Origin of the sequence: Devosia algicola (assembly GCF_028816455.1) — a bacterium.
GTDB lineage: Bacteria > Pseudomonadota > Alphaproteobacteria > Rhizobiales > Devosiaceae > Devosia > Devosia algicola.
Genome location: NZ_CP118246.1, coordinates 3,170,261 through 3,283,515, shown reverse-complemented (window position 1 = coordinate 3,283,515; position 113,255 = coordinate 3,170,261). Strand labels below are relative to the sequence as shown.

General features: G+C 55.7%; 114 protein-coding genes, 2 tRNA genes, 13 pseudogenes and 1 other annotated feature (2 of these 130 running past the window's edge). Of the genes and pseudogenes, 39 read left to right on the top strand and 90 right to left on the bottom strand.

The window, feature by feature from the left end:
- The 10 genes from PSQ19_RS17495 to PSQ19_RS17455 all read right to left on the bottom strand — a co-directional run.
- On the bottom strand, positions 1 to 185 hold the beginning of the coding sequence (locus PSQ19_RS17495) for a hypothetical protein (protein WP_282218789.1). 394 nt of this gene lie to the left of the window's left edge; 185 of the gene's 579 nt are visible here — the first part of the coding sequence; its start codon is at positions 183 to 185; the stop codon falls past the left edge of the window.
- A 32-nt stretch (positions 186 to 217) separates the two neighbouring features.
- Positions 218 to 748, bottom strand: a complete 531-nt coding sequence (locus PSQ19_RS17490) for a hypothetical protein (protein ID WP_282218788.1) — start codon at positions 746 to 748, stop codon at positions 218 to 220.
- Positions 749 to 1,036: 288 nt separating this feature from the next.
- Positions 1,037 to 1,603 carry a hypothetical protein gene (locus tag PSQ19_RS17485; RefSeq protein ID WP_282218787.1) on the bottom strand — a complete coding sequence of 189 codons (567 nt, stop codon included), beginning with the start codon at positions 1,601 to 1,603 and terminating at the stop codon, positions 1,037 to 1,039.
- Between the two features lie 520 nt (positions 1,604 to 2,123).
- Positions 2,124 to 3,161, bottom strand: a complete 1,038-nt coding sequence (locus PSQ19_RS17480) for a ParB N-terminal domain-containing protein (RefSeq protein WP_282218786.1) — start codon at positions 3,159 to 3,161, stop codon at positions 2,124 to 2,126.
- Positions 3,118 to 3,462 carry a hypothetical protein gene (locus PSQ19_RS17475; RefSeq protein ID WP_282218785.1) on the bottom strand — a complete coding sequence of 115 codons (345 nt, stop codon included), beginning with the start codon at positions 3,460 to 3,462 and terminating at the stop codon, positions 3,118 to 3,120. The genes PSQ19_RS17480 and PSQ19_RS17475 overlap by 44 nt, the downstream gene beginning before the upstream one ends.
- Positions 3,463 to 3,473: 11 nt before the next feature.
- Positions 3,474 to 3,935, bottom strand: a complete 462-nt coding sequence (locus tag PSQ19_RS17470; RefSeq protein ID WP_282218784.1) for a hypothetical protein — start codon at positions 3,933 to 3,935, stop codon at positions 3,474 to 3,476.
- A gap of 21 nt (positions 3,936 to 3,956) precedes the next feature.
- On the bottom strand, positions 3,957 to 4,817 hold the full coding sequence (locus PSQ19_RS17465) for a DNA-methyltransferase (protein WP_282218783.1): 861 nt from the start codon (positions 4,815 to 4,817) through the stop codon (positions 3,957 to 3,959).
- 461 nt (positions 4,818 to 5,278) lie between these two features.
- Entirely contained in the window at positions 5,279 to 5,410 is a 132-nt protein-coding gene (locus tag PSQ19_RS19560) for a YetF domain-containing protein (protein WP_328517689.1), read from the bottom strand.
- Complete coding sequence (locus tag PSQ19_RS17460; protein ID WP_328517688.1) at positions 5,364 to 5,762, bottom strand: DUF421 domain-containing protein; 399 nt, start codon at positions 5,760 to 5,762, stop codon at positions 5,364 to 5,366. The genes PSQ19_RS19560 and PSQ19_RS17460 overlap by 47 nt, the downstream gene beginning before the upstream one ends.
- An 8-nt stretch (positions 5,763 to 5,770) precedes the next feature.
- Positions 5,771 to 6,244, bottom strand: a complete 474-nt coding sequence (locus tag PSQ19_RS17455) for a DUF305 domain-containing protein (RefSeq protein WP_282218782.1) — start codon at positions 6,242 to 6,244, stop codon at positions 5,771 to 5,773.
- Between the two features lie 85 nt (positions 6,245 to 6,329).
- Between PSQ19_RS17455 and PSQ19_RS17450 the strand changes: the two genes are divergently transcribed.
- The gene (locus PSQ19_RS17450; RefSeq protein ID WP_282218781.1) at positions 6,330 to 6,623 is read left to right on the top strand and encodes a hypothetical protein; all 294 of its coding nucleotides are present in this window, start codon (positions 6,330 to 6,332) and stop codon (positions 6,621 to 6,623) included.
- A 29-nt stretch (positions 6,624 to 6,652) separates the two neighbouring features.
- Here PSQ19_RS17450 and PSQ19_RS17445 read toward each other — a convergent pair whose 3' ends face one another.
- Complete coding sequence (locus PSQ19_RS17445) at positions 6,653 to 7,489, bottom strand: hypothetical protein (RefSeq protein WP_282218780.1); 837 nt, start codon at positions 7,487 to 7,489, stop codon at positions 6,653 to 6,655.
- 59 nt (positions 7,490 to 7,548) lie between these two features.
- On the opposite strand from PSQ19_RS17445, the gene PSQ19_RS17440 reads away from it, so the two are divergent.
- Entirely contained in the window at positions 7,549 to 7,869 is a 321-nt protein-coding gene (locus PSQ19_RS17440) for a hypothetical protein (RefSeq protein WP_282218779.1), read from the top strand.
- Positions 7,866 to 9,050 carry a recombinase family protein gene (locus tag PSQ19_RS17435; protein ID WP_282218778.1) on the top strand — a complete coding sequence of 395 codons (1,185 nt, stop codon included), beginning with the start codon at positions 7,866 to 7,868 and terminating at the stop codon, positions 9,048 to 9,050. The genes PSQ19_RS17440 and PSQ19_RS17435 overlap by 4 nt, the downstream gene beginning before the upstream one ends.
- A 329-nt stretch (positions 9,051 to 9,379) precedes the next feature.
- On the opposite strand, the gene PSQ19_RS17430 is transcribed toward PSQ19_RS17435, so the two are convergent.
- The 8 genes and pseudogenes from PSQ19_RS17430 to PSQ19_RS17390 form a co-directional block, all read right to left on the bottom strand.
- A tRNA-Phe gene (locus tag PSQ19_RS17430) sits at positions 9,380 to 9,456 on the bottom strand.
- A gap of 131 nt (positions 9,457 to 9,587) precedes the next feature.
- Positions 9,588 to 9,797 (bottom strand): DNA gyrase inhibitor YacG, encoded by a 210-nt coding sequence (yacG, locus tag PSQ19_RS17425; RefSeq protein WP_282218777.1) that lies wholly within the window; start codon positions 9,795 to 9,797, stop codon positions 9,588 to 9,590.
- A gap of 3 nt (positions 9,798 to 9,800) precedes the next feature.
- Complete coding sequence (locus PSQ19_RS17420) at positions 9,801 to 10,439, bottom strand: Maf family nucleotide pyrophosphatase (protein ID WP_282218776.1); 639 nt, start codon at positions 10,437 to 10,439, stop codon at positions 9,801 to 9,803.
- A gap of 146 nt (positions 10,440 to 10,585) precedes the next feature.
- Positions 10,586 to 11,545, bottom strand: coding sequence for a UPF0262 family protein (locus PSQ19_RS19555; protein WP_328517687.1), 960 nt, complete (start codon positions 11,543 to 11,545; stop codon positions 10,586 to 10,588).
- A 6-nt stretch (positions 11,546 to 11,551) separates the two neighbouring features.
- The gene (gene hisD, locus PSQ19_RS17405) at positions 11,552 to 12,844 is read right to left on the bottom strand and encodes a histidinol dehydrogenase (protein WP_282218775.1); all 1,293 of its coding nucleotides are present in this window, start codon (positions 12,842 to 12,844) and stop codon (positions 11,552 to 11,554) included.
- A gap of 12 nt (positions 12,845 to 12,856) precedes the next feature.
- Positions 12,857 to 13,288, bottom strand: coding sequence for a DUF2948 family protein (locus tag PSQ19_RS17400; protein ID WP_282218774.1), 432 nt, complete (start codon positions 13,286 to 13,288; stop codon positions 12,857 to 12,859).
- A gap of 645 nt (positions 13,289 to 13,933) precedes the next feature.
- A pseudogene (gene murA / locus PSQ19_RS17395) lies at positions 13,934 to 15,228 on the bottom strand (UDP-N-acetylglucosamine 1-carboxyvinyltransferase).
- A 128-nt stretch (positions 15,229 to 15,356) separates the two neighbouring features.
- Positions 15,357 to 15,512, bottom strand: a complete 156-nt coding sequence (locus PSQ19_RS17390) for a hypothetical protein (RefSeq protein WP_282218773.1) — start codon at positions 15,510 to 15,512, stop codon at positions 15,357 to 15,359.
- Between the two features lie 176 nt (positions 15,513 to 15,688).
- On the opposite strand from PSQ19_RS17390, the gene PSQ19_RS17385 reads away from it, so the two are divergent.
- Positions 15,689 to 15,763 (top strand) — tRNA-Thr (locus tag PSQ19_RS17385).
- 54 nt (positions 15,764 to 15,817) lie between these two features.
- Positions 15,818 to 17,485 (top strand): site-specific integrase, encoded by a 1,668-nt coding sequence (locus PSQ19_RS17380; protein ID WP_282218772.1) that lies wholly within the window; start codon positions 15,818 to 15,820, stop codon positions 17,483 to 17,485.
- A gap of 57 nt (positions 17,486 to 17,542) precedes the next feature.
- Here the strand turns inward: PSQ19_RS17380 and PSQ19_RS17375 are convergent.
- A pseudogene (locus PSQ19_RS17375) lies at positions 17,543 to 17,713 on the bottom strand (transposase); the annotation flags it as partial.
- A 464-nt stretch (positions 17,714 to 18,177) separates the two neighbouring features.
- Between PSQ19_RS17375 and PSQ19_RS17370 the strand changes: the two are divergent.
- Positions 18,178 to 19,962, top strand: coding sequence for an apiosidase-like domain-containing protein (locus tag PSQ19_RS17370; protein WP_282218771.1), 1,785 nt, complete (start codon positions 18,178 to 18,180; stop codon positions 19,960 to 19,962).
- Between the two features lie 349 nt (positions 19,963 to 20,311).
- Here the strand turns inward: PSQ19_RS17370 and PSQ19_RS20055 are convergent, their stop codons facing one another.
- The 8 genes and pseudogenes from PSQ19_RS20055 to PSQ19_RS17335 form a co-directional block, all read right to left on the bottom strand.
- The gene (locus PSQ19_RS20055; protein WP_407649182.1) at positions 20,312 to 20,569 is read right to left on the bottom strand and encodes an FCD domain-containing protein; all 258 of its coding nucleotides are present in this window, start codon (positions 20,567 to 20,569) and stop codon (positions 20,312 to 20,314) included.
- A 27-nt stretch (positions 20,570 to 20,596) separates the two neighbouring features.
- On the bottom strand, positions 20,597 to 20,920 hold the full coding sequence (locus PSQ19_RS20050) for a GntR family transcriptional regulator (protein WP_407649181.1): 324 nt from the start codon (positions 20,918 to 20,920) through the stop codon (positions 20,597 to 20,599).
- A gap of 229 nt (positions 20,921 to 21,149) precedes the next feature.
- Entirely contained in the window at positions 21,150 to 22,343 is a 1,194-nt protein-coding gene (locus tag PSQ19_RS17360; RefSeq protein WP_282218769.1) for an ABC transporter ATP-binding protein, read from the bottom strand.
- 10 nt (positions 22,344 to 22,353) lie between these two features.
- Positions 22,354 to 23,210: pseudogene (locus tag PSQ19_RS17355) on the bottom strand (carbohydrate ABC transporter permease).
- Positions 23,211 to 23,235: 25 nt separating this feature from the next.
- Positions 23,236 to 24,201 carry a carbohydrate ABC transporter permease gene (locus PSQ19_RS17350; protein WP_282218767.1) on the bottom strand — a complete coding sequence of 322 codons (966 nt, stop codon included), beginning with the start codon at positions 24,199 to 24,201 and terminating at the stop codon, positions 23,236 to 23,238.
- A gap of 242 nt (positions 24,202 to 24,443) precedes the next feature.
- Positions 24,444 to 25,553 (bottom strand): ABC transporter substrate-binding protein, encoded by a 1,110-nt coding sequence (locus PSQ19_RS17345; protein WP_282218766.1) that lies wholly within the window; start codon positions 25,551 to 25,553, stop codon positions 24,444 to 24,446.
- Between the two features lie 317 nt (positions 25,554 to 25,870).
- Positions 25,871 to 27,115 (bottom strand): hypothetical protein, encoded by a 1,245-nt coding sequence (locus PSQ19_RS17340; protein ID WP_282218765.1) that lies wholly within the window; start codon positions 27,113 to 27,115, stop codon positions 25,871 to 25,873.
- 260 nt (positions 27,116 to 27,375) lie between these two features.
- The gene (locus PSQ19_RS17335; RefSeq protein WP_282218764.1) at positions 27,376 to 28,782 is read right to left on the bottom strand and encodes a family 4 glycosyl hydrolase; all 1,407 of its coding nucleotides are present in this window, start codon (positions 28,780 to 28,782) and stop codon (positions 27,376 to 27,378) included.
- A gap of 124 nt (positions 28,783 to 28,906) precedes the next feature.
- Here PSQ19_RS17335 and PSQ19_RS17330 point away from each other — a divergent pair, with 124 nt between their 5' ends.
- From PSQ19_RS17330 to PSQ19_RS17320, 4 genes and pseudogenes are all read left to right on the top strand, one after another.
- On the top strand, positions 28,907 to 29,767 hold the full coding sequence (locus PSQ19_RS17330; protein WP_282218763.1) for a helix-turn-helix domain-containing protein: 861 nt from the start codon (positions 28,907 to 28,909) through the stop codon (positions 29,765 to 29,767).
- Positions 29,768 to 30,070: 303 nt separating this feature from the next.
- A complete protein-coding gene (locus PSQ19_RS20045; protein WP_407649026.1) occupies positions 30,071 to 30,331 on the top strand; it encodes a Gfo/Idh/MocA family oxidoreductase in 261 nt (86 codons plus the stop codon).
- Between the two features lie 11 nt (positions 30,332 to 30,342).
- A pseudogene (locus PSQ19_RS17325) lies at positions 30,343 to 31,574 on the top strand (IS3 family transposase).
- Positions 30,630 to 30,746 (top strand) — a sequence feature (AL1L pseudoknot). Its footprint overlaps the pseudogene before it by 117 nt.
- A 20-nt stretch (positions 31,575 to 31,594) precedes the next feature.
- A complete protein-coding gene (locus PSQ19_RS17320; RefSeq protein WP_282218762.1) occupies positions 31,595 to 32,194 on the top strand; it encodes a transposase in 600 nt (199 codons plus the stop codon).
- On the opposite strand, the gene PSQ19_RS17315 is transcribed toward PSQ19_RS17320, so the two are convergent.
- From PSQ19_RS17315 to wecB, 37 genes and pseudogenes are all read right to left on the bottom strand, one after another.
- Positions 32,184 to 32,366 carry a hypothetical protein gene (locus tag PSQ19_RS17315; RefSeq protein ID WP_282218761.1) on the bottom strand — a complete coding sequence of 61 codons (183 nt, stop codon included), beginning with the start codon at positions 32,364 to 32,366 and terminating at the stop codon, positions 32,184 to 32,186. The genes PSQ19_RS17320 and PSQ19_RS17315 overlap by 11 nt on opposite strands.
- Positions 32,367 to 32,511: 145 nt before the next feature.
- A complete protein-coding gene (locus PSQ19_RS17310; RefSeq protein WP_328517686.1) occupies positions 32,512 to 33,513 on the bottom strand; it encodes a UDP-N-acetyl glucosamine 2-epimerase in 1,002 nt (333 codons plus the stop codon).
- A gap of 113 nt (positions 33,514 to 33,626) precedes the next feature.
- Positions 33,627 to 34,637: a polysaccharide biosynthesis protein gene (locus PSQ19_RS17305; RefSeq protein ID WP_282218760.1), complete on the bottom strand. Its 1,011-nt coding sequence runs from the start codon at positions 34,635 to 34,637 to the stop codon at positions 33,627 to 33,629.
- Between the two features lie 146 nt (positions 34,638 to 34,783).
- Entirely contained in the window at positions 34,784 to 36,058 is a 1,275-nt protein-coding gene (locus PSQ19_RS17300; RefSeq protein WP_282218759.1) for a sugar nucleotide-binding protein, read from the bottom strand.
- Complete coding sequence (locus PSQ19_RS17295; protein ID WP_282220735.1) at positions 36,012 to 36,677, bottom strand: glycosyltransferase; 666 nt, start codon at positions 36,675 to 36,677, stop codon at positions 36,012 to 36,014. Before PSQ19_RS17295 ends, PSQ19_RS17300 begins: the two co-directional genes overlap by 47 nt.
- Before the next feature lie 59 nt (positions 36,678 to 36,736).
- Positions 36,737 to 37,411: a glycosyltransferase gene (locus tag PSQ19_RS17290; RefSeq protein WP_282218758.1), complete on the bottom strand. Its 675-nt coding sequence runs from the start codon at positions 37,409 to 37,411 to the stop codon at positions 36,737 to 36,739.
- A 332-nt stretch (positions 37,412 to 37,743) separates the two neighbouring features.
- Complete coding sequence (locus tag PSQ19_RS17285) at positions 37,744 to 38,469, bottom strand: methyltransferase domain-containing protein (RefSeq protein WP_282218757.1); 726 nt, start codon at positions 38,467 to 38,469, stop codon at positions 37,744 to 37,746.
- Positions 38,470 to 38,713: 244 nt separating this feature from the next.
- Positions 38,714 to 39,982: a glycosyltransferase gene (locus PSQ19_RS17280; protein WP_282218756.1), complete on the bottom strand. Its 1,269-nt coding sequence runs from the start codon at positions 39,980 to 39,982 to the stop codon at positions 38,714 to 38,716.
- On the bottom strand, positions 39,979 to 42,138 hold the full coding sequence (locus tag PSQ19_RS17275; protein WP_282218755.1) for a heparinase II/III family protein: 2,160 nt from the start codon (positions 42,136 to 42,138) through the stop codon (positions 39,979 to 39,981). The genes PSQ19_RS17280 and PSQ19_RS17275 overlap by 4 nt, the downstream gene beginning before the upstream one ends.
- Positions 42,135 to 43,001, bottom strand: a complete 867-nt coding sequence (locus tag PSQ19_RS17270) for a lipopolysaccharide biosynthesis protein (protein ID WP_282218754.1) — start codon at positions 42,999 to 43,001, stop codon at positions 42,135 to 42,137. Before PSQ19_RS17270 ends, PSQ19_RS17275 begins: the two co-directional genes overlap by 4 nt.
- A 49-nt stretch (positions 43,002 to 43,050) precedes the next feature.
- Positions 43,051 to 43,359, bottom strand: a pseudogene (locus PSQ19_RS20040) (oligosaccharide flippase family protein); the annotation flags it as partial.
- 186 nt (positions 43,360 to 43,545) lie between these two features.
- Positions 43,546 to 44,571, bottom strand: coding sequence for a glycosyltransferase family protein (locus PSQ19_RS17265; RefSeq protein ID WP_282218753.1), 1,026 nt, complete (start codon positions 44,569 to 44,571; stop codon positions 43,546 to 43,548).
- Between the two features lie 61 nt (positions 44,572 to 44,632).
- Positions 44,633 to 45,745, bottom strand: coding sequence for an N-acetyl sugar amidotransferase (locus PSQ19_RS17260; RefSeq protein ID WP_282218752.1), 1,113 nt, complete (start codon positions 45,743 to 45,745; stop codon positions 44,633 to 44,635).
- Between the two features lie 12 nt (positions 45,746 to 45,757).
- A complete protein-coding gene (locus PSQ19_RS17255; protein ID WP_282218751.1) occupies positions 45,758 to 46,216 on the bottom strand; it encodes a HisA/HisF-related TIM barrel protein in 459 nt (152 codons plus the stop codon).
- Positions 46,197 to 46,469: a HisA/HisF-related TIM barrel protein gene (locus PSQ19_RS17250; RefSeq protein WP_282218750.1), complete on the bottom strand. Its 273-nt coding sequence runs from the start codon at positions 46,467 to 46,469 to the stop codon at positions 46,197 to 46,199. Before PSQ19_RS17250 ends, PSQ19_RS17255 begins: the two co-directional genes overlap by 20 nt.
- Before the next feature lie 52 nt (positions 46,470 to 46,521).
- Entirely contained in the window at positions 46,522 to 47,148 is a 627-nt protein-coding gene (hisH, locus tag PSQ19_RS17245; protein WP_282218749.1) for an imidazole glycerol phosphate synthase subunit HisH, read from the bottom strand.
- A 1-nt stretch (position 47,149) separates the two neighbouring features.
- Positions 47,150 to 48,187 carry an ATP-grasp domain-containing protein gene (locus PSQ19_RS17240; RefSeq protein WP_282218748.1) on the bottom strand — a complete coding sequence of 346 codons (1,038 nt, stop codon included), beginning with the start codon at positions 48,185 to 48,187 and terminating at the stop codon, positions 47,150 to 47,152.
- Positions 48,180 to 48,710 (bottom strand): hypothetical protein, encoded by a 531-nt coding sequence (locus tag PSQ19_RS17235; protein WP_282218747.1) that lies wholly within the window; start codon positions 48,708 to 48,710, stop codon positions 48,180 to 48,182. Before PSQ19_RS17235 ends, PSQ19_RS17240 begins: the two co-directional genes overlap by 8 nt.
- Complete coding sequence (locus PSQ19_RS17230; RefSeq protein WP_282220734.1) at positions 48,673 to 49,434, bottom strand: class I SAM-dependent methyltransferase; 762 nt, start codon at positions 49,432 to 49,434, stop codon at positions 48,673 to 48,675. Before PSQ19_RS17230 ends, PSQ19_RS17235 begins: the two co-directional genes overlap by 38 nt.
- Positions 49,391 to 49,807: a metallophosphoesterase family protein gene (locus tag PSQ19_RS20035; RefSeq protein ID WP_407649179.1), complete on the bottom strand. Its 417-nt coding sequence runs from the start codon at positions 49,805 to 49,807 to the stop codon at positions 49,391 to 49,393. The genes PSQ19_RS17230 and PSQ19_RS20035 overlap by 44 nt, the downstream gene beginning before the upstream one ends.
- Positions 49,782 to 50,096, bottom strand: coding sequence for a metallophosphoesterase family protein (locus PSQ19_RS20030; protein WP_407649025.1), 315 nt, complete (start codon positions 50,094 to 50,096; stop codon positions 49,782 to 49,784). The genes PSQ19_RS20035 and PSQ19_RS20030 overlap by 26 nt, the downstream gene beginning before the upstream one ends.
- The gene (locus PSQ19_RS17225) at positions 50,093 to 50,977 is read right to left on the bottom strand and encodes an NAD-dependent epimerase/dehydratase family protein (protein WP_282220733.1); all 885 of its coding nucleotides are present in this window, start codon (positions 50,975 to 50,977) and stop codon (positions 50,093 to 50,095) included. Before PSQ19_RS17225 ends, PSQ19_RS20030 begins: the two co-directional genes overlap by 4 nt.
- Before the next feature lie 48 nt (positions 50,978 to 51,025).
- Positions 51,026 to 52,075 (bottom strand): DegT/DnrJ/EryC1/StrS family aminotransferase, encoded by a 1,050-nt coding sequence (locus PSQ19_RS17220; protein ID WP_282220732.1) that lies wholly within the window; start codon positions 52,073 to 52,075, stop codon positions 51,026 to 51,028.
- A 14-nt stretch (positions 52,076 to 52,089) separates the two neighbouring features.
- A complete protein-coding gene (locus PSQ19_RS17215) occupies positions 52,090 to 52,218 on the bottom strand; it encodes a hypothetical protein (protein ID WP_282218746.1) in 129 nt (42 codons plus the stop codon).
- Positions 52,219 to 52,249: 31 nt separating this feature from the next.
- Positions 52,250 to 53,071 (bottom strand): NAD-dependent epimerase/dehydratase family protein, encoded by an 822-nt coding sequence (locus tag PSQ19_RS17210; protein ID WP_282218745.1) that lies wholly within the window; start codon positions 53,069 to 53,071, stop codon positions 52,250 to 52,252.
- Positions 53,068 to 53,553, bottom strand: a complete 486-nt coding sequence (locus tag PSQ19_RS17205) for a Gfo/Idh/MocA family protein (protein WP_328517777.1) — start codon at positions 53,551 to 53,553, stop codon at positions 53,068 to 53,070. The genes PSQ19_RS17210 and PSQ19_RS17205 overlap by 4 nt, the downstream gene beginning before the upstream one ends.
- 17 nt (positions 53,554 to 53,570) lie before the next feature.
- Positions 53,571 to 54,026 carry a Gfo/Idh/MocA family protein gene (locus PSQ19_RS17200; protein WP_282218743.1) on the bottom strand — a complete coding sequence of 152 codons (456 nt, stop codon included), beginning with the start codon at positions 54,024 to 54,026 and terminating at the stop codon, positions 53,571 to 53,573.
- Positions 54,027 to 54,029: 3 nt separating this feature from the next.
- Positions 54,030 to 54,548, bottom strand: a complete 519-nt coding sequence (locus tag PSQ19_RS17195; RefSeq protein WP_282218742.1) for an acyltransferase — start codon at positions 54,546 to 54,548, stop codon at positions 54,030 to 54,032.
- 79 nt (positions 54,549 to 54,627) lie between these two features.
- On the bottom strand, positions 54,628 to 55,665 hold the full coding sequence (locus PSQ19_RS17190) for a DegT/DnrJ/EryC1/StrS family aminotransferase (protein WP_282218741.1): 1,038 nt from the start codon (positions 55,663 to 55,665) through the stop codon (positions 54,628 to 54,630).
- A 10-nt stretch (positions 55,666 to 55,675) separates the two neighbouring features.
- Positions 55,676 to 56,968, bottom strand: a complete 1,293-nt coding sequence (locus PSQ19_RS17185) for a hypothetical protein (RefSeq protein WP_282218740.1) — start codon at positions 56,966 to 56,968, stop codon at positions 55,676 to 55,678.
- 293 nt (positions 56,969 to 57,261) lie between these two features.
- Complete coding sequence (locus PSQ19_RS17180) at positions 57,262 to 58,071, bottom strand: Gfo/Idh/MocA family protein (protein ID WP_282218739.1); 810 nt, start codon at positions 58,069 to 58,071, stop codon at positions 57,262 to 57,264.
- A complete protein-coding gene (locus tag PSQ19_RS17175; protein ID WP_407649176.1) occupies positions 58,001 to 58,729 on the bottom strand; it encodes a zinc-binding dehydrogenase in 729 nt (242 codons plus the stop codon). The genes PSQ19_RS17180 and PSQ19_RS17175 overlap by 71 nt, the downstream gene beginning before the upstream one ends.
- Positions 58,635 to 59,156: an alcohol dehydrogenase catalytic domain-containing protein gene (locus PSQ19_RS20025; RefSeq protein ID WP_407649175.1), complete on the bottom strand. Its 522-nt coding sequence runs from the start codon at positions 59,154 to 59,156 to the stop codon at positions 58,635 to 58,637. The genes PSQ19_RS17175 and PSQ19_RS20025 overlap by 95 nt, the downstream gene beginning before the upstream one ends.
- Before the next feature lie 116 nt (positions 59,157 to 59,272).
- A complete protein-coding gene (locus tag PSQ19_RS19550; protein ID WP_328517685.1) occupies positions 59,273 to 59,656 on the bottom strand; it encodes a UDP binding domain-containing protein in 384 nt (127 codons plus the stop codon).
- Complete coding sequence (locus tag PSQ19_RS19545) at positions 59,646 to 59,900, bottom strand: hypothetical protein (RefSeq protein ID WP_328517684.1); 255 nt, start codon at positions 59,898 to 59,900, stop codon at positions 59,646 to 59,648. The genes PSQ19_RS19550 and PSQ19_RS19545 overlap by 11 nt, the downstream gene beginning before the upstream one ends.
- Positions 59,863 to 60,534: an NAD(P)-binding domain-containing protein gene (locus PSQ19_RS19540; protein WP_328517683.1), complete on the bottom strand. Its 672-nt coding sequence runs from the start codon at positions 60,532 to 60,534 to the stop codon at positions 59,863 to 59,865. The genes PSQ19_RS19545 and PSQ19_RS19540 overlap by 38 nt, the downstream gene beginning before the upstream one ends.
- Entirely contained in the window at positions 60,524 to 61,645 is a 1,122-nt protein-coding gene (wecB, locus tag PSQ19_RS17165) for a non-hydrolyzing UDP-N-acetylglucosamine 2-epimerase (protein ID WP_328517776.1), read from the bottom strand. The genes PSQ19_RS19540 and wecB overlap by 11 nt, the downstream gene beginning before the upstream one ends.
- 776 nt (positions 61,646 to 62,421) lie before the next feature.
- On the opposite strand from wecB, the gene PSQ19_RS17160 reads away from it, so the two are divergent.
- Positions 62,422 to 62,721: a hypothetical protein gene (locus PSQ19_RS17160; protein WP_282218736.1), complete on the top strand. Its 300-nt coding sequence runs from the start codon at positions 62,422 to 62,424 to the stop codon at positions 62,719 to 62,721.
- Positions 62,722 to 62,808: 87 nt separating this feature from the next.
- On the opposite strand, the gene PSQ19_RS17155 is transcribed toward PSQ19_RS17160, so the two are convergent.
- The 7 genes from PSQ19_RS17155 to PSQ19_RS17125 form a co-directional block, all read right to left on the bottom strand.
- Positions 62,809 to 63,564: an SDR family NAD(P)-dependent oxidoreductase gene (locus PSQ19_RS17155; protein ID WP_282218735.1), complete on the bottom strand. Its 756-nt coding sequence runs from the start codon at positions 63,562 to 63,564 to the stop codon at positions 62,809 to 62,811.
- Between the two features lie 66 nt (positions 63,565 to 63,630).
- Positions 63,631 to 63,846, bottom strand: coding sequence for a type 1 periplasmic-binding domain-containing protein (locus PSQ19_RS17150; RefSeq protein WP_282218734.1), 216 nt, complete (start codon positions 63,844 to 63,846; stop codon positions 63,631 to 63,633).
- The gene (locus PSQ19_RS17145) at positions 63,815 to 64,633 is read right to left on the bottom strand and encodes a substrate-binding domain-containing protein (RefSeq protein WP_282218733.1); all 819 of its coding nucleotides are present in this window, start codon (positions 64,631 to 64,633) and stop codon (positions 63,815 to 63,817) included. The genes PSQ19_RS17150 and PSQ19_RS17145 overlap by 32 nt, the downstream gene beginning before the upstream one ends.
- Positions 64,634 to 64,674: 41 nt before the next feature.
- A complete protein-coding gene (locus tag PSQ19_RS17140; protein WP_282218732.1) occupies positions 64,675 to 65,673 on the bottom strand; it encodes an ABC transporter permease in 999 nt (332 codons plus the stop codon).
- Positions 65,670 to 66,674, bottom strand: a complete 1,005-nt coding sequence (locus PSQ19_RS17135) for an ABC transporter permease (RefSeq protein ID WP_282218731.1) — start codon at positions 66,672 to 66,674, stop codon at positions 65,670 to 65,672. Before PSQ19_RS17135 ends, PSQ19_RS17140 begins: the two co-directional genes overlap by 4 nt.
- Positions 66,671 to 68,191, bottom strand: a complete 1,521-nt coding sequence (locus PSQ19_RS17130; protein WP_282218730.1) for a sugar ABC transporter ATP-binding protein — start codon at positions 68,189 to 68,191, stop codon at positions 66,671 to 66,673. The genes PSQ19_RS17135 and PSQ19_RS17130 overlap by 4 nt, the downstream gene beginning before the upstream one ends.
- On the bottom strand, positions 68,191 to 69,228 hold the full coding sequence (locus PSQ19_RS17125; protein WP_282218729.1) for an aldo/keto reductase: 1,038 nt from the start codon (positions 69,226 to 69,228) through the stop codon (positions 68,191 to 68,193). The genes PSQ19_RS17130 and PSQ19_RS17125 overlap by 1 nt, the downstream gene beginning before the upstream one ends.
- Before the next feature lie 161 nt (positions 69,229 to 69,389).
- Here PSQ19_RS17125 and PSQ19_RS17120 point away from each other — a divergent pair, with 161 nt between their 5' ends.
- From PSQ19_RS17120 to PSQ19_RS17050, 15 genes and pseudogenes are all read left to right on the top strand, one after another.
- Positions 69,390 to 70,277, top strand: a complete 888-nt coding sequence (locus tag PSQ19_RS17120) for a dihydrodipicolinate synthase family protein (protein WP_282218728.1) — start codon at positions 69,390 to 69,392, stop codon at positions 70,275 to 70,277.
- 12 nt (positions 70,278 to 70,289) lie between these two features.
- On the top strand, positions 70,290 to 71,465 hold the full coding sequence (locus tag PSQ19_RS17115; protein ID WP_282218727.1) for an L-rhamnonate dehydratase: 1,176 nt from the start codon (positions 70,290 to 70,292) through the stop codon (positions 71,463 to 71,465).
- Between the two features lie 10 nt (positions 71,466 to 71,475).
- Positions 71,476 to 72,351 (top strand): amidohydrolase family protein, encoded by an 876-nt coding sequence (locus PSQ19_RS17110; protein WP_282218726.1) that lies wholly within the window; start codon positions 71,476 to 71,478, stop codon positions 72,349 to 72,351.
- Between the two features lie 38 nt (positions 72,352 to 72,389).
- On the top strand, positions 72,390 to 73,184 hold the full coding sequence (locus tag PSQ19_RS17105) for a FadR/GntR family transcriptional regulator (RefSeq protein WP_282218725.1): 795 nt from the start codon (positions 72,390 to 72,392) through the stop codon (positions 73,182 to 73,184).
- Entirely contained in the window at positions 73,177 to 73,494 is a 318-nt protein-coding gene (gene rhaM, locus PSQ19_RS17100; RefSeq protein WP_282218724.1) for an L-rhamnose mutarotase, read from the top strand. The genes PSQ19_RS17105 and rhaM overlap by 8 nt, the downstream gene beginning before the upstream one ends.
- Positions 73,491 to 74,675, top strand: coding sequence for an L-rhamnonate dehydratase (rhmD, locus tag PSQ19_RS17095; protein ID WP_282218723.1), 1,185 nt, complete (start codon positions 73,491 to 73,493; stop codon positions 74,673 to 74,675). The genes rhaM and rhmD overlap by 4 nt, the downstream gene beginning before the upstream one ends.
- A gap of 173 nt (positions 74,676 to 74,848) precedes the next feature.
- Positions 74,849 to 75,779 (top strand): annotated as a pseudogene (locus tag PSQ19_RS17090) (ArsR/SmtB family transcription factor).
- Between the two features lie 96 nt (positions 75,780 to 75,875).
- A pseudogene (gene arfA / locus PSQ19_RS17085) lies at positions 75,876 to 77,388 on the top strand (arabinosylfuranosidase ArfA).
- Positions 77,389 to 77,635: 247 nt separating this feature from the next.
- Complete coding sequence (locus PSQ19_RS17080) at positions 77,636 to 79,555, top strand: ABC transporter substrate-binding protein (RefSeq protein WP_282218722.1); 1,920 nt, start codon at positions 77,636 to 77,638, stop codon at positions 79,553 to 79,555.
- Positions 79,556 to 79,796: 241 nt separating this feature from the next.
- Positions 79,797 to 80,801, top strand: a complete 1,005-nt coding sequence (locus tag PSQ19_RS17075; protein ID WP_282218721.1) for an ABC transporter permease — start codon at positions 79,797 to 79,799, stop codon at positions 80,799 to 80,801.
- A 5-nt stretch (positions 80,802 to 80,806) separates the two neighbouring features.
- Positions 80,807 to 81,664 carry an ABC transporter permease gene (locus tag PSQ19_RS17070; protein WP_282218720.1) on the top strand — a complete coding sequence of 286 codons (858 nt, stop codon included), beginning with the start codon at positions 80,807 to 80,809 and terminating at the stop codon, positions 81,662 to 81,664.
- Between the two features lie 2 nt (positions 81,665 to 81,666).
- Positions 81,667 to 82,714, top strand: a pseudogene (locus PSQ19_RS17065) (ABC transporter ATP-binding protein).
- The gene (locus PSQ19_RS17060; protein ID WP_282218719.1) at positions 82,711 to 83,625 is read left to right on the top strand and encodes an ABC transporter ATP-binding protein; all 915 of its coding nucleotides are present in this window, start codon (positions 82,711 to 82,713) and stop codon (positions 83,623 to 83,625) included. The pseudogene PSQ19_RS17065 and the gene PSQ19_RS17060 overlap by 4 nt, the downstream one beginning before the upstream one ends.
- 232 nt (positions 83,626 to 83,857) lie before the next feature.
- Positions 83,858 to 84,637: an SDR family NAD(P)-dependent oxidoreductase gene (locus PSQ19_RS17055; protein ID WP_282218718.1), complete on the top strand. Its 780-nt coding sequence runs from the start codon at positions 83,858 to 83,860 to the stop codon at positions 84,635 to 84,637.
- A gap of 114 nt (positions 84,638 to 84,751) precedes the next feature.
- Complete coding sequence (locus PSQ19_RS17050; protein WP_282218717.1) at positions 84,752 to 85,012, top strand: hypothetical protein; 261 nt, start codon at positions 84,752 to 84,754, stop codon at positions 85,010 to 85,012.
- A gap of 47 nt (positions 85,013 to 85,059) precedes the next feature.
- Here PSQ19_RS17050 and PSQ19_RS17045 read toward each other — a convergent pair.
- Together PSQ19_RS17045 and PSQ19_RS17040 are read right to left on the bottom strand one after the other, a co-directional pair.
- Positions 85,060 to 85,726 (bottom strand): annotated as a pseudogene (locus PSQ19_RS17045) (OmpA family protein).
- A gap of 106 nt (positions 85,727 to 85,832) precedes the next feature.
- Positions 85,833 to 86,603, bottom strand: coding sequence for an SDR family NAD(P)-dependent oxidoreductase (locus PSQ19_RS17040; RefSeq protein WP_282218716.1), 771 nt, complete (start codon positions 86,601 to 86,603; stop codon positions 85,833 to 85,835).
- Between the two features lie 274 nt (positions 86,604 to 86,877).
- On the opposite strand from PSQ19_RS17040, the gene hemA reads away from it, so the two are divergent.
- Positions 86,878 to 88,158: a 5-aminolevulinate synthase gene (gene hemA, locus PSQ19_RS17035; protein ID WP_282220731.1), complete on the top strand. Its 1,281-nt coding sequence runs from the start codon at positions 86,878 to 86,880 to the stop codon at positions 88,156 to 88,158.
- Here hemA and PSQ19_RS17030 read toward each other — a convergent pair whose 3' ends face one another.
- On the bottom strand, positions 88,159 to 88,623 hold the full coding sequence (locus PSQ19_RS17030; RefSeq protein WP_282218715.1) for an NUDIX hydrolase: 465 nt from the start codon (positions 88,621 to 88,623) through the stop codon (positions 88,159 to 88,161).
- 176 nt (positions 88,624 to 88,799) lie between these two features.
- Between PSQ19_RS17030 and PSQ19_RS17025 the strand changes: the two are divergent.
- Positions 88,800 to 89,787 (top strand): annotated as a pseudogene (locus PSQ19_RS17025) (acrylyl-CoA reductase family protein).
- Here PSQ19_RS17025 and PSQ19_RS17020 read toward each other — a convergent pair.
- Positions 89,784 to 91,661, bottom strand: coding sequence for an ABC transporter ATP-binding protein (locus tag PSQ19_RS17020; RefSeq protein ID WP_282218714.1), 1,878 nt, complete (start codon positions 91,659 to 91,661; stop codon positions 89,784 to 89,786). The pseudogene PSQ19_RS17025 and the gene PSQ19_RS17020 overlap by 4 nt on opposite strands.
- 69 nt (positions 91,662 to 91,730) lie before the next feature.
- Positions 91,731 to 92,721: pseudogene (locus tag PSQ19_RS17015) on the bottom strand (potassium channel beta subunit family protein).
- Positions 92,722 to 92,846: 125 nt separating this feature from the next.
- Here PSQ19_RS17015 and PSQ19_RS17010 point away from each other — a divergent pair.
- A complete protein-coding gene (locus PSQ19_RS17010; RefSeq protein ID WP_282218713.1) occupies positions 92,847 to 93,215 on the top strand; it encodes a VOC family protein in 369 nt (122 codons plus the stop codon).
- Positions 93,216 to 93,424: 209 nt separating this feature from the next.
- A complete protein-coding gene (locus tag PSQ19_RS17005) occupies positions 93,425 to 94,702 on the top strand; it encodes a hypothetical protein (RefSeq protein ID WP_282218712.1) in 1,278 nt (425 codons plus the stop codon).
- 4 nt (positions 94,703 to 94,706) lie between these two features.
- Here the strand turns inward: PSQ19_RS17005 and PSQ19_RS17000 are convergent, their stop codons facing one another.
- From PSQ19_RS17000 to PSQ19_RS16985, 4 genes are all read right to left on the bottom strand, one after another.
- Entirely contained in the window at positions 94,707 to 94,937 is a 231-nt protein-coding gene (locus tag PSQ19_RS17000) for a hypothetical protein (RefSeq protein WP_282218711.1), read from the bottom strand.
- A 55-nt stretch (positions 94,938 to 94,992) separates the two neighbouring features.
- Entirely contained in the window at positions 94,993 to 95,697 is a 705-nt protein-coding gene (locus PSQ19_RS16995) for a pyrimidine 5'-nucleotidase (protein ID WP_282218710.1), read from the bottom strand.
- A gap of 86 nt (positions 95,698 to 95,783) precedes the next feature.
- Positions 95,784 to 96,428 (bottom strand): hypothetical protein, encoded by a 645-nt coding sequence (locus PSQ19_RS16990; protein ID WP_282218709.1) that lies wholly within the window; start codon positions 96,426 to 96,428, stop codon positions 95,784 to 95,786.
- Positions 96,412 to 97,014: a hypothetical protein gene (locus PSQ19_RS16985; protein WP_282218708.1), complete on the bottom strand. Its 603-nt coding sequence runs from the start codon at positions 97,012 to 97,014 to the stop codon at positions 96,412 to 96,414. The genes PSQ19_RS16990 and PSQ19_RS16985 overlap by 17 nt, the downstream gene beginning before the upstream one ends.
- Positions 97,015 to 97,355: 341 nt before the next feature.
- Here PSQ19_RS16985 and PSQ19_RS16980 point away from each other — a divergent pair, with 341 nt between their 5' ends.
- Complete coding sequence (locus PSQ19_RS16980) at positions 97,356 to 97,982, top strand: TetR/AcrR family transcriptional regulator (RefSeq protein WP_282218707.1); 627 nt, start codon at positions 97,356 to 97,358, stop codon at positions 97,980 to 97,982.
- The gene (locus tag PSQ19_RS16975) at positions 97,979 to 99,481 is read left to right on the top strand and encodes an MFS transporter (RefSeq protein WP_282218706.1); all 1,503 of its coding nucleotides are present in this window, start codon (positions 97,979 to 97,981) and stop codon (positions 99,479 to 99,481) included. The genes PSQ19_RS16980 and PSQ19_RS16975 overlap by 4 nt, the downstream gene beginning before the upstream one ends.
- Positions 99,482 to 99,530: 49 nt before the next feature.
- Here PSQ19_RS16975 and argB read toward each other — a convergent pair whose 3' ends face one another.
- Positions 99,531 to 100,448: an acetylglutamate kinase gene (gene argB / locus PSQ19_RS16970; protein ID WP_407649024.1), complete on the bottom strand. Its 918-nt coding sequence runs from the start codon at positions 100,446 to 100,448 to the stop codon at positions 99,531 to 99,533.
- 205 nt (positions 100,449 to 100,653) lie between these two features.
- Between argB and PSQ19_RS16965 the strand changes: the two genes are divergently transcribed.
- The 5 genes from PSQ19_RS16965 (at position 100,654) to PSQ19_RS16945 (ending at position 104,155) form a co-directional block, all read left to right on the top strand.
- Positions 100,654 to 101,199 (top strand): sigma-70 family RNA polymerase sigma factor, encoded by a 546-nt coding sequence (locus tag PSQ19_RS16965; protein ID WP_282218705.1) that lies wholly within the window; start codon positions 100,654 to 100,656, stop codon positions 101,197 to 101,199.
- Positions 101,196 to 101,918: an anti-sigma factor gene (locus tag PSQ19_RS16960; RefSeq protein WP_282218704.1), complete on the top strand. Its 723-nt coding sequence runs from the start codon at positions 101,196 to 101,198 to the stop codon at positions 101,916 to 101,918. The genes PSQ19_RS16965 and PSQ19_RS16960 overlap by 4 nt, the downstream gene beginning before the upstream one ends.
- 193 nt (positions 101,919 to 102,111) lie before the next feature.
- A complete protein-coding gene (locus PSQ19_RS16955) occupies positions 102,112 to 102,687 on the top strand; it encodes a fasciclin domain-containing protein (protein WP_282218703.1) in 576 nt (191 codons plus the stop codon).
- 192 nt (positions 102,688 to 102,879) lie between these two features.
- A complete protein-coding gene (msrB, locus tag PSQ19_RS16950; RefSeq protein WP_282218702.1) occupies positions 102,880 to 103,377 on the top strand; it encodes a peptide-methionine (R)-S-oxide reductase MsrB in 498 nt (165 codons plus the stop codon).
- 58 nt (positions 103,378 to 103,435) lie between these two features.
- Positions 103,436 to 104,155 (top strand): type 1 glutamine amidotransferase, encoded by a 720-nt coding sequence (locus PSQ19_RS16945; protein WP_282218701.1) that lies wholly within the window; start codon positions 103,436 to 103,438, stop codon positions 104,153 to 104,155.
- Positions 104,156 to 104,176: 21 nt separating this feature from the next.
- On the opposite strand, the gene phoB is transcribed toward PSQ19_RS16945, so the two are convergent.
- The 8 genes and pseudogenes from phoB to PSQ19_RS16905 form a co-directional block, all read right to left on the bottom strand.
- Positions 104,177 to 104,878: a phosphate regulon transcriptional regulator PhoB gene (phoB, locus tag PSQ19_RS16940; RefSeq protein WP_282218700.1), complete on the bottom strand. Its 702-nt coding sequence runs from the start codon at positions 104,876 to 104,878 to the stop codon at positions 104,177 to 104,179.
- Between the two features lie 7 nt (positions 104,879 to 104,885).
- Entirely contained in the window at positions 104,886 to 105,596 is a 711-nt protein-coding gene (gene phoU / locus PSQ19_RS16935) for a phosphate signaling complex protein PhoU (protein ID WP_282218699.1), read from the bottom strand.
- A gap of 30 nt (positions 105,597 to 105,626) precedes the next feature.
- Positions 105,627 to 106,409 (bottom strand): phosphate ABC transporter ATP-binding protein PstB, encoded by a 783-nt coding sequence (gene pstB, locus PSQ19_RS16930; RefSeq protein WP_407649174.1) that lies wholly within the window; start codon positions 106,407 to 106,409, stop codon positions 105,627 to 105,629.
- A 73-nt stretch (positions 106,410 to 106,482) separates the two neighbouring features.
- Positions 106,483 to 107,765 (bottom strand): annotated as a pseudogene (gene pstA, locus PSQ19_RS16925) (phosphate ABC transporter permease PstA).
- A gap of 12 nt (positions 107,766 to 107,777) precedes the next feature.
- Positions 107,778 to 109,157 carry a phosphate ABC transporter permease subunit PstC gene (pstC, locus tag PSQ19_RS16920; RefSeq protein ID WP_282218698.1) on the bottom strand — a complete coding sequence of 460 codons (1,380 nt, stop codon included), beginning with the start codon at positions 109,155 to 109,157 and terminating at the stop codon, positions 107,778 to 107,780.
- Between the two features lie 60 nt (positions 109,158 to 109,217).
- Positions 109,218 to 109,697 (bottom strand): substrate-binding domain-containing protein, encoded by a 480-nt coding sequence (locus PSQ19_RS16915; protein WP_282218697.1) that lies wholly within the window; start codon positions 109,695 to 109,697, stop codon positions 109,218 to 109,220.
- Positions 109,681 to 110,259, bottom strand: coding sequence for a substrate-binding domain-containing protein (locus PSQ19_RS16910; RefSeq protein WP_282218696.1), 579 nt, complete (start codon positions 110,257 to 110,259; stop codon positions 109,681 to 109,683). Before PSQ19_RS16910 ends, PSQ19_RS16915 begins: the two co-directional genes overlap by 17 nt.
- 310 nt (positions 110,260 to 110,569) lie before the next feature.
- Positions 110,570 to 111,856, bottom strand: coding sequence for a sensor histidine kinase (locus PSQ19_RS16905; protein ID WP_282218695.1), 1,287 nt, complete (start codon positions 111,854 to 111,856; stop codon positions 110,570 to 110,572).
- Positions 111,857 to 111,971: 115 nt separating this feature from the next.
- Between PSQ19_RS16905 and ppk2 the strand changes: the two are divergent.
- Positions 111,972 to 112,809: pseudogene (gene ppk2 / locus PSQ19_RS20020) on the top strand (polyphosphate kinase 2).
- A gap of 108 nt (positions 112,810 to 112,917) precedes the next feature.
- Positions 112,918 to 113,255, top strand: partial view of an N-formylglutamate amidohydrolase gene (locus PSQ19_RS16890; RefSeq protein WP_282218692.1) — the 5' end (the start) only. It continues 484 nt past the right edge of the window; the window shows 338 of its 822 coding nt (coding positions 1–338); the start codon lies at positions 112,918 to 112,920; the stop codon falls past the right edge of the window.

The following is a 113,255-nucleotide window of genomic DNA, read 5'->3' as shown; positions in this document are numbered from 1 at the left end:
GCTATTGGATCTGCGAAATCTACGTGGTCCACCAATTGTTCGTGAAGGCGCAGTGCACTAACGAAATCGGCTGCTGCGAGATCCGCGTCGGACCTTTGCAGCGAGATGGCTGCCTCTTCCACCGGAGTATCGGGATAGTCATTTAGATAACGGCGCAAACCAATGAGAGCGACAAAGGCACTCATTCGAAGTTCTGGGATGACGCTAGGCGTGGAACTCACTCAGTGTCCTCGTCTGAGAAATCGACTCGTCCTTCCAGAACTTCGATCAGATCGCGCACGTCATCTGGGCTGATGTCCCACGCGATAGGGTCTTCCGAGTTCTCCTCGTCATACGCGATCTCGTGCAGGTCGGGATCGTCGAGCAATATTTGGAGAGCGCGAAGCTTCTGTCGCAGACGATGGCTGACGGAGTGGTCGATGCAGCCCAGCCCCAGCGGAGCCAAGGTCCGATAGATATAGATATTCGTCTCTACGCCTGGCGCGAGGCCGAGCCGATGGATGCGGTCGATTGACTGGAGATAATGGGTCGTGACGTAGCTGCGGTCGAGGTAGAGCGCGTCGTGACATATCTTGTGAAGGCTGATCCCTTCACCGGCTGCTGCCGGGTTCGCGATCATGACCATACAGGAGGGGTCTTCGTGGAAGCGGCGAATACGCCCCTCCCTCGTTGTCGGATCGGTGGGCTCGCCGCTTGGAATTGCGCCATACAGACTGACCGGATTTAGGTCGGCGAGCATCAGCTCCATCTGCGTGATCGTATCGGTGAAGATCGTCCAGATGACAGACTTGCGGCCCTCTTTCGCAAGGCTCGCGCGCGTGATCCGCGACGGCCCGCATCTTTGTGGACGGCCCCTCGGCGATGACCTGCTCTAAGACGCCGGAGTCTAATCTCAAGGCGTCGTCGGCAATTGATCGAAGAGCCAGCACGGGGTTTGCCGATAGCTGGAGAAGCCTCATGACCGACCGACGGGCGGCCGGAGCGTCGAACCGCCCGTCGAGTCCAAGCGTACTGACCTGTCTCAGGAATTCGTTTTTCACGATTCCATAAAGAGCCATCTGGCCGTCTGCCATTGGCACTGACCGGAAGTGACGATGTGGTTTAGGGAGACCGAGGTCTTGCTTGGTCGTGCGAACATAAAGTTCGCCAAGAACCTGTCTTGGGGGATCGCCACGGCTGATCTGCAAGCCGAGGCCTGCGCCAGGCCATAGGAAGTCGAGCCTGTGACTGGATATCCGAAGGCTGTTGGGGCATCGGCGTCCCCGTCAGTATATCGCGACGGATAGGAAGCGGCGCGATGTTGAGGAGAAGCGAACCGCGCTGCGAGCCAAAGCCCGCCTTCATGCGGTGAGCCTTCGTCAAGAACCAGGTGAACCTTATTTTGAGACGCGAAAGTCGTCAGGATATCGGCGTTTTGAATCATCAGATCGTAGCTGATGACGAACCGCGTACCGCCTGATGTTAGCGCTTTCTGCAACGCATCACCGGAGGTCGTTAGAATGGTGAACGGCTCGGCGTTGCCATCGGGTGCGTTGGAATTGACGCACTCCGTGACAACTTCCCGCCAGGCTGGGAAAGACGCCTTTGGCCCGATCACCAGCAAAATCTGTCCGGGCTTTTTCGTCAGAATGTTTAGCGCCAGCGTGACGGTCGTTTTGCCCGCACCCGGAACCGAGAAATTGGCCCCGTTTTCCAGGGACAGAAGACGTTGAAGGTCGCGGAGCCTGAAACGGCTTTAGCTTCCGCTCGAAACCGACCGCTTCCAAACGCTGCTCGATCTCTTCGATAGAGACCGAGAGTTTGAGCGAGCCCTTAGACTGCTGGACCTGCTTAAACTGCTGAACAAACGCGGCGATGCGCTCTTTCGCTTCGTCGTCTCGCGGGCTGAACCGGAAGTCTAACACCTTCTGCTGGCTCGCGAACTGTCCGATCACAGTCAGCACCCCGGCCCAGGTCAGGCTCTATCGTGCCGGGCCCGAACTGGTAGTCGAGGCCGAGGTTGAGGACGGTCTGTTGAAGACGCTCCCATATAGACGTGGAGGGAGTGCCCTCCAGCGCGAAACGGCCCGAGAAGCGCGCCGGAATGTATGTCACGCCGATTGCGACGGGTGGCGCTGTCACAGTCAGCTTCCAATCGACGGCTTGCTTTTACCGTCCTTGATTTCCTGAAGCTTGCTCTTCAGGGCCGTGGCGCGATGGACGATCTCGTCGAGTTGTTTTTCGATTCCGACGTGGGTGTTGGTGTCTGCGGTGCTTAGGTCGATTTCTGTCAGACGCGTGTTGGCGTCTTGCGCAGCTCGCAGAGCAGCCTTTCCAACTTTGCTTTGAGCCCCCGAATCCAAAACCGTCTGGCAGACGGCTTTGAGTTCATCGAAAACCTCGTCGCGGCGCTGCGGATTGTCGAACAGGGCGAGAAGTGGAGCGTAGTCGTTTGCGACCTGCTCACCTCCGAGATCGATTTCCATCTCGTCGTCTGCAACGCCTTCGACTTCTTCGACCTGCTCTTCTTCGATATCCAAACGCTCTGCGAGTTGCGCGAGGACGTGTTCGGCCTTCTCGCCAAGAACCTTGTTGAAGTTGTAAATTCGGCCGCCAAGGCTATCCCGATTGTCGAAGAGGAGCCACGCCATGCGCAGATTGGCTTCCAGTAGCGGCCCCTCTTTGCCTTTGAGGCGGGGTACAAGATCGCTGAAAAATTGCTCTCCGCCCTTCTCGACGAGGCGGTAATCGTTGGGAGCTCCGCACCAGTCGCGAAGATAAATCTCCGCGTAGTTTAGGGCGCTTAGCGACTTCCTGATGTCGCCAACGGACTTGCGCCGCATGTCCGCGATATCGGTTTCCTTCTTGGACTTCTTTTCAAGCTGGCGTCGGATTTTCAGCGTCTCGTTAATCCAGCTATAGGGCAGCTTGGTCTCGGGCCGCTCTTGGAGACGCGTTTCAATGTCGTCGATCTGCTCCTCAGTCAGAGGCGGCAGAACCATGCATTCCACTTCGGCAAAGGTCGGAAACTCCGCTTTGCGTTCGCCATAGAGCTCGCGCATTGCAGTGAGGCGGCGGTTACCGTTCACGACAACGCCCGATTGCGTAATCATGATCGGCTCAGTTTGTTTGGTGCGTTCAAGGCTCTTCGATAATGGGCTTAACGGATCCAGCGGTGGCATTCGCAAAACCACGAAGGATGTTGTGCTGCGCCTGTTGAGCCTCTTCGTTGTCCTGACCAGCCTCAAAATAATTCGCCGGACATTTCGTCTCGGCGATGTGCGCGAGTTGCTCGGTCTGAGTGCGCGCGTTCGCCATACGATAGACGGGCAAATCGATAGGAAGGCGGATCACGGGCAGCATAGTCCGCTGTCCTTCGTAAACATCGAAAGTCGGCTGCTCTCCGCACACCGGCTTTGATGAGAGCGAGGCGATCAGGTCTTTTCGTTCGTGAACGGGTTTCACATTAACTTGGTATGGCACTCTTCCCCCTTTTATTCAAAGCCAACGACGAGAAGAGGGAGAGTGATAATCCGGTCGAACAATTGGACCTCGTTCCACACCCTTTCCACGCTCGCGACGTTTGATGCGATCAGAAGACCGGCCGCCTTGGTAGGCACTGCAAGTGCCGCCGCGCCGATCTTCCTTTGTTGAAATAGATACTGGAGTTTCATCAGATCGTAGATGGCCCTGCTGATGTTTCCAGTCTGAATCTGGAAAGCGAGGTCTCGATGACGACCGGTGACGGTAAGGTCGAAATTGGGATCTATCCTAACTTGATTAGACCAGCCCCCAGAGGACAATTCGTTTGAAATATGCGCCCGGATTTTGCCCGTGCAGCCAGCACCTATAGTGATGCTAGGGGCTTCGAAGAGGTCCGTGAGCCAATCGCTGAGTTCGCGCCTTTCCCACTCTGCCTGGCCGTTATGTAGCGAGTAAGCACCTGCGAATTTCATTCTTCGTCCTTGAAGGGTGGCTCATAAATTGGTTTGTTCATCGGACGCACGCGTAGGCTCGCCATTGCGATAGTCTTCGATCCGCTCTTCAGCAATATCGATATAATCCTGAACTACGTCACAACCGTACGCATGACGGCCATTTTTGATCGCTGCAATAGCGGACGAGCCGACGCCTAAATAGGGGTCGAGAACGGAGTCGCCTTTGTTAGTAAGCGACAGCACGAGTCTCTCAACCAAACCCACTGGGAACTGGCAGGGGTGGTCTAGCTTCTCGACATGGTTAGATTTTACGTTGGGGATATCCCAAACGTCCGATGGGTTCTTACCCAATGGGTTGCCTGATATCTTTCCCTTATTTGGTCCCTTGAAATGTTTCTTGTCGGGGTACTTTGATGGGACGCGGATCGGGTCGAGATTGAACGTGTAGTCGTCTGACTTTGTGAACCAAAGAATTGTTTCATGCCGCCCGGACAGCCGTTTCTGGCAATGCAGTCCATGACCGAAGGTCCATACGATGCGGTTGCGCAACTTGAGACCGTGATTTTTGAAAAGAGGGTACAGCAAGATGTCGAGGGGGAAGATTTCTCCATCATCAATGCCATTTCCGACCTGCCAGCAGATTGACCCGCTCGGGCTCAACAAACGCACCGCCTCTGCAATGGTCGCCGCCTGCTGCTCAATGTAAATGTCGTTCGACGTTCTTTTCTCGTATTCCTTACCAATATTGTAAGGTGGAGAAGTAACAATCAAGTTCATGCTGCCGCTTTTCAGCTTGCGCATGAAGGAAAGATTATCTTCGCACTCAATCATAGCCTGGGGCTCACCGCGACGCGGAAACTGGATAACCTTTGATTGTGCGCTTTGCTTATGTATGGTCATGATTACTTATACTAAATAAGAGGTGCCTTAGTAAACGAGTATATAGCTTTACGGCACAAAGATCCAGCCCGGCCATTATTTTCCATAGGTGTAGGCCTGTCGTGCTCGCCAGCCAGCACAAACGACCACGTCATCCCACGCGACTCAGACTTGAAAGCTAGCAGAGCCTTAGTGGCGCGATTGGCAGGCACAAGGTCTAAGCAAGCAGTTTGAGCTAGTCCGGCCGCACCCTCGAATAGCAGGGTGCAGGGAGGGCGAAGTCTCCCGCGAGTGTCAATCGGCGATACGATTGAATGGATTCAGAATGGGCTCAATGCCCTGGAGAATCCACGGCCTGGGGGATGCAACGGGGGTGCGCAGCGGCCCCCTTGCCAAGATTGCGGTACTACACCGCACATCTTGCACTCTCTCTAACTGCCTATTTTTTACGATCTATCGACGTTCGCCTGAACCGCTCCATCTCAGCGGCGCAAACTCACGCTAATAGTGCCATCGCTTTCCAGAATGAGGAATTCCACATCCTCAACACTCTTGCCACCGTTCGACCTAATAGCGCTGATTGCCTCGTCCCTGGTGATCCGTTCTCGGTGCATGGCTTGGTCCAAAAGTTGACCATCCTTTGCCAGAAGAGCCTGGCTCAGACCTCACCAGCCCCGCAAAAGGTTTTGACCTGACAGAGATGAATGTAACCGCAAATTGCGCCGCGATCAGCAAGGCCAGGGCGACCGCGCCTTCGGCCAAGGCGACAGATTCCTGCAAAATGATCGCGGATAAGGTCGAGCCCAAGGCAACAGTCACGACAAGGTCGAAGGCGTTCAGTTTGGCGAGGGTTCGCTTGCCGGATATTCGCAGGAACAGGATGAGCGTCACATAAGCCAGAACGCCCACTATGAGCGTGCGGACAATCCCCTCCCAGTCCTGAAAAAACATCTCGCTCCAATCCATAATCACACCTACTGCTCGGCGCGCTCAGGTGCGGGCGTGCCGTTTTCCAGATCAGCGATGAGCGCTTTCATCTCAGCAATCTCTCGCACCTGCGCGGCGAGTATCTCATCTGCGAGTTCGCGGACGCGCGGGTCGCTGATATTTGCGCGCTCGCTGGTCATGATGGCGATGGAGTGGTGAGGTATCATGGCCTTCATATAGGCCACGTCATCAACCGTGGCCTGGCTGCGCACGAGCCAAAGGGACAACGCAAATACAAGGACGCTGCCGACCAGGATGGCAACATTCGCTGCTCTGTTCTTGTACATTTTGAGCATGAACAAAAGCATGATTGCGGCCATGGTGGCTCCCATGACGAGTGCCATCCACATGCGGGTCTGACTGAAAAACACATGATCGAGCGCGTATGTATTCAGATACATCAGCCCGAACATGACGAGGGTGGAAGTGGCGATCATCGCGCCAAAACGCATATAGCTCATCGATCTCTCCTTCTACTGCTTCGCTAGACCAACAGGTGGATGCTTGGCGAGTTCCGCTCCAAGCGCCAAAGCAAAAAAGGAGTGATTGGTCACGGAGCATGCCCTCATCTATTTTAAGGGCGTCATTCTGGCGAAGCAGGCACAAGACATGGATCACGAAGCAGAAGCGTTGCGGCTGGTTTTCATGGAGAAAATGTTGGAAACCGCCGTATCAAAAGCGGAAGTGCTACGCCGCTTAGAAAATGCCCCGCCTCATCATCTGGACCGCATCTATACGGCCCTGCATCAGGTGAGAAAGGTGCGGCGCAAACTCATCGCGTTCTACAGGAGGATGGAACCGCCCAAGGGGGAAGGCGATGAATTCGAGCCAGTCTCCTGAGCGTATTCGGTATTACCTGTAATACCTATTTAGCGTCGATACTTCTTTCTTATCGGCCAAGGTGGGCGCGGGTCTGGCTTGGAACGGCCCCTAGAGAAATCTCTGTCCGCTAGATTCAGAATTCGCCCCAATCCTTCCATTGCAAGCGACAAAGTGCGCTCGCCTCTGTACCAGAAGGCGCGGTCTCGGGCATCTTCCGTGAGTGGTCGATTGAGCGGACCACTGAGCTTGATTAATTGAACGATGTCGGCATGGTGCCTAGCATTGTGTTGCTCGGCGGTAAGGTGCGCTGGCTTGGCAAAGCGGAAGATCAGTTCTGCAATATGTTCGTGTTTGGTCGCGGGCGTCACGCCGCGCCGCAAACTCAAACCTCTCTTTACATAGCGATCATAGTTTGAGCGGTCCCAGTATGGTCCGTCATCCCTCTCGCCTTCTTCCATAAACGCTTCGTACCGCTCGCGGCTCTGATAGAGGCCAAGTTCGATCATTCGACGGCGGATAAGCGCATAGATATTCCGGACCGAAACGTAGCTGACGCTCATAGATTTGGCCGCATGTGCTGCGGGAACGTCATAGGCGTAAGCCTTGATGATCAGGCGCAGATGGTAGTCCGACAATTTGCCGGACGCGATTATCGGCGCTGCAGCGCGTTTTTTCTTTGGGGGTAGCAACCACTCCGGTAAATCCCTGAACCTACTGAGGGATTTGTAAGCGCAGGAGGTAAACGCTCGGTTTTCCTTTCCATATGACCATTGCGATTTTTCGTAAAAATGCGTGCCATCACCTCTGCCAGGGCTGAACAAGCAAGAATATGTCCGTAGGAATAAATTCTTGTATTTAGGATTTTGTTCTGGTATTGTTCTCATCTGCAATTTTGCAGGATTGAGAGCAATGGAGGCCAAAAGACCAGAAAGGACGGTGTGGCATGGATCGCTTAAACGCCAGTATGGAAGACGTTGCTGCGACGGAATGGATGGCAGGATATTTGAGCCACATCGCTCACCTCGACGTGCCGCTGTCCGCCAAGATTGAGATGATTGCCGCGATGCGCCAGATCATGGCCAGCTTCATAGACAGCGCCCACGGCGATGATCCGATCCAGCATGTGCATGAAATGCACGCGAGAGATGAAAAGCGGATTCCAGCCGTGGTATCTTCGGGCAACACACCCCCAGACATTAAAGCCAGCCTCTCCAGCGCGTTCGCTTCGCCTGCCAGTGGCAAGCGAAGGAAGGAGCGCCCATGACACATCTCAAACCCAACAAGGCGGTTATCTACTGCCGCGTATCGAGCGTGAAGCAGACGAAGGAAGGCGATGGTCTCGCCAGCCAGGAAACGCGCTGCCGTGAGTTTGCAGGCTATCGCGGCTACGACGTTGCGGAAGTCTTCCGTGACGACGTATCGGGCAGCTTGAAAGAGCGCCCTGGTATGCGCCTGATGCTCGCCTTCCTTAAAAAACAAAAGAAGGAGCCGCATATCGTCATCATCGACGACATATCGCGCCTTGCCAGAGGCGTCGAAGCGCATATCGAATTGCGCGCCGCCATCACACTGGCGGGCGGCATCCTGGAATCGCCATCCGTCGAATTCGGCGAAGACGCAGACAGCGAGCCTTCGCGAATATCTTTTAGCGACTGTCGCGCAGCACCAGCGCCGCAAGAATGCGGAGCAAACAAAGAACCGCATGCGCGCTCGCGCCATGAACGGATATTGGGTGGCGCGCCCCCCATCGGCTACCGCATGGAGCGGAAGCCTGGCCACGGAAAATTCCTTGTGCGGGATGAGCCGTTCGCGACCATCGTGGCCGATGCCTTGCAAGGCTATGCCTCTGGGCGCTTCGAGACCATCGTTGAAGTAAAGCGCTTCTTGGAAGCGCAGCCCGCGTGGCCGAAGGACAAGCACGGTGAAATCCATCAGGAGCGTATCAACGAGTTGTTTGCGCGCCCTGTGTACGCGGCGCACATGACACATGAGCAATGGGGTCTGCATCTCATTCCCGCGAAGCATGAGCCTCTGGTCTCGCTAGAGACCTGGATTGCCGTGCAAGAGCGTCATACAGGAATGGCGAAAGCTCCAGTGCGCAAAGATTTCCGCGAGGACTTCCCATTGCGCGGTTTTGTCACCTGCGGCGATTGCGGAGAGCCGCTGACAGCGTGTTGGTCGAAGGGGCGCAGTGCGTCCTATCGGTACTACCTTTGCGACACGCGCGGCTGCGCCATGGCGCGCAAGTCGGTCCGTGGTGAAGTGATTGAAGGCGACTTTGAAAAGCTGCTGGGCGCTCTTCGCCCAACGGAAGGCATGTTCAATCTGGCGTCTGTGATGTTCCAAGACCTATGGGACGCAAAGACCAAGGGCATGGAGGGGCAAACGGCTCACCTTCGCCAAGAGATTGTCGAGGTTGACCGCAAGGCTCGACCAACTGCTTGACCGTATCGCCGATGCAACCAGCGATTCCATGGTCCGCGCTTACGAGCGCAAGATCATCGAACTGGAAGCGCGGAAGGCGATGCTCGACGACAAAATGAGGAATTCCGGCAAGCCTGTCAGAGGTTTCCAGGAAACTTATCGAACCGCCTTCGATTTCCTCTCAAACCCCCAGAAACTATGGCATTCGCCCCGCATCGAAGATCGCCGGGCGGTGCTGAAACTGGTGTTTGCGGAGAAGCTCCCATACGTGCGCGGCGAGGGTTATCGAACCGCCAAAATATCCACACCATTCAAGATGTTAGGAGACCTAAATATGGCTGAAAAAGTAATGGTGCCCGGGACCGGAATCGAACCAGTGACACGCGGATTTTCAATCCGCTGCTCTACCAACTGAGCCTACCCGGGCGTGGGCGGGAAGAACCGGCCCTGCGAAACGCTTGGGCCTTATAGGAGATCGAATTTGTTGGTGCAAGCGGGAATGCGCAGTGTGGACAAGCAGATTACCGCAATAATTTCGATGGAGGATATTTTGAGGGCTTAGATGTTGTCGTCCTCATTGTAGCCAAGCGCGCCGTCCTCATCATCCTGGGTCGCTTCGTCGTCGCGGGCGGGGATAACATAGGCGCCGGTCAGCCAGCGATTGAGATCGACATCGGCGCAACGGGCCGAACAGAAGGGGTGAAACTCTGCAACGGACGGCTTCTTGCAGATCGGGCAGGGTTTGCTTTTTCCAAGACCTATGCTCACCGGCTAAACCCCTGTCAGGCTCGACTGATTGAGCCAGTTGAAATGGACCGGATAGCCATCGCCTGCCAGCAAGGCGGCAGTTTCGTGCAGGGGAAGACCAACAACGGCGCTATAGGAGCCAGTCATCTTGACGACAAAGGCGCCAGCAATGCCCTGAATGGCATATCCGCCTGCCTTGTCACGCCATTCGGCGCTGGCCAAATAGGCTTCCATCTCACGCGTCGATAAGCGCTTGAAACGGATCCGGGTTTCCACCAGCCGATGACGCTTCTGACCCGAGGGGGTAATGAGGGTCAGACCGGTGAAGACACGATGAGCACGACCCGACAACAGGTTGAGGCAACTGGATGCTTCTTCCATGGTTTCTGCCTTGGGCAGGATCCGCCGCCCGACGGCAACGACCGTATCGGCCGCCAGGACCAGCGCATTGGTGCCAAACCCGGCTTGCCGGGCCTTGTGCTGGGCGGTCCGCGCCTTGAGATCGGCCAAACGGGCGGCCAGCTTGCGTGGCAGTTCACCCTTTTCAGCTGTCTCATCAACATGTGCCGGCAACAAATGCTCGGGGTCGATGCCGATCTGGTTCAACAGGGCGAGGCGGCGAGGGGATGCTGAAGCCAGAATCAGTTCGGGGCGGCTAGCCATTAAATGCGCTCTCTGGTTGCAGGCGAAAATCTGGTTCTGAATAAATCATGCAGGCCCGTGTCACAAAGACTTTCTGACTTTTTGCCAATGGGAAGACCAGTCTATGGGCAAATGATGTCGCGGGCATAAGGTGGCCGTCCATTCGATCAGGTCGTCGAGGAGGATATGGCGACCAAGGCTTCCAGCCGCGCCCTTACGCGCTGCCTCAAATCATCACGCAGATGTCGATAGGCATCGAGCACAGTGGCGCGATTGCCTTCGACCAGCGAGGGGTCTTCAATATTCCAATGTTCGATGGCGCCGGTTTCAAGACCGCGTCGTTGCACCGCGTCGGGTGCATCGGGTGACAGGGTAATGACCAGATCAAAATGGTTGGCCACCAGTTCGGCCATGGTGTGGGGGGTGTGCACCGACATGTCGATACCGATTTCTTCCATGACTTCATGGACAAACCGGTCGGCCTTGCCGCCATTGACGCCGACCGAACGGGCAATGATGCGACCGGGAAACAATTGGCGTGCCAGGGCCGCCGCGATGGGCGAGCGCACCGAATTCATCGAGCAGACGAACAATACTGTGGGCAGTTCGCTTTTGCTTTCATCGATGCGCGCGGCATAGGGTTGGACGGCACAGATCAGGGTGAAGAGACGCCGGGCGGTATTGAGATCGATATGAAGCTTGTTGGTCAGGCGCGTGCGCAGCAGTTCGGCGGCGTCATTGTGCAGACCGCGCCGCGCCATATCGACGGTTTCAATCTGATAGGGCTGGGCGGATCGAATGGCTTCGTAATAGCTGTCGCGAATGCGGAAATAGTCCCTGATCAGGCGGCGGAACGGGGTCAGCGACAGATAGTGCGCGGCGATGGGGCGGAAATCGTGCGGATCGCGCACATCGAGCACGATGTAATTGCCAATGATCGAAAGATGCAGCGCATAGGGGCCGGTGGCTTCGACGCGGGCTGGCGCGAATTTATTGTCTTCGAGCAGATCGTAAATGGCGATGCGCCATTCATGCACCACATCGGGATCGATGGAGGTGATCGTGGACGGATCAAGCGTTACCGTGATCAGGCGGTCGGTTTCGGGCTGGAATATCGCCTCCCCCATACCCGATTACCGGTTAAGCCGGATCGAAATGGAGCGACCATGCCCGTCGAGTTGTTCGGCCTCGGCGATGGTCACCGCCGCGTCGGCAAGCGCCGCCAAGGAACCCGGATCGCAGCCCAACACAGAGGTGCGCTTGACGAAGTCGAGGACGCCGAGGCCTGAAGCAAAGCGGGCCGACCTCGCCGTGGGCAACACGTGATTGGAGCCCCCAACATAATCGCCAATGGCCTCGGGCGTGTGGTGCCCGAGAAAGATCGCGCCGGCATGGCGAATATCGCCCATCAGCGCCTTGGGATTTTCGACAGCAAGTTCGACATGTTCCGAGGCAATGCGATTGGCCAATTGCACCGCGACACCCAACGTTGGCACGGTGAGGATGGCGCCAAAATCTTCCCAGCCTTCGCGGGCAATTGACTGGCGCGGCAACAGGGCAATCTGGCGACCCATTTCGGCCATCACCGCGTCGGCCAGCGGTGGGTGAGTGGTAACCAGAATAGACTGAGCGCCGCCCCCATGCTCGGCCTGGGCGATGAGATCGGCGGCAACCCAGGCGGGATTGGCGGTGTGATCGGCAATGACCAGCACTTCGGAGGGACCGGCGATCATGTCGATACCGACAGTACCGAAAACCTGGCGCTTGGCCGCCGCGACAAAAGCGTTGCCGGGTCCAACAATCTTGTCAACGCGGGCGATGCAATTGGTGCCGAACGCAAGGGCGGCGATCGCCTGAGCCCCGCCAATGCGATAAATTTCACTGACCCCGGCTATCTGGGCGGCCGCCAGAATGGCAGGACTGATCTCGCCATTGGGCGTCGGCACTGCCATGGCAATGCGTTCGACCCCGGCTACTTTGGCAGGTATCGCATTCATCAGGACCGAGGATGGGTAAGAGGCAAGCCCGCCGGGCACATAGATGCCGACGGCCTCGATGGCGCTCCAGCGCGTGCCCAGAGTAACGCCCAGATCATCCTGATAGATATGATCGACCGGCTTTTGCTTTTCGTGGTGGGCGCGGATGCGGTCATGGGCAAACTGAAGTGCGTCGCGCACCTTCGGATCGGTCCTGGCAGCGGCCGTTTCTATTTGCTCGGGGGTGAAGCGGAGCGTATCGGGGCTGACACCGGCTGCATCGAACTTGTTGGTCAGTTCGGCCACCGCCTGATCACCGCGCGATTTAACATCGGCAATGATGGTTGTGACAATGTCGCCCACCTCCTGTGAGCTTTCGCGCTTGGACCCCAGAAGGGCAACAAACTGCTGCTCGAAATCAGGCTGGGTTGCGTTTAGGCGAATGGGCATGAAGTACCTTGATCAATCAAGCGCGTGGGCTGGCTTGGCCGCAGCCGCCCAAGTGGCACCCAAATCGGACAGGCGCGCCTCAAGACATTCGACGCCCAGCCGGACCGAGCCGCCGCCAGCAAAATTGAGTTCGATAATGCCAGCGGGCCCATCAATGGCTTCGAACTGGATCGAGAGCAGCTCAAGCACGCCATCATGGGCATTTGTGTCAATACCAGCGGTGGCAACGGACTGGACACCATCGAAATGCAACGCGGCGCGCTTGCGTTGGCCCTTGTCGCGCCCGGTCCCGCTTTCCCAATCAAATCGGTTCATCAGCATGGCAAAGCGCCGATCCTTGCGGGCATAGCCCATGTCGCCGACACGAACCACCGCGTCCTGCGCATGCGCCGAGATTACTTCGAGATCTTCGCTATCGAGCGCCAATAGCTTGAGGTCGGTCATGGTCACTGTCCTTACCGTTCGGGTAGAACCCTATCTGGTCATGCCCTTGTCGATCTACAAGTTTGTCGGGATGGGGGCAATGCGTTTGGACATAATGGCCGCAGGCAAACCCCGCCCGGCCAAAACCTGCGGTTACAAAATGATTGCGACATGCGGCGAGAACCGGCCTCATGTGATTTTTATAGTGCGAGACTGGTCTCGCCGCATGCGATGGGCTTTCAGGACTATGGAGCCTGCGTTCCGGCCTGGCCGGAACTACGTGTCACACGGACCCAGGAGCGCGCGACCGCCTCCCACCCATCTGCTCTCCCACGGACCGTTCGTCGCGACCCCGCAATCGCGTGGGGAGTGAGGCCATGTTCGCACAAGGTTTTGGGGGTGGGGATAAGTTTTGCGAGGGGGCGAGGTGTGTCTGCGCGGGGGAGGTATCGGCGCAGGTGTGGTTTTGGTGTGTTGTCGACCTTCCGCCCGCACCATGTCATTCCGGCGGAGGCCGGAATCCGTCGTAAGGTCTGGACAAGCTGTGGGTGCGGACACATCTCATGATGGAACCCGGGTCAAGCCCGGGGTGACACCGCGAGGGGAAAAACCGGTGCCCATGAACAGAAGGGCGTCCCCTAGGGGTTTTGAGGGCGGTGGATTTGATCAGCCGGCGAGGCGTTCGATTTCGGCGCCGCAGCGGCTGAGTTTTTCTTCGAGACGTTCAAAACCACGATCGAGATGGTAGATCTCGATTGACGATGGTTTCGCCCTGAGCGGCAAGCCCCGCGATAACCAACGACACAGAGGCGCGCAAATCGGTGGCCATGACCTGAGCACCCTTGAGCGCGTGCTTGCCACTGATGGTGGCCAACTGCCCGTCAACGCGAATGTCGGCACCAAAGCGGGCCAGTTCGGCCACATGCATATAGCGATTCTCAAAAATGGTTTCGCGAATGTTGGAAACCCCATCGGCCATGGTCATCAGCGCCATGAACTGGGCCTGAAGATCGGTGGGGAAATTGGGGAATGGCGCGGTATCGACATCGACCGAGTGAATACCATTGCCATTGCGCTGGACCCTCAGTCCTCCCTCTTCCTGGCTGATTTCGGTGCCGGTTTGGGCCAAAATGTCGAGCGCCGCCTGCAGGTGCATGGGCTGGGCGCCGCGCAACAGCACGTCGCCGCCCGTCATGGCTGTGGCCATGGCAAAGGTACCGGTCTCGATACGATCAGGAATGACTTCAACGGTGGCGCCGTGGAGCTTTTCCACGCCCTCGATGGTCAAGGTGCGTGTGCCAATACCCGAAATTTTCGCGCCCATGGCCACAAGGCACTCGGCAACATTGGTGACTTCGGGTTCCTGGGCGGCATTTTCGATGATGGTGGTGCCGCGCGCCAGCGTTGCGGCCATCAATATTGTATGAGTCGCGCCGACCGACACTTTGGGGAAAACAATATGGGCGCCGATCAGACCGCCCTCGGGAGCCTTGGCAACGACATAGCCTTCATCGATGTCAATTTCCGCGCCCAGCGCCTTGAGACCGAAGAGGAACAAATCGACAGGCCGCGTACCAATAGCGCAGCCGCCGGGCAGCGAAACACGGGCATTGTGCTCGCGCGCCAGCAAGGGGCCAATGACCCAAAAGCTGGCCCGCATTTTCGACACCAGTTCATAAGGAGCCGTTGTATCGACGATGTCGGCGGCGTGGAAGGTCATGCGCTGGCCAACGCCTTCAGCCTCGCCGCGCCGACGCCCGTGAACGGCAATATCAACGCCATGGTTTTCCATGATGCGCTCGAGCCTGCTTGACGTCGGCGAGGCGGGGCACATTTTCCAGCACCAGCGGCTCGTCGGTCAGCAATGAGGCGATCATCAGCGGCAGGGCGGCGTTCTTGGCGCCGGAGATGACGATCTCGCCGCGCAACTCGTTACCACCCACCAGGCGAATGCGATCCATGTCGTTTCCTAAGCTTGCGGGCGCACAAGCCCGGCACGCGGCAGGCTGCCGCAAAAGAGATTGGGTCAATAGCTGTTTCGGCCCGCCGCTTCAAGGCATAGGCCCGGCCAGCTTGGGGCTAAAATGGTTTACGATTGCTTGCCGGGCGGCGTTTCCGGCTCCAGCGGGGCGGCGGCATCTGCATCGGCACGGGCCTTTGTCTGATTCTTGCGACGACGCAGGTTTTCACGCAGCTTTGCGGCCAATTTTTGCTCGCGGGCCTTGGCTTGCTCGGATTTGGTCATGATGTTTCGGGGGTTGGACGGGCGCAGGAGGCAGATTGGTGTGCGCTGGTCGCATTTTTGCGGCGCGCGCGACAGTAGGCGAGTTGAGTTTATGCGCTTTTTGGCCTTGCGTCGAGGTTTACCCTATGGCAGTAGAGCCGCGGTGCCGAGCGTGGGTCTCCCCTTGCGCCAACAATGCTGCCGTAGCTCAGTGGTAGAGCACCCCCTTGGTAAGGGGGAGGCCGACAGTTCAATCCTGTCCGGCAGCACCATGCTAATCCTTTGATATCATTCAGACTCTTGATTTTTCAACGGTTATACCCATTTTGTCTACCACATTCTTGCTACAAAATGGGTGTGCCGGATGGCTGGTAAAATCAGATATTTATTGGAACGCGATGGGCGATATTATGCTCGCAAGGTCGTTCCGGCAGAGCCTTCGAGAGTTTGTCCAAGCGCGCGAACTTACCAAGGCCCTTGGTGCTGACCGACGGGCGGCAACGTCTATGCTTCCTGCAGCACTCTGTACAATTAACGCCAGACTGGATCATGCCAGAAGCCAACTGTTCACAAAAACCGAGCGTGAGGCCGCGTCCGCCGCAATACGTTCGGCGCCATTGAGCCCTACCGACCTGGCGAGGTTGCATTACGGTGAAGGGCTGGCCCGCGACGAGTATATGCGGAATGTGGAACCAATGTGGGCGACGGTTGGCATAAACGATACCTATGTAGCAGACCTTCGTGCTGCCATTGCGGGAACCCTAAGTAACGATCAGCTTGAAGAACTACTTGGGGATTTTTTAAGACAATATCGCCTTCGCGGAAATATCAATGCGGTATCAGGCTCACCCGAGTGGCGTCAGATCGCGCGCAGCATCGCGGAAGCCGAACTGGAGGTTCTCGCCCAGATGTATGAGCGAGATGAGGGTGTGCCTGCGTACCAACTAACTCACCCAGCCCACTTGGCTCCTGAAATCGTGGAGGTCGAAGTTGCGCCCTTCGTTGAACCACTCTCGCTTCAACAACTGCTTGAACAGCACCTCCAACGGCTTGAAGATCAGGGCGGTGGTGTCTCGGCGCGGAAGGGATGGACCCCGGTTTTCAATGATCTATTCCAGTTTCTGAAAGAGACCCGCGAGTTGAAAGGGTCGTCGATCCAGCAATCCGACGACGCCCGCCGGTTGACCGCAGAGGAAGTCATCGCCTGGCGAGACTTGAAGCTTGAGACACTCAGCGCCAAAACGGTCAGAGACGTATGGTTGGCGTCTTTAAAAGCAGTTCTATCTGATGCAGTTGCTGACCGCAAACTACCGGAAAACGTCGCGAAAGGCGTTCGCGTTCACGTGTATGCCAAACCCATTTCGCGTGAAAAAGGATTCACAGATTCGGAAGCCCTGACAATTCTTAAATTCTGCTTGGCGTACCAACCCCCAGCACGCGACAACCCGGCGAATCGGGAATCACCTCATACTACCGCTGCCAGGCGCTGGGGTCCTTGGTTGTGCGCATTCACTGGCGCCCGGGTCGGCGAAATCCTTCAGCTCCGGCGGTCCGACATCCGCACCGAAGACGGCATTTGTTATCTGCACATAACGCCCGAGGCCGGCAACGTTAAAGGGAAACACTACCGAAACGTACCGATACATCAACAACTCAAGGATATTGGCTTCCTGGAGTTTGTCGAAGCGCAACCCGAAGGACCTCTTTTTCATTCCCCCACCGGTTCCCCAGACAAGCGTCCAGCTCAGGCCGTATCCGCTAGTGTGGGAAAGTGGCTACAAGCCAAGGGGCTCAGTCCCGCCGGCGTCCAGCCCAGTCATGGCTGGCGCCACCGCTTCAAGACGCTGTCGCGCGAAGCTGGACTGGACCCCTACATTGTGGACAGCATTCAAGGACATGCGGGCCGCACGGCATCAGACGGTTACGGCGACGCGACTCTTCGAGCCAAGAATTTGGCGATCGAAAAGCTCGCTTTTTATAGTATATCTAGCTGACAGAAAACGGCAGCGAATTTGGACTTCAAATTCTCGTCCCCCAGGCAGTCTCGTTCGCTCCTGCGATTGCTGCTCGGACCGGTCGGGGGACACGGCCTTGACCCATTTGTACAGACTGTGGGCCGACACGCCCAAGCGCGCCGCCGCATCCGGAACGCGATCGCCCCGCTCAACCACCGGCCTGACGGCTTCTTCCTTAAATTCTGGGGTAAATCTCTGTGTGCTCACAAGCTGCCTCCTATGCTCAAAGGATAGGCGGGACCTGTCTACCGGGCTAGGGGCAGTCCACATCGCATTGATGTGAGGTGACTTGCCTAGCGTTACGGCGCATGTCGAAGATCATTAATAGCGCCCAAAGGGCAGTCTAACTCGGATCGGGAGCGACAACGCAATCCCGTTCATCAGCGGGATATAAGTCAAGAGAAACAGATATTCGCTTGCTGATCGGAGCGACAAGCCTTCAATAAACCGTACGCAAATACTTGCCACACGCACCTCCCTGAAGAACGCATCCGCGAACTGTCGCCCGCCAAATCGCAAGTTGAATTCGTTAGCAAAGCAGGGTTCAACAAAATCAACATCCTCTTGATGATTAGTACCGGCTTTATGTGTCGCTCTCCGCCTCAATAAGGAATTGACTCCCCATTGACGATGATAGCCTGTAATTACAAATTATGGAAGGACGCATCTCAATGCCAGCCGTTTACACGCCGACAGACACCCCAGAAGTCCGTATTTGGCAACCATTTGAGATTTGTTTTGAAGCCGCGGAAAGCTATCAGAATGCCTATGTCGAAGAGGAAATTTGGATTGACCTAAAAGGTCCTGACTTTAGCAAGCGAGTCTTTGGTTTCTGGAACGGTAGCCAGCAATTTTGCGTTCGCGTTGCGGCTTCAGCACCAGGAAAGTGGACGTGGACAAGTGGGTCCAAGTCTGGTGATTTGGGGCTTAGCAACAAGTCTGGCGCTTTCACTGCAGCAGGCTGGAGTGTGGATGAAATCGAGGCGAACCCAAACCGACGCGGCATGGTTGGCATTGGCAAGAATGGACGCGGACTGCAATATGCTGATGGAACGCCATTCTTCTTGGTCGGCGATACCTGGTGGTCAGTTCCTTCGTTCCGCTTTCCATTGCCGAACGGCGATATCAACACCGACCTTGGTCCTAATTCTTCAATTGCGGACTATTTGCAATTCCGCAAAGAGCAAGGTTTCAATTCTGTTGCGCTCATCACAGTGCAACCGTGTTGGGACGACGACGGGCAACCCGCCAACCTGTCCGATGACGAGGGACTGTGCATTAGAAGTGCATGGCCGGTAAAAAATGGATCGGCTATGCCTATGCACAATGAGGGTGGTCGGCCTTTTGAATTTCCTGGGAAGGTACCTGAGTTCGAAAATATTGTGCCAGACTATGACAAGGTCAATCCAGAATACTTTAAAATTCTCGACAAGAAAATGGACATAATATTCGAGATGGGCTTTGTTCCATTTGTTGAGGTGGCGCGGCGCGATACCGGTCTAATGTGGAAAAAATATCACGATTGGCCGGAAAGCTACGCACGGTTCGTGCAATTTATCTTTGCACGTTATCAGGCGCACAATGCGATCTTAAGTCCAATTCACTTCGATTCCTATAAGGGTACAATTCCAAGCCGGGAATACAACGAACCCTGCAACCTTGTGGTGGACCGCTGGGGTAAACCACCATTTGGCACTATGCTCTCGGCAAATCCCGGCCCGTCAACCCTGGTCAACTTCGGAGGTCCGGAGGAGTGCCGCTGGCTCGATATTCATCAAATCGGAAATGCGCGCGAACATTATGCGTATTGGTATCTTACGGAACAGTTCAATGCAGACCCAGTGCACCCAGCTTTAAATGGTGAACCCTATTATTCGGGCTCCACGTTAGGATTGATACCTCAAAACTGCAAAAAAGGAGACACGCTCGAGGACGATATGTACGTGCGATCCGGCATGTACGGCAGCTTACTGTCCGGAGGATTTGCCGGCTATATTTACGGGTGTGACGGCATCTGGCAATCGTCAATCGAGGAAAACTCACGAAGCATCATGTGGGACTCATTTAAATGGAGTTCTGGTCGGACCGTGCAGCATTTGACAAAGTTTGCACATGTCAAAGGTGACGCTCTTTATGACCTTGTTCCCAATTCTGAACATCTAATTCCCAACCGCAACGGAACGGTCAGGGGCTATGAAGGCTGGTGCTACGCAGCGGGTAATAAAGACAAGACCTGGTTTATGATCTATTTTGAGGCCAATTGTGCCGAGTCCATCGAGATGCGTGGAACCAAACAGCAGTGTCAGCGATACAAAGCGACATGGTTTGATCCTCGCACCGGGCATTGGCTGCCCCAGACCGTCCAAGTCCAGACCCCTATGAGCATGCTTCTGCCGTTGCCGACGCGTCCGGATAATACCACCGACTGGGGCCTGATGCTTGAAGCGATTGATTGAGAGTAAACTGTTACAGCAGGCGGCAGAATACGGATCAGTCCACCGCTTGCCCATCGTCGATGCTTATCTTCGCTGATAGCGACTGGCGGTGGCCACTTGTATTCTCGGCTTGAGCAGCAGCCCGTGATTGCATTCCGATACGGCGATCATGCAAGTGTTGGTTACGATTGTCGCGTGATGTGAACGAGTGTAGTCAAGCGTCGCAGCGCCATTTCCAAAACCAGATGTGTTGAAGGTTTAGGCGAAATGACCCAATGTTGCCGCAGCGCGTGGTCGGAAATGAACGCACTATTCAGCGGAAAGGCGTAAGCGCTGTGCCGTTTACCGAGACGAATGCGAGGTCGGCACACTAGCGTTGTTCGTATTCCAATTTGACAAAATCTCGCACGCGCATCCAACCCCTGTCCATATGGGCTGTCAGGAGACTGGTTAGATGCTCGACGTTGCGATTTTTGAGAGCCGACAACATTTCCTCATGTTCTTCCAGCGCGCTTTTCCAACCGTCCGCGTCATTAGTGCAGGCAAATCGAATTCGGCGCATACGCATGAGCAGCTTTTCATGAAGGTCGCTGAGAACTTCGCTACCGGCAGCGGCGACGATGAGCATGTGAATATTTTGGTTCATCGCAAAATATCAAGCGCGCTCGCCTCGCTCAAATCTATTGACCATCTTAGCATGAATCGCGGAGATACGGTCCAGCTCATTCGCACTTGCCCTGTCTACCGCGAAACGCGCCGCGGCCGCCTCGATTGCTCCGGCCGTTTCGAAAAGTTGCTCAACTTCTTTCGGCCTGAGGACCTTGATACTGGCGCCAACTCTGGGCCTCACCACCAAAAGCCCTTCCGCAGCCAGGATATTTACCGCCTCGCGAACCGGGGTACGCGATACGCCTAACTCTTCACTCAACTGAAGCTCAGGAAGTTTTTCCCCAACACTCCAACGTCCCTCAACAACCATCATCCTTAGCTGTGGCACAATTTCTTCATGCAGCGATCTACGTTTTATCTTTCGAGCCTGCAATCAAAAATTTGGCCTCAATACACAACAAATACTTTGTAGCGTCGTTCAAATGGACATTTCGACTAGGAAGCAGATTTCGTTTGATTGTCGGTGGGGGAGCAACTTAGAAAATGCGACTGCCATGAAATCGCAGAACTACGCTGTTCGCGCGGGCAGATGATGAACGCTAATCCCCCCGGATTGCCAGACCGGTTTCGGAGTCAAAAAAGTGAAGACGTTCACAATCAACGCTGACCTTGACAGTCTCGCCTGCTTTAGCTTGGGATTTTGCGTCAAAGCGCGCGACGCAAATCCCTGCATTTTCGCCATCAAGTGACTTTGAAATGTCAGACAACGTGTCGGGGTCGATTACTTCGGCCATTTTGGCATCGAAGTCCAGATGAATGATAATGTCGGACCCTAATGCTTCGGCGAGCACTATCCGGGCCGAAATAGTTTCGTTATCGGGGTGAGAATTCGTAAGTGCGGCATCATCCATATCTTCGGGTCGAATGCCAGCAATCACATCGCGATTGAAATATTCCTTCAATTCGGAACGCACCTCAAACACCTTTTGAGGGATATGCAGTTGATGCGACCCAAGCCTTAAGGAAGCTCCGTCGGCCAACGGATCGCCAATATTTGCGTGAAACAGGTTCATTGCCGGCGATCCGATGAACGACGCTACAAAAGTATTTGCCGGCCGCCCGTAAATGTTGCTTGGTGTATCAACTTGCTGCAACATTCCGTCCTTCATTAGTGCTACCCTGTCGCCCATGGTCATAGCTTCGATTTGATCATGGGTGACGTAAATTGTAGTAACTTGGAGCCTATCCTGGATCCGGGCAATTTCCGACCTCATCTGTACCCGCAGTTTTGCATCGAGGTTCGAAAGTGGCTCATCCATGAGAAAAACCGACGGTTGACGCACGATAGCCCGTCCCATGGCCACGCGCTGGCGTTGTCCGCCTGACAGTTGACCCGGGCGGCGTTTCAGGAACGGCTCCAGCTGCAAAATTGCGGCGACTTCATGGACTTTCTTTTTGATTTCTTCAGATGGAAACTTTGCGATCTGCAGCGCAAATGCCATGTTGTCATATACTGACATGTGTGGGTACAGCGCATAATTTTGAAATACCATAGCTATGTCGCGGTCTTTCGCATGTACGTCATTTACGACATTGTCGTTGATTGAAACTTCCCCACTTGTGATCTCCTCCAGTCCCGCAATCATACGCAATGCGGTTGACTTTCCGCACCCCGACGGGCCAACAAGCACAAGAAATTCACCATCCTCGATGCTCAGGTTGAGGCTGCTAACCGCTGTTAGCGCGCCCCCTCCATATCGTTTGGTCAAATCTTTCAAGATGACATTCGCCATGGTGTTTCCTTTACTTAAAGCCCTGGGTGGCCACGCCTTCGACGAGGTACCGTTGGGTGGCAATGAAGAATCCCAACATGGGCCCGATAGCTAGTGTGGCCATGGCAAACATGCTGCCGAAATACGAGTCACCTCCCCCGCGTCGATAAACAAACGAAGAGCCAAAGAAACCGTCATGTTGTCTAAACCTGATAAGTATATCAACTGGCTCAAAAAATCATTATACGTATTTATGAATGTAAATATGGATGTTGTTACAATCGCGGGGACGCACAGGGGAAGTATAATTCGTGTGAATCTTTGCCAGTACGATGCCCCGTCAATCATCGCGGCCTGCTCCAGTTCACGCGGCAAAGTCCTCATGAATTGGACCATTAGGAAGATAAAAAACGAATCGGTAGCCAAAAATTTTGGAACAACCAGAGGCAGGAAAGTATTGACCCAACCAATTTTAACGAAAAGTATATACTGAGGGATCAACTGTGCATGAAAAGGCAGCATCATCGAACCGATCATTATCGCAAACCACAAAGATTGCCACTTGAACTTCAGTCTAGCGAAAGCATATCCGCAAAGACACGCAGCCATGACGTTACCAACAATAGCCAATCCACTTATGATGAACGAATTTACAAAGAACGTTGCAAACGTGGTGTCACCAAAGAAATTCCAGCCGTTTATATAGTTTTCCAGGGTCCAGTTGTTAGGAACTAAACTCTTGTCCAAAAATATTTCAGCTTGCGGTCGCAATGACGCCAATACCATCCAAATGACCGGATAGAGCATTATCAAAGCTAATATGATCAAACCAATGTGCGCTAGGGCAGCCATAGGTGGTGAGATTTTACCTAGGCCTTTCTTGAACATATAGAATTTTCTTGGGGGACTGATACTATTCACCATAAAATACCCAGTATTTTGCCGACCAAAATATCAGCCCTGTAAATGATGCAATCGACAGGAGTAGTATCCATGCCATGGCCGACCCATATCCCATGTCCAGTTGCACAAATGCCCGTTGATAGAGGTACAAAGAGTAGAGTAGTGTGCTATCCGCCGGCCCCCCAGTTCCGCCAGATACAATGTATGACTGGGTGAAAGACTGGAACGATTGAATTGTCAGCAATACCGCGTTAAAAAACACGATGGGCGTTAACATCGGAATGGTTATTCGACGAAATCGCGTCCAAGCCGACGCACCATCAATCGAGGCGGCCTCATACAAAGAAGCAGGAATTTGTCTTAGCGCAGCCAAGAATATTACCATTGATGCGCCGAACGTCCACACGTTGAGTGTTACGAGTATCCATGGTGCGGTTTCCGGTATCGCAATCCAGCTTCGACCAGCCATACCAAATATAGCAAGTGCGTCGTTGAACACGCCTTGCGCTCCAAAAACTTCGCGCCACAACAATCCGATCCCCACGCTGCCCCCCATAAGCGATGGAATGTAGAAGATGGATCGATAGATTGGTAGCAACGCCAGTCCGCGGTTGAGCACAGTCGCCACAGCCAATGACATGATGAGAACCAAGGGCACAGACCATCCGACATAGAAGAAAGTGACTTTGACAGATGTCCAGAACTGGCGATCCATAAAGAGTATATTGTAATAATTTTCGAATCCTATCCAACGTGGCGGACGAAGGATGTTATAGCGGGTAAACGATAAGTATAAAGATGCGAGAACGGGTCCGATGGTAATAAAAATTAACCCTAAAAACCAAGGCGTGAGAAACAAATAGGCCGTTCTATTTTCTAGTTGCTGTGGTGTCAACTTTCTCTTAGGCCGATTTTTCATGGATTTGCTCTGAGGGTGTGTGATTTCTAGTCCACCTGTCGACGTAGGCTGAGACATATCTGTACTCCTGCGCTCACAGCAGAAAGGACGGGCAACGCAAAGATTGTTGCCCGTCCAGCGTTATCAGTCTTGGACAGTCTGCTCGACTTGCGAAATGAGCCTATCTGCGGCTTCGGATGTGGATATCTGACCAAATGCAACAGCTTCATAGTTGCTCATAAGAGCGCTGCTAAGCGCGGTGCGACCGCCTGCAGGAAAGAGTTCCGTTTTGGCGTGCGGGCTGACGTCGCCGAGTATAGTCATCGATTGGCGCTGCCCAGGTGTAGTATTTGGGATCCGCCATCTGGGCCTCGCGGAGGCTGGCTACCGTAACGGCCCCGTTGTCTGAAGCATACACTTGGGCCGCTTCCGGGTCCTGGGTGAAATAGTTGATCCAGGCCACCGTGGCGTCGAGATCCGATCCCTTGCAGTTTGCACCGATCGCCAAACCGTTGGTTCCGATGACATCGCCGAACCCGGCGGGACCAACCGGGTTTGTCAACAAAACGAGCCTGATCACCTGGGACCGCAACGTCTAAAACGCGCTGAATGGCGTCCAGTTGATTGGCAGCTTTTGTGTCGATCAGAACTTTGCCCTGCGCAATGAGCGAGGTTTCGAGAGTCGTGCCAACTTCGGCCATCTGGTCAGCTGGTTCTGTGATGCCATCTTGGCGCAAACGCTCCCAAAGGTCGAAATAGTCGACAAGAGTTTCCTTGCTGAATCCAATCGAACCGTCCGCGTTGAACAACTTTTCGCCCCTACCGTACACCCACGCCGAAAACAATGCGATGTCCCTGCCATTGTTAGCAACCGCCAAAGTCCCACCGTCCAAATGCGTTGACAATTCTCGGGTATATTCATCGAAATCGACCCAATTCCAGTCGGCGGTTGGGAGTGTCATTCCTGTCGCTTCGATTGCGGTCTTGTTCGCGATAATTGTGTTATAGAAGATGCCGTGCGGAATGAAGTATAGATTGCCATCGGCACCACGGCCGCCATCGAGGATAGCTTGGTCGATCCCGCTGACATCAAGATCACCCGACGCAACGAGATCGTCCAAGGGTAGTAGTAGGGCGGGATCTGAATATTGTGGTGCCAATCGAGACTGCATAGTAATTGCACAAGGTTGGTTGCCGCTTGCGCTTCTGACTGTCAATTTATCCCAGTAGCTGCCAAAATCTCCGGGCTCACCGCTAATTGAAACATTTGGGTTTTCCGCCTCAAACATTTTTACGATTTTCTCAATTTTGTCGTTTCTGCTCGTAGAACCCCACCACGAGAAGCTAATATTTCCGCTCAATTCGTTACCTAGCGCGGGGGCGACTGCCGTGCTGCACGTCAAGACACTAACAATTAACGCCACGCTCATTCTGTTTAGCCGGTTTGTGGTTCGTTTAGTCATAAGCCTATCCTCCCTTGTAGTTAGTTCGCTCTCGGTGTTGATACGGCGTCGTATCCGACCAATAGCAAGTTTACGGTGTATTCGTATCTCGGTACGTCATTGTTGTTATTAATTCTTTTGTGACAATGCGGTTATTTGCAATTATGCATTACAAATCTATTGGTACGAGTTCATCCAGATATTTTACGAAGTCAGACGACAATTGCATGCTGCCTAACTTCCTAGTCTGGCGTGATTTCGCCGATGGCAGCAATGATGGATTGCGTGACCCGCGAGCACGGCCATCAAACAATCCCGGAGACATTTAGAGTGTATATTTGACGACTTCCGCCATGGGCTGAATCTATACTGATAGCCTTCCCATCCCGGCTCCACCGAGGGTGAAGATCACATCGCAATTCATTTTTGAGATCCGGCGGAGAATAAAACCTGCCAATGTCGATGCGACGACCGGTCGCCATGTCATACAATATCAGCGTGCGGTCATGATTGGCATCTGGGTAGGTGTCCGTGAGCATCCACTTGCGGTCGGGAGAAAAGGAACAATGGCCGTCGGATGAGAAGACGTCCTGGCCAATGACCGTGAACTTGTCTTCAAGGAGGTCGTAAAGCGCATATTCATTGGTCTCTGTGCCAGGGGTGCGCGCATAAGCGATGATGGTGCGTTCGTCACGATAGTCGAAATGGGAGAAATAGGTGTTGTCGTGCACAAGCCGGATGTCATTGCCGTCGGCCGAGGCGCAATAGAAGCGGTCATTGAAGCGCTTTGCAGGATCAAACTGGCAGCGGTTGAGAAAGACAAAGTTGCTGCCTCCGGGCGAAATCGTCAAATGATTTACCCAGTGCGGTCCCAAATGCATTCGCGGGATCGTATTGGTTTCGAACAGTCGTTGAAGCGTGATGATCAGTTCGCTATCGCCGGTCTTGAGGTCAATGCGGTAAACCCCGTCGTCATCGGGATGATCAGCCGACAAGCTACTGTCCGCGCCATCGGCGTAGCCGTAGCCGGGCCGTGTATGGTGCAGGCGGGCGAAGTTGAGGCCGAGCGCATAGCCCTCGCCAACCGCATAGAAAGAGCGTGATAATCTGCGCTTCTCGCCGGTTTCCAGATTATGGGTGACGCCATAGAACTGATCGCTGTCACGGATGTTGTATATGATGGTGTGCTCAGGCTCGGTCGGCAGCCATTGCAGCATTGTACCCTGCTGCCAGCTCCAGGCGCTGGTTTCGGCGACTGGCGTCCAGACATTGCCGTTGTGGGTATCAATCGTCCCGATGACGGCGACATCGTTGCGGGTTGGTTGACGGTTGAGAAAACTCGTTTCCAATGCAAGATGATAGCGCCCGCTGCTATTCCATGGCGTTTTATCATAATAGCCGAAAAAGTGATGCTGCCCTGCGGTGATTTGTTGGACGGGGACGTCGTGCTGCTCAATCTTGTCTGACACGAGTGCTTTCGGTCCGGTTCCGCTCTGGGGCGTCGGGGTGCGGTCCAGGTGAGGTGACAGGTGGCGTTCGATATTGATCATGGCGCAATACGCGGCGAGAGGTGAGGCAGCCACAACAGACGGCAGGTGGTCCGAATTGCGTTCATTTCATTGCTCCTCCCGCGTTTCGGATAGTGCTCTGCAAGCGGCATCCGATTTTTCCTACTGGCATATACAACCGTCTTGACGAGGTTATTAAGTGCGCGATCAACCTACGTAGCGTGGGCCAGTTTGTCGTTCAACTTTCTGACCGGAGAATTTCATACAACGCTGGCTGATACATCTCATCAGCCAGCATGATTTCAACCAGCTGCCCGCACGGCACCTGACCCGCCAAACCAGTGCTGCGGAATGATGTCCCGCTCGGCGTCAAGCAATTCATCAATCAGAGCCTCCGTGTCGCTGATCGAATTGGTCAACGGATCGACCAACAGGGCCCTCCGCAACAGCGCACGATCGCCATTGGCTACAGCCTCTGCCGTCAATTCATGGGTATCGAGCACAATTTCCTGCATTGCTCTTATGCCGCGTGGCATCTCGCCGACTGCACGAGGACGCGGCCCATCCATATCTATATCACACAGCAGTTCGAGATAGGCATCGTCCGCCATGTTGGTAACGGCGCCATCATTGCGGGTGTTGATGTAGAAGGGTTTGTTCAGCCCACCAACCATGGCTTCGATGATGTCGGTAGCATGGTCGGGGCCGAAGGTTTTCATATAATCGGCGATCGGGGTCGCGCCGGAGATGAAATTGTCGATCTGCTCCCACATTTCGCGATGGCGCGCATAGCGGGCTTCGGTCTCCCAGATCGCGAGTTGGGGAATATTGCCTTCAGTTATCCCATGCCCCTGCCAATAGCGCACATATTCCTTGGTGTGGGCAACGCAGGCAGGCACCTTGTCGAACATCTGGAACAATTGATAGCCGATGGCGTCATTGTTGATCGCCTTGGCGCCCTTGTCGCCTCCGTCCGTTTCTGTCGCGGCGCGGCGGCCGATGGCTTCCCCAATCTCGCTTATGACGTCCTTGCCGTCATATTCAGCCTTGAGCACCCATGTGAAGTGATTGACCCCCGCGATCCGCAGATCGAAACGTTGATCCTGCTCGGGTGTCAGATTTTCATCGGCCCCGATAATGCCGGCGCGCTCGGCATAGGCGCGCTTGACGTGCGGCATGTGCAAACTGTCACATAAGCCAAAGCTCTTGAGACTCGGCGCAAAACGCTTGAGCGCCATGCCATTGACGGCGGAGGGATTGATATAATTGATCACCCATGCGTCGGGGCAAAGCTCCTCGATATCACGGGCACAATCGAGAATATGGGGCAGTTCTCGCATGGCGCGGAAGACTCCGCCGGGCCCGATAGTATCGCCCGAACACATGCGAATGCCGTATTTTTCTGAAATTGTAGTGTCCAACCCGCGATAATGCACCGTATCCTTGGCAAAGCTCAGTACGACAAAATCGGAACCGCCCAACACCTCCCGGCGATCGGTGTTGGTTTCGATTCTGAGCGATACGCCCTCATTGGCTACAACCATTTTGGCCAACCGCTCCAGCTTGCGCAGTCGATCGATATCGGTATCCACCAGCGCCAGCGTTCCAGTATTTAGGTGGGGCGAATGCACCATCTGCCAAATCGCCTGACGGCCGAAAAACAAGCTCCCTGCGCCAATTACCGTAATCTTCGGACCAGTCGTGACCATGATATTCTCCTCAAACCAAATTGGGTCGAAGGCAATGTTGCCCAGCTGATCGGGAAACCCACTTGTTGAACCTAATTTAACGAGGCACAGTGTTGGTGTCTTTCAATTTTGCAGGCTGAGAAAATTGAACACCGAGACGTTAGAGATGTATCGCCGACCTGACTCAATAGTCCTCCCCGAATTGGTGAGTCTCGGCTATTTCGTCACCTCGGAATCCCGACTCGGCGGCGTTCGGCAGGATGGCACCGGTGGGTTGGAAATTGGCTATCTCGAACAGGGAAGCGTCGAGTGGTGGGACGGTAAGGAACTGCACGAGGCAGGCCCTAACAGCGTCCTCATCGATCACCCCGGCGACTGGCAAGGTGGCGTCAGTGCAATTGTCCATCCCTGCACCCGCTATTGGCTGCGCTTTGACTTTCCTCACGACGAAAGTCTGCCTGGGCTCGCCGCCTCCACCACGATGTTACTGCGCGACGCCTACAATTCTATGGGACGCCGTCATTTCCCGGGCAGACCCGCGCTGCGGGAATTGTTTAACGAGTTGCTGGTCCAGCAACGCGATCCTGGGGCGTTTGCCGAGGACCTTAGCCGCGCCTTGTTTCACCAAATCATGATTGGGGTGCTGGGAGATTACGAACGTCAACAAGCACGGAAAAATTCACCCGTCGTTGTCAATGCGCTATCATACATGAAAGCCAATCTCGCTAGCGACATTCGTGTCGACGCCGTCTCGAACCACGTATCCCTCAGTACCGGCTATTTCCATGACATTTTCTTACGCGAAACAGGCTTCACACCGGCACGCTACCATATGTACTTGCGGATTATCGCCGCCAAACACGCACTTATAGATACCCAACGCTCGATCACTGACATTGGCTTCGAGCTCGGTTTTTCCTCAAGCCAGTATTTCGCCACGTCCTTCAAGAAACTCGTCGGCCTCACCCCCAATGGCTATCGGCAACTGCGTCGCGCGGACCTTTGATGAGATATTCCGCACCGTTATTGCCTCGAACGAGGTTTGTAGGTGCTGTTGGTACTCACCGACACTGGGTTCGGTTGGTTGATTGTGTTCGTCATTTGTGTCGGCAACGTGCCATTGCCGACGACCGAACTGGCGCAGCCCTGGCCGCCTAGTAGTCGAACAGGCTGATTTCATCAGTCAACAGTCCGGCGCCCTCGGCTAGCGTAGTCACGCTTTGGCCTACCCTCTGAATCTAGGATACGAGATCATCGGTCTCGTGAACCGATCCTTGAGAGAATTGCCGAAGGAACAGCACGCAACGAGGTGGTCTCAAGTTTCGAGGAAGACTTGGCGCTAAAGCCTGATCTCGTCTCGATCAACACCCACACCGACACTCACGCCCGCTTCGCAATCGCCGCCATGAAGGCGGCGTGCATGTCTTCGTGGAAACCGTTGGTGGCCGACGTTGAGGATGCCAAACAGGTTGTCGAGGTTGCTCAGCGTCTCCAGTGCAAGCTCGTGGGCGGTTGCGGTTCAACGTCAATTGAATCGCCCCGAGTTTGTCGGAGACATCAACTTAAGTAAGGATGGTGGTTATGACGAAAAGCAAAATGGCAAATCGCTACTCGCCCGAGGTCCGCGCACGAGCGGTCAGGATGGTGTTTGAGCATCAAGGCTCATACGAAACGCAGGCGGGCGCGATTGCGGCCATTGCACCGAAGATCGGCTGTATTCCCCAGACCCTGCGCGAATGGGTCAAGCAGGCCGAGAAAGACAGCGGTATGCGCGACGGTGTCACGACCGAGGAACGGGATCGGATCAAGGCCCTGGAACGTGAGGTCCGCGAGTTGCGCCAGGCGAATGAGATCCTGCGCAAGGCGTCAGCTTATTTTGCGCAGGCGGAACTCGACCGCCCACTGAAGCGATGATCGCCTTCATTGAAGATCAGCGCGCTGTTTACGGCGTCGAGTCGATCTGCAGAGTCCTGCCGATCGCGCCGTCAACATATTATCATCGTCTGGCGTGCGAAGCCGATCCCTCCAAAGCCTCCGCACGGCATCGGCGTGACATGGAGTTGCGTCCGGAGGTCAAACGGATCTGGGATGAAAACTATCAGGTCTATGGGGTCCGGCGTGGCATCAGCTAAAGCGGGAAGGCTATACGCTGGCGCGCTGCACGGTGGAGCGCTTGATGAAACAGATCGGCATCCGTGGTGCCGTGCGTGGAAAGGTGGTCAAGACGACGGTCCCTGACACGTCAGCGCCCTGTCCGCGTGACAAGGTAAACCGCGTGTTCCGGGCGCCTGCACCGAACCTGCTCTGGGTCAGCGATTTTACCTATGTGTCCACGTGGCAAGGCTTCATCTATGTGGCCTTTGTCATCGACACATTCGCTGATCGCATCGTCGGATGGCGGGTCTCACGATCGGCCAAAACTGACTTTGTTCTCGATGCTCTCGAGCAGGCCCTGCATGATCGACGGCCGGTCCAAAAGAGCGGATTGGTTCACCACTCGGATCGCGGCGGGCAATATTTGTCCATTCGATACACCGAGCGTTTGGCCGAAGCAGGCATCGAACCATCGGTCGGCAGCGTCGGGGACTCGTATGATAACGCCCTCGCTGAGACGATTAACGGTCTCTACAAAACCGAGCCTGGTCCACCGCCAGGGTCCATGGCGCAACATGCAAGATCTGGAAATGGCCACCCTCGGATGGGTCGATTGGTTCAACCACAGACGCCTGCTTGGCCCCATCGGAACCATCCCGCCAGCAGAGGCTGAAGAGAACTTCTATGCACAGCGCGACGTGCTCGATATGGTCGCGTGAAATGAAGCTAAAGGTCTCCGGTGAAACCGGGACGATTCAAATCGGCCGATGAGATCTGGCCAAACGAGCCCGCCAAGGCGGCACAGAAGGATACCGACGCGCGCTGGACGCTCAAGATCGGCGGCAAGGTGCGCTACCGGCAGGACGGCACGCCGCTGCCCATGATCGCCATCCCGGTATTCGGCTACAAAAGCCACATCAGCATCGACCGGCGCTACGGCTTCATCAGAGCCGCGGCGGTGACCTCCGCTTCCCATCCTGATGGTCGGATGCTGCGCCAGGTCATCGACCGGGAGAATACGGGCAGCGAGGTCTGGGCCGACAGCGCCTATCGCTCACAGAGCAACGAGGCCTGGCTCGCCGATCGCATGCTGACCAGCCGCATTCATCGGCGCAAACCAAAGGGCAAGTCGATGCCGATCGCAACCGCGCGGGCCAATGCGGTCAAATCGTCGATCCGTGCCAGGATCGAGCATGTGTTTGCCCATCAGAAAAACCGGTTCGGCCTGTTCATCCGCACCATCGGCATCACTCGGGCCGAAGCGAAACTGACTCTGGCCAATCTGGCCTACAATTTCGACCGCCTCGTCTTCCACGAAAAGCGTACCGTCATGGCATGAGTCTGCCCGGATGACCGGAAAATGTCCGCGTCGGGCACCGGAGATCGTCAAATGCCAGCCTAAATCCGCCAAAACACTGAAACTGGCCGGCTGTCACGGCGACGGCAGGCTCAGTCACCCAGTTTTTGCGGGTGTCCAGCTTGAACTCCCGGCTGAACTTGCGTCTTTCCATCAAAACTCTCCAGTTCCAAAAAACACCTTAACTCGGTGTCCTCAAAACCGACAGCAGCACATCCAACAATGTGCACCCCCAGAAGCCATTCCAATCCTACAACATCCGCGTCGAAAGGCGCACAGCGCAGTCAATAATCGACGACCTAGAGTGTCTTGGACCAAACGGTTCGGTTGATATAGTCGATGTTGCTCAGCACAACTCGTAGGATCTGCTCGGAGACCTTGGGTGCGTCGTAGTCGGGTACCCTGCGAACCGGTCCTCCAGTTCCTGACGTGACGACGCAGACGGCGTCCATAACTCGTTCCAATTCGCCACTGGACATGATCAACACTCCCGAATCCATACCCTCTGGGCGTTCATGGGCGGGGCGTATCGTAACGGCCGGAAAGCCAAGCAATGCACTTTCTTCAGTTATCGTGCCGCTATCTGATATAGTGCAAAACGCGTCAAGCTGCAGCCGCACATACTCGGTGAAGCCAAACGGTTTCAGGTACCGGATGCGACTATCCACGTGCTGATCTGCAAGCGCGTCGATTCTCTTCCTGGTTCTAGGATGAACCGACATGATCACAGGCATGTCGTATTTGGCCGCGAGCACATTGAGCGTCTGGATCACCTCGGCCAGCTTAGTCGGACTGTCGACGTTTTCCTCGCGATGCATGCTGACCACGACGTAGTTCTTGGGCGACAGATTCAGGCGTGCAACGACGTCAGATGCTTCGATGCGCTCTTTGTAAAATTCCAGGACCTCATGCATATGCGATCCGGTCTTAATGATTGTTTCGGGTCGGACGCCCTCTGCCAGCAGATGGCGCCGCGCATGCTCGGTCAGGACCATGTTAATGTCGCTTAGATGGTCCAGTATTTTGCGATTCAGTTCCTCTGGCACACGCTGATCAAAGCAACGGTTTCCCGCCTCCATATGAAACACCGGGATTTTGCGTCGCTTGGCCGAAATCACGGACAGGCAGGAATTGGTATCACCATAGAGCAGCACGGCATCGGGCTCCTTCTCCTCCATCAGTGCGTCAGAGCGTTCGATGACACGCGCGATTGTGCCTGCGGCGGTATCACCACCTGCGTTCAGAAAGTGATCAGGGCGACGAATGCAAAGATCATCGAAAAAGATTTGGTTGGTTCTCATAGTCAAAATTCTGACCAGTATGAACGAGCGTGTGATGGGTGTGCCGGTCAAAGGCGTCGATGACGCGGGACATCTTGATCAGTTCGGGCCGCGTCCCGACAATTGTCATAACTTTACGCATCAAGTTTATCTTTAATGTAGTCCAGTGAATTGAGCATTTCTATCACGCCCGGAACGTCCAAGCGGGTCGTATTGTGCGAGGTGTAGTCATCGAAGGCCGACACCCTGGTTTCCCCATCGACGAAATACTTGTTGTAGTTCAAGTCTCGCGCGTCTGCCGGCACCCGGAAATATTGCCCCATATCCTCGGCCCTGGCCATTTCTTCGCGAGACAGGAGCGACTCGAACAGTTTTTCGCCGTGGCGGGTGCCTATTACCTTTATCTTGGTCTGGCCGCCGAAAATCTCGCGCAGTGCTTCGGCTAGATCCCCGACAGTAGATGCAGGGGCCTTCTGGACGAAAATGTCCCCTTGATTGCCATGTTGGAAGGCATGCAGTACCAGATCAACAGAGTTTTCGAGTGACATCAGGAAGCGGGTCATCGTCGGATCGGTCAGCGTGAGCGGCTTTCCAGCCTTCATTTGTTCGACAAACAGAGGAATGACCGACCCGCGCGATGCCATGACATTGCCGTATCGCGTAGCGCTCAGCACCGTCTTGCCACTGTCGAGCATGCGGGACTTGGCGACCATAAGCTTTTCCATCATGGCCTTGGAGATTCCCATGGCGTTGATAGGATAGACCGCCTTGTCGGTACTCAGAACTATAAGGCGCTGGACGTCGCACTCAATGGCGGCGTTTAGGACGTTTTCTGCCCCCAGAACATTGGTCCGCACAGCTTCCATGGGGTAGAATTCGCACGACGGCACCTGCTTGAGGGCTGCCGCGTGAAAAACGAAGTCGACGCCACGCATCGCCTGCTTGACGCTATCATAGTCGCGTACATCGCCGATGTAGAAGCGTAGTTTGGGATGATTCAGGGCGAGCCGCATGTCTTCCTGCTTCTTCTCATCGCGACTGAAGACACGGATCTCCCTAACCTCAGTGTTCAGGAAACGCTTCAGGACGGCGTTTCCGAAGGAACCGGTACCGCCGGTAATCATCAGTATTCCGTTGGAGAACATGCGTTTCCCTTTACTTGAACGAATGCATCATGGCCACCAACTCCGGCCAGGATGGTGGGGCATAGCCAACCGCATTGTTGAATCGCGTTGCATCCAGTGAGCGGTCGATGGCCAGATCGGCATTTGGTTCCAGATGGATCCCCTTGTCATACTGTCGGTTGACTAGCATCCAGAAGGGCAAATTTCGCGATGGGCGCCGCGGCAACGTGATATACGCCGTGAAGGTCCGGGTGATTCAGAACGTGGTCTCTCACAACTCTGGACAATTCGCAGGTCGGCAGTCCTGAAAAAATCGCGTTCGTATAGCCGCGCACGCTGCCCGATTGCGACAGGAACCATTCAACAAGCCCGTGGCTGCTGTTTAGTTCTCGACCCACGATCGAGGTGCGCAGAGTGATGGCGTTCGGGTAATCGACCTCGCCAAACAGCTTAGAGCGTCCATAGACGTCTTGTGCATCGGGTTCATCGGCCTCCGAATAGAGGCCCTTGCGGCCAGAAAAAACGCAGTCCGTGCTGACATGGATAAAGCGGGCATTAGCCAGCGCGGCGAGCCGTGCCAAACGATGCGGCAACAGTGCGTTAACGGGAAACGCAACTAGCGGGTCGTCCGCGTGTGCCAGTTGCTTGACTAGGCCAATGCAATTGACCACCACTTCCGGTCGCACACTGGAAAAGACCCTCACAAGGGCATCCTGATCCTCGGCGTCAACTCCCGAGATTAACCGTTTCTGGTGGTAATCCTGAAAAAATCGACGCGCTCCATCCGAACGAATTGTGCCGAATACGGTGTGGTCAGTCGCCCTGGAGAGCATATGCAACATCGCGTGGCCCAACATGCCCGAGGCGCCAAGAATAAGAATTTTCATTTTCTGGAATCCACTTCGTGGGTCAACTGTGCGAAATGCCCGACCAGCGTATTGGTGAGCCTTCATAGCCGAAAAATGCTGGTCAAAATATGCGCGCCCGCGGACGCCCATGGCATTTCGCTCGGCATCCGTCAGGCCAGCGAGTTTCACGATTGCGGCAGCTAGTGCCGCTGCGTCTTCTGCTGGCGCAGCAACGCCGGCACCGGCTTCATCCACTAGGCGGGCACCTTCACCATTCATCGAGGCGATGATCGGCCGCCCGGCGGCCAGATAGGCCTGCAACTTGCTGGGCACTGTCAGGGCAAAAATTGGTGCGTCCACCAAACTAACCAGAAGGCACCCTGCTGCACCCAAGATTGTATCCATGTCCTTACTATCAAAGCGGCCGCAAAGAGTTATATTGGGAAGCATGCCCGACTTCCCCTGATCGCGAAGGTAGGTTTCGCGGCTGCCGCTCCCCACCACGAAAAAACGTATCTCGGGGCGGTCCGCGAGCAGCCTGGCCGCGTCAACGATGGTGTCCAGCGCCTGAGCCTGTGCCCAGATTCCCGGCAAACACGACGGAAAACTGTTGACCTATGTCAGATGCCAGACGGGCCACCTTTTCGCTGACCTGCGTCGAGCGCTTCTCCAAATATGGATTGGGATAATAATGGATCTTTTCAACTTCGGCATATTTTGCCACCGGCTCGATAAACGCCCGTGATTGCACTAGTATCCGATCGCTCGAACGGTAGATCAGCCGCACAAGAGCAGAGACAACGCGCAAGATCATCCGGTTGCGCACATGTCCGGTGGCCGTCAGGCTGTCCGGCCAGAGATCCTGGACCCACACGACCAACGGGATGCGTCGCAACTTTGCCAATAGCACGGCCGGCAGCGCCTGCAGCAGTGGCGAGATGCCATAGACGAAAACAATATCGACCTTTTGTCCGCGTAGAGCCCACGGCCCTAACAATGACGCCGACAGGATGAAGGATAGGTAATTGAGGGCCAGACCAATCCTGGAGTAACCACGGGCCATCATCGGAATCCGGACAACGAGAACGTCGCCGAGATGTTCGCGTGAAATGCCCCCGCCATGATATCCGTCATAAAATGTGCCTTGGGGGTAGTTCGGCTTTCCGGTTAACACCGTGACGTCGTGGCCCATGCCGGAAAGCAGGACCGCCAGATCATTTATGACAAAGTTTTCTGGCCAGAAGTACTGGGTGGTGATCAGGATCTCGCATGTTAGCGGGCCGCCAATATCTGATCAAGGAACGCGGCGGGCTCGGGGACCTGTATCGGTGGTTCGGCGTGACCCTGATGCCGCATGACGGCCTGGGCTATCGAACGGGCAGATTCCGGATCAAAGGTAACGACAGGGACTACGACGTCGCGAACATAGTCGCGTTCCGATGCGACAATAGGCAGTCCCGCCTGGGACGCCTCGACAAGTGGCAGACCGAACGACTCGAACATGGATGGAAAAATCAGAGCCCGACTGCGGGCCAATAGCCCCGCAATGGCAACGGGATCCGACACATCCTCCACTCGAATTGAAAGTCCGGCACCCTGCGCACGCGCATTGGTCCAGGCCAACAGTTCCCCATCCCGCTCCTTGTTAAGCGTCAAGCACAGCGTTGGATTCAAGCCATGTACACCCAGAATCTCCCATGCTTCTACCAAGCGGCGGTGGTTTTTATGGGCTTCACCGGATGCTACGTAGACATAATCGTAAGTATGTTTGTCGTTATCGGCAGTGATCTGATTCAGGAGAGGTGAGAAGGGCATAACGCGGGCTGGGCGGTCCATGATTTCTTGAACCTTCCTCGCCATAGTCGGTGTCTGGACGACAATGTCCGCACTACGCAGGAATGCCCTGAGCCAGACGCGCTCGATGACAAGTCTCAGACGCAACTTCATCGGCAGGGCCTGCGTCGACACCCCTCCGATCACGTAGCGGCTTTGAACGTAGACCAGCACCTTAGCCCTACTGGAAAAAACGGTAGGCAGGTTGCCAAAACATAGGACTGTGTCACCGGCAGTCGCCCGCATGTGAAGTTCCCACTCCGCTTTGAACCGTCCCCACAGGCTGGGATTAACGAAAACGACTCTCACGTCTTCGTGCAACGCTGGCAGGTCCCCTATGCGACTATCGACATATACCGTGCAGGGTCGCTTAATTGCTCCCAGCAGTGGCAAGAGCAGGGATTTACCACCACCTGAATGCACATTCGACGCTTGGATGTAGAGTATCAAATATCACCTAATGGGCGAGCAATGACCATCAGTGTTTCTCCGCCCAGCATCCTGACGCCGAAATCCTTATTCAGCGCACAGAGAAGCCGACGGAGCCATCCGAACATCCGGGTTCTTAACGCCAGCTGGGGAGCATCCAGAGACGCGTTGGTGTATCTCGCTTCCAACACTTCGTAGCCTGACTCTTCTAGCAGCAACACGGCCAGTTGCTTTGTGAAATAATGAAGGTGCCCAACCTTGTCACGGACGTGAAGCAGCGGCGTTTCGCGCACCACGCTCGAAGCGGAAAGGTCGAGCGGTATATGGCAGACGATCAGCTTGGAGCGACTGCGCAAACGGGACAAAAAGTCCCACGGATTGCCAAGATGCTCCAGAACATCGACGACAAGAACGACGTCCGGCACCGGGGTATCCATTTCCAAATAATCGCCCAGACCGAAGTGAATTCCGAGGTGGCTGGGTTCGCCCCAGAAACGCTGTGCATCGGGGGCAATATCGTACCCCTCCATACGGGCATTGGGCAGCATCTTCTGCAATCCTACCAGTACCGCACCCGATCCGCATCCGACCTCTACGACGCTTTGGGGAACGACAGCATGGTCCGCCAGGATTTGCGCAATCTTTCCAGCTTTCCATGGAGCATCTGCTGAGTCCCAGTCAGGATTTTTTTCGGCGTAGTCGCCGTTGAGGTAGCGATCAAGTGTGGGATCAGGACTGTTCACAGTACTACTTTCGCGATGGATATTTAGATGACCTGGCCAATGCCTTGAGAGCGTTATCACAAAGAGTGTGCATCGCCTTGCCGTCTCCAAAACGTGACAAAAAAAGAAATTGGCGACCGGTCACACATCAAAGATGAAGCGAACAGCTCAAGTGGCAGGACTTGTAACAAAATTGCAGCGACTTGTCCTACTAGTGTTGGAGACATCAACATATTCAATTGCTCCGTCGCAGCTGATGTCACGCTCAGTCAGCGGCACCCATCATGGCGAGATATTGCCGAGTGATATATTCGGGGGAATGTGTCAGACGGATATTTTCGACATATTCGGCCGTGATGGGCGGCGGATTTGCCAGAAAATCGGCGATTTTTGCTGTGCTCTGACCATCTCGAACACTAGATTGACTCGAAAGCGTGACGCAGGATGGATGGGTCAAAAGCATGTGGCCTGAGGCGTCGCCCTTCATGCTTACGATATTGATGATCGGACGCGCCACCGCGACATATTCAATGACCTTGCTTCCAAGTTGTGTAGTTGAATGATTGCCAATATTGAGCAAAGCATCCGCATCCGCCATTGATTTCGCTGCGACCTCCCGAGGCACTAGGCCATGCACAATAACCAGATGGGGAAGTCGCGCCACATACTCGGCCAGAATATCTCCGCAATCGTTCACGGCACCATAGAAGTGCAATTCATAATGTCGGTCCGGATAGGCCTTGGCCAGGGCCTCAAAATGTTGCAGCGCCGCCGTCGGATTGCGAAGATCGCGGTATAGTGTCCCCACGAACACCACCCGCGTCGGAGGGCCGGTTCGAGTTGGCACAATCGGTGTGGCAGGTAGGGATAATAGAGGGCCGATAACACCAATGCTGCCCCGTACCGACTGAAAGTTATAGCGATAGAGCTCTGCTGTCGTTTCGGTAGTCACGCTGACGCGAGTGGCGCGCCGCAACACTCTACTTTCAGCCCAGGCGCTCAACCAACCATAGAGATACCGATTGTAGGGTGCGGGCTCTGCCATGAGGGAATAAGGATCGCCAATATCGACGAGCCAGTCCACATCCTTTTTGTCATTTCCCGCGAGCAGCCATACAAGATGTCCCGAGAATGGATGCGACGTAGTTATGATGTGGTCGAAGTTATACCGCGTTTGCAACTCCCGTGCCCTGGCCGCCGCGGGTATAACCCAGCCGCAGGCATAGTCCGGCCAATATAGGCCACGCCATAGACGGCGAATGAGTTTCTTGGCCCAACTGCGAATGTGCGTTGCACTGCGGTCTGTTGCGATGTCCATGGGCGTCCCACGCGTAGCTGATGCTCGTGTTCGCTGAATTCGATCCGCAACACGATGAACAACGAAATCGCCACCATCAGGCACGCTCGACTGTGCGGCACAAAGAATGTGTACTTTGTGACCAAGCTTGGCCAGTTGATCTGCAATTGCAGCCCATCGGAAAGCGCGTGGCGTCAAATCTGGTGAGAACGAATGTGAAATAACCAGTATTTTCATCTTGGTCCCGTGCCGTCGGCGAAGCCATAGCCCGACGAAAAATCGATCTTATCTGGTTGCGGATCGGAGATATGATGACCATCTGGACTGAAGTCTACTATGCTTACCCGATCATTGCACACGCGCACAATCCGGTAGACGTCAAAGCCGTAACCGCGGTGGCGACCGACAAATCCTTCGTCCCCAAAAAATAAGCATTCCCCTACGGCGCTTTCCCTCAAGTCAAAGACGCCCAACAATAAGTCTGCAGGTTCGTGATGTAGGTGACGGGGTGCATGATGAACCATAACCGAACGATATCGATTTCGAACCTCGGGGAGGGGCGTGTAAATGTAGCTTCCCGGATCTCGTGCTAGCGACTTGCCATCCATCAACAGCTCAATCGCTAATTGGTCGCAATGGGCATGCGCGCCCAGGCCGTGAATACCGATTTCGCCGCACCGAATCGCTAGATACAAGGTCGGGCTTCGGAATACGAAACAACCCATGCCGTTGAACTTCTGCCGTTCCAATTTGTCTAGGATGCCCGGTCGGGAACAAAAATCGGTACGCCAAGCGCTCACCTGTTCCACCGTATCGCTCAAAGCAAGGAGTTCGTTCCAAATGTCTATGTTTCCGACGGAAGCGTCAGGGCACTTGGCTGCCGTTGGCCGTGTGTTGGCGAGGCTCCCTCGGCCCGCAAACGCAGCTATTATTGCGGAGGCAGCATCCTCACATCCATAACCAAGAAAAGCGTCTATCCCGGAAACCACTGACCGGTGATCAAGCGACCAGGCAGGGTGTCCCGGATTGCCCCTTGCAGCGTGCACTTCACTGGCGCCGAAATTTAGGAAGCGTCCGCTGTCGTTATCACCAAACTGTACGATTAGGCCGTCGGGCCGCGTTAGCGCTTTCGTAAAGCCAGCCATCTTATGCAGCCGCTCCCTGCACCATGGCGGGATTGGGCCTAAGCGAGACGTTCCAGGAACCGTGTGAAGCGCCAGTGGCCCGGATTTTCGACGAGGCGGCGTTGGCTCGGACCAATCAATTGCCTGCGCAAACGAAGCATGTTTTTCGACTGGTAAATTGTCGAGCAAAGCGAATGACCACAATACAATTTCTGACGACAACCTATGGTAACAGACGCTGGCCTCAAAGGTGCTGCCGTCGGGGTGGAACTGGTACTCAAGTTCCGTGATCAACTCTGCGGTTCCAAACGAGAGCCAAATTTCTGTCTCCCTGCTGCGCGATAGATGAACCGCGGCAAACAGGAGACCGGCAATATTGGCAAGGTAGTGATTACCTCTAAATATCGGTGACCATTCCATATTGCGCGCAATATGCCGACCATGAGCAAGGACACTATTCGAAAAAATTGATTGGAAGTCCTCTCCAAGGTCGACGCCGGTAGCGGCCATCATGTCAAAGGTCACAACCATGTTGGCGACGCGTATTCCAACATCCATGGCGCAGGCCCAGTTGACGCCAAAGCCGGGTGGGTTGGTGGCGATGAAATCCAGCATCTGGTTTTTTGCCTCACGCACATAATCATATGAGGTGCGTTCGGCAAGAAGGCCCGCTCTTGCATAATGCGCTGCCAGCGCGAGCGCTGGGAGGTGCTGCATTCGCGCCAACTCCCAGGGCACTTTTACGTCAACGCCACGCAGGTGCCCGAAGCGTATTCGGCCGTACCAGGTCTTCTCGCTCCACCGATATCCAGACTTAAAATCCAATTGCCAGTCGATTGGGGTGTAGCCGCCCTCGATGCATCGCCATATCCGGCGCGACTCCGCGACGTTGCTACGATTAACTAACTTATCAAGCCAGCGACCATCCGCGTCAACGTCGGGTGCCATCACGGGATCAAAGGAGATTCCCGCCAGACCAGCGCATTTTATTCCATGTGCAACAACGACCGGCCCAGACCCCAGCAGATCAAAGCGATGACCTATGGCATCGTCCGCGAGACGTGAAATTACTCCAGGATGCCATGGCGACAAAGCCGCCAGTCGAACCATGAAATCGTGATCAAGGAAACCGAACCGTTCATTCTGCGACTGAGCGCCAGCCGTTGCGGCATAGGTTGGTGTCGATAGTGCCCGCATTTGGTCTAGCGACCGACGCAAAACACGCCCCGCGCGCGCAGCAATTCTTTCCTGCAGGGCCCACAACTTCATGATCGCGTACCTTTATCAGCGGTTGCGACAATTGACAGCTTCGCTATCTCACTTGCGATCACTCTATAAACCAACGATGCGGTAACCAATGCTACGACAATCTGAGCCGTCGCAGCACCCCATACCCCCGCCCAAAGAACGAATGGATAGCCGACCAAAAAAGCAACGGCTGTCGTAATCGCGGCAATTATAGTCCCCTGTTTTATGGCACCAATGCCGACCATTGCTGCTCCTCCAACGGCATAGGTGCACCAGACCCAGAAACGAAGCATCAAAATCGCCACCATCAGGCTGAGACCATTGTAGTCTGGCCCTAGAAATAGATCTTCCACCAAGTAGGCAAGTGTTGTGGCGCCAAGCGCTGTGACCGCACCTGCCACCGTCAGCCCAAATGTCCATCGCCGAAGACTAAGCTGGAATGCGATTCGATCTCGCATCAGGCCGGTAAAGTGCGGCGTTGCAACACTTTGTACTGCACCTGCCAGCGCGCTGGCGGCGAAAAAGAATATCGTTGCAAGCGAATAGACTCCGATGAGGCCGCGGTCCTCGACAACCCAATCCAGCAACATCAGGTCGGCGTATTGTCCGACAGTACTAATCAACATCCCGACGAGGCTATACTTGGCGAGAGCAGAAAAATCCCTTGGAAGTGGCAAAGTTGGGTGGCCAAATGTCGGGCGTGCTGCCATGAGTAGGGGAACCACGCCACTTAGGACTGCGACTAACGTCGCCAGTAGGAGCCCCGGCAATCCGAATAGCCAGGTGCCAAGGATCGTCAGACACAACGACAGGCTCCGTATGGCAATCTGAGAATAGGCGAGGAACCTGAAACGCTGCACGGCCTGCAGGTAAACCAGCAGCAAGCTGGTCCCCGCGAGAGCCTGGAATTTGCAAGGAATATGCGATCAAGACAAGGGCCTCATCACCCGTGCGGCCCGACAACGCAACAAGAATCGCGCAGGCGACGGTGGTAGCGCTAGCGATCAGCAGTAGCCAGACCAACGCCCTACCGAGAAGCGCGCGTCTTTGTCCCTCGTCCAGCATCGTATCGGCGCAGTATCGCAAAATTGGCGCTGTTAGCCCGCCAGCGCCCAAAATTGTCGCTACAGCTGCATAGGCTATGGCGATGCGAACCAAAGCAAACTGTTCAGCCGGCAGCAAACGGGCAATCATGATCACGCCAAAGAAGGCGAGCGCCTGTTGGGCGATGTTTGCAGTCATTACGTGTGAAAGTCCAGGCGGCAATTTTGCCGGAATAGATGCAATCTCAGCGCATATCCGCTTAATCAATTGCCGCTGTGCCAGATCATCCTTCAACTTTGAGCGTCACCCTCTGGCCGGACATATCGTCGAATAATTCCGGCTAATAGTTTCTTCTGAGGCAGATGTACTAATTTTACAGGAGCATCAGGTTTCTGACTTGGCGAGCCCAATTGCTTTGTAAACTTCCAGCATTGCATGTGCTACGACCTTATCATCATGGTACTTCCGCACATATGATTGACTAAGCTCGGAAATATTGGCTCGTCTGACGTCGTCAACTATTAGGCCGCGCAGAACGTCCGTAATTGTGTCAGGATTTGCGTTCACAAGCGGCAGGTCTGAGGGGTATTTTTCGACCAGATCGGGCCGGAGGTAGGTGATTGCGGGTTTGCCGTACGCCATTGCTTCTACGGCGGTCACCCCGTACGAGCCACACCTCAACTCATCGACGTAAATGTCGCAACTCGAGAGTTCTCTGTAGAATTCCTTCTGCGCCAACTGACGCACCAATTTGAACTCGAACTGAAGCCCTTCGGCCTTTAGCCTTTCCACCGCTGCAACAATCTGCTCCGTTCCTTTGACATGAGTATCGGTAGGAACGTGGAGCACAACAGGCGAGCGACGCTGAGGCGAAACCGAGATCTGGAATCGCGATAGATTGAGCGGTTGTCGGAACGTGAACACACGCTCGAAATAAGGTGCGACATATTCAATCATTTCGCAGTCCGTAGCAACGTTTTGTACGTATTTAGAAATTGCGCGAAGGTACGTTCTCGTCCGCTCGTCTTGTTCAGGATCGGCATCGCGATAGAAGTACGGGTTGTTGCGCCGTGCCAACTCGATTATCCGTGCGTCACTACCGCCAAAACTAACGATCATCGGTACGCTGCGCAACGAAAGGTACGGCCCTTCCAACAGATGATGCATGGTTCCGCGCAGCAGGTGGCTACCATGATAATGGATCAGGGAATATCGCGATGGTATTTGGGCCAGAAAAGAAGCGCGCCTCAGGAATTTTCTGGCTCGCGACTCAGACTTTGAGGCAACGGCCGAATGATGTGGCAGCCGGCGATTAAGGTCGGCGAAGTCGGAGTCTTCGGGGATGACGTTTTCAGACGGAGCGCCAATAGAGGTCAACCCCTCGGCGAGCCAATAAGGCCAGCCCGCCAAACTTCCATACTGTAATATTGGTTTACTTGTTTCCATATATATTAAGATTTTTCTGTGTATTTCATATAGAAACTCTTGGGAATAAGATCTGCCTTATACATGGCCCAAAAGAATGGACGCATTTTTTCAAATGTCTTTTTATATGTGACGAAATCCTTGTAGGTTTTTTTGGCAAATTCATAATCTGACTAAATTCAGAATCCGAGTATCCAAGTCGTTTCTTAACGAAGTCCACCAAGTCCGATTCGATGTGCGGCGGCTCGCGCATCAAGGCTAACGCCTCCTCTCGAGGCATCCAGTTATTCCTGCAATAGGCCGAATATCCCGCGATTCTAAAGTCAGTGTCCCACCGCGTGGGGAAGAAATAGCTATGAACAAAGGCCGTAAACCTGTTTTCAAGATGATGACCGCCGTACCACTGCCAACCGTATTTTTCGGCCAGCAACTTTTTTGCGGCCTCTTTGTCGTAGTCCATATAGTAGAGCGGCCGAACCTTTTTTATGCCGCTGAACAGCATCCAGCGAAGCTGATCTTTCATCCATAAATTGGGAAAAGTTTTCATCGGACGCGTTCCGTATTTTTCGTGCACGGACTGGATGTACTTTCCATCCATGTAGACCCAGCCCAAGGGCGCTATGCCCTCCGTTCGGAACGAATGCCCTTCAATCATGTATTTGACGCCAAATTTCTCCGCCGCCTTATATAGCGTAGTCGCAAGGGCGATGTCGGTCGGGCAATCAATATCCTTCACCCCAGCGCTTAAGAACGAGCGATAGATATCGTCGTATTCCTTGTTATCGACCACAATTGTGAATAGGTCGACACCAAGCTTTTCGAGCACACTGTGTATGTTCTCGGTAGCAATGGTTGAGTTCCACGTATTGTCAAAGTGCGCCGCCAACAAACGGAGACCGTACACCTCTTTCATCTGGTGCACGAGGTAAGATGAATCGCACCCGCCGCTGACGCCTATAATGGCATCGTATTTTTTGCCTTTGCCGGCGGCTCGCATTTCATCAACCATCTTATCGAGGCGCGCAAGGCCCTCGGCACCAGTCGGATACTCAGCTTCCATAGCCTCAATCTGACGGCAGTAGCTGCAGACGCCGTCTACCGGATCAAATGAGATGTTGGGGACGGTTTCGTCATAAATGCAGCGAGAGCAAACGAGCATGCTAGAATCTTCCTATTCAAACGCCGCCTCTTGGTCAGGTCGCGACGGAAACTTGATCAACACGCCCAAATCTTTCCCTTGAAAAACGGCAAGGCTACCGATGGCCACTGCGGATACACCGGCCTCCTTGACTGCCAAGGTCGCATCCAGAAGCGAACCGGCACCGCCAGTTGCAATTACGGGCACACCCACTGAACTGCTAACCTCTGTCAGAAGTTTAAGGTCAAATCCAGACCAAGTTCCATCTCCATCGATTGAGTAAAGCAAAATTTCGCCCGCCCCTTCCGAAATTATATACCGTGCAGCGTCAACGGGTTTTCGCTTGATATCGATTTTCCCGTTTCTGATACGAGTGGAATAACCCCCGAGAAGATTTCGCTTAACATCCAGCGAGACAACGAGGGCCTGCGATCCGAATTCATCCGCGGCGCGCCGGACTAACCCAGGTTCTTCAAATGCTGCAGGCTCCAAGGGCAATTTTCTCTATTCCCATAGCAAAAAGGCGTCGCATATCATTGACGTTGCGAACGCCGCCGCCGTAACAAATCGGCATGAAGCACTCTGAGGTCAACTTACCCAGTGTGTCGAAATCAATGCCGGCGTTCCTCGTCGTGGCATGAATATCGAGCAGTACGAGTTCGTCGACTTCCTTTTCATTGAATATCCGCACGGCGTTCACCGGATCACCGATGTAAGCCAACTCCGTAAACCGCACCGTTTTCACCAGCGCTCCCCGCTCATAAGCAGGCAGGGCATTAGTCGAGTTTGAAGCATGGTCAGAGCTCGATGAAGTTTTTTAAAAGTTGCATGCCAAAGCGGTGACTTTTTTCAGGGTGAAACTGCACACCCATGACGTTGCCACGATGCACGCCAGAGGCGAACCGCTGCCCATACTCAGTGTAAAAAAGCGCGTCGGCGGGGTTCTGGGTATCGTAAAAGTACGAGTGCACAAAATAAAAGCGCGCATCACTTTCTAGGCCCCGGCATAGTAGGTGTTCCTTTGCAGGGGTCACCCCGTTCCAACCCATGTGAGGCACCTTCAACCCGATAGATTCGCCGTCAAAATCGAAGCGGCGGACCTCACCAGGAATAAGGCCAAGGCCTTCTAGTCCGCCCTCCTCGCTTGCGTCAGATAACAGCTGCATGCCTAGGCAAATCCCGAAAAGTGGCCGTCCTGCGCGGGCATGGTCCTTTAGCGGCTCAACAAACCTCAACGCCGATAGCCGACTCATGGCGTTGTCGAAGCTGCCAACCCCAGGTAGAATAATTTTGCTTGAAGCAGCTAAATCTTCGGATCGACTGGCAGCGAACCCCCGCCCACCAGCTTTGCGGATCATGTTCAAAACTGAGCCTATATTGCCCGCACCATAGTCAACAACTGCTATCGCCTCAGAATCCTCCATATTAGACTAACGTTTCTTTTAGGCCGCGCAGTACCGTACCAAATCGGTAAGGGGGCGTATCGGAGATATCCTCTCCGAGAACGTGCTTACGTATGAGAAGGTCGGGCTCGTTGAACCCGAGCATGGCCCTTATCGACGACGTGCCCGAGAATCTTGGATTGATCTCAAAGATCATGACTTTGCCGTCCGCAACGCGACATTGCACATTTATAGCATACTTGGCACCCAACGCGGCTCCAACTTTCTCGCAGTGGTGCCGAACCATATCGTAAGCCTCAACCCGCCCTTGAGAAACCCCACTGCTAACCGCTAAAACGTCACCCAAATCCGCGCGGCCAGTATTGTTGGGAACCCGAATCCTGTTACTAAGACTGGTTAGTATGAACCTGTTCAATGCAATAGAGTTGATGAGATTGCCATTTCCATCAAATAGTACTCCTACCGTATATTCTTGATCTACACGTCCAACATACTCCTGAAGCAGCACGGCGTCATAATACCGAAGGAGGAAACCGACGATCATCCGCAATTCATCGTCATTCTGGATGAGATAAACATTCTGTGACCCACCACCAACGGTCGGCTTAACTATCAGCGGGAACAAATTTACTTCATCTAGGTCTACAAGCGCCTCAATAAGCCAACTCTGTGGGCAATCGAATCCGTTCGCCACCAAAAAACGTGTTGTCTCGAATTTGTCCGAACAGGTGGCAATCACGTTCGCATCGTTCACGGCCACCATAGTGACATTAGCGCGGATTTCATCTGCGCTGGCGGCCATTGCCCGCAGTTCAGGTTCGGACCCCGGCAACACAACATCGACGCGCTCCTGCCTGCACACACCCAACAATTTCTCAACGTAGGCGGGATCGCTCGCACGCGGCAAGGAATGACAACCATCTGCTCCACTATGTTTGGCTACGTCAACATCCAGATCCGTACCAATTACACGCATCGGCAGCGTCGACATGCCGAGCGCTTTGATCAACTGCTCCCCAACACCGCCGCCTCCTACACCGGTTACAAGAACGTTAATCATTTGCTGCGCTCTGCGGATCTATATCTGCCAAATCCGAGATCAGCATGATCTCAATTCCAACTGGTAGAACATCCAACAAAACCTTCTTCAGCGCGCCGCCAAAGGTTCGAGACATTATTATCAACGTATCAACGGGGTCCTCTATCAACGACGACCTGCTCTCTATTGCGATGGGAATTCCAGGATAGAAAGTTCCGACTAAACTTGGGTCATCATCAAAGAAGCGTACGCCATTAAATGGTATTCCAATTATCCGCATGGAATTCACAAATCTGGCTGGTACATAGACGCCCAATTTTCTGTTGTCTGCAAGCGCCCGTTGGCAGAAATCGCGCAGAAGATCGCAACTCGCCTGTCCGTTCTCAATATAACGAGTTGCGGTCGCAATGGCCGAGGCGACCGACTGTTTCGAAAGCGTCGTCTTTTCTGTGGCTGGCGAAAGTTCAGCGTAGACAGACCCACCAAATGCGGCTGCCTCACAACGCTTAGCATCCAGACCGCCAAGTACCATCGTATTGAGCAATGTGTCTTGGTCGAAATAGGCTCCAATGCTCGTGAAAAAGCGTAGAGACATCAAAATTTCTGATGTATGGGCCCTCGTCTGGAACCGACACGAAAATCCGGCCGCCAGGCTCGAGATAGTCGCCAAGCATAGCGGCCAAGGCGACAGGATCGTCAACATGCTCAAACACAGACATTAAAACAATCGCCGAAAATTTGAGCCCGTGAAGCTGGGGCGATGGAAAGAAATCCTTGATAACCTCTATTCCGTAGCGCTCGGCGCCGGACTGGCCTTGAGGCCCCGGTTCAATTCCAATAACTGAAGTAAACGACCCCCTAAGGCGATCAAGCATGTATCCATTGCCACACCCGATCTCCAGTAGGCTCTGCCGCGAGCATTCCGGGGTCTTTTGAACCCATTCGGAAATGAACTCCAGAAAGTCGTCGGCATATTGCCGACCAGCGCCAATCTCATCAACATTGCTGCCAAGGATTGAACCCAATTCGTAGACATTTGCCAGACAGTCGGCGACAACTGAGCTGGGCGTTTGAATTACGCGCCCGGTCATCTTATCATAAGATAAAACAAAAGGCAGCTCGTTGGGAACGCCATTGCCATTATTCGGCGTGCTTTGGGCACCCCAAATGAAAGGTAGCGCCTCAATCGCCCAACGAGCCGTCGTCGCCATTTTTTTCTTTCCATTACTTAAACCCCTCAACAAGGTTTCCGACAAACTCACTCGCACGTCGATCAAGGCACTTCAGCACGTCCTGATGCGGAGAAGCTACTCGTGCGAGCAGCTTTGGGGTGTCGACGCGCACTCGATGAACGCTGCACTCGCCCGTGTCGCTGTCAAAGCTTGCGCAACTTGCGACATTGCCTATGTCGCGCGGAAGGCCGCACGATCCAACGTTTAGAAGTGTCGTGCCCCCTACCTTGGCAACAAATGGCCGGTGAGTATGTCCCATCGCTATCACATCCGCATCCACATCAGCGAAGACTGTGTGATCCGACCAAGGGTATACGTAACCGTTGGTTGGGTCCAAAGCGCTCCCATGCACTAGCAGCAGTTTGTACCCGTCGCACAATACCTCACGTTGACGCGGCCACGCACGCATCCAGTCCAAATAGTCGCCTATCTCTTCTAAATATTCGGCTTTCAGCTGATAAGAGCCTAGAATCTGAGTCATCCACTTTTCCCGCTAAGATCATGTCGTCGTGGTTTCCCAAGACAGCGTCCACCTCGTTGTCATGGAGCAGTCGAAGTACGTCTCTCCACCCAGAAAAATAGCCGACGGCGTCGCCTAGAAAGTATATCTTATCGACCGCGATCCGATGGAGTGCCGATAGGCAGCGCTCAAGACCCTCCGGGTTGCCATGTGCATCAGACAACAAGCCAATCTTCATTGCAGCCTCTCATTCGACGTGCCAATTGTGCAATACCAAGGCTCAATTGGAACGCTGGGCTTCCAATTTAAATTGGCCATTGCCCGCTCCCGTGACAGTTGGGCGCGGTAGAAATTTGCTGGCCCGTGGTCATCGGAGTAAACAATTCGCCCCGCGCCACATATATTGACGATTTTTTCCGCCAGCAAGCGCATGGAAATGGGCGAGCCGTTTACTATGTTATAGATATCCGAAAAACGTGACGCGTCGTGGCCTACCATGCGAATCACTGCAAGACGCACAGCGCTTCCAATATCTTGAGCGTGGATGAAGTCTTGCGTTCGGTCACCTGTTCCAACGACGACCAAATCTTGCCCAGCAACAGCCTGCCTAACAAAGTTGTACAGAACTCCTTGGCGACCTTGGTGGGTAGCGCTGTAGGGGGAACTGATCCTCATTATGTAATTGGCGGCATCGAGGCGCTGAATTTTCTTTTCTGTGGCGTATTTTGACGCTGGGTACGCGGGAAGCGGTCCAATTTCCGAGGCCTCCGTCCATGGCAGCGCCGAGTTCGCGTATACGCTCACGCTTGAAACAAAAATTACACGCGCGTCACATGCTATAGCTAGTTCCAATATGTTGGAGTCGATTTGGGTATTTGCCGCCGCGGCATGCTCGTCATCCAGCGAGTTGGGCAGTACAGCGGCAGCGTGGACGATAACTGAAGGAGAAAGACTTGCAAGTTCCTCGCACTCATTGCCAACCGTCAGATCAACGACCACCTGCTCCCCATTGACCAAGTCGGACAGCGGCCTGCGAACTACGCCTATCGGCCTGATTGTCGACATTTGGGCTAGGCTATGCATTATGTGGGCCCCCACTAGCCCGCCTGCGCCCGTCACAATTACCAATGGCCGCACAGTCAGTTGGCCAAAACTGACGCTACCGCGTCAACGACCACCGAAACATCCAGCCCCAGATAACAGGGCAGTGTAATCGTGTTCGCTTCCAGCCAAGTCGAGTTTGGCCGCGGCTCGCCGTATTTCCCGGCGAAGTATGTGCAATTGCTCATTGCGTAAGTGCCAATTGTGGTCTCGATACCAAGGTTCTTGAGCCTTGCCGATCAGACCATCTCTACTGCAGCCGGTCGGCACCTTGAACACCATTGACTGAACATTATAGCGAACGTCTGAACCCACCGATTGTGCCACAAAACCAAGTGGTGCCATCACGTCGATATAGCGGTCGCGGATGCGATTGCGCTCGTCTATGATGTTGTCCAGTTTGGCCAGTTGCTTTCGTCCCATCACCGACTGTAACTCAGGGAGCCGAAAATTGTATCCGTAATTGACGAAGTCGAGCGCAACGCCTTTCATCCCCCGGGCGCCGTGGGCCAATTTGACATCTAGCCAGTCAGCCCAGTCCGCCCGATTTGTCGTTATGGCGCCACCCTCGCCGGTACACAACAGTTTCCGGGGGTGAAAGCTGAAGCATGTTGCGTCAGAGATGGTGCCGCAGCGCGCGCCCGCTTCGGCGCTGCCGATCGCACAAGCGGCGTCCTCTATCAGCGGCAACCCGAGGCGTCGGCATAGATCGCGGATAGCTGTAACCCCTGTCGGATTGCCGAGTGCATCTACAAATATTACGGCCCGGGTTGCCGGGGTGACTGCAGCTTCAAGGGCAGACGGCGTCATATTGAAGGTGCTAAGCGATACATCAGCAAATACTGGGCGTGCTCCAAGATCTTCGACAACGTTGGCGGTCGCGGGGAATGAAAAATCAGAAACGATCACCTCGTCGCCGGCCTTGATTTTCAGAAGCTTCAAGCAAACCCACAGAGCCGTTGTTGCTGATGTGACGAGATGAGCATGACTTGCTCCCGTGTACCGGACAATATCATGGCGAAAGGCCTCGCAGTGGTGCCCGCGCGTAAACATGCCGCCTTCAAATACCTCCCGAAAATCTGCCTCGACCTCATCAAAGGAGATATTGGGCCTCATAAGTCGGATAGATTTCACTGGGTACCTTCCTTGGAGCGCAGAGTGTACCAATCCAACGTCGCCTTCAGACCCGCGTCGAAATCGGTCAACGAATATTCGATGAGGGAATGTACTTTTACGTTGCTGGCGCTGTGGCTCAGCACGTCAGCATGCCGGGCCTGCTTGCGAACGATTTCACCTGCGTAGGCTCATCTGACTGCAGATGCGCTCTATAAGCGCCGCGATGGTGATCTGATTGTCGGTAGCAATGTTGACCGCCTCGCCCGCCGGCAACACACCGAACAATTTCACAACAGCATCCACCGTGTCATGAACATATATGAAATCGCGGCTCTGGTTACCCTCGCCGTGGAGTTCGGGTTTGTCACCGTGCAAAATGCGCCAAGCGGTGATGGGGATCACACCTGCCATCATGCCCTCGTGGTTTTGTCGGGGGCCATAATTATTGAACGGACGGACAATGAAACTGTCCAGCCCAAACATGTGGACATAGCTTTCCACCGCCAAATCCGCCGCGGCCTTGCCTGCTGCATATGTGGTGGTGGGATTGCGAGGGTGCTTTTCGTCCATCGGTTCATAGACAGCGGAACCATATACCTCTGAAGTAGAGAAATGGCACAGCGTGCGAAAAGCGCCGCGCCGCTGCAACTCCAACAGATTGAGCGCAACGGCCACATTCGTGGCGAACGCATTTGCTGGGTTAAGAAACGAGTAGTTCAGTGCCTTGGTCGCGCAGTTGAAAACAACCGAGATCGCATGCCGTGAGAAAATATACTCGAGACTAGTCATGACCTCCGCGTCATCGCGATAAAACGCAAGCTTGCCGCTTGCGACCGCTTGGGACAAGTTATCCTCCGAGCCAAGAAACAGATTGTCGATGACCACAACTTCAGCGGCACCCTCGGAAAGCAACTTATCAACAAGATGGCTGCCGATAAAACCAGCGCCGCCTGTTACGAGTACAACCTCATCCTTGAAGCTTCGAATTGCCGTCATACCGTCACCGCCCGCTGAATCTGATCACAAATGCGCATTGCTTGTAGTCCGGCTTCCACACCAGGTAAATCCGCGGACGCTTCGCCGCGGCAACTGGCAACGAAGGCTTGCAACTCAGTCAGCAATGCTTCCTGCGGACGAACCTCCACGGCCTCCTGTATCGCCGTTATCGTGTACGGCTGTCCTTCCGCCTGCCGTATCTCTGACTGCCGATTGATGATGATCTCCTTTCGTAGCAGCTCGCAATCAACGAACTTATCGATGCAAGTCGCCTCGATAAGTCGCTTCTTCTTGTCTGTTATGCGGCTGGCTTGGATACGTGAAAATCGCCCATTGTCGTGAGTTATCAAGGCGGATGCAAAATCAATCATACTGTCTCGGGCAAAACCATGCGCAACCACTTCTTTAGCTGGACCATTCAGATAAAGGGCCAGATCAATATCGTGGATCATTAGGTCTGTTACGACATCGACATCGGTAATGCGTGAGCCTGAGTTTGTTAGTGCGTGTGAAGTCGATGCTGACCACTCGTTCCGCGCGATCCAGAATCGACTTGAGCCTCTTGCACCGCGGGGTTGAAACGCTCAATGAATCCCACTTGGATGTTCAGGCCATTCTCGGCAGAAAATGCAGCGATTTCCTCAGCTTCCGCCAAAGTGCCGGCAAGCGGCTTTTCGACAAAGATATTTCTGACCGTTGTCGAGGAGAGTCGGACAAAATTCGCGTGGGTAACCGTTGGTGTGCATATGATGATTGCATCTGCCGGCCCCGTGGCCTGCGATAGGTCCTCTAACGCCGGAATACCGTAACTTGCGCCAAGCCGCTCGGCCAAGGACAAATCAGAGTCTGCGAGAAATGCCAATTCCACGCCCCGGAGCATTGAAAGGACACGCAAATGATTCTGGCCCATTTTTCCCAGACCGACGAGTCCCACTCGCAAAGGTAGGTCGGACATGGCCTAGACCTCCTTCACGCGATTGCCGCTTTTGTCGATCTTGGCGACGGGCCTCGCGGGATTACCTACTACAAGCGTAAATGACTCGACGTCCCTGGTAACCACGCTTCCAGCTGCTACCATCGCGAACTCACCAACGGTAACACCGCAGATAATGGTTGAGTTTGCGCCAAGGCTTGCTCCATTCTCGATCATTGTTCGCGTAATTTTCCAGTCAGAATTAAATGCCCTTGGCACCTTGTCATTGGTAAAGGAGACATTGGGGCCGACAAAGACGTCGTCTGCGATCTCAACACCATTGTAGATCGACACGCTGTTCTGGATCTTACACCGGCGGCCGATCTTGACTCCGTGATCAACATAAACATCCTTCGAGATGATGCAGTGTTCGCCGATCACAACGTCCTCGCGGATTTGCACATTGATCCAAACCTTGGTGCCCGGACCAATCCGTGCTTTTTCGGACACGTGGGCGGAACTGTGAACAAATACGTCCTGATTCATGTTCGACGACTTGATCATACGGTTCGAACCGCCTCATCCACGACATTCACGACTCGTTCAAGTTCGGTCATTCTCATGTAAGGAAAAAGTGGTAAATTCAACACCGAAGCGCAAAGCTGGCGACCCGCACGCCCCCCACGTGCGTGCACATATAACTGCGCGCGCCCTGCTGATCTGAAATCACTCCAGGATAAATGTTTCCAAAGCCAATTTCTGCGTGCCTCAACGCTGACTCCACAGCCGTCTTTTTCTGAGGGTCGTCAAACATACACACATTGCAATAACCATTTTCTACGTAGGCGTCCGGCGGCATCATTATCCTAATTCCCAAGCTGGGTAACACGTCCTGATAATAAGCTGCGGCGCGACGACGCGAAGCCAGCCTCGCGTCCAAGTGGTCCAAACTCAAGTTGAGAAAGGCGGCCTGAAGGCTATCCAGACGCGAATTCCAACCAACATCCGCATAGCCGTAGTGCGCTGTTCGTCCATGATTCGCTAAACGGCGCGTGCGCGATGCTAGTTCTAGGTCGTCGGTCATTATAGCGCCGCCGTCACCGGCTGCACCCAGGACCTTCGCGGGATAGAATGATGCAGTGGAGATCAGGGCACCTTTATAGATCGGCTGACCTTGATAGGCTGCCCCTAGGCATTGAGCACCATCCTCGATCAATAACACTCCTTCGTCACGGCAGATCGTCCTGATTTCGGCAAGTCGCCCGCTGCCCCACCCGTAGAGATGCGCAATTATGGCGGCCTTCGGTTTTAGGTCGTGAATAGCACGCCGAAGCGCCGCAACAGAAATTCCCCCATCACTTAACTCAACGTCAAGTGTAGCTGGCATAGCGCCGACGTTTACCACGGCCTCAAAGGTCGCCCAGAATGTGACATCGGGCACCAAAACTGTATCGTCAGGCCCGACATTCAACGCCCGTAGTGCCAGTTGCAAGGCGTCGGTGCCATTGGCACAGGTGACGACCGATTTTACGTCCAACAATTCTCCTAAGCGCGCCTCAAGTCGCTGCACTTCGGCGCCGCCCATGAACTGCGCGTCGGCCAACATAGCTGCAAACTTTGCGCTTACAGCATCAAGGAAGCCATCTTCATAGCGCTTGATATCTATGAACGGTACTTTCAAGGTATTCTCTTCAGTCTTCATGCTTCGAATGGGAGAGGCGGTTTCCATAGCCTATGATGGACCAGAACAATGCACCCGTAGCAGGTTCGTAGATGATAGGATAGACGAACATCCAACATGATAGGACCGTCATGCATACCAGCGCGCACTGCTCCTCGGCGCGCCGGGATCTAAGGACATCAGATACAATACGCCGGAACGCATTTGCCATCAAAATAACCATGACCCCAAGCATGACGATGCCACCCGTTAAGTACATCTCCATATAGGAGTTGTGAGGCAGAACGACATTGACGCCCGAGCCAAGGATTTCTTGGGCGGCGCTCCCCGCAATTCCGAAGGATAAGCCAAACAAAACCCCTATCGCATCGCGCCAGTGGTAAGAAGAGGCCTCCACGCCGGCAACAGGAACCTCGGATAATCCACCACCGAGTTGTCTGTTGGCTAAGTCGCCTATGACGGAGGGTTCGCCGGGAATATTCCCTAGGACTGATTGAAACGCGGTAATAAGGTAATTATTGGCGCCTAAACAAAACAAGACTGTCAATCCCAGAAGACCTGAAATAGTGGACCTGGAAATTATCCTGGACCTATCCTTCGTTGGCATAAAAATTAACATCCCCACGGCCAAGGCTAACCCCACGAGGGCAGCCTTTGATAGCGTCATGACAACAAACGCAACGGACACACCCGCAATAATAACGGATGCGATCATTCGCTTTGGGATTGTTACGCCAACGATAAAGCCGAGCACTGCGACCATTCCGCCAACATTCGGTTCCCCAACGACGGTCATGTAACGCACGAGGTCGGCGCGAATAGCAATGTAACTTCCGACAATGGCCTCCAGTGTGCCGCCATAATACTGGTAGATCATCGACAGAAATGCCACAGTAAGTACCAGCACATAAACAGCGAACACCTGCCCAATGTGCTTTTGGTCGGTGAACAATACCGAGGCGAGTGGTGCAACGATCATAACGTTTGCGAACCTGGCAGTGGCCGCCAACGCCAGTTGTGGACCAAAGAGAAGATATGTATTAACGCCCGCCCAAGCGACAGTGGCCGCCAAACACCAGATGAGCGTGGGTATTGACGTAATCAACCGAGGGCGGGCGTAAGAAACCAATACCAACACACCAACGAAAAGCGCAAACCTTCCTGTTGCTGCGAACGGAAACAGAGAGTAGCGCTGTAGCTGGTAGAGCGCCGAAGCCGCTATTGCCACGAGAAGTAACGCCCGGGAAATTTCTAGGATGCGGAGCGCTAATACATCATTGGATTTCCATTCAAGAACGTTCATTTTACTTGACCTACACTTTTATGTCAGTTCAGGCATGCTTGAGTTGAATTCCGACAGTGAACTAAGGATGGAAAATATTGAAAAAATCAAAAAAATATCCGGTGGCGCATTGCGAAGACCCGAAGCAAAACGGTGGGTGTACCTGTCGTTTGTTTCATACCGATCAAGCTTTCATTGCCTCGTCCACGCTAAGCGCGATCTTAGTGGCCTGAACCTGCTGCCAAAGTGGAATTGGCCAGGCGCCGCCGCTCTTAATGGCGTTGGCGAAAGCCTTGAGTTGCTGCTTTTGCCCCTTATCCGCCTTGCGGAGCCTCTATATTTTCACCTCGCGCTCCGACCAGTTTTAATGATCGATATTCATCAAGACTGAAGATGTTGCCGTCCACATAGATTTCCATTGCCTCTTTGGGAAATTCCGTTGAACCAGACGCCGTATAGGTCAATGTCGCAACCGTCCCGTCTCGGAATTGCATCGTAGCTACAAAATTGTCCGAAGCGGAATAGAACTCCGTCGCTGGGACAATCGATTTCGCGTCGACCGACAAGACTTCAGATTGAGTCACGAACGTGCACAAGTCATAAATATGGCACGCTTCACCGCGATTGCGCCCCCCTCCTTCCGGCCCATGAACCCAGTGATCGAGCGGTATGTATCCCGCATTCATCCGATAGTTGATGATCATTGGATTGGATCGTCCTGCCACACCAGCCGAAATTCTCTCGAGAAAGGGCGAAAAACGACGATTGAACCCGGTCAGCAGCAGCGGTTTGGGCTGGGCACCTCCCGAATAGAAGGCTTCGATCTCCGCAATCTCCGTCTGTTCAAGCGCCAGGGGCTTTTCAACCAGCACGTGCTTGCCGGCGCGCAGCGCATCCAGCGCCAAGGATGCATGTGTGTTGTGTCGCGTGGCAATAATTACCGCATCTATGTCCGGGTCGTGGAGTACCTCCCAATGGTCGGTCGTGCAATAGCTAGCGCCGAAACGCTTCGCTGTGGAGGCTGCATTGTGTCCGGTCTTGCTGGCGACGCCCCTAAGGCTCGAAAGTGTCTGCCATCTCGACCATATTGGGCAGGTGCATGCCCTTGGCAAAGCCGCCGGCACCGATCAGCCCGACACGAATGCGTCCAGCATGTTTCCTCGCCGCGACCCCAGGGATGTCCAACCGCCGCCGTGGTTGGACATCGTGGCCAAGTTCATAGGACAGCAAAACGAGCAGGGGTTTCTGAGGTCCGTTTTTCAGCGCCCCATAGGCATCCGCCGCTTTAGCAAGCGGATGAATTTCCGTGGCAAGGTTTGAAAGATCAACTAACCCGTCGGCAAGCAACCGAAAATACTCAGCCATGTTGCGACCTTCGGTCCAGCGCACATAGCCAATAGGGTAGTCCAACCCGCCTTGTTCATAGTGCTCATCGTATCGACCGGGGCCATATGACGACGAAATGAGAAAATCCAGTTCCTTGGCGTAAAAATCAGCACGGCTCAGGTCGAGTCCGACGTCGCCCACAAGGACAACACGGGCCTTCTTCCGACACATCTTAAAAGCCGCGGACACAATCTCGTCGGACTGGCTTGCAGCCGTAATGATCACACCATCTGCGCCCGTACCACCGGTGAGGCGGGCGACCTGAGTAATCTGGTCAAAATCGTCCGGGTGAATTCCCCAGTCAAGACCCATTGACTGCGCCATTGCAATGCGCCCGCCATCGACATCCACACCGATTACACGGCAACCGTTGGATCGGAGCATCTGTGCCGTCAGTTGGCCAATGAAGCCTAGCCCAACTACAACGAAGATTTCCCCAAGCGTTGGTGCCGCCCGCCGCACCCCTTGAAGAGCCTATCGCCCCCAGAGCCACCGTGGACGCGTCGGGAAATCCGACCGTATCAGGAATCTTGATTGCCAGATTAGTTGGAATACAGACAAATTCGGCATGGAACGCACATTGCGCTCCAGCGCAAGCAGCCCGGTCGCCAATCTTGAAATCGGCAACACCCTTACCTACCTCGACCACTGTTCCTGCGCCCGAGTAACCTGTCGGCAGTTCCACCGCCAAACGTTCTCGCACGAGGCGCACTGCATTGGATAGCCCATCCGTGCGAACTAGGTCAGCGACCTTCTGGACGTGCTTGGGCTGGTCAAGCACGCGTCGCACGAGCGAGCGACCAGTCGCCGTTACCCCCGACATCTCGGTTCCAACCGACACGCAGGAGTGGTTCATTTTAATAACGATAAAGCCGGGCTGCACCATTGGGGCAGGAACGTCCTCAAGCCTGACGTCGCCTTCACTGATGATCACCTGTTTCATAGCCAACTACCACGCGTGTCAATGACGGTTTTGCCCGCCAGCAACAATTGATCAACAGCCTTGAATTGCAGGTGGTCGACGAGCAGAACGACTACATCGGCCTGCGCCAACGCCTCCTCCAACCCCATCAGTTGGACGTGACCCTCAAGTGAGGCGGGCAGGCATTCGATGAATGGCTCGACCACCAAGAGGCGCTGGGACACGTCCTGTCGGGTGAGCATCTCAACAATCTCTAGCGCGGGACTTTCACGAAAATCATCGACATTTGCTTTAAAGGCCAGTCCCAGGCAGACAACTGTCACCTCTGCGCAGCGATCTGCCGCTTCCTTGACTGCCGAACTTACCTTATCCACCACCCAATTTGGCTTGTTATCGTTCACCTCCCGAGCCTGTTCGAATCAGCCGCGCCTCGTCGGGCGCCGCGTGGACGATGAACCAGGGATCTACAGCTATGCAGTGCCCCCCAACTCCAGGCCCCGGGTTAAGTATATTAACCCGGGGATGCCGGTTAGCCAGACCGATAAGCTCCCAGACATTAATGCCCAATTTGTCGCAGATCAGGGACAGCTCATTGGCAAAGCCAATATTAACATCCCTGAACGCATTCTCGGTCAGCTTGGTCATCTCTGCGGCGCGTGAGCCTCGTCACGATACACTCACCGCGTACGAATGTTTCGTAAAATCGCTTTGCCCTTGCTGAACAGATGGACGACACCCCGCCAATAACGCGGTCATTTTTCACAAGCTCGGCGATTATGCTGCCAGGTAACACCCGCTCCGGGCAGTAGGCAATGTTCACGTCCGGTTCCGATTCCGCGCTCGTTGGAAAGGTCAAGTCAGGTCGCGTGGACGACAACCATTCGACTAGTTTTTCGGTGGCTCCCACCGGTGATGTTGACTCAAGAATAATAAGGGCACCGGGCCCCAACACACCAGCAATGGAGTGTGCCGCTTGCTGGATATAGCTTAAATCAGGCTCATGCCCGTCCTTGAACGGCGTTGGCACCGCGATGATATAGACGTCCGCAGACTCGGCGCGCAATGTGGCACGTAGGCTTTCAGCCGCCACCGCCTTTTGGACCAACCCATCGAGGTCCTTTTCAACAATGTGGATTTCCCCAAGATTGATCATGTCTACGACCTTGGGATTCACATCCAGACCGACGACGTCGTGGCCGACATTCGCCAAAACGGCCGCGGTCGGCAGCCCGATATAGCCAAGGCCAACGACTGAGACCTTTAATTTATCAAAATTCATGGACGTCCAAAGTTCCTTCAATAATCCGAGCAATGCGATCAGCCGCATGCCCGTCGCCGTAGGGATTATGGGCTGCGCTCATAGCTGCATAGTAAGAAGCGTCTGCCAATAGACGTGATGCTTCGTCGAAAATGCGGTTTTCATCCACACCAACAAGCAGCACCGTGCCAGCCGATACCGCCTCGGGCCGCTCGGTGGTATCCCGCATAACTAGCACAGGCTTGCCCAATGACGGCGCCTCTTCTTGGACACCACCGGAATCGGTTATAATAATGTGGGACTTACTCATCAGGTCCACGAAAGATTGGTAGTCCATCGGATCAATGAGATGGACGTTCTTAACGCCATCAAGGAGCCGATGCACCGGTTTCATCACATTAGGATTTGGGTGGACTGGATACACGATGCTGACCTGTTTATTTTCCGCAAGCCGTTTTAACGCTCGACACACAGCCTCAATTCCATCCCCGAAATTTTCTCTTCTATGTCCCGTGACAAGGACGATTCTGGCGTCTTTTTGGAGCCCCGCGATGCTGGGTATCACACCGCCAACGCGCCCATCCCTACTCGATCGTTCCAAAACAACCGAAAGGGCATCGATAACAGTATTTCCCGTGACCCAGATTTTATTCGCAGCAACGCCCTCCGCAAGCAAATTGTCGCGCGCCGCAGCGGTTGGGGCAAAGTGAAGACTGGCGATCTGGCCTACATATCGCCTATTCATTTCCTCTGGCCAAGGGGAATGTATATCACCGGATCGGAGGCCAGCTTCGACATGACCGACAGCAATTTTTTTATAGAAGGCAGCAAGTGTTGCAGCGAATGCCGTGGTGGTGTCACCATGCACCAACACCAAATCAGGCCGCACCTTATCAATAACTAGAGAAATTTTCTGGATTATAGCACAAGTAATCGATTCAAGTGTTTGACTTGGCTTCATGAGGTCAAGATCAAAATCCGGTTGTATTTCGAACAAATTAAGAACTTGATCCAACATATTTCTATGTTGCGCCGAAACGCATACAATTACTTCGAGAAATTTTGATCCGTTCAATTCTTTAATAACGGGAGCCATTTTTATGGCTTCGGGTCGCGTACCAAAAACCACCATTATACGTCGGAAAATCATATACCGTCCTTGATTTGGCTAGAGCGCACGACCGAATTCGTGGCACGAATTCAAACTTCGATCAGAGGCGCAGCAGCCGCTCCCCGGTCTCCAGATGGTAAATAGATTTTTCGAAGGCTCTCAGTCTAGACGGCGCGCTTGGCCGAGTAAACGGTCATCACTTCCCCTTCAGTCAACCTGCACCTGTGTTCACCATATTGAGCAAGGCCTTCCGAAATTGTGTATGACGGTCCTCAGCCTAAAAATTCTCTGGCCTTGGCACTGTTAACGTGGACTGTTCCGAGGAAAACGGCATCCCGGCTCTCAATCAGTTCTCCATGGACATTTCACATCCAAACGTCTCATTTAGCGTCCGGATCAATCTGAATGGAAGTCTACGACACCCGGCGACAAGACTGATAAACACTTATCCATTTTCGATAGCTGATTGCTCTTTGATATCCCTCAACGGAAACGCTACATTTTCACTCCCACTACACTGCTACAAAACGCCATACAAGGCATTGAATTCATTGAGTTTCATATAATTCAATCCTGTCCGGCAGCACCAGTTTTCCCATTTGCATACCATGATCGGAAGGCGCGCGGTTGGGGCTGGGTGCGCGGTAAATTTGAGAGTTGTGTCAACTATCCAATTTTTATGGTGGCCGACAGCATGGCGTAATGTGGGGTCTGGCAGGTTGATTTTGCGGGCGGAAACTGGGCCGAACCTCCCCGGCTTTGACAGTTTTAGCGGCGCGGAAAAATGGAAAATGATCATGACCAAGAATTCATACTCTCGCAAGATTGCCCATGGTGCGGCGGCTTTGGCACTGTTGGTGGCTGGTGGATTTGCCTTTACCACACCGGCAAGCGCCAGCACTCAAAACTGCATGATGCTGGAAAACCCGCCAGTGTCGTTGACACAGGAACTGAGCACTGATGAGCAGTCTGCCATCAATGCGCGCATCACCCAGTGTCAGGAGGCCCAGGCCAAGACCCAGCAGGTCGACCAGCACTTTGCCAAGTCGACAGACAGGGACATGACGAGCACGCCGGCTTCTACAGTTCTGTACTAGCCAGTTCGAGCATTGATATGAGCCTTCGGGGCGCTGGAACATAATGTTCGGCGTCCCTTTTTTGGGCTGCATCCGGCGCTAGCGCCGCTAATACGTAGCGCGACCGCCGGAGAGATCGAAGGTTGAGGCGGTGGTGAAGGAATTTTCCTTGGTGGCGAGCCAGCAGATCATCGAGGCGGCTTCGGACAATTCGAGCATTCGCCCGCGCGGTATCTTGGAGAGGATCATCTTGAGGAAGTCGGGATCCTGGCTCATGGCCATGGTGGTTTTGGCGACGGCTGGGGTGACTGCATTGACCGCGATGTCGTATCCGGCCAGTTCCTTGCCCAACGATTTGGTCAGCGCCAGAACGCCAGCCTTGGTTGATGAGTAGGCGGGGGCATTGGGATTGCCCTCCTTGCCCGCGACGGAACTGACATTGACGATGCGACCATAATTTTGGGCGATCAGATGCGGCACGACGGCGTGGCAGACATTGAATGTGCCGATGAGGCCGATCTGGACCACATCATTGAAAGCTTCTGGCGGATATTTCCAGGTGGGAGCGTTGGGGCCGACGATGGCGGCATTGTTGATCAGTACATCGATCTTGCCGAATTTTTCCAGTACGGCGGTGACGCCTTCCCTGACCGCTGACAGGTCGGCAATATTGACATTGAGCCCCAAAAGACGATCCGGGCCGACACCAAGATTTTCCGCCAGCTTGTCGAGAAGCGCTGTGTCTATGTCCCAGACGGCAACCTTGCCGCCGCTGGCCAGAATGCGCTGGGCGACGGTAAAGCCAATGCCCTGCCCGCCCCCGGTGACGATGGCAACGCGGTCGTTGAAGTCATAGGTGTTCATGATGATGTTCCAAACGGGTAGGACCGACAAAGGCGCCGACACCAATGTGCCGGCGCCCAAGACAAATCAGAAGTCGAAATCGTCGATATTGTCGGCGTTAAAGGTCGTGAGTTCGGCCTGGGTGTTCATCACATTGTTTTCGCCAATAGTGATGGTGCCCAGTTCTGGAACCTCAAAGGTTGCGCCAACCTCGTTGTTGATGGTGCCATTCTTGACGCCAACAGCGAAGTAGGCCGCGAGCAGGCCTTCATTATAGGGGCTCCAGAGCCTGAACGGCTTCAACAGTACCGTCCTTGATGAAGGGCCGCATCTGGTTGGGGGTGCCCAAACCGGTCAGCTTGACTTCATCGGCCTTGCCGGCGGACTGGATGACCTGAGCCGCAGCGGCGACACCAACGGTGGTCGGCGAAATGATGCCCTTGAGGTCAGGATAGGTTTGAAGCAGGGCTTCGGCCTCGGTGGTCGACTTTTGTGGTTCGTCATCACCATAGACGGTGGCGACAAGATTCATGTCCTTGTATTTTGGATTGGTCTTGAGGCTATCGACCATCGCGGCAATCCATGTGTTCTGATCGGGCGCATCAGTGGTGGCCGAAAGAACCGCGATATCGCCCTTGTAGCCGATCATCGAGCCGACAAGTTCAATCTGTCCTGGCCCAGTCTTGGTGAAATCGACCGGCAGGATGGCCGCGTCGCGGTGCTCGTAATTGTCAACCAGATCGCCATTGACGGCCAAGACCAGAATTCCGCGCGAACGGGCACGATCAAGCACCTGGTTCATGGCGTCGGGGCTGTTGGGTGAAATGGCAATGACATCAACACCGCGCTGGGTCTGGGCGGTGATGAACGGGATTTGCGAAGTGGCTTCAGCGGTCGCCGGGGCGGCCATGGTGAATTCGCAATTGAGCTCCTTGCAGGCATCTTCGAAGCCAGCAACCAAGGAGTCGAAGTAGGGATTGCCAGTGTTTTTGGGAATATAGACGATGGACACCGGGTCCTGCGCCAGCGCGGCGCCAGAGATCAGCGCGACGCTGAGTGAAATTCCGAGAAGCAGCGATTTCTTGAACATTTGAGTCCTCCTGAAGTTGAAACGTCGTGCGGCTTTGGCCCTTACCTTTGGGTGCGGGCATAAATCGCGTTGGTCGCGATTATTGAAATGATGAGCAATGCGCCCATCACGATTAGCTGGGCGGTGATGGCGATATTGGCGACGGTCATGCCGGTGGCGATGATCACCAGAAGCCAGGATGCCAGAAAAGTGCCGAGGATCGAACCACGGCCACCGAAAATATAGGTGCCGCCGAGCATGACCATCAGCACCATTTGCAGTTCGCCGCCGGTGGCCATGTCGTAGCGCACCGAGGCCAGTCGCGAGGCGGTCAAGAGGCCACCGATGGAACTGGCAACGCCCATGGCCACGAACAGGCCAAGCTTGATGCGGCGCACGCGGATGCCGGCATGGATCGAGGCTATTTCGCTGGTGCCGACCTGATAGATCTGACGACCGACAACGGTGGTGCCCAGGATTGCGGCGAGCACGATGGATATAATCACAAACACAATGACCGGCACGGGCACATCAAGGATCAGACGATAATCGATGCCGTTGAACCATTGCGGGAATTTACCAATCGACCGATCACCTGCCAGAACCTGAGCCAGTCCACGATACAGGGTCAACGTGCCGATGGTGACGATGATCGAGGGGAGTTTGAACACAACCACCAAGATGCCGTTGAACAGGCCCATCAACACCCCGGTTGCCAGCGACGCGATCATGGCAAGGCCAATGGGCAGGCCTGCCTGATAAAGCGCGGCAAAGACGCAGGCGGAGAGCGCCATCATGGCGGCAGGCGACAGGTCGATTTCACCTGAAATAATGACCAGCGTCAGCACCAGCGCGATGATGGAATATTCCACATAGTAGGTTGAACTTTCCAGAATGAACTGTGCGTCGGAAAAGAACGGCGAGAGGTTGCTGGCAATGATGAATGCACCAACCAGCAGGGCGAAGGTCATGACTTCGGGACGGACCAGCACCACCTGCCACATCGGGCGCGCGTCGGCTGAATCGCGGGTGTGTTTTACAGTCTCGGTACGGGTGGTCATGCGGCACTCCTGGCTGCGGCCAATGCCCTGGCGCTGCGATCACGCACCGATTTGTCGATCAGCAGCGCGATGACGATGACCGCTCCGTAGATAACGTCCTGCCAGAAGGCGGAGACGCCCAGCAACGGCAGGGCAACGTTGACCATGCCCAGGAGAATGACCCCCAGAACCGTGCCCAGGACCGTACCGACGCCGCCATTGATCGAGACGCCGCCAATAACGACGGCTGCAATGACGGTGAACTCGAAACCGACGCCGGTGATGCCAGGATTCACGTAGCCAAAACGGGAGGCGTAGATGATGCCGGTGAGGCCCGCCAGAGCGCCAGACATGGTGAATACCAGAATGGTCAGGGGCACCACCTTGATGCCGCGCAGGGGTGCCGCTACCGGGTTGGAGCCCAGCGCATAAATCTGGCGGCCGAGCCGGACGTGATCGAGGAAGAAATACGTCAGGAGCGCAATGACAAAGGCGAGGATGACAATCCAGGGAATGCCAAATATCGGTGAGGTCTGGGACATTTCGATCAGCGATCTGGGGATATATTGCGGATCGACCTGACGAGCGCCGGACACGAGAAATACCAGACCCCGATAAAGGCTGAGCGTGCCCAAAGTCACAATGATCGAGGGCAGTTTGAACAGGGTGACGATGACGCCATTGACAAAGCCGAGCGCAGCCCCGCAGGCGATGGCGGCAATAATCGAGATGATGATCGGCACCTCGGGCAGATCCCGGAACATGATGCCGGCAATGATTGAGGAAAAGGCCAGGATCGAGCCGATTGACAGGTCGACATGGCGAGCAACCAGCACCATCATCTGGCCCATCGCGGCGATCAGGATCAGCGGAATGGCGAGCGCGATGATGCGCAGAGTTTCGAGCGTCAGGAATCGCGGCTGGATGGCGCCAACCACCAGCGCCAGCAAGACGATCATGACAGCGATTCCAGCCTCGCGCCGATGCAGCAATGTACTGAGGAATTTGGTGATCAGGCTCAAGCGGCGTTCTCCTGTGCGTGGTTGCCGGTCTTGGGCACGGCGGCGTGCATGATGGTTTCCTGCGTTGCGTCGGCGCGCACAAGATCAGCGGTCAGTTCGCCCTCGGCCATCACCAATATTCGGTCGCAAAGCGCCAGCAATTCGGGCAGTTCCGAGGAGATCAAGAGAATGGCGCGACCGTCGGCGGCGAGCTTGCCGATCATGTCGTAGAACTCGGCCTTGACGCCGATATCGATGCCGCGCGTCGGCTCGTCGAGAATGAGGATTTGCGGATCGGTATGCAGCCAGCGCGCCAGAATGGCCTTTTGCTGATTGCCGCCCGACAATTCGCCGATGGGCTGGCGAACCGAGGCCAGGCGGATACGCAATTGCTTGACCGATTCAGCGGTCAGCGCCTTTTCGATACTGCGGCTGATAAAGCCGCGCGGGGCGATCTTGCCCGGCACGGTGGCGGTGATGTTGTGTTCAACTGACAGCGTCTTGAAAATGCCGGCGACGGCGCGATCTTCGGGCACGAAAGCCAGGCCCAGATCAATGGCGTCGGATGGCTCGGCAATACTGACTTGTGCGCCATTGACGCTGATGGTGCCCGACTGGGCGGGGGCGACGCCGAAAATGGCGCGCGCCACGTCGGTACGGCCAGCGCCGACAAGACCGGCGAGCCCGACGATTTCGCCCTTGCGCACCGAAAAACTGATGTTCTTGAACGTGCCCGGCTGGGTCAGCCCGCTGACCTCAAGCGCCACCTCGCCGATCTCGCTGCCGGTCTTGTGGATGAGTTCGCGCAAGGGACGGCCGATCATCAGCTTGATGATATCTTCATCGGTGACATCGGCCACTTCAACCGTATCGACCAGCGCGCCATCGCGAAAAATCGTGGCGCGATCACACAGCGCTTGAACTTCTTCAAGACGGTGGGAAATGAAGACGATGGTCCGGCCCTCGTCGCGCAAGCGGCGGGCGATTTTGAACAGGGTATCAACTTCCTTGGGCGTCAAGGGCGCGGTGGGCTCGTCCATGATGATGAGACGGCTGTCGCTGGCGAGCGCGCGGGCAATTTCGACCATTTGCTGATCGGCTATGGACAGACCGCGCATGGGTTTTGTCACATCGATCCGGACGCCAAGCTGAGTCATCAAGTCTTTGGCGCCCTGCTCCATTTCGGCCCACGGCACCCGCCCCAACAGGGCGTTGTCGGAGCGACCGAGCACAAGATTTTCGGCCACCGACATGTCGGGAAAAGATATGGGTTCCTGATGGATCAGGGTAATGCCCAGCCGCTGGGCTACAATGGGATTATTGACCTCGACGGGCTGACCGTTAAGGGCAAGCGTGCCGCGTGTGGGACGGTGAACGCCGGCGAGAATTTTGGCGAAGGTGGATTTGCCGGCGCCATTTTCGCCGAGCAGCGCGTGAATTTCACCGGCCACAAGGTCCAGATCGACATCGCTAAGGACTTCAACGCCAGCAAATTGCTTGGAGATTCCACGCGCAGCAATCAGGGGAGCGTCGGCCATCAGTTTGATCCCGAAGGGGTTGGTGCCGCAGGATCGATCAAGGATTTTGCCTTGAGGTCTGACCAGAACGCAGCCGGAATATCGGATTGCAGCGAAGCAATATTCTGCGTGACTTCCTCGGGGCGCGCTGCGCCCGGGATGACAGCGGCAACGGCAGGATGAGCGAGGACAAATTGCAGCGCCGCAGCCGGTAAACCCACGGCATGATCAGCGCAAACGGCCTCGATATTGCGCACTTTTTCCTGAATGGCGGCGGGGGCGTTGTCGTAGCCATACTTTGTATCGGCGCCCGAACCGGTCACCAGAATGCCCGAGGCGAAGGGCGCGCCGATGATGACGCTGGTCTTGTTGTCGATACAGGTCTTGAGCCCGGCATGCAGGCTCGATTGATTGAGCAACGTATAGGGCATGGCCACGAGGGCAAAATCGAGTTGGACCTGGGAGGCTACTGTCTCCAGCGCTTCGCTGGTATTGATGCCCATGCCGTAGGCCTTGATGTCGCCCGCAGCTTTAAGCTCTTCAAGCGCCTTCATGCCGGTGGCGACCAGATCGCGCTGATGAGCGGCGAAGGCGTCGGGGGCATGATAGGCAGCATCCAGATCATGGATGACCAGCGCGTCGATAGTGTCGATAGCCAGTCGCTGCATCGCCTGTTGGTAGGAGCGCATGATGCCGTCATAGGAATAGTCGAACACGACCTCAAAATTGAGCCCGCCCACCCAGGGCGAACGGTCAAAATGGGCCGGATCGGCAGGCCGCTTGAGGGTGCGACCGACCTTGGTGGTGAGACAGAACTGGTCACGCGGCTGGTTGCGTAAAAAGCTGCCGACGCGATGTTCTGACAGGCCACGACCATACCAGGGGGCGGTGTCGAAATAGCGTACACCAGCGTCCCATGCCGCCTGCAAAGTTGCCTGTGAGCGCGCCTCGTCGACCTTGGCATAGAGTTCACCCAGATGGGCGGCGCCAAACCCGAAGACCGGTAATTCAAGCGCGGTTTCGCCAACTTTCCGGCGATCTGAGAGACTTGGCGCCATTGTACCCTCCAACGTCAATTCGCGTCGGTTCAATCCGTCGCATTCGTCTGGAATGCAATTTGTCAGACAAAAATTAGTTTGACAAGTGCCATCTGTCGCGCCAATCCTGAGGCCGGAAAACACGAACACGCTCGCCTGAACCGATGAGGAGATATCTCGCCATGGATATCAGCGGGACCTACCCGATGCTTTTTGCCTTTTTTGACGCCGCGAATAGCTTGCGCCGCGACGCCATTAGTCGGCAGATCAGCGCCGCGATCGCAGCGGGATCATCAGGCGTCGCCGTGTTGGGGCTGGGGACCGAAGTATCCAAGCTGAGCCGCGGCGAGCGCGAACAATTGATAGACTGGACCATCGAGGATGTTGCTGGCCGGGTTCCCGTGGCGGTAACCATCAGCGAAAGCAATGTGCTCGATATGATATCGGCGGCGAAAGCCGCGCGCGCTGCTGGCGCGGCGTGGTTGATCCTGCAGCCGCCGCGCCCACCGATATCGGGCGCTCAACTCGTCGCGTTTTTCGGCGAGGTGGCCGATGCTGTCGACGGCCCGATTGGCATCCAGAACGCACCCGAATTTCTGGGGGTCGGTCTGACGGCATCGGAACTCGTCGACCTCAACAAGCAACATCCGAACGTGGTGGTGGCCAAAGCCGAAAGCATGGCTCTGCATGTCGGTGACTTGATCGACCAGTTGGCAGGATGCATGCGGGTCTTTAACGGGCGAGCCGGGTTTGAACTAACCGACAATTACCGCGCCGGTGTGGACGGTATGATTCCAGGTATCGAAACCATCGACCTACAAGTCGGGGTCGAAAAAGCCATGCGGGCCGGGGATGAGGCTGAAGCCGAAAGGCTTTATCGACAGATGCTGCCTGCGGTCGGCTTTGCCATGCAAGGGCTCGGCCAGTTTGTGCTCTACGGCAAGCTGATCGCGGCGCTTCGATTGGGCATCGAGCCGAGCACCGATCGCCGACCCAGCAATATTGCCAGCCCTCGCGGTCTAGCCTGGGCAAAACGCTATGCGACCGAACTTGGTCCACTACCTGTCTGAATGGAGAGTTGAATGCCTCGTATTACTGACGTTCGTACCACAATCTGGGAGTGGATCGGTCCAGTAGCGCCGATGCCACCGCATTTTTGCACGACGGCGGGCGATATTGTGTCCGATGTGACCGGTTCGATTGAAGGTTTTCGCTTTCTGGGCTGGCTAGTGGTCGAAATCGAATGCGACGACGGAACCGTCGGGATCGGCAATGCGGCCTTGGCGCCGCACGCGACCAAGGCCGCCATCGACACCTATCTCAAGCCGCTATTGATCGGCACCGACCCGATGGACAGCGAATATCTCTGGCAATCCATGTATCGGCGTACCCTGCCCTTTGGACGCAAGGGGATCGGGATGACCGCCATCAGTGCGGTCGATCTGGCGATCTGGGATGCCAAGGGCAAGATTCTCAACCAACCCGTGTTCAAGCTATTGGGCGGCCGGACCAAGTCCAAAATTCAGGTTTATGCCAGCCGACTTTACAGCCAGCCACTCGACACACTTTTCCAGGAAGCCAAGGCCTATGCCGATCAGGGTTTTACGGCAGTCAAGCTGCGCTTTGGCTGGGGGCCCAAAGATGGGCTGGCCGGGATCAACAAGAATCTCGAACTGGTCAAGACGGCGCGTGAAGCGGTCGGCCCTGATGTCGACCTGATGGCCGACTGTTATATGGGCTGGAACGTCGAATATGGCAAACGCATGTTGCGGCTGCTCGAGCCGCACAATTTGCGGTGGGTGGAAGAACCGGTCATCGCCGACGATCTGGCGGGCTATGCCGAACTCAAGGCGATGAATCTGGTGGGAATTTCGGGCGGCGAGCACGAATATAGTTTGCACGGTTTCCGACAGGCCATGGATTTGCGCTCATTCGACATTGCCCAGTTCGATGTCAATCGGGTTGGTGGCATCACGGCGGCGAAAAAGATTGCCGATCTATGTGAAGCCTATGATGTGGCCGTCATCCCCCATGCGGGGCAGATGCACAATTATCACATCTCGATGTCGTCTTATGGCGCGCCGATTTCGGAATATTTCCCCAAGGTGCCGGTGGAAGTGGGCAATGAATTGTTCTGGTATATTTTTGATGGCGAGCCGGTGGCCGAGAACGGCTATATCAATCTGGCCGACGACAAACCCGGCTTCGGGCTGACGCTCAAGACCCCTGATCCCGCCGAATTCAAACTGACCCGCTAGGAGCAGACGGATGCCCGATTTTCCGATCATCGACACCCATTTGCACATCTGGGATTTCGACCGGCTGAACTATGCCGCGTTCAAGGGGCACCCGCTTTTCGGCAAGTCCTACCAGATCGAGGACTATCAGCGCGACTGCGGCGACCTCGATGTCGAAGCCATGGTTTTTCTGGAGTGCTATGCAGATTTTGACGAAAAGTCCGGCCAGTATATCGAGGAGATCGAGTTCGTCGAAGATTCGGCCAAGCGCGATCCGCGAATCAAGGGCATTGTACCGATGGCGCCGCTAGAATGGGGCGGTCGGGTCGAGCCAATGCTGGCGCAAATGAAAGCCGAACATCCAAGTGTCAAAGGCATTCGCCGCATTGTCGAGTTCGACGATAATCCAAGGGCGTTGACGCTGTCCGATAATTTCATCGAGGGCGTCAAGCTATTGGAAAAGTTCGACTATCATTTCGAGATCAACGTCAATCATACACAGATGGACATTGTGCGCGAGTTCGTCGAACGCGTTCCCAATGTCCGGTTGATCCTTGACCATTGCGGCAAGCCGGGGATTGCGGAAGGCGCCATTGATCAATATCGCGACGATCTCAAGGCGCTCAGCGCACACGAAAACCTCGTGATTAAATTGTCCGATCTACCGGTGGAAGCCGATCACCATCACTGGACCGAAGCCGATTTTGCCCCCTATATCGACGCCACGGTTGAACATTTCGGCTTTGATCGCATGATCTATGCCGGCGACTATCCGATTTGCCTGCAAGCCACCACACTGCCGCAATGGGTGGAGGTTTTGGACCAGGCATTTTCGGGCGTCGGGGAAGGGGACCTGCGAAAATTCTACCGCGACAATGCCAATGATTTTTATCGCCTGGGGCTGTGAGTGGCAGGCAATGACAACCAGCCAGATTGAATGGGACCATGACCGACGTTGACGATGATTTTGCCGTGTTGGTGAAGGCCAGCAATTCTCCAGCCGGTGCACCCAAGGATTTTGGTGGTGGCGCTCTGGAGCGACAGTCGATTTCGGAGCAGGTCGCCAACCGAATCATGGCGATGATCAAGTCGGGCAATTTGAAATCGGGAGATCGCCTACCGACCGAAGCCCAGATGGGCATTGCGTTCGCCATCTCGCGCCCACCACTGCGCGAGGCCCTCAAGGCGCTGGTATTGATGGGCGTGCTGGAGAGTCGTCAGGGTGGCCGTTACACGGTTACCGACCTGTCGCCGAGGCGGTTAATTGCGCCGTTCAACGTCATGCTGTCGGTTGCCGATTACGACGTCGACGAGCATTTCGAGGCGCGCGCCGTTGTCGATCTGGAACTGGTACGTTTTTGTGTCGAGCGCGCCACGCCAGACATACGGAACCGGATTTTGCGGCTGGCGCGCGACGGGCGTGCCTTTCATCATGACCCGGTGGCGTTTCGACTTATGGATATCGAGTTTCATCAAAGCATCAATGCCGGTGCCAACAATGCATTGCTGAGCGCGCTGGCTCAGGGACTTTATGATGTGGCTCTGGATGTGCGGCGTGAGGCGAGTACGGTGCCCGGCGTGATCGAAAAATCAGTCGGACAACACTGTGCCGTTGCCGATGCAATCGTTGCAGGCGACGCCAAGGCCGCAGTTGAGGCCTATCGGGCTCATCTGGAGCATGTTCGCGACACGACCAAACAATCCATGGGCCAGAATTACGAGGGATCCGCCAATGTCTGAACGCATCGCCTTTCGCATGAATCTCAATCCCGGCCAGGCCGCAGAATATGAAAAGCGCCACGATGAGATATTTCCTGAACTGGCCAAGGCACTCAAAGACGCAGGGGTTTCAGACTATACGATCTGGCATGATCCGGAGACCAACCATCTGTTCGCGATATTGACACGCACGGACGACCACACCATGGACGCGTTGCCGGACACGGAAATCTGCCAACGCTGGTGGAAATTCATGGCCGACGTCATGGAAACGGACGCCAACAATGTCCCGACCCAGATCCCGCTCAAGCGCGTCTTCCTGCTGCCATGAGCGGGGCGTTCCGCATCAAGGACCTGCGGGTTTTTCTCGTCGACAAGTCCCGAACGGGCGGAGATTATTTCAATCAAGGCACTGCCGAGCACTGGCTGGTCGATAGTCTTATTGCCAATCCTATGTCTGGATATGAGCACTATCGCGAACGCCGCTCCTCATGGGGTATCGGCGTCCTGGGGTCGCTGGTGGTTGAAATCGAGACTGACGAGGGTGTTGTGGGGGTAGCAACCGGCACAGGTGGCGCGCCCGCCGCGTGGCTGATCAAACATCATTTTGCCCGGTTCCTCGTGGGGCAGGACGCCCGCAATATCAATCAGATCTGGGATCAACTATATCGCGCCTCGCTGCCCTATGGTCGAAAGGGCCTGCCGATCATGGCGATCAGTGCTGTTGATCTGGCGCTGTGGGATCTCAACGGTAAGGTGCGCGGAGAGCCGGTCTATAATCTCGTCGGCGGCTTGAGTCGGCCAGAGATATCATTTTATTGCACCGGGCCGGCGCCCGATGCGGTCAAGGCGTTGGGGTTCTGGGGCGCCAAGGTACCGCTGCCCCACAGCCATTTCGACGGCATGGGTGGACTTGAAAAAAACGTGACGTTCCTGGCAGCCCACCGCGACCGGGTCGGCCCGGATTTTCCGCTGATGGTTGATTGCTATATGTCGCTAACGGTGCCCTATGCAATCCAGTTGGCCCAAGCGTGCAGACACCTCAATATCCACTGGTGGGAGGAGGTGTTGTCGCCCGAGGATGTCGAAGGGTTCCGGCAGATCAAGCAGGCGCATCCGACGCTGAAATGGACGACCGGAGAGCATGAATATACGCGGTTCGGGTTTCGGCGGTTAATCGAGGAGCGCAGCATCGACATCTTGCAGCCCGATGTCATGTGGGTTGGGGGCCTGACCGAGTTGTTGCGGATCGCGGCGCACGCATCGGCGTACGAAATCCCGGTCATTCCGCATGGCAGCGGTCCCTATTCTTACCATTTTATCGCCAGCCAGACCGACCTGGCCTTTTGTGAATATGTAGCAGCAAGCCCCGATGGCAGGTCGATCCGACCGGTATTCGGCGACCTGTTCGTGGGCGAACAAGTGCCGGTCAATGGCAAATTGACGCTGGGCGACGCCCCGGGATTCGGCATGAATCTGGCCGATCGCAGCGCTCTGGTAGAAGCGGCCTAGAGCGCCGCTTATTCTCATCCGATTGATAGCGGTCATCCACCTGCGGCGCCTTGCCTGCAAACCGACGCATTGGATGCCCCTTTCCTAAATATCATGACATCTGATACACAAAGAATATTGATCGAAACCGACAGTCACAATCAGTCTGTCGCCAGCAGCGAAATTATTTGACCATGAGCCGAAATTTTCTTGTCGTTGATCCTGAAACCGACATGGAGGTGCTCAAGGGGCTGGCCTCGCCGGTCCGGATCAGGATTCTGAAGCTATTACATGTCAACGGGCCGCTGAACGGTAATGAAATCGCGGCACGACTGGATCTGCCGCAGTCGACCATATCGACCAATTTGAGCATTCTTGAAACGGCGGGGCTGATCGGCACCGAATTGCAAAAAGCTCGCAAGGGCAACCAGAAAGTGTGTCATTCGACCTTCGATGAGGTGCTGGTGATGTTCAAGGATGACATCGCCCCGCTGCAGGACAACACCATCGAGGTGGCCATGCCGCTGGGCCTTTATACCAGTTGCGATGTGTCGGCGCCCTGTGGGCTGTGCTCGACCGAGGGGATTGTCGGCCTGCTCGATGTGCCCGATACATTCCTTGATCCGGACCGGATGAAGGCAGGGCTCATCTGGTTTACCCGCGGCTATATCGAATATCAGTTTCCCAACAATGCCAAGCTGGCGCAGAACAAGATCGAGGTGATGGAATTTCTGATGGAACTGTCATCGGAAGTACCGGGCACCTCGGCGGACTGGCCGTCCGACATCACGCTATCGGTCAATGGCGCGGAAATCGGCACATGGACCTCACCGGGCGATTTTGGCGACAAGCGCGGCGTCTACACACCGGATTGGTGGAAGCTCAAGGGCAGCCAATATGGCAAACTCAAGAGCCTGGCGGGTGACGACGGACGGCACCTTTGTTGATGGGATCAAGATTTCACCAATCACCCTGATTGATCTGGACCTGGCCAACCACCATTCGATCCGTCTCCGCGTTGCTGTCAAATCCGAGGCGAAACACCCGGGGGGCATCAATATTTTCGGCCGGGGTTTTGGCAATTATGACCAGGACATCATCATGCGGCTACAAACCGAACGCTAGATTCAATTCGCACACGCCTCTTGCGCAATCCCCTCATACCCGTTTACAACTGATTATCTGATACAAATCAGACAAACGGGATTTCAGGAGGGTAACGTGAAGGCGTCAGTCGTCGCAAATAAGGATTTCACGGTCGGCAAGATCGATAATCGTGTTTACGGGGCGTTCCTCGAGCATCTCGGACGCGCCATTTATGAAGGCATTTACGAACCCGATCACGCAAGTGCCGACCAAAATGGCATGCGGGGCGACGTTGCCAAACTGGTCAAGGACCTCAATGTACCCGTCGTACGCTATCCCGGGGGTAACTTTGTTTCCGCCTATAATTGGGAAGACGGGGTAGGTCCACGAGAAGAGCGCCCTACCCGGCTCGACCTGGCCTGGCACACGTCGGACAGCAATGCGGTGGGTGTCCACGAGTTCGCCGACTGGTGCGACAGTGTCGGCACCGAGATGATGCTGGCGGTAAACCTTGGGTCACGCGGGGTCGACGATGCCCGTAACTTCTTGGAATATGTCAATCATCCGGGCGGCAGCTATTGGAGCGATTTACGTATCAAGAATGGCCGCAAAGAGCCGTTCAACGTAAAAATGTGGTGCCTGGGCAATGAGATGGATGGCCCCTGGCAGGTCGGGCACAAGGATGCTGATGAGTATGGCAAGCTAGCGGCCAACACCGCCCGGGCAATGCGTATGTTCGACAGCGAACTTGAATTGATCGTGTGTGGCTCCTCCAATGCGGACATGGCGAGCCTATCCCGATTGGGAACGCATTGTGCTCGAACATACCTACGAGCATGTTGATCATATTTCGCTGCATATGTACTTTGCAAATCGCGACAAGGATACCCCTAACTATCTGGCGTTAAATCATAAACTTGAACGCTACATCGAAACCGTTGCGGCGACGATCAAGCAGGTGAAGAGCAAGAAACGCTCAAGGCACGATGTCTATATCTCGTTTGATGAATGGAACGTCTGGTATCACTCCAACAAGCAGGACCGCGAGATTCTTGATGGTGGCAATGGCTGGCCGCATGCGCCGGGGCTGCTGGAAGACATCTACAATTTTGAGGACGTGCTGCAGGTTGGTCTGGTTCTCAACAGCTTCATTCGCCATTCCGATGTGGTCAAGATCGCCTGTATCGCCCAATTGGTGAATGTGATCGCACCGATCATGACCGAAAAGGGCGGGCCGGCCTGGAAACAGACGATCTATTATCCCTATTATTTCGCGTCTGTGTACGGTCGCGGTACTGCATTGAATTTGCTCGTCAATTCTCCGGGATACGAGAGCAATCATGAGGACAATACGCCCTTTGTGGATCTGTCGAGTGTGCACAATGAAGATGATGGCACGCTTAGCTTCTTCCTGGTCAACCGACATGGGACGGAATCAATTGAGGTCGATATCGGTTTGCAGGGTTTTGCCGGGGGTGACGTGATCGATCACCAGGTGATGACCCATAGCCGTCTCGACGCCGTCAATACCGCCAAAAATCAGAGCGAAGTGGCTCCGCGCAAGGGTGAAGGCGCCAAGGTGGCGGACGGCTCGCTGCGCCTGACGCTGCCGCCTTACTCCTACCAGATGGTGCGGGTAAAGCTTTAGCACCAAGCCAACATATCGCTTGGCCGACAACTCACTTCTACTAGCAGACCGTTAGCGTTGAGCGTGACGGATCAAGGCAATAGGGCACACCGGGGACGATGTGCCCCATTCATTTGTATATCATGATATTAGATTTACATCATGATATCTGTTGACAAGCAAAATCAACTGATCAAATATGAATCCAAGTTGCTGGAGAGCGCTCGCGAACAGAGTGCGGATGGCATCCCACAGGGAGGAGCGAGAGATGGATAGACGCAGTTTTATGGTAGGCACTGCCGTTGGTGCGCTGATGCTCGGCGCCAAGGGACTGGCTTTTGCGCAGGATGCTGAAGGCTCGGCACCGCCGCTGAACGATTTTGTCCGGAACGAAACGGTTATCGTGCACAACCCCGAAGGGGTCATCCGCAATCCGGGCTGGTTCAATATCTGGGTCAATGGCGGCGGCGGAACGAGCAATGGCCTGCACCAACTAACGATGGACACGCTCTGGTACATCGACCCCGATGGCGGTGTGCCGGGCAAGAGCGAGAACGCGATCTACAACGCGCTCGCGGCGGAGCCATGGCAATATAATGATGACTTCACCGAAATGACGGTGAAGCTGCGCCAGGGCATCCTGTGGAGCGATGGGGTCGAGTTTACAGCCGATGACGTCGTTTACACTGTGACCAAACAGATGGAGACACCCGGCATGCAGTGGAGCGGTGCATTCTCCACGCAGGTAGCCGAGGTTACCGCGCCCGATCCGTATACAGTTCATTTCACACTTCAGGCGCCAAACTCACGCTTTCACGCCATTTTCTCGGTACGCTGGAATGCGGCCTGGATCATGCCCAAGCATGTGTTTGAAAAGGTCGATGACGTCCTGACCTTTGACTATAACCCCCCACTCAGCCTTGGCGCCTATACACTCAATTCGTTCGATCCGAACGGCACATGGTATATTTGGGACAAGCGCGAGGACTGGGACAAGACGACGCTGGGCCTGGTGGGCCAACCCACGCCCAAGCACATTATCTATCGCAACAATATCTCAACCGACAATCGCCTGATCGAGATGCGTAACGGCAATCTGGACATGATCCATGATCTGTCGCCTGAAGGCACATTCTCGATCGTCAAGGAAGACCCGAACGTGCATGGCTGGTTCACCGGCTTCCCCTATGCCCATCCCGATCCGACGCTGCCAATGGCCATCTTCAACCACCAAAAGCCAATGTTCCAGGACAAGCGTGTCCGCTGGGCGCTGGCTCTGATGCTTGACGCGCGCGCCATGTCGATGGCGTCCTATCGTGGTGCAGCGACCCTGTCGGCCATCTCGATACCGCCAACGGGAACACATCCACGCGATTATCACGGACCGCTCCAGCAATTCATGATCGACTATGAGATCGACACGGGCACTTCCAAGGTCAAACCCTATGACCCCACTATCGGCCAGCAAATCGCCGACATGGTGCGCCCACAGTTTGGCGACGACGTGCCGACCGATCCCGAGGCAATAAACAAAAGCTTCGGTTTTGGCTGGTGGAAACAGAATCTGCAGGCAGCCGAGGAGTTGCTGACGGCAGCAGGGTTCACCAAAAACGGCAATCAATGGATGACCGATACTGGCGAACCGTTCGCCTTTAGTGTGCAGATTCCCCAAGAAGGCGTCATCAACCGCCTCGGCACGATCATTGCTCAACTCTGGTCACAAGCCGGGGTGCAGGCAAGCGCGGAAGTGGCGCCCGATATATGGGACCGCGTGGGCGCGGGCGACTATGAAGTCAATATTGGCTGGGCGGTCGAGACTTGGGGCGGTCACCCCGATCTCAGCTTCTTTCTCGACAGTTATCACTCCGAATATGTTGTTGAGCCGGGTCAAATCCAGCCGGCCCGTAACTGGATGCGCTGGACCAACCCTAAACTGGACGAGATCATCGAGAAAATCCGTGGGGTCGACTTCAACGATCCCAAGGGGCTGGAATACGGCATCGAGTTCGTCAAGTTGCATCTCGAAGAAATGCCGAACATTCCGATCATGTCCTACAATGTGTTCTCGGTGCAATCGAACAAATACTGGACCGGCTGGCCCAATATCGAGAATAATTATGCCAATCCGGTCACCAACTGGTCGAACGGGAAGTATATCTTCACGCAGATCAAACCGACCAGCGCCTGAGTTCTCCCCGGCAGCCCGGTATTGTCCGGGCTGCCCAGAGGGACACGGCTGGCGCCCTGCCCCTCAATCGCACCTTTTCTGACCCGCAAATCCTTGCTCGTCGGAACAAATAACGGTGGCGCCCGCCGGTAGCGCGGCGATGCGCAACGTTTTCGGCGCCCCGTAAATGGACTTGACCGTCATTGGTCCGGTTTCGGTTGCAGTTCAGAAGACCTGTGACCGCCGAGGTTGAGGAGCCCAAATGCAAGGCTATTTCTGGTTTGCCGCCAAGCGCGCAGCGCAGTTGTTTGCTGTCGTATTTTGCGGCATTTCCGCGACGTTTATGGTGACGCACCTGTCGCCGATCAGTCCGGTGGAATCCGCACTGGGACGGATGACCGCCCGCTCCAATTTCGCACCAGAGGCCGTGGAGTCGATGCGCGCGGCGTTGACCGAAATGTATGGGGTGAACGAACCCCTGATCAATCAATATTTCAATTTCTGGGCGCGTCTGGTGCATGGTGACCTTGGACCATCGCTGATTGCATTTCCGACCCCGGCCATGGAATTGGTGATGCGCGCCTTGCCCTGGACCGTATGCCTGCTGCTGACGTCGATCCTGATTACCTTTGTTGTCGGCAATGTGATGGGCGCCCTGGCAGGCTACAATCAAAACAACCGATTCCTGAAAGCCTTCGGCGTCGTGGCCATGGGCATTCAGCCGATCCCCTACTATATCGTTGCCTTCATCCTGCTGGTGGTTTTCGGCTTTATCTGGCCGGTGCTGCCCATTTCCGGCGGCTTTGCGATGAATGTGACGCCGGGCTGGAACCTGGCTTATATAGGGTCGGTGCTGCAGCACGCCATCCTGCCAGCCTCGTCGCTGGTGCTCGTGGGTTTCGGCAGCTGGTTCCTGGGGATGCGGGCGCTGGTCTCCAACATTGTGACCGAAGACTATGTGACGTACGCGGAACTGGCGGGCGTCAAGCGCCGGACCATTGTGGGCAGCTATGTGATCCGCAACGCAGCCGTGCCGCAACTGACGGCGCTGGCAATGACACTGGGCGGGGTATTTTCGGGCACGGTGATCACCGAACAAGTGTTCAATTATCCGGGCCTCGGGTCGCTACTGGTCGACGCGGTCAATGGCGGCGATTTTTCGCTGGTACTGGCGGTGTCCACGGTGTCGGTGGCAGCGGTGGCGACGGCCATTTTCATCGTTGACCTGCTCCATCCCCTGCTCGATCCACGCGTAAGGACGGATTAGCCGCCATGTTTGCTGTTTTCCGCGACCTTGTTCGCTACAATATCGAATTTGCCATCGGCGTAACGCTGGTGGGGTTCATCCTGATCTTTGCCGCGGCAAGCTATTTTGCGCCGACAGACCCGAACCTGATCTATGTGGTCATTCCCGACCAACCGCCATCGGCGCAATATTGGTTTGGCACCAATTCGCGCGGGCAGGACCTGTTCTGGCAGCTGTCAACGGCCTTTCGAAATTCGGTCATCTTTGGGGTAACAGTCGCGGTGCTCTCGCGCATCATCTCGCTGGCGGTGGGGCTGACCAGCGGCTATGTCGGGGGATGGGTGGATCGCGGGCTGATGCTCGTCAACGATATTTTCGTGGCGGTGCCGATCTTTCCGGTGCTGGTGTTGTTTTACTTCGTGTTGCGCAGCGATCTCAATTCATGGACGCTGGCGCTGATCATGGCCTGTTTTGGCTGGCCGTTCGATGCGCGGCTGATCCGGTCGGTGGCACTGGGGCTGCGACATCGCGAGTTTACCCGCCATGCGGTGTTCGCTGGGATGAGCACGCCCAAGATATTGCTGCAGGAGCACCTGCCCTATGTGATGCCAATCGTGTTCTCGACTTTCATGGCCAACATGTTGTGGTCGATCGGGCTGGAAGTCACGCTGGCGGTGCTGGGCTTCACCAATATCAACCAGGCCACTATCGGTACGGTGCTGTATTGGGCCAATAGCCATTCGGCGATGGTGGTGGGTGTATGGTGGTGGATTCTCATCCCGGTGATTTTTATCGTCATCCTGTTCGTTGGCCTGTTCCTGCTTGCCGTCTCGCTCAATGAATATATCGATCCGCGCAGCCGGCTGCGGCGCATGGGAGCCTGATCATGACCGCCGAAACAAGCCATGAAGACATCCTCAACGTCAGCGGGCTCAAGGCCTACTACCAGATGAACTATTTCGGCATCGAACGCGAGGTGCGGGCGGTGGACGACATTACAATGACCATACGCAAGAATGAGGTCTATGGCATTGCGGGGGAAAGCTCATCGGGCAAGACCAGTTTCATCAAGGTTCTGGCCGCTGCCATTCGACCACCACTGCGGGTGATCGCGGGCAGCGCAACCTATAATTTTGGTGGTCGAAGCGTTGATGTGACCAATGCCGATTCCCAGGCCATCGAGGCCATCCGCTGGCGGCACTTGAGCCTATGTCATGCAAGGCTCGATGAGCGTTCTCAACCCGGTGCGCCGCATCGGCAGGAGCCTTGAAGATTTTGCCGCCCGCCCGCTGGGTCTGTCGGGCAAAGCCTTTCGCGACCGGGTGGTGGACCACCTTGGCAAACTCAAGCTGGGGCCCGAAGTCCTGCAGGCCTATCCGCACGAATTATCGGGCGGCATGCGCCAGCGGGTCACTATCGGGCTGGCAACAGTGTGTCATCCCGAATTCATCATCGCAGATGAGCCGACGACGGCACTCGACGTGGTGGTGCAAAAAGAGGTGCTGTCGCTCATTCGTGACATTCAGCAGGACATGGGCAGTTCGGTGGTGCTGGTGACACACGATATGGGCGTTCATGCCAATATGACGGACCGCGTGGGGATCATCTATGCGGGGCGGTTGGTCGAGGAGGGGCCGACGCGCGATATGTTCTTTGCGCCCAAACACCCCTATACCGCGCATCTGGTGGCGAGTTTGCCGCGTATTGGCGATACCAGCCAGCGCACGGCGCTCGAGGGACGTCCGCCAAGCCTTGCAAACCCGCCGGGCGGCTGCCGTTTTCATCCGCGTTGCCCGTTGGCGATTGACAAGTGCAAGAGCGAGGTGCCGCCGCTTCAAACCGTTGGACCGAGCCATCGTACTGCCTGCTGGCGCTGGAAGGACGTAGCGCCCCTGACGGCACCGCACCAAGCCAATGTCGGGGCCCAAACATGAGCACACTGTTGGCAGTCAACGATGTCTCCAAGCATTTCTCCATGGGTGGACTATTGTCGCGGCGCAGCGTGGCGGCGGTGCAGGATGCCCGTTTTTCCATCGAGGCGGACAAGGCAGAGATTTTTACAATTATCGGGGAGAGCGGTTCGGGCAAAACCACCCTGGCGCGCATGATCCTCGGGTTGGAACGCCCGAGCAGTGGCACCATTCAGTTTCGCGGCCAGACCGTTAACGCCAAGGCGGACCGGGCAGCCCGACTGGCGTTCATGGCGGCGGTTCAACCGGTCTTTCAGAACCCGTTCGAAGCATTCAATCCGCTCAAGCGGATCGACCGCTATCTGGAATCGACAGCGCGACGATTCCTTAAACTTTCCGATCAGACCGAAATCGACAAGGCCATGGACGGGGCGCTCCAAAAGGTCGGCTTGTCACTGGCCGAGGTCAAGGGCCGGTTTCCTCATGAAATGAGCGGCGGACAGTTGCAGCGCGCCGCCATTGCACGTGCCCTGATCCCCAATCCACCGCTGCTGATCGCCGATGAGCCGGTGTCGATGGTGGATGCATCGCTACGCATGTCGATTGTCAATCTGCTCAAATCATTGCGCGACGATCTGGGCGTTTCGGTCATCTATATTACCCATGATCTGGCGACCGCCTATTACATCTCCAACCGGCTGATTATCATGCAGCGCGGACGGATCGTTGAAATGGGCGATGCGCGTGCGGTGCTGGAAAATCCGGAACATCCCTATTCGCGCCTGCTCAAGGCCTCGGTGCTGTCAACCGAGGATGCCGGGGCCGGAAAACTTGGTACTGACCCCGAAATGGTCGCCAAGGCAAGTCGGCTGGTCGATGCCCCGCCTGGCGAACTGGTGGAGCAACCGGACGGGCGATTGGTGCGCGTCTACTAGCCCGCAACGGCGCGCCGACAAGTCTTCCCTCAATTTTCGGGTCTTGGCTCGCGCGCGCCAATATTGTCACTTCGGCGAGTTGCGGCAGGCGCGCTGAATTGCAGCGCAGCGCAGGCGTTTATTCAACGGTAACTGGCATTTGCTATCCGATATCTGATAAACTGGTTCGGCATATATATTGCCCCCATATATTTTGTGATCGATCAGGCTCATAGACCGCCCGGAGATCAAAATGTCCAAGACCAAACTCCACATACCTGATCTGGATGGCAAGGCCGTGCTGATTACTGGCGCGTCAACCGGCATCGGGGCTGCATTGGCCAAGGCCTTTGGTGCCCAGGGTGCGCTGGTGGGCCTGCACTATAATGCCAGTGTTTCCGCGGCAGAAGCGGTTGCGGACACCATCCGGGCCGATGGTGGCACCGTGGCGCTGATACAGGCGGACGCCTCAAAAGCCGGGGAGATGGCGCGGGCGGTCGAGGAGACGGCGAAAATTTTTGGTCGCCTTGACGGGCTGATCAACAATGCGGGCGGCATGGTAGCGCGGCAACCCTACGCGGAATGGACCGACGAAATCTATGACGCGATCATGGATTTGAATGCACGCTCGGTGCTCTCGGCCAGTCGCGCGGCTATTGCCCATCTCAAGGCCAATGGCGGCTTCATCATCAACACAACATCGATTGCGGGACGGAACGGGGCCAGCGGCGGCGCCGGGCTTTATGGCTCCTCCAAGGCGTTTATCGGCAATGTGACGCGCGGCATGGCCAAGGAACTGATCCCGTTCGGTATTCGCGTCAATGCGGTGGCGCCGGGTGTCATTGATACCCCGTTCCAGGAGCGATATTCGACCCGAGCCCAATTGGACACGTTGCTCTCTACCATTCCGCAGGGACGGTTGGGCGTTGCCGAGGACTGTGTCGGTGCCTACCTCTTTCTCGCCTCGGGGGTGCTGTCCGGCTACATGATCGGGCAGACAATCGAGGTCAATGGCGGTCAATTGATGCCGTAGGGCCATTTTCGCCCATCGACTACATCGAATGGGGAACCAGTTCGTTATTGCCGCGGTTGGTCATCAGGCGCACGATGGTGTGTGCACAGAAACCTTGCAACAAGGAGACTTCTGATGGCCGAAACACCCGGCGTGGCGCCGCCGTCAAAGCCAAAACCGACACAGAAAATGGCCGATCAGGTGATCGCGGAGTCAGAACCGGTCGCGCGCGCGAATACGCCTACCAACTGGTGGCGGGCGGGTCTGATTGGATTGGCTATTGTCATTGCCGTGCTATTGGCGCTGCAATTGCTGATGGGTGCGCCGGGCACAGATGTTCAACCCGGCACGCCAACGGCCGAACCGGTGGTTGAAACCCCCGCGTCCAGCCCATAAAAAAGCGCGGCCCGTGAGCCGCGCTTGATGGCGTTGTCTGGCAGCTATCAGCCCTGGATCGGGGACAGTCGGATTTCGACGCGACGGTTCTGAGCGCGGCCTGATTCGGTAGCGTTGGACGCGATCGGGGCCGATTCGCCCTTGCCCTGAATGAAGAACCGCTGCTGGTTGATGCCCTGATTGGCCAGGATGGTGGCAACAGATACTGCGCGCCGCTGCGACAGATCCAGATTGTACTGGTCATTGCCAGTCGAATCAGTGTGGCCATAGACATCGACGATGGTCTTGTCGAATTTCTTGAGCACCAGCGCCACCGAAACCAAGGTCTGGTTGAACTGCGGCTGCACCGATGCCTGGTCGGTGGCGAAGGTAATGTTGGACGGCATGTTGAGGACAATCTGTTCGCCAACACGGGTTACCGAAACGCCGGTACCCTGAAGCTGGGCGCGCAGGCTCGGCCTCCTGCTGATCCATATAATTGCCGATGGCAGCGCCGGTCAGCCCGCCAACTCCGGCACCAATCAAGGCGCCGATTCGGGGATCGCCGCCAACTGCGGCGCCGATCAAGGCTCCACCCAGGGCACCGCCGCCCGCCCCGATCAAAGCACCACCACTGGTTTTGCTGATCTCGGATTGGCCGGTATAGGGATTTGTGGTGGTACAGGCGCTCAGGGCCAATACAGCGAAGCTGGCGACGATAATCTTCGACTTCATGCGAGAATTCCTAAAGGTCTGGTTTTGGCAGTTGTCATTCGGGATTGCGGCAGCACGGTGGCCCGGCCGCAGGCACGGCCACATTGTCTGATTTTGAGTAAAATTTCTAGGCGTGTGCCCAACCCCCATCAACTAAAAAATCCTGTGCTGAAATCATGGCACTGTCGTCGGCCGCCAGAAACAGCACCATGCGGGCAACATCGTCGGGCAGCACACGGCCGGCCAGCGTCTGACTTTCCTCGAGCCACTTCTCACTGGTCGCATCGAGCCAGCGTGCAATCTGGCGCTCTGTCATGATCCAGCCGGGCGCCAGGGTGTTGACCCGGACACCGCTCTTGCCCAGTTCGCGCGCCATCGACCGGGTCAGCCCATGGGCGGCAGCCTTGGCGGTTTCATAGATCGGGATGCGGGGTGACATGATCATCCAGCTGATCGAACCCATATTGATGATCGAGCCCTTTTTGGCGGCAACCATGGCGGGCGCTACCGCCTGAATTGCAAAAAAGGCGTGCTTGAGATTGACCGCTATACGCTCGTCCCAAAGCTCGGGGGTCACTTCGGTCCAATCGTGACGCTCGTCAAAGGCAGCATTATTGACCAGTACCTGGGCATCGCCATGGGCACTGGCAAAACCATTGATCGCTGACTGATAGGCGCTGGTATCAGTGACATCGCAGCGGGTGAAACGCACTGTATGCCCCTGCCCGTTCAATTCGGTGGCGAGTTGCTGACCTGCCTCGTCGGCAATATCGACAAAACCGACCATGGCACCTTGCGCGGCAAAATTGCGCACCAGGGCCTCGCCAATACCCGTGGCGCCACCCGAAATGACGACCGGTGCATCGCGCAGGCTTGGATAAGAAGCAAATTCTGGCATGGGGTCCCCCGTAACGCATTTATTGCCATGGTGGTATTGCATCATGCCGGTCAGAGGCAAGTGCTGGTCAGGTGCGAATGAATGGCTGACAGGTCCCATGTTGGAATTTCGGCCAATTCGCTTTAGACTGGTGAGGCGATGCCGTACCGCAGACAAAACTGGCGTACTGCGCAAAACGCGCGTCGAATTGACCTATGTCAACGACGCGCCCGGGCGAATAGGTTTGGATCGTCAGGCCAAACCAGGGCAAGGCGCGAATAAAAGGGTCGGTATGATGGACTATCGCAGCATGTTCGAGGACGCAGTTGATACATTGCGCCAGGAAAAGCGATACCGCGTATTCGCCGATCTGGAACGTATTGCCGGCTCGTTTCCACGGGCGCGTTATCGCGACGATTCGGACAATGCGCGCGACATCACCATCTGGTGTTCCAACGATTATCTGGGCATGGGGCAGCACGAAAAAGTCGTGGCCTCAATGCAGGAAGCCGCCGGACGTCTTGGCGTTGGCGCGGGCGGGACGCGCAATATTTCGGGCACCAACCGGCCATTGGTCGAACTGGAGCGGTCGCTGGCCGATCTGCACCGCAAGGAAGGGGCGCTGGTCTTTACATCGGGCTTTGTGTCCAACGAAGCGGCTATTTCAACCATTGCGCGGCTCCTGCCCGACTGCGTGATCTATTCTGACCAACTCAACCACGCCTCCATGATCCAGGGCGTGCGCCAGTCGGGGATGCAGCGCCATATCTTCCGTCACAATGACATGGCTCATTTGCGTGAATTGCTGGCGGCCACCGATCGCAAGCGGCCCAAGTTGATCTGTTTTGAATCGGTTTATTCGATGGATGGGGACATCGCGCCGATCAAAGAAATTTGCGATCTGGCCGAAGAGTTTGGTGCCCTGACCTATATTGACGAAGTACACGCGGTCGGTCTTTACGGGCCGCGCGGCGGCGGCATTGCCGAACGCGAAGGCCTGACGGACCGGATCGATATCATCGAGGGCACACTGGCCAAGGGGTTTGGCGTCATGGGCGGCTATATTACCGCCAACAAATCGATCGTGGACGCCGTGCGATCCTATGCGCCCGAATTCATCTTCACCACAGCCTTGCCGCCAGCGCTTTGCGCGGCAGCGCGCACCTCGATCGAGCATTTGAAGACCTCGAACGCCGAGCGCACGCAGCATAAGCGCCAGGCGCAACTGACCAAGGACATTTTGCGCGATGCCGGGCTACCGGTCATGACCAATGAGACCCATATCGTGCCGCTGCTGGTGGGTGATGCGCGCCAGTGCAAGGCGGCCAGCGATATGCTGCTGGAAAAGCACAATATATACATTCAGCCGATCAACTATCCGACTGTGCCCAAAGGGACTGAGCGCCTGCGAATTACGCCGACACCATTGCATAGCGATGAAATGATTTTCGAGTTGCGTCATGCGCTGATCAGCGTCTGGGCCAGCCTTGAATTGCCGCGCGAGCGGGCCAGCGAAACAATTACCGCGAGCAAACTGACGTCAGGCGATTTGACCCTGCCGACCGTCGGCGGATAATCAGACGCTCAGTTTTTTGGTGAGGTCGTTGGACGAGAGCATGCGAGCCAGATCCGGTTCATAGACGGCCGCGGCAGCATCGGGCAGCGTGAACCAGCGACGTTCGCGCTGAGTTGCTTCGGGCCACTCATCAAGCAGCTTGTTCGCTTTGAGGGCGAAGCAGTCGACCGTGCACGGCACAGCCTGACCATCCTTCATCAGCTTGTCATAATAGTATTTCCCGACCGGCTTGGAATGCATCTTGCCGCGCACGCCCGCTTCTTCCAGCGCTTCCTGGGCTGCTGCCTCAACAAGTGACTTACCGGTCATCGGCCAGCCCTTTGGCAGCAACCAGTGCTGACTGATTCGGGACGTCACCATTAAAATCTCGATTTTTCCGCTCTTGGTCTTGCGCCAAGGCAGTGCTGCCAATTGCTGGGCATAGTCAATGTCCGGGGACCAGCTGCCCCGATCAAGCTTATTCAATTCGTCACCTTTCAGGCGGGTTCCCTTTGCCTCAAATAATCCAGACACAACCTAACAAAACGCATGTTGGGCCGAAATGGTTCCAAATGCGCTAAAATATCGAACACGCACCCAGTATTGATGCCGGGGCGCTAAACTGATCTGGTGTTGGCTGGCGCTGGAAGAAAGAGAAGCAAATGACATTCAAGGCACTGGTTACCGACAAGTCGGCGGACGGAAAACTGTCATCGCAGGTGCAAGCGCTTGAGGATGAGCAGCTGCCCGAGGGCGAGGTTCTCGTCGACATTGACTGGGCCGGGTTCAATTACAAGGATGGCCTCTGCCTCAAGGGTGCGGGCGGGTTGGTGCGGAATTTTCCACATGTGGCCGGGATCGATTTTGCCGGGCGAGTGCGTGCCAGCGATGATGAACGCTATAATCCGGGCCAGGAGGTGGTGCTGACCGGGTGGCGCGTTGGCGAGCACCATTGGGGCGGATTTTCGCAACGGGCACGGGTCAAGGCCGGCTGGCTGGTGCCACTTCCCAAGGGTCTGAGCGGACGCGAGGCGATGATTGTGGGTACGGCGGGATTAACCGCGATGCTGGCGATTGACCGGCTGGAACGGGCTGGATTGACACCAACTAGTGGCGAAATTCTGGTGACTGGCGCGGGCGGTGGTGTTGGCTCGATTGCCGTGGCGATGCTGGCAAAGCTGGGTTATTCGGTAACGGCGCTATCGGGCCGCGCTGAACTGAGCGAGGCGCTCAGAGCCTTTGGGGCGAACGCCATTCTGGATCGCGCGGCCTTTATGGAGGAGGCGGACAAGCCGCTTGAAGCGGCGCGCTGGGCCGGGGTGGTCGACGCGGTGGGCGGTGCGGTTCTGGGCAAGCTGTTGCGTCAGGTCAAATATGGTGGGGCCGTCGCGGCGATTGGCAATGCGGCCGGGATCGAGTCTCAACACCAATGTGTTGCCCTTCATCCTGCGGGGGGTGGCACTATTGGGCATAGACAGCGTCATGCAACCCTATGAGGCGCGCGTTGCGGCGTGGGCGCGGTTGGCGGCGCTGTTTGACATCAAGGCCTATGGTGGCTTTGTCGAAGAGATCGGGCTGGCCGACTTGCCCGAGGCTGCCGACAGGATATTGGCCGGCTCGGTCAAAGGTCGGCTGATCGTCAGGCCCTAGCGATAGCCGCGGGCCTGTAGTTCAAACAGTTCGGCATAGCGGCCGGCCAGCGCCAAAAGTTGCTCGTGGCTGCCGGCTTCGAGAATTTTGCCGTCTTCGAGCACCAGAATGCGGTCCGCCATCCGCACCGTCGAGAAGCGGTGGGAAATCAATACGGCGGTCTTGCCCACGGTCAGGGTCTTGAAGCGTTCAAAGACCTGGGCTTCTGATTTGGCGTCGAGCGCGGAGGTCGGCTCATCGAGAATGACCAGTTCGGCGTCGCGCATATAGGCACGCGCAATGGCCACTTTCTGCCATTCGCCGCCCGACAGGTCGCGTCCCTTGTTGAAGAGCCGCCCGAGCGGTTGTTCGTAATTGAGCGGCAATTTGTTGATCACCGCGTCGGCGAGGCTGTTGGCGGCGGCACCCTCAATGCGGGGGCGGTCGTCATTATTGGCAACGCTACCAACGCCAATGTTGTCGGCGGCGGTGAAGCTATAGCGCATGAAATCCTGAAAAATAACACCGATATGGGCGTGGATTTCGTCGACCGCCATGTCGCGCAAATCGACGCCATCAACGGTGATCTGGCCCTCATCGGGATCGTAGAGACGGGTCAGGAGCTTGACGATGGTGGTTTTGCCCGCCCCGTTCTCGCCAACCAGCGCCAGCGTTTCACCAGCGTTGAGGGTGAAGCTCAAATCGCGGACGGCCCAGATATCGGTTTCTGGATAGCGAAAGCCGACCTTGTCGAAAACAATGCCGTGCGCAATGGGATCGGGGAACGGTTTTGGATTTTCCGGCGGCGCGATGGCGGGCTTGATTTCAAAGAATGAAAACAGGTCATCGAGAAACAGCGACTGCCCGGCAATCTGGGTAAAACCCAGGAGGATTTTCTGGAACAGGCCATTCAGATTAAGGAATGAGCCGGACAAAAAGGCCAGATCCCCGATGGTGAAGGCACCGGTCACGGTGCGCCAGACAATATAGGCATAGGCACCATAATAGGTCAGCGTGGCAATGGAGGAGAACAGTGCGCCCCAGAGCGCGCGGTCGGTGGAGAGCCGGCGGTTTTCGAGATAGATGGTGTGGGCCAGGGTGCGGAAACGGTCGACCAGATAATTGCCAAGACCAAAAAGCTTGATCTCCTTGGCTGTTTCAGCGTTGGCACCGATGTGGCGGATATATTCGAGCTGTCGCCGCTCCGGGGTGCGACCGCGACTGACAAAATAGGACAGCGTGTTGAAGCGGGTTTCACCCCAGATCGAGGGGACGAACGACAGCGGCAGCAGCAGGATGAGCCAAGGCGCATAGACGAACAGACCTGCGGCAAGGGTCACCACGGTGATCATGTCCTGGGCCTGACCAAACATTTGGGACAGAAGCGCATTGCGGCCTGCCGCCTGCCGCCGGGCCCGTTCGAGCCGGTCCTGATAATCAGGGGATTCGAAGTGACGCAGATCAAGCCTTGCGGCGTGCAGCATCAGTTCCATGCTGACGGTGTTGGAATGGAGTTCACCCAGAATGGTATCGACAAGGCTGGTGGCGCGATTGAGCAGGTCTCCTGCGACCACCAGAACAAACTCGGTGAGCAGCAGCAGGGCAATGACATTGAGCCGACCGCTCTGCCACCAACCGGCAAAATCATCACCGATGGCATTGCCGGACAGGCGCACGACCTCGTCGATGATCAGTTTGCCGACAAACAGCATGATAATGGGTTGAACGGCGCGGACCAGACGCAGACCAATGCTGGCGGCAGTCAAGGCGCGGCTGGTGCGCCAGATCTGGGCGACCAGTCGCCCCAATAAACGCAGATTGGCGAAGCGCTCAGCCAGCGTTGGTTTGGGCTGATTAGGCGTATTTGGGCGAAATGGCGAGGAATATGAACTCATGACCGCTCAATGGACCGCCTCGGGCGGTCGTGAAGGCTGGCCGCGAAGGGGTCGCGGCCAGCACCAGAATCAGAAGCGATGCGGGGCCGCGGGCTTGTTGCCCATGATGGTGTCGATTGTCTCCATCACATCGGGGGTCAGCTTATCCTTGGACTTGAGAGAGGCAAGGTTGTCCTCCAACTGCGATTTTTTCGATGCGCCCAATATCACGGTCGAGACGTGTGGATTGGCCAAGCACCACAAAAGGGCGATGTGGTGAATGGGCATGCCCACATCGTCGGCGAGCCTTGGCCAATTGTTTGACCTTGGCGAGCTTGGCCTTGCCCGCTTCGCTTTCCCAACTGGCCTTTAGCCATTCATAACCGGGCAGGTTCAAGCGGCTGTCCTTGGGGATGCCATCATTATACTTGCCGGTGAGAACGCCGGACGCCAGCGGCGACCAGATCGTCGTGCCCAGGCCCATGAGATCATAGAGCGGGGCATAGTCGCCTTCGACCTTTTGACGTTCGAACAGATTATATTGTGGCTGTTCCATGGTTGGCGGGGTGATGCGCAAATCTTTGGCCACGGCCCAGGCCTCAGTCAATTGCTGGGCATTCCATTCCGAGGTGCCCCAGTACAATATTTTGCCCTGCTGGATGAGATCATGCATGGCCCGCACGGTCTCCTCTATCGGGGTATCGATATCGGGACGATGACAGAAATAAAGATCGAGATAGTCCACCTGTAGCCGCTTAAGCGCGGCATGACAGGCATCAAAAACGTGCTTGCGGCTGAGCCCGCGCTGGGTGGGCTTGGAACCGCCCCAGAACACTTTGGAGGAAACCGCAAAACTATCGCGTCCCCAGCCCAGTTTGCTGAGCGCCTGTCCCATCAAGGCCTCGGATGCGCCGGCTTCATAACCCTCGGCATTGTCGAAAAAATTGATGCCTTCATCATAGGCAAGGGTCATCAGGCCAAGGGCTTCCTTTTCATCGACCTGCTTGCCGAAGGTTACCCATGAGCCGAGCGAAACTTCACTGACCTGCAGGCCCGATTTTCCAAGGCGTCTATATTCCATGGTATTATCCTTTGATTTGGCGGCCGATTGGTCGCGTGGTAATTTGGGTCGGTTGGGCCGTGTCATCGCCACTTATGTGCGGTGCGGCAGGAACGCTGGGGGCTTTCCCCAGGAAAGGGTTCGTCATGCTCAAAGACAAGGATTCTGCGGCAATAGTGGCGGTGACCGATATGAACCGGGCACGGCAATTTTATGAAACAACGTTGGGATTGCCACTGGTTAGCGGCGATGAGAACGTCATGCAATTTGAGACCGGATCAACGGCTCTGGTAGTATATAGGTCGGACTACGCGGGCAGCAATAAGGCGAATGCTGTTGTTTGGGGTGTCGGCGCGGAAATCGAGACTATTGTCGCTGATCTCAAGGCCAAGGGCGTCGTGTTCGAGCATTACAAGGACATGGATTTGCAAGGGGACGTGCATATTGCCGGTGACTTCAAGATGGTCTGGTTCAAAGACCCGGACGGCAATATCCTGCACCTCAACAATATGTAGGTTTGCTGCCAAGTTTGGGTGTTGAGCAATGCTGCTTGACACCTCTGAGCAGCGAGGAATAAATATTGTCCTGTTGAAAATGTTTCATCTTTTTGTCCACGGTGTGGAGGCAACAGGAGATGATATTATGCGACGCCGTATTTCATAGTTTTTCGTTATCCTGCCGCCGATGCCTGCTCTGGGCATGCAGCGCCGGCCTTGCGGTAGCTTTGCGTGCAATACTACCCGGCATGGTGTCCACATTTTTGCTGATTTGGGCGCCGGGTGCGGTAGCGGCCGAAGCAATTGTCGGCACCAATGATCTTGCGGGCCTGTCGCCGCAGGCGCCATTTGGCGTAAAGATCGGGATGCGGGGGCGCGAGGCGGTGACCCTGCTTGAGGTTGCCGGGTTGGCAGCGGTCCCTGGCTCCGCACCCCACTATGCGCGAATGGTCAGTGGCGCGGATATCGACGTAATTTTGGGTATGGGGAGATTTCAGGCGGGCAGCCTTGACGAACCCGTTAGCCAGATCGACTACAGATGGAGCGGGCCGCTCGTCGATCTGTCCGCCCCGGCAATCGTTGAAGATTTGGCAATGCAGTTCGGCGTCGAGTCGAAGTGCGACCTCAGCGGACCAGACGTCGCTTACTGCCAATGGCGGGCCCCGCCGAACGCGCCACTTGTGCACGCCATCACCCTGACCATCTCTAGCAACAGCACCGAGAGCAACGTCACCTTGAACCTTATGGCCGTGACCGACCTCGAGGAGCGTCTGGCATCGTCAAGTAGTGGTTTCAGCGTAGATAGCGGTCAGTTCGATCCGATTGCGCCCGAGGGCGCGATGATCGGGCAACGGTTCGCCGAGTTGCGGGCGATTCTGAATGATGCCGGTTATGTTTCGGGCAGCGATTGCGAGGGGTTTTACAAGGACAGCCAGACGCGTTGGTTCAGTCTCGAATTGGGTGGTTGTGCGGACGATACCATACTCGGTGGCATTACCTTCCATGTACAGCACACCCAAATAGATGGGTCTATACGCGGTCTGGTCGAGCGCATTACTGCGGCCAGTGGGGCGACGCCTGATTGCGAGACTGCCAATGACGATGCAGCCGCGTGTTTGTGGACGCGACCATCAAGCCTGCCCCAGCTATCGCAAATCTATCTGGCGGTAAGCAGAAGCGGGCTTGATCTCCATATTGAGGCCACTCCCAACTTCATGGACCATCTCGCCGTGATGTCTGAGACGCCCAAAGAATCACACTGGTGGGAGGCGGAACTGGCCGCCGCCGCTGCCGACGTCAATACTTCGTTGCTCGCCGTGGCCTCAGCTGCGGCAAATTCTGACATTCGCGATCAGGCCTTTGCCGAGGGCCGCTATGCCTACCAATATTGTCAGGATCGGGGGATTTATGCCGAGTCTCAACGACTGTCGGTGCGAGGCCTCAAAGCTCATAGAGTCACGAATTGCGGACCTCGCTGCGGGCGCGGCGCCGCTTTCGGTTCATGATAGTTCAGACCAGTATCAGATTGCCAACGATGCACAAACGCTTGCGGAAAATATCTGCCCCAATCGTGCTGGCGCGGCCCTCTATGCCTATGCGACCTGCAAGACGGACTATCTCCATACCGAGGATATGTGCAACTGTCTGGCCGACAGCTTTTCCGCCGCCTTCGTCAAACAGCCAACCCCAAGTTTCAACGGGTTGGTGCCGCTGCAGGTTTCTGCTCTTCAGCAATGCCAAGCCAAGGGACTCAAATAGGCCGCGGGTGAAAATCAAGACACGCGGCCTCAAATCATCACGGTAGATTGGCCAGGAAATGGGCCAGATTGTCGGTGATGTGGTGAACGTGCGGCCCTGAGCTTCGCCCCAACTCCCAGGCTTCGACCTGATCGTGGACGAAGGCCTCGTCGGCAACAACCTGAACAGTGCTCATGCCGATGTCATGGGGGACGGTGAGGTTTTTTTCCAGATCATCGAACATGACCGCGCGTGTGGGGTCAATCGCGTGCAGAGCCAGAATGCCATCATAGGCCGACTTGTGCGGCTTTGGAACATAGGTCATGGCGCGGATATCGTGGATGTGCTCGAACAGGTCAGCGCCCCCCAGACGGGTTAGCACCGCGCGCGCATGACCGACATCGCCATTGGTTAGGATAAATTTGCGGCCCGGCAGACCCCGAATAGCGGCGACCAGTTCAGGATGCGGCGCAACAGGGGCATAGTCGATGGCATGAACCGTATCGAGAAAATGATCCGGGTCCACTTTATGCTTGAGCATCAAGCCATTGAGAGTAGTGCCGTGGTCGCGATAATAGCCTTTTTGCAGGGCGCGGGCGGCGTCGAAATCGAGTTGGGCGATTTCCATGACATAGTGGGTGATGCGCACATCTATCTGGGCGAACAGATTGCAGGTGCGCGGATAGAGCGTGTTGTCCAGATCGAACACCCAATCGGTGACGTGGGACAGGCTGCGAGCAGTGGATGGGGTTATGGCGTTCATTCCAGCAACTCTAGCAAGAAATGCTGAACACTTCATATAAACTTGGCGTTAGTGGCGGGGCAAAAAATATCGCCCCGCCGAAGGGTTTATTTGGCTGGCTCGTTGGCTGTCGCGCTCAAGCCCAGCAACGGTATCAGGCCGGCGGGATTGGCGGCGGCGCCCATGGCCATCATGCCATTTACCGGCGAGGGGGGATTGAGCGAAACCTCGAGGCTCTTTGGATCGTCAAGGAAGGTATTGACGGCGGGCACCAGAATGTCATTGAGCGCTGGAATGCCGACCTGATTGATCATGGCGGGCACCATTTGCTTGAAACCGGCGACCAGTTGGGCCGGTTCGATACCTTCCTGCTTGGCGAAGAAATTGATCAGTTTCATCGACATGGACGCATCGTCAAAACGCAGCGAAGCACCATTGATGCTGACCAGTGACATGACCTGCATGCCCATCATCATATTGGCCTGATCAACTTCCTCGCTGGTCTTGGAGCCATCGTCAGCGGCAATCGAGGAATAGATTGTATCCATCAGTGCGGGGGTAAAACCGGTCAGATCAGCATTGAACCGCACGGCACCCTGATCATCGAGATTGACCAGAAGCTGGTCGATGACCATGTGCCCATCGGCCATCGACCAGGTCATGGATTCATTGATATTACCGCTTACCCGGGTCAAGCCAAGCGCCTCGATCGCTGCACCAGCCTCGACATTTTCTTCAGCAACGGTGCTCAAGTCGGCGGAGAAACCGGTGAGCCTCAAAACTGGATTTGACGTCGACCAGATCGGCGCTGCCCTGCTGGGGGTTGAACGTGTTGTCATTTGCAATCTTGTCAATCGTGATGACTTCGAGGCCCTTGCGGGTGACGCTGAGCGGCCCGGCACTTGCCGAGGCGTAGCCCTGCAATGAGGCGATGAAATTCACCTTGTCACCGGCGGGTACATAGATGCCATTGACGACAATATTCTTGAGCGAGACGTGACCTGGCGTTTTTTCGGTAATGTCATACTCGAAATCGGGCATGGTCAGGGATTGGGCCGTATAGCTGCCGTCGGCATTTTCAATGACGCCGGTAAAGGTCAGGTCGGCGGCGAAATTGGTTGGCGCTTCTCCTGAAACCGCCACAGTGACGCCTTTAACAACCACCGTTGAGCCGTCAGCCTCGACGGCGCCGGGTTCGATATCGTAGCCCATGGCGCCATAAACGGCAGCGACACGATCAACAAATGCCTGTGCATCGAGCGCCATGACGGGCTGGACCATGGCGGCGGTGCCAATCGTGGCCAGCAACGCCAAACGGACTTTGGTAGTGAGTTTCATATTGGTCTCCGACAGATTTTTCGTGTTAGAACAAAGTGATGGATGGGTAGGCGGCACGTGCATGGTCTAGCGGGGAAATGGCGTGTGCCCGATCCGAATGCAACAGGGAAGAGTGTAACCTGTCGCGAAATGCGTCCTCAGTTCGAATAAACAGTTAATTGCGCTCGTTGACCAGACCCTTTCCCCACGCAAGCGCCGCTTCGAGGCCATCGCAATATTGCGAGAGCCGATGAACCTTGCATGAATTGCATGGGCGCCATGCCCAATATTGACAATCAATCACTTGATTGAGACGCGGTGCCGGGATACCCAAGGCACCCACATCGAAACCGAAATCAGCGATGACGTTAACCACCGCCCCGACCAGACGCGAGAGCACCGACGAGCGCCGATTGGCAATCGCCCAGGCGGCGCGCGCGCTGATCGTGGAAAAAGGCTTTGAGGGACTGCGCACCCGCGATATTGCCGAGCGTGTGGGGATCAACATCGCCACCCTGCACTATCACGTTCCCACCAAGAAGGCGCTGGTTCAACTGGTGGCCCACACGATCGAGCAGGATTTCAGGGCGCAGGAGAAACGGCGCCCGCGCGCGCGCCGATCGCCACGGGACCGGCTGCGCTTCGAGTTTGAAGATCAGCGCGATACCATGACCAATAATCCCGACCTGGTGATCGTGATGAGCGAGTTGGCGCAGCGGGCGCGCCGCGATCCCGCAGTTGCCCAGGTCATGCAGCCGCTTTATAATTTCTGGATCCGGCAATTGGTCGAGATCGTAACCGCCGGGCGCGACGATGGCAGTTTCCGGCCCGATGTCGACCCCATGGCCGCCGCCCAGATCATTGCCGGGGCCCTGGGCAATCTCTGGCGTCAGCTCGATGACAGCCCCCGCATATTTGACAGCATTACGCGAGAACTGGAGCGGTCGCTTCTGCGCCCGGCCATCGCCAATAAGGACACGGCACCATGAATGCCCCCAATTTTCACGTCCCCCAAACGGTCGAAGAAGCAGATCCAAGGCGCTGGATCGCGCTGGTCATCCTGTTGATGGCCAACTTCATGAATCTGATCGATATCACCATTGTCAATGTCGCCATTCCAACGATGGAAACCGGCCTTGGCGCCTCTGACAGCCAGATTGAATGGGTGGTGGCGGGCTATGTTCTGGCCTTCGCGCTGGGCCTGTTACCGTTCGGTCGACTCGGCGACATTATCGGGCGCAAATGGATGTTCCTGATCGGGGTCAGCGGTTTTACCTTCGGGTCCGCGCTATGCGGCTTGTCGCCGACTATTGAATGGCTGGTGGCGGCGCGCATCCTGCAGGGTTTCGCCGCGGCGGTGATGACACCGCAGGTGATGGCCATCGTGCAGGTAACATTCCCGCCACAGGAAAAGGGCCTGGCGTTTTCGTTTTTTGGTCTGACCGCAGGCATGGCTTCGGTGGCCGGGCCGCTGGTGGGTGGGCTGTTGATCAATGCCGATCTGTGGGGTCTCGACTGGCGGCCGATCTTTTTGATCAATATCCCGCTCGGGGTGCTGGCAATTGTGGCTGGTTCCTTTCTTATTCCGCATACGCCACGGCATCCCACACTCAAGAATGACTATGTAGGCATTGGCCTGTTCAGCGTCGCCATCCTGTTGCTGATCTATCCCCTGATCGAGGGGCGTACCTTTGGCTGGCCATTGTGGATTTTCGGCATGATGGTGCTGTCTTTTGTCGGGATGGTGGCGTTCTATTTTTGGCAAAAGCGGCGCGATGCGCGTGGACAGGCCCAGTTGCTGCCGGTCTCGCTGCTGGAGAACCGGAATTTTGTGCTCGGCGCGTTCATGGTCATGGTGTTTTTCTCCGGTATGCCGGGTCTGTTTCTGGTGCTGGCGATATTTCTGCAAACCGGGTTCGGGTTCTCGCCACTGGAGTCGGGATTGACCACCGTGCCGTTCCCGATCGGGGTATTAATGGCATCGTTGCTGGCTGGCCGATTGGGCAGTAACTACCTCAAGCAGCGGCTCGCCGGCGGCGCCGCGACATTGGTGATTGGCATGTTTTCGTTGCGCTGGGTATTGAGCGGGATTGATTCCAGCATCGATCACTGGTGGTTTGCGGCACCGCTATTCATCGCCGGAGTGGGGCTGGGAACAGCGGTTTCCTCGCTGTTCCAGACGGTGCTGGCCGGTATTCCCTCCCAGGATGCGGGATCGGGGGCGGGCACGCTCCAAGCCTTCCAGCAGGTTGGTGGCTCGTTCGGCGTGGCGCTGGTGGGCCAGATATTTTTTACCTGGCTGGCGCACGCAGAGGCGTGGGGGGCGACCTCGAAAGGCACAGCCTTCAGCAATGCCGCCTCAAACGCCATGATATATGTCGTGGGGGCGTTCCTGCTGGTGGGCCTGTTGGTGCCGTTCCTCAAGGTCAACGATCAGGCCGGACATCGCGGCAAACGGCCCGATGAACCCCTTTTGGTCGAGGTATAGTACGGAGACGCCAAGGGGGCCAGATGGCCCCCTAAAGTCCAGTGCGAGGCTAGCGCACGATCAATGTGCCGGCACCATATTCGGTAAACAATTCGACCAGCACGACATGGGGCGTCTTGCCATTGAGGATAACCACGCCCTCAACGCCATTTTCCAAGGCTTCGAGGCAGGTTTCGACTTTTGGTATCATGCCGCCTGAAATGGTGCCCTCGGCGATCAGTGCCTTGGCTTCGCGCACTGTCAGTTCAGGCATCAACTGGCCGTTCTTGTCGAGCACGCCGGGCACATCGGTCAAAAACAACAGGCGCTTGGCGCCGAGCGATCCGGCGATGGCGCCAGCAAATGTATCGGCGTTGATATTGTAGGTGGCGCCATCCCGACCTGGCGCCACCGGGGCAATCACCGGGATCATTTCGGAGCGGGCGAGAAGATCCAGCAGCGTGCGATCGATTTCGACCGGTTCGCCGACAAAACCCAGATCGAGGACACGCTCGATGTTTGATGTCGGGTCCAGAACCTTTTTTTCGGCTTTTTTGGCAAAGACCATGTTGCCATCCTTGCCACACAGGCCAATGGCCCATTCGCCTTCAGCATTGATCAGCGCGACGATTTCCTTGTTGATCGAGCCGGCCAACACCATTTCAACGATTTCCATGGTGCGTCCGTCCGTGACGCGCAAGCCGCCTTCAAACTTGGATTCGATTCCAAGGCTCTTGAGCATCTGGGCAATTTGTGGGCCGCCACCATGCACGACAATTGGATTGACCTTGGACTGCTTGAGCAGCGCAATATCGCGCGCAAACGCCTGCCCAAGTGCCGGATCGCCCATGGCATGGCCACCATATTTGACCACGACGGTCTTGCCCTCATAACGCTGCATGAAGGGGAGCGCCTGCGCCAGAATACCGGCATCATGGGAGAAATTATGTTCCTGGGCGGCGGATGGCGGTGTGGGCACCTGAGTCATGGGTCTGCGGTTTCCCTTCCAAGGCGGCGTCTATCGGATCGGGCACTGATCTAGTCGATTTCATCACGAAGCGATACCGCCAGGCCGTTAATTATTGTGGGACATGATCCATTCGCTTGGCAATTGCGTTTTATGTAGGGGCATAAAAAAACCATGAGGGAGCGCGCGGATAGGCATTTAGCCAATAGCGCGATATGATGTGGTCATGCAGACACCGTCCCAAGACATCGCCGACCTTATCTCGCGCTGCGCCTTGCGCGACCGCGCTGCCTTTCGTTTGCTCTATGAACGCACCAGCGCGAAACTATTTGGCGTAACGCTGCGTATCTTGAAAGACCGATCCGAAGCCGAGGAGGCTATTCAGGAAGTGTACGTCAAGATCTGGCAGCGTTCCGACCGCTATGTGGCGGGGCGCTATAGTCCCATCAGCTGGCTGGTCGCGGTTGCGCGTAACCATTCGCTCGACATCTTGCGAGCGCGCCGACCGGTCTCAGACGACATTGATGTCGCGCTGGAAATCCCCGATGCGGGACCATCGCCCGAACGGGCGACCGAAAACAGCGAAGAACGCGCCCAGATCGAATCATGCCTGGGTAAACTTGATCAGGACAAGGCAGAAGCTGTGCGCGGCGCCTATCTTGACGGGTATAGTTACGACGAGTTGGCGCAGCGCCATGAGGTGCCGCTCAATACAATGCGAACATGGTTGCGCCGCAGCCTGATAAAACTGAAAGAGTGTTTGAGCGCATGAGTACAAGTGATGACATCGGCGATCCAGTAGGCGGCAATGCCCTCGTCGCCGAGTTTGTCCTTGGGCTTCTTGATAGTGCCGAGCATGAGCGCGTGCGGCTATTGATCCGGGATAATCCCCAGCTTCAGGCAGAGCAACGTTTCTGGGTGAGCCGGTTTGCCGAACTCAATGCCGAGTTTGAAGAAGTGGCGGTGCCAGCCCATTTGATCAATGCCATCGAGGCGCGTGCGTTTGGTGAAGCCGTTAGCCAGCATAAATCGAGTTGGTGGGACAGCCTGATCCTGTGGCGCGGACTCGCTGCCGGGGCTCTCGCCATTGCGGTGGTCGCGATCGGCATGAACGCGGGCAATTATAACAGCAGCAGTGATGCGGCGAGCCTGGCAACGCAATTGGTAGCAGCGCTCGAACTGGACGGCAGCAGCGTCAAATTTGTTGCGCTCTACGACAGCGCCACAGGCGCGGTGCGACTGACATCCCTGTCAGGCGAGCCGGTGCCAGACAAGGATTTTGAACTCTGGGCCATTCAGGGCGGTAACAACCCGATCTCAATGGGTGTGGTGCCGGTCAATCAACGCACGCAAGTTACGCTTTCCCCTGACGTGATGGCGGGTTGGGGCGCAGGGTCGGTTCTGGCGATTACGCTTGAACCCAAGGGCGGCTCGCCCACCGGCGATCCAACGGGGCCGATCGTGGCCAAGGGTGCGGTGACCCAGATTTAGGCCATGGACTCCAATGTCTTTTCGTCCTGCCGGACTTCATCCGGCAGGATTTTTTCAGTCTTGAAGGTGAACGAGGCCAACGTGAACCGGCGTTTTCAAGAAAATAAAAAAATCTGAAACTATCCCGAAAAGCCTTCGTTGCTTCGCCTGTCCCCGAAACAAAGGGGAAAAAAACACAGGAAGGAACGTCCCCATGAAACTCTCGATCCGCAGCCTTGCCCTCACCACCATCTTGACCGTCTCGTCGCTTTCGGGCGCCGCAGCTTTTGCCCAGGACAACCCAATGGTTGGTGGCGCAGCCATGTATGCAGACAAGAACATCATCGAAAATGCTGTCAATTCAGCTGACCACACCACTTTAGTTGCTGCCGTAAAGGCTGCCGGGCTGGTGGATACGCTTTCGGGCGAAGGTCCATTTACGGTTCTGGCACCCACCAACGAAGCATTTGACGCCCTGCCCGCCGGTACGGTTGAGACGCTGCTGAAGCCAGAAAACAAGGAAATGCTCTCCACGATCCTGGCGTGTCACGTGATTGCAGCCAAGGCGCTGTCGACCGACATCGTCGGCATGGTCAAGGATGATGGTGGCGAGCACGTCGTGGACACTGTTGGTGGCTGCAAGTTGACCCTCAAGACAACTGCTGATGGTGGCGTGACCGTTACCGACGAAAATGGCACCACTGCCAATGTCACCATTGCCGACGTCATGCAGAGCAATGGCGTGATCCATGTGATCGATGCTGTTCTGACGCCTAAGTCGTCGATGTAACCTAACGTTGCGAGCCAACGAATAGTTCTGTGGCGGCCCGGTCGTTTATGGATTGACCGGGCTCTCACACAATCTTGACGTGCATCCGCCCCGCCCAAGCAAATACAGTGCACGTCACAGGGTCCGCGATGCTGCTGCCATCCCTCCGGTAGCTTTGGGGCGCGGACCCGCCTCTTTTAAGGGAGTTGGACCATGAAATTAGATCGACGCAATTTTGTCTGGAGTGGTGCGACATTGCTCGGGCTTGGTGGCCTGGGTTATCTTATGCGCGGCACCGCCCCGGCCCTGGCCAGCGATGGCAATTATGCGGTCACCATGACTGACGAGGAATGGCGCGCCAAACTGGGCGATGCCGCCTATGACGTCTTACGCCATGAAGGCACGGAACGCGCTTTTACCTCGCCGCTGCTTGAAGAACACCGCGTCGGCGTATTTGCCTGTGCCGGTTGCGATTTGCCGCTCTATAAGTCCGATACCAAATTTGAGAGCGGCACCGGCTGGCCCAGCTTTTACACCTATATTGATGGCGCCCTCGGCACCAAGGTGGACAACTCGCTGTTCGGTCAGCGTACGGAAGTCCATTGCAGCCGCTGCGGCGGGCATCAGGGGCATGTATTTGAGGATGGCCCGCAGCCAACGGGTCTGCGGTATTGCATCAACGGGCTGGCGATAAAGTTCATCGCCGCCTGATCGCACCAGTTCTTCATTGAAATTTCATGCCCTTTGCAGCTATTGCGGAGGGCATGATTTGTTGAGGACCATCGTGCAGATTACCATTATCCAGACCGGGAAGGTGCCCCCTGCCCTCGCCGACCGTTTTGCGCCCTATCCCAAAATGTTCGAAAAAATGCTCGACGCTACCCAGCGCCGGTTTCGCTATGAAACCGTACCTTTGTTTGAGGGCGCGGCCCTGCCCGACCCTGTTGGGCTGCAAGCCATTTTGATCACCGGCTCGTCAGCGGGCGTCTATGATGATTATGCGTGGATGGCGCCGCTGCGACAGTTCATCCGTTCCGCCTATGCCGCCAGCACGAAAATGGTGGGCATTTGCTTTGGTCACCAGATTATGGCGGACGCACTGGGCGGCGATGTGGGGCTGTCCGAAAGGGGCTGGGGGTTAGGTCGACATACATATTCAATCACTAATCGACCGGATTTCATGGCCGACGCGCCGGAACAAGTCGCTATTGCCTGCTCGCATCAGGATCAGGTCAAGGTGCCGCCAAAACAGGCCGAGATTATCCTGGCGTCGGCGTTTACGCCGAATGCCGGGCTGATGTACGAGAATGGCGCGGCGCTGAGTTTTCAGGCACATCCCGAGTTTGACGACGATTTCATGCTGGCGTTGGCAGCGCTACGGCGGGGACAGGTGCCTGATCAATTGGTTGCGGACGCCGAGGCATCGGTCACGATTCCATCCGACAGCGGGGCGCTGGCCGACTATATCGCGACGTTTCTGACCCGATAAAGCCGTGACGAACGGGCGCAACTAGCTGGCTTTTTCAAATCGTTCGTCAAATGCATAGCCCGCGCCGCGAACGGTGCGGATGGGATCGGGCGCGCGGCCGCGATTAATCGCCTTGCGCAAACGACCGACATGCACGTCGACGGTGCGTTCATCGACGTAAACATCATTGCCCCAGACCCCGTCGAGCAATTGCTCGCGCGAATAGACGCGGCCGGGGTGGCGCATCAGATATTCAAGCAAGCGATATTCGGTGGGGCCGAGATGCACCTCCCGGCCCGAGCGGCTGACGCGATGGCTGGTGCGGTCCAGTTCCAGATCCCCCGCCTTTAGTACGGTGGTGATCAATTGGGGGCTGGAACGGCGCAATAGGGCATTGATGCGCGCCAGCAGTTCGGGCACGGAAAACGGTTTGACGACATAATCATCGGCCCCGGTTGCCAGCCCCCGCACCCGCTCTTCTTCTTCACCGCGGGCGGTAATCATGATGATTGGGATGCGCGCGGTTTCCTCGCGGGTCCGCCAGCGACGGCAGAGTTCAATGCCGGAAGGGCCGGGCAGCATCCAATCGAGCAGGATCAGATCCGGCGTAATTTCCTGCATGGCCTCAACGGCTTCATCACCGCTTTCAGCGGTCAGCACACGAAAACCCTCGGCTTCGAGATTGTAGCGCATGAGGACGGACAGGTCCGCCTCGTCCTCAACCACCAGAATTGTTGCAGCCATCAGTTTTTCAGACCTTGATCTGGGTGCGATGCAGATCCTGCACATCGCTGGTCAATTGCTTGCCGGTCTGCAGATAATAGGCGCGCTCGGCAATGTTGGTGGCATGATCGCCGATGCGCTCAAGGTTCTTGGCGCAGAACAGCAGATGGGTGCAGGGCGTGATATTGCGCGGGTCTTCCATCATGTAGGTCAAAAGCTCGCGAAACAGCGATGTGTACATGGCGTCAACCTCGTCGTCATTATTGCACACAGCAATGGCGGCGTCGGCGTCGCGGCTGGCATAGGCATCGAGCGCCAGCTTGATCTGGCGCAGCACCAGATTGGTCATGTTCTTGACGCCGTTGTAAAAGGTTGGCTGCAGGCTGATGCCCTCCAGCTTGAGCGAGCGGCGCGACAATTGCTTGGCCATGTCGCCGACGCGCTCCAGATCGGAGGCAACGTGAATAGCGGTGACAATCGAGCGCAGGTCCGAGGCCATGGGCTGGCGGCGGGCGATCATCGACACGGCCATGTCGTCGATCTTGCGCTGCATATCATCAATGCGCTGGTCGGCGACGATGGTGAGATCGGCCAGTTCGCGATCAAGCTTGAGCAGCGAACGGGTGCCGTTTTCAATGGCGACCTCGACCTGTCCGCCCATTTCGGCGATCAATTGCGCGAGCGCCGTCAACTCGTCGGTATAGGAGGAAACGATGTGGTCCTGGGTAGAATTGGGCATGGCAAAATCCTCAATTGTCCGCGAAGCGGATCAGCCGATACGGCCCATGATGTAATCCTGGGTCTGCTTGTTTATGGGATTGGTGAAGATATCTTCAGTCACGCCCTCCTCGATCAGATTGCCCAGGTGAAAGAATGCGGTTTTTTGGCTGACACGGGCCGCCTGCTGCATCGAGTGGGTGACGATGACGATGGTGTAGTTTTCGCGCAATTCATCAATCAGTTCTTCGATGATGGCGGTCGCAATGGGATCGAGTGCCGAACATGGCTCGTCCATCAAGATAACCTCGGGCCCAACCGCCATGGCGCGGGCAATGCACAGACGCTGCTGCTGACCGCCCGAGAGGCCGGTGCCCGGTTCGTTGAGGCGATCCTTGACCTCTTCAAACAGCCCCGCCTTGCGCAGAGAGGAGACAACGACTTCGTCGAGATCGGCCTTGGAACTGGTAAGTCCGTGAATCCTGGGACCGTAAGCGACGTTATCGTAGATTGACTTGGGAAACGGATTTGGACGCTGGAAGACCATGCCGATGCGGGCCCGTAGTTCAACGACATCCAACTGGGGATCGTAGATGTCCTCGCCGTCGAGTTTGATCGTGCCGCCGACTTTTGCGCCCTCGATAGTATCGTTCATGCGGTTGATACAGCGCAGAAATGTTGACTTGCCGCAGCCCGATGGGCCGATGAATGAGGTTACCGCTCGTTCGGGAATATCGATAGAGATGCCATGCAGCGCCTGCTTGGCGCCGTAGTGCACAGTGACATCGCGCGTCTGAACACGAATGGTCCGCTCAATGGCGTCTGATGGGTTCATGGCTCTATCAACTGTCTGTTGGGTCATTTTCACGTTACCGTCCTGCATGTCCATAGGTGCGGTCTCCATGTTATCAGGCCCGACGCTGCAAGCGTGTGCGCAAGTATATTGCGAGGCCGTTCATGATGAAAAGGAATGCAAGCAAGACGAGAATGCCAGCAGATGTACGCGCAACGAAGCCCCGTTCCGGACTATCGGCCCAAATATAAATCTGAGTTGGCAGAGCGGTGGAGGCATCCATAAGGCCAGCCGGGGGCTGGTAATGAACGCATTCATGCCGATCAGCAACAACGGCGCCGTTTCACCCAGCGCCTGCGCCAATGCCAGAATTGTACCTGTCATAATGCCCGGCAAGGCCTGCGGCAGGACATGGTGCATCACGACCTGCTGGGGTGATGCACCCATGCCGTATCCTGCCTCGCGGATTGAAGGGGGAACGGCCTTGAGCGCATTTCGCGTGACAATGATGATGGTTGGCAGGGACATGAGCGCGAGCACGAGACCGCCAACCAGGGGAGCAGACCTGGGCAGACCGAAGGTTTGAATGAAAACGGCAAGACCAAGCAGCCCGAACACGATGGACGGTACTGCCGCAAGGTTGTTGATGTTGACCTCGACAATATCGGTCCATCGGTTCTTGGGCGCAAATTCCTCCAGATAGACCGCTGCTGCAATGCCGGTTGGAAAGGCAACCAGGAAGCACACAAGGATGGCATAGAACGACCCGACGATTGCGCCTGACAACCCGGCAATCTCGGGAAAACGACTATCGGCATTGAAAATGAGGCCCCAGTTGAACGGGGTGGAAACCGCGCCCTTGGCTTGCAACTCGTCAAACCAGGCAATCTCCTGATCAGATACCCGGCGGTTCTCTTCCAGAGTTTCGCGGCTTATGGTGCCTTTGTTCAACTGATCATAAATATCGGCTGCCGGGACTTCAAGCGTCAGTGTCCCGCCGATAACGGAGAGATCCCTGACCACGGCATCGCGGACAAAGAACTGCGTGTTATTGGTCAGTATCTTCGCAATTGCGCGCGTCTCCGCGGGGGTACTGACATCGGGCAGAAGAGCGCTCATTGCCTGCCTGACGACGGCGCGATAATTGCCATCTGCCGGATCGCCTGGATCGACGTTGTCGGCGCTGATGGGGAAATCAACGCGTATATGCGTTTGAACGAATGCCTGGTAGCCGCCCAAAAACAGCGTTGTCAAAAGGATTACGAGCAAACCTATCGCGGCGGTTATGGCGGCGATGCCGTAAATCCGGAGGCGAAGGTCGGCTGCATTGCGACGGCGCCGAAGCGCGTCGCCTATCTTGGTGGCCTTGCGGGGCGGGGTCATGGTCGAGTCGGTCATGTTGGGGCCCCACTACTCGTATTGTTCGCGGAAGCGGCGGACGATGTTGAGTGCGATGACGTTGAGAGCCAGCGTCACCAGAAACAGCACCAGGCCAAGCGCAAAGGCCGCAAGTGTTTTCGGGTTATCGAAGGAGGTGTCGCCGATAAGAAGAGACACAATCTGAACGGTCACGGTTGTGACCGAGTCCAGTGGATTGATGTTGAGCGTGGCGATCAATCCCGCAGCCATGACGACGATCATTGTTTCGCCGATGGCGCGGCTCAGCGCGAGCAGTACGCCACCCATAATCCCCGGCAACGCTGCAGGAAGCAGAACCTTGGTCATCGTTTCTGCACGTGTTGCCCCCATTGCCATCGAACCGTCACGCATTGAGCGCGGTACAGCGACAAGTGCGTCATCGGACAGCGAGGAAATGAAGGGGATGATCATGATTCCCATGACAGCACCAGCGGCAAGCGCGCTATTTGGAGAGGTGGCAATGCCAAGCAAATTACCAGCGTTTCTCACGGCAGGTGCTACCGTCAGTACCGCGAAGAAGCCGTAAACGACGGTCGGCACGCCAGCGAGAATTTCGAGCACAGGCTTGACGATGTTGCGCAGGCGATCATCGGCATATTCGACCAGATAGATTGCGGTGAAAATTCCGATTGGTACAGCGACCAGCATGGCGATGAACGAAATGACCAGCGTGCCCAGGAATACCGGAACGGCGCCGAAGGCACCATTGCCTGCCACCTGATCAGCCCGGATCGCTATCTGTGGTTCCCAGCGGAGACCAAAAAGGAACTCATGAACGGGCACCATCTTGAAGAATTCAAGGGATTCGAAGACCAAAGAACCGATAATGCCGATGGTGACAAACACTGCGATGACCGCGCAGGTGATCATCATCCACCCAACGATCTGTTCAACGCCGTTGCGCGCCCGAAAGCGGGGCGCCAGGCGTGTGCGTGCAAAAAACATCGCCAGAAGCATGATGGAAATAGCAGCGACGACCATGGCCCAGCGGGCAATGTCCTGCCAACGAAGATATGAATCTGCTGCGGCACGAATTTCGTCTGTCGGAACGGAGAATTCCCTACCAGCCGCAACATTTTTTATTTCGGACAGGATGAGATTGATCTGTGCCGACGAAGCGCCCTCTGTCAGCGCAGACGGCAGACTCGAGGTCAGCAGGCCGTCGATCACCGACCCCTGCAGTGCGATCCAAAGAATGCTCAGGATCAGGGCGGGAATGCCGACCCAGATAGCGACATAGGCGCCATGATACATTGGCAGGGAGTGGATTGCGGCACCATTGACGGCAACAAATTTTTTGCCGGTTGCCTGCCCGACAAAGTAAGCGACGATGGAGAAGGCCAGAATGGCCAGCAGCAGATAACCGAACACTTTTCGCCCCCGTCCGTGAAATGATAGGTGAGGCCGGGGTTGGACCCGGCCTCGTGTTGTTTACTTCGCTGGAGCGGCCATCGGCACGCTGTCAGCGATCACTTTGCGAGTTGCTTCACGGTCAGCCTCTGGCAGCACGATCAGGCCGCGCTCCGACAGGTAACCGTCTTCGCCGAAGGACTCTTCGGAAACATACTCTTTCACGAATTCATCGAGGCCCGGAATCACGCCCTTGTGGGCGTTCTTAACGTAGAAAAAGAGAGGACGCGAAACAGGGTAACTGCCGTCGGCGATGGTCTCTGGGTCAGCTTCAACACCGTCAACAGCAACGTCCTTGAGGGTATCGCTGTTCTCGAACAGGAACGAGTAGCCGAAGATACCCAGGGCAGTGCTGTCGGCCTTCAGGCGTTGAACGATAAGGTTGTCGTTTTCGCCCGCTTCGATGAAGGGGCCGTCCTGACGCATGCGGGAGCAGGTTTGGCTCTTGGCATCGCCTTCGAGAGCGGCAATGGCCGGGTAGTCTTCACAGCCAGCTTCCATAACCAGGCTCAACAAATGCGTCGCGGGTGCCTGAGGTCGGAGGAGGACCAAAAACAGTAATGGTCATGTCTGGCAGCGAGGAGTCAATCTGCGACCAGTTGGTGTATGGGTTGTCAACGATCTTGCCATCGACTTCGACCTGGGCAGCAAGTGCCTGGAATATCTGAGCCTTGGTCAGGGACATATCTGCAGCCGACTGCGCGTGGGCGATCGACAGGCCGTCATAGCCGATCAGAACTTCCGATACGTTATCGACGCCGTTCTGGCCGCAAAGCTCATATTCGGAAAGCTTCATGGCGCGGGATGCGCCGGTGATGTCGGGGAAGTCCGGGCCAACGCCGCCGCAGAATATCTGCATGCCACCGCCGGTGCCGGTGGATTCGACGACCGGAGCCGGGTTGCCGGTCGAGGCGCCATACTGCTCTGCAACTGCCTGAGTGTACGGAAAAACGGTCGAGGAACCGACGATGCGGATCTGGTCACGGAACTGGGCCTGCGCGCCGGTGGTGCCTAGCGCCACAAGGGCGACGACGGCGGCACTCGTGAGAAATGCGGTTTTCATTGTTAAATCCTTCCGGAATTCGTTTCTAGTCTTTGGCTAGCTGAACCGAAAAGCTGCTCGGCCGTGCCCTGAACGAGCGGGACCATATGGCGTCTAGATGACAGTTCTATAACGCCGGCATGATAGTAATGTGACAGTGTAACATGTTGATTCTAATATCACATTTCCGCAACAACGGAATTGTTCGAGATGTCATCAAGCCGCCGTTCACTTGAAATATCGGTTGCGATCCGGCGTTTGCTATTTGACAATACCCGTCCTTGATATTGAACAATCGTCAAAGGACGATCCGGAATCGGTGCCTTTGGGGTCAGGGCAATGACACATCGACCCGCATGCCGTGACCGGGCCTTGAGCGGATGGTAAGCTGGCCGCGATGGCGGTTAACCGTGTGCTTGGCGATAGCAAGGCCCAATCCGGTGCCTTTTTTGCGCCGACTGGCGTCGGCATCGATGCGATAAAAGCGCTCGGTAAGGCGCGGCACATGTTCGGGATCAACCCCTGGTCCATGGTCGACAACGCTGATCAGATGGGCAAAACCGGGCAAGGCGGCGACCGCCAGTTCTATTTCAACGGTCTTGCCGGCCCCACCATATTTGATGGCGTTTTCGACAAGATTTTCAAACACTTCATAGAGTTCGTCGCGATCCCCGGTTGCGTTGGCAGCGTCGGCGGGCACTGACAGACGAAGCTCGACGTCGGCGGCCTCGGCCTGGGATTGCAGGCCCTGGCGCACCTCGCGCAGCAGCGCGACCAGATCAACCGATCCAGTCGGGCGCACATGCTGATGCATTTCGATACGCGAGAGGGACAGCAGGTCTTCGATCAGTTTGGCCATGCGTTCGGCCTGGGCGCGCATGATCAGAAGGAATTTCTCCCGCGCGGCGGTGTCACGCGCCGCCGGGCCCAGCATGGTGTCGATAAAGCCAAGCAACGAGGTCAGGGGCGTGCGCAGTTCATGGCTCGCGTTGGCGATGAAATCGGAGCGCATGGCGTCAACCCGTTTGAGCTCGGTCAGGCTGTGAAAGGTGATCAGCAGCAGGGGTGCGGATGTGCCGTCTGCTGCATCGCTCGAACCGTGTAGCCGGGATATGGCCACCTTCTCCCAGGTTTCGCTGGGAACAGTTTCGTGCAGTTCCAACAAACTGGTCTCACCGCTCTGCCATACCGTCTCGATTGCCCTGACCAGTTCAGGATTGCGCAGCGCAAAGGTTATGGGATTGCCGACCGCGATGTTGGGGAAGCGATGTTGGGCCGCCGCGTTGCGATGGCGTACAATCGCGCGGCGATCCAGTACAAGGCATGGATCGAGCAAGACATCGACGAAGCGATCCACTGTCATGGTGGTCATGCTGCCTGTCGTGGTTACAGGCAACGGATTGTCGCGCTTACTCGCCGTAACCGGCAGCCACAGTGCGGCAATGGTCACGATCAGTAGTGCCAGCGCCGCTTCGGGCCAGTGCAATCCGGCGCCAATGACAAGGGCGACCAGCACCAGTGCCATGCAGACAAGAAGTGTCAGGCGAGTGCGCAGTCGATCAAGCATTTGTGGCAAGTGCTTTACGGCGCGGACATCACTTTGGGAACGATCAACCATTTTCACTCTTTGACACAAAGTTGGCGTGGCGGGCCTTGCGTGCGCGCGGGCTTCATAGCACGTTGATTACAACAACGGAGAGACAGTGTGAACGACGCGATAAAGAGCCTTCGACATCAACGACCCGCATCTGCCCAAGGCGATCAAGAAGAGGGCGTTGGAATCGGGCGGCTATCCTTATGAACACAAGCTTGATCGTAAAATCTATGATGCAGAACTGCACGATCTGCAGGTGCAACTGGTGCAGTTGCAGGCGCATCTGGCCAAGACCGGTGAACGAGTCATACTGCTGTTTGAGGGGCGCGATGCCGCTGGAAAAGGCGGCACGATCAAGAATTACCTGGCTAATCTGAACGCTCGCTACAATCTGATCGCGGCGCTGCCCAAGCCCAATGATCGTGAACGTACGCAATGGTATTTCCAGCGCTATGTGGACTGGTTTCCCGCCGGCAGCGAAACGGTGCTTTTCGACCGGTCATGGTACAACCGGGCCGGAGTCGAACCGGTCATGGGGTTTTGTACGCCGCAACAGACCGAGCACTTTCTCGAGGAGGTGCCGCACTTTGAAAAGCGCATTACCAATGATGGCATTCATCTGTTCAAATTCTGGCTGTCGATCGGGCGCGAAATGCAGGCTCAAGCGGTTTCACGATCGCCGACACGATCCCCTTAAAATATGGAAATTGTCGCCGGTTGATCTCGAAGCCTTGAGCCGCTGGGCCGATTATTCCAGGGCCCGCGACGTGATGCTGGAGCGATCCGACAGCGCCCACGCCCCATGGACCATTGCGCGCTTTAACGACAAGCGGCGCGGGCGACTCAATGTCATTCGAACCGTGCTCGACAAACTGACCTATGAGAACAAGGACCCTAACGCGATTGGCGATATTGACCGCAAGATCATCATGAGTGCGTCAGAATTTCTGGCGCTCAAGGAAGTAGACGCGGCCTGAGCGTGCCGGGATGATGCAAGCCACACGCGAATGGCGTTTGACAGGGCCATCAAAACAGACTCATCTAGCACCGATCGGCGTCGATGACTGTCCAGATGGCAGGCTTGGATGCAGCCGCGCAGAGTGACGACGAACGGGGCGAGCATGGTTGACGAGGTTGCAGATCGCCGACTGGCGGCGCGGCAAGTGCCACCGGTATTGGTCGTGAACAAGGACGGGGTCAGCCCGCTGGTGCTGGTGTGTGACCACGCGTCAAATCGCATTCCCGAACGCTATGGCGATCTTGGCCTCAGCCAGACGCAAAGACTGTCTCATATTGCTTGGGATCCGGGGGCACTGGCAGTCAGTCATCAACTGGTCGAGCTGCTAGATGCGCCGCTGATTCACTCAACCATCTCAAGACTGGTGGTCGACGCCAATCGCGGCATTGATTCTCCTGAACTGAT

What these genes read in the sequence shown, in the direction of transcription:
- PSQ19_RS17490 (WP_282218788.1), bottom strand. Translation starts at nt 748, where the DNA reads ATGGAGCTGATGCTCGCCGACCTAAATCCGGTCAGTCTGTATGGCGCA.
- PSQ19_RS17480 (WP_282218786.1), bottom strand. Translation starts at nt 3,161, where the DNA reads ATGCCACCGCTGGATCCGTTAAGCCCATTATCGAAGAGCCTTGAACGC.
- PSQ19_RS17470 (WP_282218784.1), bottom strand. Translation starts at nt 3,935, where the DNA reads ATGAAATTCGCAGGTGCTTACTCGCTACATAACGGCCAGGCAGAGTGG.
- PSQ19_RS17465 (WP_282218783.1), bottom strand. Translation starts at nt 4,817, where the DNA reads ATGACCATACATAAGCAAAGCGCACAATCAAAGGTTATCCAGTTTCCG.
- PSQ19_RS19560 (WP_328517689.1), bottom strand. Translation starts at nt 5,410, where the DNA reads ATGCACCGAGAACGGATCACCAGGGACGAGGCAATCAGCGCTATTAGG.
- PSQ19_RS17460 (WP_328517688.1), bottom strand. Translation starts at nt 5,762, where the DNA reads ATGGATTGGAGCGAGATGTTTTTTCAGGACTGGGAGGGGATTGTCCGC.
- PSQ19_RS17455 (WP_282218782.1), bottom strand. Translation starts at nt 6,244, where the DNA reads ATGAGCTATATGCGTTTTGGCGCGATGATCGCCACTTCCACCCTCGTC.
- PSQ19_RS17445 (WP_282218780.1), bottom strand. Translation starts at nt 7,489, where the DNA reads ATGAGAACAATACCAGAACAAAATCCTAAATACAAGAATTTATTCCTA.
- PSQ19_RS17440 (WP_282218779.1), top strand. Translation starts at nt 7,549, where the DNA reads ATGGATCGCTTAAACGCCAGTATGGAAGACGTTGCTGCGACGGAATGG.
- PSQ19_RS17435 (WP_282218778.1), top strand. Translation starts at nt 7,866, where the DNA reads ATGACACATCTCAAACCCAACAAGGCGGTTATCTACTGCCGCGTATCG.
- PSQ19_RS17420 (WP_282218776.1), bottom strand. Translation starts at nt 10,439, where the DNA reads ATGGCTAGCCGCCCCGAACTGATTCTGGCTTCAGCATCCCCTCGCCGC.
- PSQ19_RS19555 (WP_328517687.1), bottom strand. Translation starts at nt 11,545, where the DNA reads ATGGGGGAGGCGATATTCCAGCCCGAAACCGACCGCCTGATCACGGTA.
- hisD (WP_282218775.1), bottom strand. Translation starts at nt 12,844, where the DNA reads ATGCCCATTCGCCTAAACGCAACCCAGCCTGATTTCGAGCAGCAGTTT.
- PSQ19_RS17400 (WP_282218774.1), bottom strand. Translation starts at nt 13,288, where the DNA reads ATGACCGACCTCAAGCTATTGGCGCTCGATAGCGAAGATCTCGAAGTA.
- PSQ19_RS17390 (WP_282218773.1), bottom strand. Translation starts at nt 15,512, where the DNA reads ATGACCAAATCCGAGCAAGCCAAGGCCCGCGAGCAAAAATTGGCCGCA.
- PSQ19_RS17370 (WP_282218771.1), top strand. Translation starts at nt 18,178, where the DNA reads ATGCCAGCCGTTTACACGCCGACAGACACCCCAGAAGTCCGTATTTGG.
- PSQ19_RS20055 (WP_407649182.1), bottom strand. Translation starts at nt 20,569, where the DNA reads ATGCTCATCGTCGCCGCTGCCGGTAGCGAAGTTCTCAGCGACCTTCAT.
- PSQ19_RS20050 (WP_407649181.1), bottom strand. Translation starts at nt 20,920, where the DNA reads ATGGTTGTTGAGGGACGTTGGAGTGTTGGGGAAAAACTTCCTGAGCTT.
- PSQ19_RS17360 (WP_282218769.1), bottom strand. Translation starts at nt 22,343, where the DNA reads ATGGCGAATGTCATCTTGAAAGATTTGACCAAACGATATGGAGGGGGC.
- PSQ19_RS17350 (WP_282218767.1), bottom strand. Translation starts at nt 24,201, where the DNA reads ATGTCTCAGCCTACGTCGACAGGTGGACTAGAAATCACACACCCTCAG.
- PSQ19_RS17345 (WP_282218766.1), bottom strand. Translation starts at nt 25,553, where the DNA reads ATGAGCGTGGCGTTAATTGTTAGTGTCTTGACGTGCAGCACGGCAGTC.
- PSQ19_RS17340 (WP_282218765.1), bottom strand. Translation starts at nt 27,115, where the DNA reads ATGATCAATATCGAACGCCACCTGTCACCTCACCTGGACCGCACCCCG.
- PSQ19_RS17335 (WP_282218764.1), bottom strand. Translation starts at nt 28,782, where the DNA reads ATGGTCACGACTGGTCCGAAGATTACGGTAATTGGCGCAGGGAGCTTG.
- PSQ19_RS17315 (WP_282218761.1), bottom strand. Translation starts at nt 32,366, where the DNA reads ATGGAAAGACGCAAGTTCAGCCGGGAGTTCAAGCTGGACACCCGCAAA.
- PSQ19_RS17310 (WP_328517686.1), bottom strand. Translation starts at nt 33,513, where the DNA reads ATGAGAACCAACCAAATCTTTTTCGATGATCTTTGCATTCGTCGCCCT.
- PSQ19_RS17305 (WP_282218760.1), bottom strand. Translation starts at nt 34,637, where the DNA reads ATGTTCTCCAACGGAATACTGATGATTACCGGCGGTACCGGTTCCTTC.
- PSQ19_RS17290 (WP_282218758.1), bottom strand. Translation starts at nt 37,411, where the DNA reads ATGAAGTTGCGTCTGAGACTTGTCATCGAGCGCGTCTGGCTCAGGGCA.
- PSQ19_RS17280 (WP_282218756.1), bottom strand. Translation starts at nt 39,982, where the DNA reads ATGAAAATACTGGTTATTTCACATTCGTTCTCACCAGATTTGACGCCA.
- PSQ19_RS17275 (WP_282218755.1), bottom strand. Translation starts at nt 42,138, where the DNA reads ATGAAGTTGTGGGCCCTGCAGGAAAGAATTGCTGCGCGCGCGGGGCGT.
- PSQ19_RS17260 (WP_282218752.1), bottom strand. Translation starts at nt 45,745, where the DNA reads ATGCTCGTTTGCTCTCGCTGCATTTATGACGAAACCGTCCCCAACATC.
- hisH (WP_282218749.1), bottom strand. Translation starts at nt 47,148, where the DNA reads ATGGAGGATTCTGAGGCGATAGCAGTTGTTGACTATGGTGCGGGCAAT.
- PSQ19_RS17240 (WP_282218748.1), bottom strand. Translation starts at nt 48,187, where the DNA reads ATGATTAACGTTCTTGTAACCGGTGTAGGAGGCGGCGGTGTTGGGGAG.
- PSQ19_RS20035 (WP_407649179.1), bottom strand. Translation starts at nt 49,807, where the DNA reads ATGCGTGCGTGGCCGCGTCAACGTGAGGTATTGTGCGACGGGTACAAA.
- PSQ19_RS20030 (WP_407649025.1), bottom strand. Translation starts at nt 50,096, where the DNA reads ATGAAGATTGGCTTGTTGTCTGATGCACATGGCAACCCGGAGGGTCTT.
- PSQ19_RS17220 (WP_282220732.1), bottom strand. Translation starts at nt 52,075, where the DNA reads ATGAGGCCCAATATCTCCTTTGATGAGGTCGAGGCAGATTTTCGGGAG.
- PSQ19_RS17210 (WP_282218745.1), bottom strand. Translation starts at nt 53,071, where the DNA reads ATGACGGCAATTCGAAGCTTCAAGGATGAGGTTGTACTCGTAACAGGC.
- PSQ19_RS17200 (WP_282218743.1), bottom strand. Translation starts at nt 54,026, where the DNA reads ATGTCCGACCTACCTTTGCGAGTGGGACTCGTCGGTCTGGGAAAAATG.
- PSQ19_RS17195 (WP_282218742.1), bottom strand. Translation starts at nt 54,548, where the DNA reads ATGATCAAGTCGTCGAACATGAATCAGGACGTATTTGTTCACAGTTCC.
- PSQ19_RS17185 (WP_282218740.1), bottom strand. Translation starts at nt 56,968, where the DNA reads ATGAACGTTCTTGAATGGAAATCCAATGATGTATTAGCGCTCCGCATC.
- PSQ19_RS20025 (WP_407649175.1), bottom strand. Translation starts at nt 59,156, where the DNA reads ATGTCGGGGGTAACGGCGACTGGTCGCTCGCTCGTGCGACGCGTGCTT.
- PSQ19_RS19545 (WP_328517684.1), bottom strand. Translation starts at nt 59,900, where the DNA reads ATGACCAAGCTGACCGAGAATGCGTTCAGGGATGTTAATATTGGCTTT.
- PSQ19_RS19540 (WP_328517683.1), bottom strand. Translation starts at nt 60,534, where the DNA reads ATGAATTTTGATAAATTAAAGGTCTCAGTCGTTGGCCTTGGCTATATC.
- wecB (WP_328517776.1), bottom strand. Translation starts at nt 61,645, where the DNA reads ATGGTGGTTTTTGGTACGCGACCCGAAGCCATAAAAATGGCTCCCGTT.
- PSQ19_RS17160 (WP_282218736.1), top strand. Translation starts at nt 62,422, where the DNA reads ATGACCAAGAATTCATACTCTCGCAAGATTGCCCATGGTGCGGCGGCT.
- PSQ19_RS17155 (WP_282218735.1), bottom strand. Translation starts at nt 63,564, where the DNA reads ATGAACACCTATGACTTCAACGACCGCGTTGCCATCGTCACCGGGGGC.
- PSQ19_RS17145 (WP_282218733.1), bottom strand. Translation starts at nt 64,633, where the DNA reads ATGTTCAAGAAATCGCTGCTTCTCGGAATTTCACTCAGCGTCGCGCTG.
- PSQ19_RS17140 (WP_282218732.1), bottom strand. Translation starts at nt 65,673, where the DNA reads ATGACCACCCGTACCGAGACTGTAAAACACACCCGCGATTCAGCCGAC.
- PSQ19_RS17130 (WP_282218730.1), bottom strand. Translation starts at nt 68,191, where the DNA reads ATGGCCGACGCTCCCCTGATTGCTGCGCGTGGAATCTCCAAGCAATTT.
- PSQ19_RS17125 (WP_282218729.1), bottom strand. Translation starts at nt 69,228, where the DNA reads ATGGCGCCAAGTCTCTCAGATCGCCGGAAAGTTGGCGAAACCGCGCTT.
- PSQ19_RS17120 (WP_282218728.1), top strand. Translation starts at nt 69,390, where the DNA reads ATGGATATCAGCGGGACCTACCCGATGCTTTTTGCCTTTTTTGACGCC.
- PSQ19_RS17115 (WP_282218727.1), top strand. Translation starts at nt 70,290, where the DNA reads ATGCCTCGTATTACTGACGTTCGTACCACAATCTGGGAGTGGATCGGT.
- PSQ19_RS17110 (WP_282218726.1), top strand. Translation starts at nt 71,476, where the DNA reads ATGCCCGATTTTCCGATCATCGACACCCATTTGCACATCTGGGATTTC.
- PSQ19_RS17105 (WP_282218725.1), top strand. Translation starts at nt 72,390, where the DNA reads ATGACCGACGTTGACGATGATTTTGCCGTGTTGGTGAAGGCCAGCAAT.
- rhaM (WP_282218724.1), top strand. Translation starts at nt 73,177, where the DNA reads ATGTCTGAACGCATCGCCTTTCGCATGAATCTCAATCCCGGCCAGGCC.
- rhmD (WP_282218723.1), top strand. Translation starts at nt 73,491, where the DNA reads ATGAGCGGGGCGTTCCGCATCAAGGACCTGCGGGTTTTTCTCGTCGAC.
- PSQ19_RS17080 (WP_282218722.1), top strand. Translation starts at nt 77,636, where the DNA reads ATGGATAGACGCAGTTTTATGGTAGGCACTGCCGTTGGTGCGCTGATG.
- PSQ19_RS17075 (WP_282218721.1), top strand. Translation starts at nt 79,797, where the DNA reads ATGCAAGGCTATTTCTGGTTTGCCGCCAAGCGCGCAGCGCAGTTGTTT.
- PSQ19_RS17070 (WP_282218720.1), top strand. Translation starts at nt 80,807, where the DNA reads ATGTTTGCTGTTTTCCGCGACCTTGTTCGCTACAATATCGAATTTGCC.
- PSQ19_RS17060 (WP_282218719.1), top strand. Translation starts at nt 82,711, where the DNA reads ATGAGCACACTGTTGGCAGTCAACGATGTCTCCAAGCATTTCTCCATG.
- PSQ19_RS17055 (WP_282218718.1), top strand. Translation starts at nt 83,858, where the DNA reads ATGTCCAAGACCAAACTCCACATACCTGATCTGGATGGCAAGGCCGTG.
- PSQ19_RS17050 (WP_282218717.1), top strand. Translation starts at nt 84,752, where the DNA reads ATGGCCGAAACACCCGGCGTGGCGCCGCCGTCAAAGCCAAAACCGACA.
- PSQ19_RS17040 (WP_282218716.1), bottom strand. Translation starts at nt 86,603, where the DNA reads ATGCCAGAATTTGCTTCTTATCCAAGCCTGCGCGATGCACCGGTCGTC.
- hemA (WP_282220731.1), top strand. Translation starts at nt 86,878, where the DNA reads ATGGACTATCGCAGCATGTTCGAGGACGCAGTTGATACATTGCGCCAG.
- PSQ19_RS17020 (WP_282218714.1), bottom strand. Translation starts at nt 91,661, where the DNA reads ATGAGTTCATATTCCTCGCCATTTCGCCCAAATACGCCTAATCAGCCC.
- PSQ19_RS17010 (WP_282218713.1), top strand. Translation starts at nt 92,847, where the DNA reads ATGCTCAAAGACAAGGATTCTGCGGCAATAGTGGCGGTGACCGATATG.
- PSQ19_RS16995 (WP_282218710.1), bottom strand. Translation starts at nt 95,697, where the DNA reads ATGAACGCCATAACCCCATCCACTGCTCGCAGCCTGTCCCACGTCACC.
- PSQ19_RS16985 (WP_282218708.1), bottom strand. Translation starts at nt 97,014, where the DNA reads ATGAAACTCACTACCAAAGTCCGTTTGGCGTTGCTGGCCACGATTGGC.
- PSQ19_RS16980 (WP_282218707.1), top strand. Translation starts at nt 97,356, where the DNA reads ATGACGTTAACCACCGCCCCGACCAGACGCGAGAGCACCGACGAGCGC.
- PSQ19_RS16975 (WP_282218706.1), top strand. Translation starts at nt 97,979, where the DNA reads ATGAATGCCCCCAATTTTCACGTCCCCCAAACGGTCGAAGAAGCAGAT.
- argB (WP_407649024.1), bottom strand. Translation starts at nt 100,448, where the DNA reads ATGACTCAGGTGCCCACACCGCCATCCGCCGCCCAGGAACATAATTTC.
- PSQ19_RS16965 (WP_282218705.1), top strand. Translation starts at nt 100,654, where the DNA reads ATGCAGACACCGTCCCAAGACATCGCCGACCTTATCTCGCGCTGCGCC.
- PSQ19_RS16960 (WP_282218704.1), top strand. Translation starts at nt 101,196, where the DNA reads ATGAGTACAAGTGATGACATCGGCGATCCAGTAGGCGGCAATGCCCTC.
- PSQ19_RS16955 (WP_282218703.1), top strand. Translation starts at nt 102,112, where the DNA reads ATGAAACTCTCGATCCGCAGCCTTGCCCTCACCACCATCTTGACCGTC.
- msrB (WP_282218702.1), top strand. Translation starts at nt 102,880, where the DNA reads ATGAAATTAGATCGACGCAATTTTGTCTGGAGTGGTGCGACATTGCTC.
- phoB (WP_282218700.1), bottom strand. Translation starts at nt 104,878, where the DNA reads ATGGCTGCAACAATTCTGGTGGTTGAGGACGAGGCGGACCTGTCCGTC.
- phoU (WP_282218699.1), bottom strand. Translation starts at nt 105,596, where the DNA reads ATGCCCAATTCTACCCAGGACCACATCGTTTCCTCCTATACCGACGAG.
- pstB (WP_407649174.1), bottom strand. Translation starts at nt 106,409, where the DNA reads ATGAACCCATCAGACGCCATTGAGCGGACCATTCGTGTTCAGACGCGC.
- PSQ19_RS16915 (WP_282218697.1), bottom strand. Translation starts at nt 109,697, where the DNA reads ATGGAAGCTGGCTGTGAAGACTACCCGGCCATTGCCGCTCTCGAAGGC.
- PSQ19_RS16910 (WP_282218696.1), bottom strand. Translation starts at nt 110,259, where the DNA reads ATGAAAACCGCATTTCTCACGAGTGCCGCCGTCGTCGCCCTTGTGGCG.
- PSQ19_RS16905 (WP_282218695.1), bottom strand. Translation starts at nt 111,856, where the DNA reads ATGGTTGATCGTTCCCAAAGTGATGTCCGCGCCGTAAAGCACTTGCCA.